Here is a 115,343-nt window from a genome sequence, read left to right as displayed (position 1 = left end):
ATAAATTGACCCGACTCAATAATGTATTAATCGATAAAGCTGATGCTAACCAACAACTGGGTTATCCAGTGGTCTGTAAAGGCCGTTATGTTGCTGAGTACGATCATGATGCAAAGTATTTACTGGAGTCACCTACTAGTTTAAACACCTTAAGCTTGTTACCCGAGCTCGCCCAAGCGGGAATTAAATCACTTAAAATAGAAGGACGTCAGCGAAGCCCTGCTTACGTCAGCCAAGTCACCCACGTTTGGCGTAGCGCTATCGACACTTATTTAGCCAACCCCGAGTCTTTTTGCGAGCAACCACAATGGTCGCAAGCGTTAGCAAAAGTATCCGAAGGACAAATCACTACATTGGGCGCTTATGAGCGTCAATGGCAATAAGGTTTTACAATGAAAATATCTCTCGCTCCAATTAGTTACTGCTGGTCAAAATCTGACGTTGAACACTTTTATCAGCAAGTAGCATTGAGTAACATCGATAGCGTTTATTTAGGTGAAACCGTATGCAGCCGCCGCCGTGAACTGAAGTTTAACGACTACCTAGATCTCGCCAATATGCTTAAGTCTCATGGCAAACATGTGGTGTTATCAACCATGGCTTTGATAGAAGCGCAATCTGAGCTTAATGAACTGAAACGAGCTATTGATAATGGTGATTTTAGTATCGAAGCGAATGATATGGCTGCAGTACATTATGCGCACCAAGCGAAAGTCCCCTTTGTGTGTGGGCCAACAATCAATAATTACAATCGGACCAGTCTTGATTTATTGCACCAAAAAGGGATGTATCGTTTTGTCATGCCTTGTGAATTATCACAGCAGTGGTTAAACACCGTCATCAATCAAGGCGATAAACCCGCTTTTGAAATAGAGGTGCTCGGTCACGGCTATTTACCCTTGGCACATTCTGCACGCTGTTTTACCGCCAAACATTACCAATTGCCAAAAGATAAGTGTCAAACTATTTGCCAACGCCATAGCAAAGGCTTACTGGCTCAAACTCAAGAGTCACAACCGTTACTCCGCTTAAATGGCATTCAAACTCAATCTGCGGCGCAGGTAAACCTGATTAACCAAATTCCACAAATGATAGACATGGGGATTGATTATTGGCGTATATCCCCCAATAAATTAGCCGATATAACGATGGGTTCAGAACTTGCTCATGTATTAGCGCAAATAACAGAAGAGCCGCTTAATAGTAAATCGCTAATTAATAAACAGTTTAACGACAATAAACAGGCATCGATTATCAATCATCATTGCAATGGCTATTGGTTAGGGTTACCGGGCATGGACTATTCCCTTGAGCCCAATACTCCAGCGCGTTAACCTTATAAACGCTACTTGATAGCCATTAATAAAAGTGGTCATGAACCGTCATCATATCCATGTTTATTAATGGCATACAAACCATAAAAAAGTGCTAGATCCAAAGATAACACACACCCGCAACAAAGTTTCAACAGGCTGATTAAATTAGATTTTAACCATATACCCCGACAATTTCTTAAAGTAAATATCTACTCACATTTAACTAATATCTATTCGATTAAGTTATCATTTTACATACAGCAAATAAGGGGGTAACCTTGCCTACCCAAAAAAACAACTGAATGGACATTCAATTTTGGTCCATAATAAACAGTTGGGTAGCACAGCTGGCCAACTTAGAACACATAAGTAAGGTGTATTTAACGTGACACATAAAAAACATAACATTAAAACAATTCTCACCTTTATTATTCCGTCACTGATTGGCTTGTTACTGTTTATGACGCCTATCAATGTCGAAGGTTCGATTACCATTCCGATTGCAATCATCTCAAAAGCGTTGCAAAGCCAAATGGGCAGTTCGATTCAGCTTATTGTTACCTGCATTGTAGTATTAATGGCATTGGCCTCGTTACTGACACAGCTCATTAATCCTAAATTCGTGCGTAAAAGTACTTTTTTACGCACTTTACTGAAAGTGAATTTATTTTGGTTAGCGGTGCGCATTCTAGGCGCAATTTTTATCGTCATGGTTTATTGGCAAGTGGGCCCCGAAGCGATTATTTCATCGGCCACGGGTGGCTTAGTTCTGAATGATTTAGTACCTGTACTATTTTCAGTATTTATTTTTGCTGGCATGTTATTACCGCTATTGCTCAATTTTGGTTTATTGGAGTTTTTTGGCACATTATTAACCAAAGTAATGCGCCCAATATTCAATTTACCTGGTCGCAGTGCTATTGACTGCATGGCATCTTGGTTAGGTGATGGCAGTGTGGGCATTTTAATGACCACCAAACAATACGAAACCCGTTTCTATACTGCACGTGAAGCTGCTGTTATTGGTACAACCTTTTCTGCCGTATCGATAACCTTTAGCTTAGTGGTGATATCACAGGTCAAACTTGAGCACTTGTTTGTGCCGTTCTATCTGACAGTGTGCTTAGCTGGTTTTGTTGCTGCAATAATAGTCCCTAAATTACCGCCGCTATCATGGAAGAAAGATCTGTATATTGATAATACCCCTCGCCATGAAGATGACGAAACGATCCCAGCCAATCATGGTGTGTTTTCGTGGGGATTTGATCAAGCAATGCAACGCGCATCTTCTGCAGGTGGCATTAAGCATGTGCTAACGGAAGGGATTAAAAACGTTGTCGATATGATATTCGGGGTTATCCCTGTTGTTATGGCTATAGGTACCGTCGCATTAGTGTTGGCTGAGCATACGCCTATTTTTAATTACTTAGGTATGCCATTTATTCCGCTGTTAGAACTGCTGCATATTCCAGAAGCCACCGAAGCCTCGAAAACGATTGTGGTAGGGTTTGCCGATATGTTTATCCCATCCATTTTGGCCAGCTCTATAGAATCAGATTTGACCCGTTTTGTTATTGCTGCTTTATCGGTTACTCAGCTTATTTATATGAGCGAGGTAGGTGCTCTTTTAATTGGTAGTAAAATACCGGTTAACTTTTTTGAGCTATTCGTTATCTTTATTCTACGAACCTTAGTAACACTACCGATTATTGCATTAATGGGTCATTTACTCATTTAGTTGAAGTCAGTATATATAACCACTCAAAATAACCAGGGAGCGCAATGCGCTCCTTTTTTAAACTAAATATTCTCAGCGTAATCGAGATAAATCGAGTATGCTTAAACAATAAACACTGACTATGTGTCTTGCGATATTGATTACTAAGGGCAAACTATGGACGACAGACGTAAATTTTCTCGTATTTTTTTTGCAGCCAGTGCTCATCTCGCGCAAACAGAACAAACTTGGCGCACTAAAATTTTAGATTTAAGTCTTAACGGTGCATTAGTAGAATTACCATCTGGGTATACAGGTCAACTCAATAGCATTTTAACCTTAGAGTTTGTGTTACCCGACTCTGATATTGAACTCAAAATGGAAGCGGCAATTGTCCATAAAACCCCAGAACACCTGGGCTTAAAGTGTACTCACATTGACGTTGACAGCATTACCCACCTGCGCCGAATTATTGAACTCAACATAGGCGATGCTGAGTTATTAGATCGTGAGCTTACGTCGTTAATCACTCCAGCGCCTTAAGCTTTCAGATATACCGTAAAATGCAAAAAAAGTAAGTCAATGACTTACCTTTTTTATGCTCAAGTTTTGCTTTTAGCAATCGAGGGTTAATTAATTAACTCAAGCAGCTCATGGATAGTTTTCACTGGAATAATTTTTGCCCCAAGCCCTTCCATGGTTTTGTGATAATTACGAAATGGGATAAAAATCTCTGTAAAACCATGTTGTGCAGCTTCTTTTACTCTCGGCACACCACTATCAATTGGGCGCACATCGCCATTCAAACTCAACTCGCCCATAATACAAGTGGTTCTTGGCACGACAAAGTCATTTAAACTGCTCAGTAATGCCGTAACAAGCGCTAGATCGATGCAGGTTTCTGACTCATCAATTTTTAAACCGCCCACTATATTAAAAAATGTATCATGAAAAATTTTGGTTTTAGTATGCTTACGTAAAATACCGGTTAACATTTTAATCCGATTCATGTTTAAGCCCACACACACTCGTTGTGGAAACTCAGATTCAGTCTCGGTGGTTAAACATTGTATTTCCAATAGTAAATTACGGTTACCTTTACGAATACAAGTGATGGTCGAGCCCGGCGATTCGGTGGTTGAACCCGATAAAAATATTTCACTTGGGTTATCAACACTGATCATACCGCGTTCACTCATGCGGAATATCCCCACGGTATCAACATCACCAAAACGGTTTTTATTGGCGCGCAAGGTACGAATTTGCCCGTCGTTGGTGTCGATATGTAGCAATGAATCTACGATATGAACCAAGGTTTGCGGGCCTGCTATTTCGTTATTTTTATTTACGTGAGCAATAATGAACATGGTGACATTATTTTTTTTACAATATTGAGTAAATGCTTGAGCCGCCGTTTTAACTTGTGAAGGCGACCCCGGACTGCCATTGGCCGCATCGGTGACAACCGCTTGAATAGAGTCAATGACAGCAAACTTGATTTGCTTGGCTTCTAATTCTTCAATAATGGCTTCTACACTGGTTTCAGACAGCAGAAACAAGTTATCTTCGTTGTAATTAAGCTTTAAACGATTAACACGGTTTTTGAACTGAGATAATGATTCTTCTGCAGTACAGTACAGTGAAGCCATAGATTGTGACATCCGAGCAACCAAATCAGACAGTAATGTTGTTTTACCAGCTCCTGGGTCACCGGAAATAATATTCACCGATCCCGTCGTTAAACCACCACTGAGCACTCTATCTAATTCACCGATTTCAGTCAGTCTTTTTTCGGCATCTTGTGATTCAACTTCACTGAGTTTTTTAGAGCCCCCCCCCACAGCACCAGCGTATCCCAATACCGATGAACGTGAAGTTGAACTCTTTGAGGCCGACAGTTTCATTTCCACCAAAGAATTCCACGCACCACAACGACACTGTCCCTGCCAACGCGGATAATCCAGGCCACAATCGTCACAAACAAATGCCATTTTTGGAGCTTTCGCCATGTTAGTTCCTAGGTTGCAAATCAATTAGTACTTTTATGACCCATGTCACTCAGTCTACGAATCAATAAAGCATCATTGTTAGAAATTTCTTTACTGCCTAAACCTCACATCGAACGAATCAAATATGACGGTTTAGGCAACTCATAAGTATAATAATAACAACGATCTTTAGTCAGAGTCTTGCCAATGATTAAAATATTGTCCACACTCATGTAAACAAACTGTAAAAATCAACAAACAAACGTTACATCAATACAGCATTACCATTAATACGCTATGTTAGTCTTCGTTTCTGAGTAATTAACAACGATATCATTTGTGCATACCTATCGAACAACATTGAAATGTATATTACTATAAAGATCAGCACTTTCTTGCCGATAAAATTATCAGCCAGGCTCACAATAAGCATTTAAAACGATAAAATAATGAGTTTAGATAACCACAGGGCATTAATCGAACAACTAAAACCACTGATCATGGAACCTGATTTTCAGGACGTATTTGAACAGTTAACCGTTGACGAATCTAATTCAACCCGTTTTCTATTGAAAATGGAGCTAAACCGTATCTCATCTTTATGTACACGAATTATAGATTTACGAGATAAAACGGAACTGCCATGCGAAGAAGTTGTCATCGCTAACCAAAGATATTTTCTAGACGAACCCGCTAAAGATGCACTGCTACAAGCACTACCATTATACCGCAACAAATATACCTTAGGTGTATACGAGCACGTTATAAAAGCGCATAAACTGCGACGTCTGAAACTCAGAGAAAATGTTTCAATTGAGGTTGTCGACGAGGAAAATCCATTTTTAGTGCCTGGTGTTGTACTTGGCAGCTACTTTAATCGCTGTGAAGAACGAATGAATTATAGCATTCGAATTATGGTTTCTCAGCAAGGCATAACCGAAGTCAATGGCGCAACGCTAGATTTATCTGTCGGCGGCGCTCGCATTAAGTTGCCATTAAAGCATCATTTAGACCAAGATAAACCTTTGCGAGTAAAACTACTTGAACTCAGCGATGAATTTTATCTAGATGATCTAAAGCATGGTGTTGAATATCAAATAGTGGATATTCAAAACAAAGATGATAGTGCTATTTTTAGATTGAAAAGATTGGGTGGTGGAGAAGCATTAGACACCTTGTTATCACAGCTTATCCGAGGTTATAAGTTCCGTTATAAAGTCGATGTCAACGACGTCATCGTTACCGCTACCGGGTTAGGCTATGAACGACATTACTTACCTCTGCTAACACATTTACCTCTGTTCGTTTCCATTATTGAAGGTAAACCACTCGTAAACTACGAATTATTGGGTAGAGGCAACAAACCAATCCAACATTACTTTCAAGATGAAAATGAAATAAGTCAGTTACCGAGTTTTATTAATACCCGTCGCTTAACCCAAATGATTAAAAACACAGATAATAATGAGCATTGTTATCTATTCAGTTTTATCCATAACACCAATGGTAAATTACATTTTTATTCTGCTACTTTAGCAGAGCTTAAAGCGACCAAAAATATACATCTCTTTTTAGGTTTTGCGTCGACAAAAACCAGCTGGCGCGTATTTAAAATTGTAATGCAGCCTATTGATCATAGCAAAAACTATAAAACATCCACCTTACCGGGGGATGATGCTCGTTATGCGGCCCTCACTGAGCAACAATTAGCTCAATTTAGTCATACTTTACAACTTATTGATTTAACCAACGAGGAAGCTCGTAAAGACTATCAATGCTGGTTTGATCAATCTGATGTGAATGGCTTAAAGATTTTCTCTCAAGCAAAAATAAAACAACACAGCATCAAAAAAGTATCAATGCCATTTAGTGAGCGGCGCCATGAGGCTCGATTCGTCTTTAAAACCTTAGTCACAATTCAACAAGGTGATAAACAGACCACTGGTATTACTCATGATATTTCGAGTCGAGGTTTACAACTGACTCTAGATAAATCAGCTAATTTCAACGAACCGGGTCCGGTTACATTATCATTTCCACGCCTGCAAGCCGCTGCTGGAAAAACTAATTTATCGAATTTACCTTATCAGCTAATTCGCAGCCGGATGAATGGTGCAACTTTACATTTGAGTGCCATCATTGGCCACTCCCCGCATGAAGGCGTTGAGTTTTTAAGTAAATTAATTGCTCACAATAAACAAAAACTCGAGCAATTATCAGACAACGAAGGCCAGAAAAAAGAACTGGCTGATGGTATGAAAAATCTCGTGATGCGCCAATTGCCAGGAGTGCCATATTTTATCGAAAAAACAGTAAAAGCGGCACAAATGGCTTACATAGGTATTGGTACCACGACTGATGAAATAAGCCATTTATTTGCTCAAGACAGCGATAAGGTACTGCAATACAATTTAAAGCCACTACTAGACAACAATGTATTAAAACAACACATCATAGACCCTATCAAGTTAATGAAACCCACTCATGATATGGCCTTTTTTGAAGTGTTTATGCAACTCACCCGCCACCCTAGAGGTGCAGTGCAGATCCAATGTAAACTTAAATCAGAACTGGGTAATAGAGAACAACAAATTCAATTTATTACCCAAAGTAAAAAAGTGGGTCGCTTCATGGCGTTAAGGGTGTATATAGGAGCAACTGAAAAGCCCGATATGAGTTATATTCGACGCGAGCTAGAATATATCCACATTCATGCTAATCACCGTGCAAAGCAATTAGAAGAACAATTATGGAGAGTTATCGGTTCGGGTGAGCTATTAGATATTACTACTGAAGTTGAAATCCGTTTTCCAAGCTTAATGATACTAGCCTAAGCAATCTTTCAGAAACCGCTACTCGTGATAAGCTATGGCATAAATCGATAAGAAGGATTTAGTTCAAATCTGCATTTTTTGCTAGTCAAAGATTAAGTAACCAGAGAATAGGTTAATAACCACTTACTATTCCCATACAGCTAACTTGGCTCACATTGATAAATACCACTGTTTAATTTGTACAAAGTGATCTTGCTCGGCTTGTCGTTCAGTCAACATACCAGCATGATTATAATCCAATAAATTGCCCTTTTCTTTGGCGAGTAAAGTGTACTTAACCTGGCTAAAACCACATTCATCAATCATATCGCGTACATCTGACGGATTGCCTAATACGTGATCATTTTTACCAGCGATAAACCATGCCGGTGGCCATACCGCTTTAGTTGCGGCTTCTGCATAGTGAAAATTATCATCATGATCAACCCAATCACCTCGCACCCAATCAATCGTTTGTAATAATGATGCACTGCTCTCATTATCCATACCAACACGGAGTCGACAGGCATCAAAGTAGCCTTGTCTGCCAATATAAAAAGGCGCAAAACGATTCCAGAAAAAATCGACCATAAGCCATTTTTTAAATGACTTCACTTTGATAGTACGTTTGGAACCAAAGGTTAATAACGATGCAATACTAGACTGTAAATGACTATAACGAGCCAAACTACTGGCCATTAACACCCCGCCCCATGAATGGGCACACCAATGTACTTTATTAACCAAAGGATGACGCTGTAGAATAAACTGCTGCACTAGTGGCAATTGTTCACGGATGACTTCTCCTTGTCCCAACGTAAAGTCACGGTGAATTTTAGGCTCGCTTAAGCCTCGTCCTGCGGTATCCATCACATAAACATCAAAACCAGCGTTAGCTAAAAAACAGCCTAAACCACGGCCAGAACTGCTATAAAACACTCTGCCATTAGACATAGCCCCATGCAACATCAAAATAGGAATACCTAGGGCTGTCGGCAATGAAGGACGAATATGCCGAAGGTGCAATTGACCATCTCTGTATGGTATAAAAAGTGAATCTTGGAGGATATCGATAGTCAAAATAGGCAGTTATGTTAGTGATTATAAATATAAAACTAACATTACTGCCATGAAATACAACTAGAATAGAGTAATAATTCTATATTTAGCCTTGTTCATAAAGGTAAACATCAAAACGTTATAGTTGTAGGCAAAACACTAATGCTCGTAAATCGACATTTAGTATCGATGCATCAGCAGCAGCAATTAATTTAGGTTTAGCATGAAATGCCACACCTAAATCTGCAGCTTGGATCATCGGAATATCATTAGCGCCGTCACCAATTGCCACTCGCTGACCTGATGGAATGCCCCACTGTTCAGCACATTGACTAATCACATTAGCTTTGTATTGAGCATCTACTACTTCACCTGTCACTTCGCCACTTAGCTTACCATCAACAATAACCAGCTCATTGGCAAACGCCGCATCAAGATTAAGTAATGTTTTTAAATGGCCCACAAATGGTGTGAATCCACCAGAAGCGACAACCAGTTTCCATTGATGCGTTTTTAACTCGGCTAACATCACTTCAAGACCAGGCATTAAAGGCAAGGTATCGCACAACTGCTGAATAATAGAGGCATCAGCACCAGCAAGTTTACTGACTCGTTGTCTTAAAGACTGTTCAAAATCCAATTCACCACGCATAGCACTTGCCGTAACTGCTGCTACCTCCTCACCCACGCCAGCCATAGCGGCGAGTTCGTCGATACATTCAATTTGAATGGCAGTAGAATCCATATCCATCACTAATAAACCGGGTTGGTTTAACCGTGCTAATGGCTGTTGAATGAGTACAATTTCGGCGGGTATATTTTGAGGAAATGACGCGACCCACCCGTCATTAGCAGTTTGAGCCGACAGTTCTAAACCAAATAAATCGTTTTGCCTGTCAAGCCTTGCGATATGAGTATCGCTTGATATTGAAGATAACCAGGCTTCTATCTCTGTTGAGCATTGCGCACTAAAAATAACTCGACAACGATACGGTAACTGAGATTGTAAGTTAAGTAAATAATCTGACTCTTGATAACGATATAACACACAGCCTAAATGTTGATATGTCTCACAAGTATCTGAAAATAAAAAATTTAATAAAACATTATCACGTTGTTCAAGCATCAATACGGCCTCTTAGTATGTTACGACTATCTACTGACAAATTTTTCGATTAGTATAGCTTTTTGATAATTCTCTGTAATTGGGTTAGCACAGAATGGTTGCTCGGTAAAAGAACTCCCTAAAACAGCCTCCAATTAAATAGAAAAAACACTGAGGATTAAAGTGATTTTTGTTAAAGGTCTTAAGAAAAGGCAAAAAATTAGCAGAATTGTGCAAATCATTGTGGCAATAGCACTGATCTTCGGCCTAATGTACTTGTGGCAATCAAGTTTACGTAATGGTCAAAAATTATTAAATTCACAAACAAAAGTGATGGCAAGGCTATTAGCACAGCAAGCCGCTAATGGTGCGGCTCCAGCAATGTTTTTACAAAATGATGAGCAACTGCAATGGTTAGCATCAGCACTTGCTGCTGATCCTAAAGTGATGTCGGTGAATATCTATAATTCACAAGGTGTAAGGCTAGCCTTTGCCCAAAGTGTGTCTTATGAAAACTTAGAAGCCGACTCTGAAATATTAAAAGGCTTATTAAAACCATATCCCCCCCTGATTGAGAACGTTGTTCAAGACGACAACAATTTAGGTTACGTTGAAGTACGTTTAAATCTTGATATATTTTTCGACGAAATAAAAATATTGCATGAACAGAACATGCAATTACAGCAGATGATGTTAATTGTAGCTGGCTTTATTGGTTTACTATTATCACGGGCACTTTCATTTAAACGTGCCGATTTTGACCGCCGAAAAGCCCAAGCTAAATTACGTAAAAAACCTAAAAAATCGGCCTTGCTCGCTTCAAACGAAACGCAAGCAGACGAGTCAGAAGATGTAAAACAAGATCCTCCTGCCTAGAGAGATTGCTGACAGAAATGACAAACATAAAAAATGGGCACTCAATGAGTGCCCATTTTTATGACTAACGATTAAATTACAGTGTTAACGCTGCATCTAAAGTCATGATGATCATGTCGCTGAATGTTGTTTGACGCTCATCAGAGGTCGTCTTCTCACCGGTACGAATGTGGTCTGATACCGTTACAACACATAACGCTTTGGCGCCTAATTCATGTGCTACACCGTATAAACCAGCTGCTTCCATTTCGACGCCAAGAATACCCATTTTTTCCATAACATCAAACATTTGAGGATCTGGAGTATAAAATAGGTCGGCAGAGAAAACGTTACCTACACGGATTTTAGTGCCGTGCGCTTTCGCTGAATCAACAACAGCACTTAGCAAGCTGTAGTCTGCAATTGCAGCAAAATCGTTATCTTTAAAACGTAAACGGTTCACTTTAGAATCAGTACATGCACCCATACCGATAATCACATCACGTACTTTTACGTCAGTGCTGATTGCGCCACAAGTACCAACACGGATTAAGTTCTTAACACCGTAGTCTTTGATAAGTTCGTGTGCATAGATTGAACAAGATGGGATACCCATACCTGAACCCATAACAGAAATACGCTTACCTTTATAGGTACCGGTAAAACCTAGCATGTTACGTACATCAGTCACTTGCTCAACATTTTCTAAAAATGTCTCAGCAATATATTTTGCACGTAACGGATCGCCTGGAAAAAGTACCGTTTCAGCAAAAGCACCTTCAACAGCATTAATATGTGGTGTAGCCATGTTATAACCCCTATGTTTCTATTTTATTTTGTATTGCTTAGTCATGTTTACAGTTTAGCAAAGCCATTAAACTTTATATAGAACCGTCGTTTGAAAATGTGACTAATTAATAAAAGATTCACCATAATTCATCGGTTCTAACTCAAAATAACTCGCAATAGACTGGCCAATATCAGCAAAAGACTTACGACGGCCTAGCGAGCCTGCAGATAAACCTGCACCATAAGCGAGTACCGGCACACGTTCACGAGTATGTTCAGTGCCAACCCAAGTAGGATCACAACCATGATCAGCAGTGAAAACCACTAAATCTTCAGGCTGTAAAATCGCTAATAATTCCGGTAAACGAGAATCAAAGTACTCAAGTGCTTTAGCATAACCGGCAGTGTCACGGCGATGACCATAATGAGAGTCAAAATCAACAAAATTGGTAAACACAATCGTGTTATCGCCAGCACGTTCAATTTGCGCTAAGGTTTCGTCAAATAACTCTTCAAGACCAGTCGCTTTAAATTGTTGAGTAATACCGCTGTGCGCATATATATCAGAAATTTTACCGATACTAACCACTTCACCGCCAGCATCTTTAAGCTTATCTAATACCGTAGGCGCTGGTGGTAATACCGCATAATCATGACGGTTACCAGTACGAGCGAAATCAGCAGCGCCAGTGCCAACAAACGGACGAGCAATTACGCGACCAATGTTATAAGGCTCTAACTCTTCACGCGCTATTTTGCACAAGTTGTATAGGTTTTCTACACCAAAACTTTCTTCATGACATGCTATTTGGAATACAGAGTCAGCAGAGGTATAGAAAATAGGCTTGCCTGTTTTCATGTGCTCTTCGCCTAACTCTTCAAGAATTTGAGTCCCTGACGCATGGCAGTTACCTAAAAACCCATCTAAACCAGCGCGTTCAAGGATTTTATCTGTGAGTTCTTTCGGAAATGAATTGGTTAGGTCACTAAAATAACCCCACTCATAAAGGACAGGAACACCCGCCATTTCCCAGTGACCACTTGGAGTGTCTTTGCCTGAACTTAATTCGTCAGCATGGCCATAAGCACCGATGAGTTCGACATTATCAGCAAATCCAGCAGCAAATTTACCCGTACTTTCAAAACCAGCATGGCCTAGACCAAAGCGAGCAAGATTAGGTAATTTCAATGGACCTTGACGGCCGATATCCGCTTTGCCGTCAGCACAAGCTTGCGCGATGTGACCAAAAGTATCAGAGCCAACGTCACCAAACTTATCGGCGTCGGTAGCAGCACCAACACCAAAAGAGTCGAGCATTAAGATAAAAGTACGTTTCATTATTTGTTTCCTTTATAAATCTGAAGCGCGAATATAACGATATATTTCAGGCGTTTTCTCAGGCGCGCTATCACCAATAATAATGGCTTGCTGAATAGCAGCGGCAGCTTCGGCGAAAGCATCTTCAGATTGAGCATGGATCATCGCTAACGGAACATCTTTGTTAACTTCCTGACCCAATGCGCATACTTGAGTTAATCCAACACTGTAATCCAGTGCATCACCTGGTTTGCGACGTCCACCACCTAAGGTCACTACGGCTAAACCAAGTTCTCGTGTATCCATTTTGTAAGCAAAGCCAGATGTATTGGCATATACAGGTCGTACAATTTTCGCATGAGGTAAATACTTATCATATGCCTCAACAAAATCTGTTGGGCCACCTAAGCCAGACACCATTTTAGCAAATGCCTCTGCTGCTTTACCATTATCTAATACAGTATTTAGTTTATGACGAGCTTCTGCTTCATTCTGTGCAATACCACCCAAAATTAGCATTTCTGCACATAATCCCATGGTGACAGCATATAAACGTGGATTACGATATTGACCAGTCAAAAAGTTTATCGCCTCACGAACCTCAACCGCATTACCTGCACACGAAGCCAATACTTGGTTCATGTCAGTTAACAATGCCGTTGTTTTAGTTCCTGCGCCATTAGCAACAGCAGTAATACTGCGAGCTAATTCTTCAGATGCTTCGTAAGTAGGCATAAATGCACCGCTGCCGACTTTGACATCCATTGCAAGAGCATCAAGCCCCGCGGCTAACTTTTTAGATAAAATAGATGCGGTGATAAGTGAGATAGATTCAACGGTGGCAGTATTATCACGAATCGAATAGAAACGCTTATCAGCAGGGACTAAGTCACCGGTTTGACCAATAATGGCAACACCAGCGTCTTTAACCACTTTGCGGAATAATTCACTTGAAGGCTCAGTTTGATAGCCAGGAATAGCATCAAATTTATCTAACGTACCACCGGTGTGACCTAAGCCACGACCTGAAATCATTGGTACATAACCGCCACAAGCTGCAGCCATAGGGCCAAGCATTAGGCTGATTACATCGCCAACACCACCAGTGCTATGCTTATCGATAATAGGGCCATTGAGGCCGAGAGAATCCCAATTTAATACGGTTCCGGAATCGCGCATTGCAATCGTTAATGCAATCCGTTCGTCCATATTCATATCTTTGAAATACACTGCCATGCCGAACGCAGCAATTTGGCCTTCTGAAACCGTATTATGAGTAATGCCATCAACAAAGAATTGAATTTCTGCAGTGCTTAATACATCGCCATTACGTTTTTTGCGTATAATTTCTTGAGCTAAAAACATGTTACGTCTCCCTTTAGGCAACCCATCACCTTTGGGGTCGCCTTTAATAATAGGATGCTATCAAGTGATAGCGCCTCAGTACGACAATGATCCAAGGCCATACTGAGATTTTTGACTATCTATGCGATTAGTAACCTGAAGTAGGCTTAGGGGTATCAACTAATTCTAATGTATGTAATAAGCTATTTAATAAGCTAGATGCACCAAAACGGAAAGTTTGTGGGGTAACCCAATCAGCACCCAAAATGCGCGCAGCCAAGTCTAAAAACTCTGCTGTTTGTGCTGCATCACGAACACCGCCGGCAGGCTTAAAGCCTACATTGCGATTTTTCTCACTGATTACAGTTAGCATAATTTCAGCCGCTTCAAGTGTGGCGTTCACCGGTACTTTACCCGTTGATGTTTTAATAAAATCAGCACCGGCATCGATAGCTAATTCTGATGCTTTACGGATCAAAGCTGGATCTTTCAACACACCAGATTCGATGATAACTTTTAAAATCGCATCATCGCCGCACTCTTCCTTACAGGCTTTAACCAATTCAAAACCGACGGTTTCGTTACCTTCCATTAATGCACGGTATGGAAACACAACATCGACTTCATCAGCACCATAGGCAACTGCGGCACGAGTTTCTAGTACTGCGATGGCAATATCATCATTACCGTGTGGAAAATTAGTTACGGTTGCAATTTTAATGTCTTCACAATCAAGTTCATTTAGTGTTTTACGTGCAATAGGAATAAAACGAGGATAAATACAAATTGCGGCAGTATTACCTGCTGGAGACTTGGCTTTATGGCACAAATCGATGACCTTTTGATCAGTATCATCGTCATTTAAAGTGGTTAAATCCATTAATTCAATACCACGTTGTGCCGCTTTTTTTAAATCAGTCATAATTGCTCTCCGAAACGATAAATCAAAGTTGATAAATTTTTTTCAGGCAACACTATGTAGCTGGCATATGATTATAATTATGGCCGGGCCTTCAGTATTGCCAGTAAATCTTACTACTATTTACTAACCTAAGTATTCAATCTGATAACGAGTACCACGACTTGAATCCTTGAAGACCGGAAAAGATAAAACAAAGATAATTGTTTCAACTGTTCCGCGAAAAATCCATTTTAGCGCGTAAAAATAAAACTTTGTAGGGTACAAACTTTTATATAAAAACACTCTTATTAGGCAATGATTTTAAATGAAAGTTCGATTTGCATTTATTGTAAAATATGGAGCCGCTAAAAGCGGCTCCAACAACTCATATACAAAAAAACTAGATTTTGTAAGTTGCGGTTAGGAAGTGAGTCCAACCTGTTGTATTCAAACCATCAAAGAACTGATTCTTAAATGCATTGTCATTTAAGCCGTATGAGTGGTAGAAGTATTTAGCACCATAACCTAAAGCAAAACGGTCTGTATGGTAGTAAAGACCTAAGAAACCAGCGCCACCGTGTTCAGTGTTGTTATAGTTACCATCACTGTTTTGGCCTGAATATTCTTCGTCCATGTCAAATTGGTAATCAACATAACCTTGGAAAGATAAAAAGCTCTTGTCATCGAAGAAAACAAATGGCTTGAACCAGTTAGCTGAGAATTGGTAACCATTCCAGTCTTTACGGTTAATATCATAACTAGCGAACATGTTCATGCCAGTTTTACCTAACCATGGAACCATTACATCCGCACCAACACCCCAGAAAGACATGTTAACATCGCCAGCACCATTACCATCGGTATTGATAGCGCCGCCACCCCAGTTAAATAGAGTAGATAAATATACTTCTTGAACTGGGCCGAAAGATAAATCTTTACCAGTAATAGCATCAAGAGAAAAACGAGGAGCTAACTTCATGAACATTTTGCTCGCGCCGTCAGCTTTATCGCCTGAATCACTGTTGCCTAAGTTGAAAACATCAACATAACCATATAGGTCAACAAAACCAGAACGTCCACCAAACTCCATCTCTAAATAGTTATGGGTAGCTTCATCTTCGTTTGCAATTGGATGCTCATCGATTGCGTACATAATGTTAAACTGCATCCACTTATAATCATTAGCGTGAATGTCACCAGTTTGTTCAGCAGCAGAAACAGTAAATGCAGAGCCCGCTAGTGCTACGGTACTTGCTAATACTAAAGTATTTAATTTTTTCATCATCAACCCCATGTATATTATTTAACTATCTTCTTGGATAGCACTTCTTTTTAATCATTCGTATTTTACCGTTACTGATATAAATCTCAATATTTAATCGATAAAAAACGAATACAAAATTCTTTTTTGTGAACAATGTCGCGACTTTTTGTCCACACATCATTAACAATTTGACATTTCAATCTTGACTAGAGAATTTAATGCATCCTCTTTTGCAATCACTAAAACAGCATAACTTCGTATTGGGAAACGGTGGATTAACACAAAAATCAATAACAACTTTATTACAAAACTGGGTCTCTAATAATTATTAAAGTAAAGACCCAGCTGTAGGAGGTATTCCCCCTGGAATTACTCTTAACTTAGATAGCTAAGAATAAACCGGCTAATGTCGCGCTCATTAAGTTAGCTAATGAACCAGCGATAACAGCACGGATACCTAGTTTTGCAAGGTCATGGCGACGTGAAGGAGCCATAGCACCTAAACCACCAAGTAAGATTGCAATAGAAGATAAGTTAGCGAATCCACACAATGCGAAAGAGATAATCGCTTTAGTACGGTCTGACATCATTGCGCCAGTTTCAGCTACTACTTTAAAGCCTTCAGCAGATGCATCTAGTAGATACGGAGCGAAGTTTAAGTAAGCAACAAATTCGTTAACAACAATCTTTTGACCGATGAAAGAACCAGCAACAAGCGCTTCGTTCCAAGGTACACCGATTAAGAAAGCTAGAGGCATAAAGATATAACCAAGGATAAGTTCTAGCGTAATACCCTCTAAACCGAACCAACCTGTTACGCCACCGATGATACCGTTGACCATTGCAATTAATCCAACGAATGCGATCAACATAGCACCAACGTTCAATGCAAGGTGCATACCTGATGCAGCACCTGAAGCAGCAGCATCTAACACGTTTGCTGGCTTATCAGGATCATCTGGTAGATCGTCCATTTCATTGATAGCCGCTTCTGTTTCTGGGTGCATCAGTTTAGCCATTAATAGGCCACCTGGTGCCGCCATGAATGACGCTGCAACTAAGTATGCAATTGGAACACCCATTTGCGCGTAACCCGCTAATACAGAACCAGCGATTGATGCTAAACCACCCACCATGATGGCGAATAACTCTGATTGAGTCATAGTAGCAATAAACGGACGCACAACTAACGGTGCTTCAGTTTGACCAACGAAAATGTTCGCTGTTGCTGACATTGATTCAGTGCGGCTTGTGCCTAATGCTTTTTGTAGACCGCCACCAATAATGCGGATGATCCACTGCATAATGCCTAAATAGTAAAGCACTGCAATTAAAGAAGAGAAGAATATAATGACAGGTAATACGTTGATGGCGAAAATAAAACCAACTTTAAAGTTAGCTAAATCACCAAATAAGAAGCTAGTACCTGCTTGTGCATAACTAATCACACTTGATACTGCGTCAGAAACACCTTTCAGAATATCTTTACCGATTGGAACATATAATACGAAACCAGCGAAGAATGCTTGAATTGCTAAAGCACCACCAACGGTACGTACACTAATTGCTTTTCTATTATTTGATAGTGCAAAACCTATCAATAGTAAGGTGACCACCCCTACTAAACTCATTACTATATCCATTAATCATCACCCTTTTGTTAACAGTTTTTTTGAATGTTGTTAACTCACCTAATTTCCGCTGATGATTATAACTGAGCGTGAAACGAAAAGCGTCGTTTTGATCAAGTTTTTAAAGTTTAATTTCAAACCCTTACGACATTAAAAACAATTTATGTCTCTATGTTCATTAAAAAACAATTAAAGCTCAAACAGTTGCAATGCATTTTTATTCAACTGTTCTAATATACAAACAGTCGGCTTTTTCTTTAAAAATGCGATTTCGGACACAATTCGAGGAAGAATAAGAGGGGTATTACGTGATTTAGGATGATCAAAAGGAGGCATACTTGGTGAATCAGTTTCCAATAAAAAGTGTTCTAAAGGTAAATTAACCACTGTTTCTCGGAGCTTTTTCGCACTTGGATTGAGTATTAAAGCACCAACACCTAATTTAAAACCGAGTGAAATATAACGTTTCGCAATTTCACTATTGCCATAGAACCCATGCACTACGCCGCCTTTAGGCAGTCTAATATGTGCCAACATTGACAATAATTCTTGGTGAGCTTTAACAGCATGTAAAATGACGGGTAATTGGTAAATTTGAGCAAGCGATAACTGTTTCTCAAGTAACAACAATTGTTTATCCGACCAATGGTGCAATTTATCCAGCCCACACTCCCCAACAGCAACCAAACGCCTATTCTTGCTATATTGTTGTATCGTTGCTTCAAGCTTAATAATGGCAGCATCAATGTCCTCAGGCACGTACCACGGATGAATACCAAGGGAGAAATAGCAATTAAACTGCTGTGCTATTAGAATTTGCTTTTGCCATTTATCAACCGACACACCAGGTAAAATAGCAGAGCTAATACCATGGCGATGCATGGCATCAAATAATTGTGTTCTATCATCATCGAACTCTGACATGTCGAGATGAGCATGAGTATCAATCATAAGGTTGCTCTTTTTTATTGCCATTCTGATTTATGACGGGCTCAGATGTCGATGCTTCATTTTTAGGTTCGCTCAATCGTGGTACACAGCTGCGTTTATTTTCTAGGGTTAACCCCATCTCATCACACCATAAAATGTACCTTTGCCAGGGTTTTACAATAAATAGCCTAAAAATAGCCTTAATCATCTTAATTCCCTGTTAAAAATAATAATAAAAAAGGCGGCACAGCCACCTTTTTTAACATATCTGTAAAAAACTTCTTAACATTTAATGTTCGCGTGTTTTGGCAAACTCAACATCAGGGTAGCGTTCCATCGATAAGTTTAGATTCACCATAGTAGGAGCAATATAGGTCAAGTTATTACCGCCATCTAGGGCTAAATTTTGACTACATTTACGTCGAAACTCTTCTAATTTACGTTCATCTTTGCAATACACCCAACGTGCGGTACTCACACTGATACCTTCGTAAATAGCTTCTACGTTATATTCACTTTTTAAGCGTCCAACAACTACTTCAAACTGTAGCACACCAACCGCACCTACGATTAAATCGTTAGAATCAATTGGTCTGAAGACCTGAACGGCTCCCTCTTCAGATAATTGCACTAACCCTTTAAGCAGCTGCTTTTGTTTTAGTGGATCTTTTAAACGAATACGACGGAACATTTCAGGTGCAAAGTTTGGCACCCCAGTAAAGCGAAGTTTTTCGCCTTGAGTAAATGTATCACCAATTCGCATGGTGCCATGATTATGTAATCCAATAATATCGCCTGGGTACGCCACTTCGGCACGACTTCGATCACCAGCCATAAAGGTCAAAGCATCACTGACATTGACATCTTTACCGATGCGAACATGGTGCATTTTCATACCTTGTTCATATCTACCCGAGCAAACACGCATAAAAGCAACACGGTCTCGATGTTTTGGATCCATATTGGCTTGTATCTTAAAAATAAAGCCAGAAAACTTTCCTTCATCAGGCGTGACATTTCGTACATCACTTTCACGGGGAAGCGGCTTTGGAGCCCATTCCACGATACCATCCAAAATATGATCCACACCAAAGTTACCTAAGGCTGTACCAAAATATACTGGCGTAAGCTCGCCTTTTAGAAAAGCTTCTTGATTGAATTCATTTGAAGCGCCAGCGACCAGTTCCATTTCATCACGTATTTCAGAGGCATACGATCCAAGAACTTTATCTAATTCAGGATTATGTAATCCTTTGATAATACGCTCATCTTGAATTGTATGACCCATACCGCTCTGGTATAAAATGATTTCATCACGCAGAATATGATACACACCTTTAAATTCCTTACCTGAACCAATTGGCCAAGTAATCGGTGCACAAGCTATTTTTAAGATGTCTTCTACTTCATCCATCAATTCAATGGGATCACGAATATCGCGGTCACATTTGTTCATGAATGTCACAATAGGCGTGTCACGCAAGCGCGTCACTTCCATAAGCTTAATAGTACGATCTTCGACACCTTTAGCGGAGTCGATAACCATTAAACATGAATCTACTGCGGTTAGTGTACGGTAGGTGTCTTCCGAAAAGTCTTCGTGACCAGGCGTATCAAGTAAATTGATGAGCGCGCCACCGTAAGGGAATTGCATCACAGAGGTGGTAATCGAAATACCACGATCTTTTTCCATTTCCATCCAATCAGATTTAGCATGTTGACCAGACTTTTTGCCTTTTACCGTGCCAGCCTTTTGTAAGGCATTTCCGAATAAAAGCACTTTTTCGGTGATGGTGGTTTTACCCGCATCGGGGTGCGAAATGATGGCGAAGGTACGACGCTTGTCGACCTCAACTTTATTGCCTGACATGTTAACCTTGCACTAGCCGCTAAAAAAGGCGCAAATTATAGCGCCTATCGATAGAATTGGCTAGGCAAAGTGTTTTTTAGCTCTTAGATGACAATTCGTTAGATTGTTGAATCATATTTTTCATTCTGGCTAATTCAATTCTCGCATAACGATGCTCAACAAAATCATAAATATTGGTGGCTAACGTTAAACGATAGAAATTAGCCGCTTGCTGATATTGACCATTTTCAGCAGCATGTTTCGCTAAGTAAAAATAGGCTTCACATAAACGTTCTGCATATTCTTTAGGCTGAGACAAACCTTCTTTTGCGGCAGCAAATACTTGTTCTTGATTTATCTTACCTAAGTAAAAATCGACTAACACACTAGACCAGTTTTTATCCTTTAACTGCTGACGCTGTATCGCAAGGTCTGCCAAAGCAGGCTTACTATCGATTGAGGAAGACATCAAATACAACCATAAAGCTCGATAACCGTCACTTGGGTCACGATCATAGAATGCTTTCATATCATCAACGGCTAATTCGTAACGTTCGCCATAATATAATGCAATACCACGATTTAAAAAGGCATAGTCATAGTTTGGTGACAGTTCGAGTACACCATCAAATGCTTCATAAGCACTATCAAACTCGCCTTCTTGAGTGTAATAAATACCAAGAAAGTTATATGCATCGGCTAGATCAGGTTGTAATTTTAATGCTTGATGAAAATCGATTCTGCCAAGTAGACGTAATCCGACACTGTCATAAATGACCCCTCGATCGTAATGAAAACGTGCACGTTGTTCGTCAGTTAACTCCATGGAAGCTAAAATTTCATTTAGCTTTGCGAGTGTCACTTCTAATTTATAATCAGGCATAACCGGCGCGACAATCATCTGCCCTGCAATATTATCATTTGAACCTAACGTTGCAGCACACCCTGACAACAACATACTTGCACCGACAACAACGGCAACGATTGTGGTGCGTAGTTTACATTCCATCCGCTTTACCTTATCAGGTTCTATTAATATTCAATATCATAGCAATCTGGCAATCTAAGAGCCATGCACATTACAGATTATTTTTTTATAGATAAAAAAAAGGAGATCAAATGATCTCCTTTTGTGTCGTTAAGCCTTTAAATTACATTACTCAGCAGTTTCTTTTGCTTGAGCTTCTTTAATTGATAGTCTTACACGACCTTGACGATCCACTTCCATTACTTTAACAGCGACTTCTTGGTTCATCTCTAAATGGTCTGACACGTTAGCAACACGCTCATCGCTAATTTGCGAGATGTGAACTAAACCGTCTTTACCAGGAAGAATGTTAACGAACGCACCAAAATCAACGATACGAATAACTTTACCGTTGTAGATACGGCCCACTTCAACTTCTGCAGTGATTTCTTCAATACGACGGATTGCTTCTTTAGTCGCTTCACCGTTTGAAGAGGCAATCTTCACAGTACCATTATCATCAAGCTCAATTGTAGTACCCGTTTCTTCGGTAAGCGCACGAATTACCGCACCGCCTTTACCAATAACGTCACGGATCTTCTCAGGGTTAATCTTGATGGTAGTGATTCGTGGAGCATGGGCAGAAATATCGTCACGATGCGAACCAATAGCTTGATCCATAACGTTTAGAATATGAACACGAGCACCATAAGCCTGTTGCAGTGCGATATCCATGATTTCTTTAGTGATACCTTCGATTTTGATATCCATCTGCAATGCAGTAATACCATCACGAGTACCGGCTACTTTAAAGTCCATATCGCCTAAGTGATCTTCATCGCCTAAGATGTCAGAAAGCACAACAAAATCGTCGCCTTCTTTAACTAGACCCATTGCAATACCCGCAACAGAAGTCTTGATTGGTACACCTGCATCCATCAATGCTAATGAAGTACCACATACTGAAGCCATTGAGCTTGAACCGTTAGATTCAGTAATTTCAGATACAACACGAATGCTGTACGGGAATTCTTCAGCTGAAGGCATCACGGCATTCATACCACGCCATGCTAACTTACCATGACCGATTTCGCGGCGCTTAGGTGAGCCAACCATACCTGTTTCACCAACAGAATACGGAGGGAAGTTATAATGAAGCATAAAGCGATTAGTACGTTCGCCCATGATGCTATCAATCTTCTGCGCATCACGTTCAGTACCTAAAGTACAGGTTACTAATGCTTGAGTTTCACCACGTGTAAATAATGAACTACCGTGAGTACGTGGAAGTACACCCGCTAAAACACTTAACGCGCGGATCATATCTGGTTCACGACCATCGATACGAGGCTTACCACTGATAATACGGCCGCGAACAACGCTTTTCTCTAAACTACCGAGTAAGTTGTCTACTTCACGAGTATCAACATCTGGATTCTCTGCAACTAGTGCAGCTTTAGCAGTAGCTTTAACAATACCGACTTGTACATAGCGGTCTTGTTTAACTTCAATTTGGTAAGCTTCTGTCATGCCAGCTTCTGCAAGATCTTTGATTTTAGCAACTAACACTTGATCTTGAACTGGTGCAGTCCAATCCCATGTTGGTTTGCCAGCTTCAGCCTTGAACTCGGCAATAGCATCAACAACAACTTGTTGTTGATCATGTCCGTAAGTTACCGCACCTAACATGATTTCTTCTGCAAGCGCTTTAGCTTCAGATTCAACCATAAGTACAGCAGCTTTAGTACCCGCAACCACTAGGTTTAGTGAACTTGTTGCAAGCTGATCAACTGTTGGGTTAAGTACATATTCATCGTTGATATAACCAACACGCGCAGCACCTAGTGGGCCACTGAAAGGAATACCAGAAATAGCTAACGCTGCTGAGGTACCAATCATCGAAACAATATCTGGCTCGATTTGTGGATCAACAGAAACCACAGTGATGATAACTTGAACTTCGTTTTTAAAACCGTTAGGGAATAAAGGACGAATAGGACGGTCAATTAGACGCGCAATCAGAGTTTCATCTTCTGATGGACGGCCTTCACGCTTGAAGAAACCACCAGGAATTTTACCTGCAGCATAGGTTTTTTCTTGATAGTTAACAGTTAGCGGGAAGAAGTCACGGCTTAAATCCGCTACTTTTTTACCAACTACAGTAACTAATACTGTGGTATCGCCCATGCTTGCTAAAACTGCAGCATCAGCTTGACGTGCAATAACACCTGTTTCTAAGGTGACTGTATGTTGACCATACTCAAAACTCTTTACAATTGGATTCACGTGACCCATTCCTTAATTTAATGACCTTTAATTACGCGCACAAGTATACTTCAATTAGACCGAATAGTTAAATAGACGCGAGTTACAGAATGTGAAAATCTTTAAAATAATCATTTTCCTACATGAGATCATCGTATTAACAAATGATTTAGACGTTATTAAGCAAAAAACTTTACGATTAAGTGACCTGAGGTTTGCTATTTGATTTGATTATTGATGACAAGACAGATGAATTTGACTAAAGTTGTAGCTAATAGTGTCAATTTTTGTAAGGGTTAACGAATTAATTAGCCACGTTAAGATTGATTTAATAGAACCTATAAATCATGAGTAACTTTAGCATTTTAAAATGCTAAAACCAACGTAGAATTAGTCACTTATATGACATGGAATAATACATGACTGCCCGTTTTAAGTCTCTTACATGGAAACAAACTAACTTAGTGGTATTTACTGCTTTGTTTTTTGCAATTGCCATCTTTATCGTAGAAATTGCGTTAGTTGTTATAACGACTAAACAACAGCTTACAGCAGCACAGCAAGAACTACTCAATTCCGTCGAGCAAACCACTACGAATGCGGTATGGTCGTTAGACGACAAACTTGCTAGTCAAACACTCGAAGGCATCATCAAAGTAGATAACGTCGGTTCAGCGGTCATTGAGCTTGATGATGGTTCGCTATTTGTATCTGTGGCCAATGAATCTGATGAGTTTTCCAATAATTACATATCATTAAGTAATCGTCTTTTTGGTAATTTGAAAGAAATTTCCCGTTCGCTGTATCGTCCGTTCTACTTTGAAGGCAACAAACAACAGCAACTCATTGGCACATTGACCATTTTTTACGACACCCAAAAACTGACGACTAAACTCTTTAGTCAGCTACAACTTGGGCTAATAGCGACATTGGCTCGCGCACTATTGCTCACTTTAGTATTGACAGTGGTGTTTCATCGTTTTTTAACACAACCCATCGCACGCATTAGTGAAGCTATTGATAAAATTGATCCAGACTATCCAGATGAAAACTTGTTGCCGATGTCTCAAGCCCATAAAGATGATGAATTAGGCCTAGTGACCAGTAAATTTAATCAAATCTTATTACAGTTCAGCCAAACTCAAAATAAACTGCGAAAAATGGCGACGCGTGACCCATTAACAGGGCTACCGAATCGAACCTTATTGTTAGAAACACTCAATGTGACAATTCAACGTTCACGTGTTCATAAGCGAAATTTTGCACTACTTTTTATAGACTTAGATCGTTTTAAAAACGTCAATGACTCTTTAGGTCATGCATTAGGAGATCAATTCCTCGCCCGAATCGCACGTATTTTAGAAAGAGTGGTAGGTGATCGAGGTAGCGTAGCGCGCTTAGGCGGCGATGAATTTGTGATTTTAGCCGATGAAATTCAAACCCCATCACAAGCAGCTGATTTTGTTGATAAGTTGCTGATCCAATTAAATACTCCAATTCAGCTAAACGAACATGCTATTCACCCAGCGGCGTCTATCGGTATATCGATATATCCAGAAGATGGTAACACCGCAGAGGATTTAATTCGTCATGCAGATATTGCCATGTACAGCGCTAAAGCCGCTGGTTCTAATCAATGGTCGTTCTTTAAACAACAAATGACCGAACGTGCTGCAGTGAGATTACGTACAGAAGCCTCGTTACACGATGCTCTGAAAAACAACGAGTTTTTATTATATTTTCAACCTAAATTTGACTTAAAGACCAATAAAGTCGTCGGATGTGAAGCTCTTATTCGCTGGCAAAAAGACGGCCGATTAATAAGTCCTATGTCATTTATCCCTGTAGCCGAAGAAACCGGTATTATCATCCCTATTGGACGTTGGGTTATCGAGCAAAGCTGTAAAGTCATCAGGGAATGGCAACGTAAATATAATTATGCTATCCCTATTGCTGTGAATGTGGCCTCGCAACAATTTGCAGATGCCAGTTTAGTACCTGATATTAAGCAACTGGCGATCCGTTATCAAATACGTCCGGAATTACTTGAAATAGAAATTACAGAAACGTCACTGATGAATGATGTTGAACAAGCAATTACCAAATTAGAACAACTCAAATCAGCGGGTTTTGGTATTGCGGTCGATGATTTTGGCACAGGATATTCTTCATTATCATATCTACGTCATTTGCCGATTACCACAATGAAAATTGACCGTGCATTTGTTAGCGATCTTCCAGAAGATAGCGCAATTGCGTCAACTATTTTAATGCTGGGGCGCCAGCTAGATTTGACCATTGTTGCTGAGGGTATTGAGAACATTCAACAACTTGAATGGTTAAAAGAAAATCAATGTGAAATCGGTCAAGGTTTTTACTTCAGCCAGCCATTACCCATAGAAGAATTTGAAGAAAAATATATTGCCTGCAATACCGCGAAAATAATGCATGTTTAACCGCAACAAACGCAAGCCTAAATCAGACATGCCAAAGTATTCATTAGCGGCCAATTATGAATAAAGCTTGATCGTAAGAGTTGGGTTGGTCTGTGGCGAGTTCGTCACAATAAAGCGGTATTATCTAAAGGTGGCAGTCTTAACCTTCGGCAGGTTATATATTACCTCATCTAAAGAGCTTAATTGTTTCGGCAAAATTGTAAGCATTCTCTATTCTCTATTCTCTATTCTCTATTCTCTATTCTCTATTCTCTAAAAAATCCTAGCAGCACTCTATTGAAATGGTCATCAAACTTAGTACATTGCCGTAATGGTTTGAGACAAATGTAGGGTTCAAATTGTTGTTTTATTTACTCACTCACTAGAAGTTGCCGATGGCAGGATATTAAGTTGTCAAAGCCCATGCATTGACTATTAAGTCCCTGAGCAAGTGATTAGCACTTTCTTGGTACTGCATAATTGTTGGTGTGATTGTACTAGATAACGACTCCTGCGAGCCCTAACGCCTTTAATCCTGCAATCTCTAGTCTACATTCAATGTTAAATCATATAAGAGTGCTCACACCTATGTTTATGGAACAACTTAAGTATTCAATTTACTGTGTTGGGTATGATGTTAAAAGATGTTGCAGATGAATAATAACCTGAAGATTATGCTGAAACGTAAATGCTTAGACAAATAAATAGCTTATATCTTTAATCAAATGGCCATATAGTTTCTGAATCAAGATCTTCTGAAATAATGAAATAAAATATTCAGAAATCATGATGACTATGAAAGATCGAACCGTAAATTAGTCATAGTCAATTAAACGATAAATATCGATGAAATTAGCTAGCAGGGTGGGATTAAGCGAGTATAAACAATGCAAGAACAAAAACAGCGGTTCTCGTCCAGCAAAACATCGTACAACAACTTACATTGGGATATTTAGCCATTAGAATAGCCTGAAGATATAAAAGACTACCAAGATAATACTCCCATATATTGGGTAGATAACGCCAAGACAACTGATAGGTACGAGATTGGCAATATTTTGAGGCGAGTTCATTATTTTAGGCAATAAAAAAAGGAGGCTTATGGCCTCCCTCTTTACGGTTAAACTACTTACAAAAGTAAGCAGATGTCGAATTAACGACGTAAACCTAACTTCTGGATCATAGCAGTATAACGAGCTACGTCAGTACGCTTTAAGTAAGCAGAAAGCTTACGGCGTGCACTAACCATACGTAATAAACCACGACGAGAGTGGTGATCATGGATGTGCTCTTTAAAGTGACCTTGAAGGTGATTAATTTGAGCAGTTAACAAAGCTACTTGAACTTCAGTTGAACCAGTATCGTTTTCGCAGCGACCAAAATCAGCCAAAATTTTTGCTTTTGTTTCAGCACTTAGTGACATGTGTATCTCCAAAAAAAGTAAATGTATCTCTAGCCGATCACTAACTCAGCCAGAGTGAGCGCGATATTCTAACCAGATTGTTAGTTAACCGCAATAAAATTCGATTATTTATCTGAAAAAGCCAACGACGAAACCGACTCGACTACTCAGCAGTATCATTATCGTGGATTACAATCAAACGTTTTGGCGCTAATAAACCATCATCATTCATGATACCCATACCAACAAATCGACGTTCATCGCCAATAGTGATACGAACTAACTCATCAGGCTTAAGTCCCGCTGCTTGAATTGCTTGTCCTTGCATGACGTAATATAACATCGCCTCAGGCAAGTTAATTTCAGCGAATTTAGCCACTGCAGTGTCCATTGGTAACAATAACGGATCCATTAGGGTCTGAGGAGCAACATCTTGTCTATGAGCTTGTTCAAGTAGTGCTTCTAATTGCGCTAAGGTAACCATTTTTTCATAAGGATATTCGGCAACTTGAGTACGACGCAACATAATAACATGTGCTCCACATCCAAGCATTTCACCTAAATCATCAATAATGGTACGTATGTAAGTCCCTTTAGAACAATGAATGTCTAGGGTTAGTTCATCACCTTCAAGCTTAATAAAATTTAGCTCAAATACGGTAATTGGCCGTGACTCACGTGGAACTTCAATCCCCTCACGGGCATATTTATACAAAGGTTGACCTTGGTATTTTAATGCCGAATACATTGACGGTATTTGCTGAGTGGTTCCTCGAAAAAACGCGAGCTTTTCATCTAGTAATGCTTGAGTCACATTCACAGGGCGCGTTTGCACGACTTCCCCATCAGAGTCACTCGTATCAGTACGTTGACCCAATTTAGCGGTCACCAGGTAGCGCTTATCCGAATCTAATAGATGCTGAGAGAACTTAGTCGCTTCTCCGAGGCAAATAGGCAACATACCTGTTGCTAACGGGTCTAAAGCACCTGTATGGCCAGCTTTATTGGCATTAAAAAAACGCTTCACTCTTTGCAGGGCAAAATTAGAGCTCATGCCAGTATCTTTATCGAGTAATACGATTCCGTCGATGAAGCGACCTTTAGGGCGACGAGCCATTAATCTTGCTCCTTTTCACCATCAACAGACTCGCTGTTATCAGGTGCGTCAGGCGTAAATTGCTGCTGTTTGGCTTTATCTTTATTTATGACTTGTGTGACTAGGTTAGACATACGCATGCCTTCTACTAGCGAACTATCATAAATAAAACGTAATTCAGGCATAACACGTAATTTCATACGTCCAGCAACTAAAGTACGTACATAAGGCGCGGCTACAGTCAGCGCATCAATTTTTTGTTGAACAAGTTCAGTGTCTTCTTCAAAAAAAGTCACATAAACTTTTGCATAACTTAAATCACGAGAGACGTCGACGTCATTTACTGTGACAAAACCAATGCGAGGATCTTTCATATCGCGTTGCAACACCATTGCCAGTTCTTGCTGGAGTTGTTGTGCAATACGGCGGGTACGACTAAATTCTTTTGCCATGATGATATGCCATATCGTTAGGTCTACAATCAAAAAGGGCGGCTAAAGCCGCCCTTCCATTGGTACTTATAAGCTGCGAGCAATTTCGACTATTTCGAAGACTTCAATTTGATCGCCCACTCGGACGTCATTGTAATTCTTCACACCGATACCACATTCCATACCATTACGGACTTCTTGTGCATCGTCTTTAAAGCGGCGTAATGACTCAAGTTCACCTTCGAAGATAACCACGTTATCACGTAGTACACGAATTGGTGCGCTACGTTTAACAATACCTTCGGTAACCATACAACCAGCGATAGCGCCGATTTTAGGTGACTTAAACACATCACGAACTTCTGCAAGGCCGATAATTTCTTGTCTAAATTCAGGCGCTAACATACCTGTCATTGCAGCACGAACTTCATCAATTAGATTGTAGATGATGCTGTAATAACGTAAATCAACACTTTCTGAATCAATGGTCTTACGAGCCTGTGCATCAGCACGGACGTTGAAACCAACAAGAATCGCATTTGAAGCTGCTGCTAATGTTGCGTCGGTTTCGGTTAATGCACCTACACCACGAGCAATAATATTCACTTTAACTTCATCTGTAGACAGTTTAGCTAAAGATTCACAAATCGCTTCAAGAGAACCTTGAACATCCGCTTTAAGTACGATATTCAGCTCTTGTACTTCGCCTTCTTCCATGTTCGCAAACATGTTTTCTAGCTTAGACTTCTGCTGACGCGCTAACTTAATGTCACGGAATTTACCTTGGCGATACAATGCAACTTCACGAGCTTTACGTTCATCACGTACAACTGTCGCTTCATCACCAGCTAAAGGCACACCAGAAAGACCTAAAATCTCTACTGGAATAGATGGACCAGCTTCGGTAATAGCGTGACCGTTTTCGTCTTTCATCGCACGGATTTTACCGTACTCTAAACCACATAAAACGATATCACCTTGGCGTAACGTACCTTCTTGAACCAAGACAGTAGCCACTGGGCCACGACCTTTATCAAGTTTTGATTCGATAACAACACCCGCTGCCATACCATCACGTATTGCTTTAAGTTCTAATACTTCAGATTGAAGTAAGATACCTTCTAACAATTCGTCAACGCCCATACCCGTTTTGGCTGAAACGTGAACGAACATGTTATCTCCGCCCCAATCATCTGACATGATGCCATGTTGAGACAGTTCGCTCTTAACGCGCTCTGGATCAGCATCTGGCTTATCCATTTTGTTAACAGCTACGATTAACGGTACGTTACCCGCTTTAGCATGTTGAATCGCTTCAATCGTTTGTGGCATTACGCCATCATCGGCAGCAACAACCAAAATAACAATATCAGTCGCCTTAGCACCACGAGCACGCATTGACGTAAACGCCGCGTGACCAGGAGTATCAAGGAAAGTGATCATGCCGTTTTCAGTTTCAACGTGGTATGCACCAATATGCTGAGTAATACCACCGGCTTCGCCAGCAGCAACTTTCGCACGACGGATATAATCAAGTAATGACGTTTTACCATGGTCAACGTGACCCATGATAGTCACAACTGGAGCACGAGACTCTAGTTGGATATTGTCATCGCGATCTTTCAGTACTTGATGCTCAAGTTCGTTTTCACGAATAAGCACCACTTTATGACCTAATTCTTCAGCAACCATTTGGGCTGTTTCTTGGTCAAGTACTTGGTTAATCGTTACCATAGTGCCCATTTTCATCATTTGCTTGATGATAACAGTGGCTTTAATTGCCATTAAATGCGCTAATTCTGATACGGTTACGGTTTCACCGATACGCACATCACGACTAACAGCTGCAGCAGGTTTATTAAAACCGTGTGCCATAGATTCAGGTGCTGTACTGCGGTTACGCATGTGTTTTTCACGACCGTCACGAGCATCTTTTCCGCCACGTTTTTTGTTGGCGTTTTTGTTGCGCGCACGACGACCACGTTTTTCATCATCAGCATCTGAACTGTCTTCTGCTGCACGAGCAACTTTAGAGGTTGTGATGTGGTGATCGCCATTCTTTTCAGCATCTAAACGTTGGCGTTCTTCTTCAGCCCAACGCTTTGAGTTTACTTCAGCAAGGAGGCGTGCAGTTTCAGCTGCTTTAGCGGCTTCATCTTTTTGCTTTTGAGTAAGCACTGCTTCTTGAGTCGCTTTTAAACGATCTGCTTCAACTTTTGCTGCTGCAGTTTCTGGGTCAGCAACTTTAGTTACTTTAGGTTCAGACTTTACTTTTTCTGATTTCAATTTGGCTTCTGCTTCCGCTTTTTTCTTCGCTTCTGCATTAGCTTTCGCTTCTGCAGCTGCTTTTGCTTCAGCTTCCACTTTTGCTTGGGCTTCAGCTTCTGCTTTGGCTTTTGCTTGAGTTTCTAATTCAGCTTGTTTTGCTAATTCTGCATCATCGCGCTTAACAAAAGTACGTTTTTTACGTACTTCTACCTTCACGTCTTTCGACTGACCGCCAGTGCTTGCAACACTTAACGTAGACACCGTTTTACGTTGCAATGTCATTTTAGTCGGAACTGAATCTGCACCATGCTGTTTTTTTAGATAATCAAGAAGTTGTTGCTTCTCTTTTTCTGAAACAGTATCGAGTTGTTTTTTGTTCATACCAGCTTGTGAGAATTGCTCGATTAATCGATCAACCGATTTACCCACTTCCGCTGCTAATTTTTCTACGCTTGTATCTGCCATCAATTAGATCCCCCTGTTGATCGACTTATGCTTCTTCGCCAAACCAACAGATATTGCGGGCAGCCATGATGAGCTCGCCTGCTTTTTCTTCTGTTAATTCTTCAATATCAATTAAATCGTCAATACCTTGCTCGGCCAAGTCTTCTAAAGTCACTACGCCTTTGCTCGCAAGAACATAAGCTAAATGTCTTTCTAATCCTTCCAATGCTAGTAAATCATCACTTGGCTCTGCACCATCTAACGCTTCTTCCGACGCTAATGCTCTTGTAGAGATTGCCGCCTTTGCACGTTCACGTAATGCTTCAACGATTCCTTCGTCGAAACCTTCTACTGCTAATAGTTCAGATTCTGGGACATAAGCAATCTCTTCTAGCGAAGTGAATCCCTCATCAGCCAATACGGCTGCAAAATCTTTATCTACATCCAGATAAGCTACAAACAAATCAATCACTTTTGCACTTTCGGCTTGGTGTTTTTTGTTCATGTCTTCAACTGTCATTACGTTTAGTTCCCAACCAGTAAGTTGAGTGGCTAAACGTACGTTTTGGCCATTACGACCAATAGCCTGTGCCAAACTGTCAGCTTCTACAGCAATATCCATCGAGTGGTTGTCTTCATCCACAATGATAGATGCAACATCAGCTGGCGCCATGGCATTGATCACATATTGTGCAGGATTATCATCCCACAACACGATATCGACTCGCTCGCCACCTAATTCGTTTGATACGGCTTGTACACGTGCGCCACGCATACCAACACAAGCACCAATAGGGTCAATGCGACGATCATTTGATTTCACAGCGATTTTAGCACGAGCGCCTGGATCACGAGCGGCACCCATTACTTCGATTAATTCGTCGTAAATTTCTGGTACTTCAACCCGAAACAGTTCAATTAACATTTCAGATTTACTGCGGGTTAAAAATAACTGCGCACCACGTGCCTCTGGACGTACAGAGTACAATAATGCACGCACACGGTCACCAGGACGGAAAGATTCACGGCTGATTAAATCTTCTTTAAATAACACGCCATCAGCATTGTTACCTAAATCAACAACTACGCTTTCACGGGTGCTTTTCTTAACAACACCAGTAACAATCTCACCTTCACGTTCAATAAATTGTTCAACAATTTGTGCACGTTCAGCTTCACGTACTTTTTGTACGATAACTTGTTTCGCGGTTTGTGTGGTGATACGGTCAAATGCAACTGAGTCGATTTGATCTTCAATAAACTCACCCACTTGAATCTCTGGTTCTTCATAACGAGCGGCTTCAAACGTAATTTCGCTGTATGGATTTTCCAAAGCTTCGCCTTTATCGTCAACTACCATCCAACGACGGAAAGTGTCGTAATGGCCTGTTTTACGATCAATAGCAACGCGAACTTCGATATCGCCTTCATATTTTTTCTTTGTTGCGGTAGCCAGTGCAATTTCTAGCGCTTCGAAAATTTTCTCGCGCGGAAGGCCTTTCTCATTGGAAACCGCTTCTGCGACTAGCAGGATCTCTTTATTCATTTGGTCTTGCCTCGTTCTTCACCTGAAACTATCAAAACTTAGCTATAACGTTGCCTTTACGGATATTATCCAAAGCAACAATCAAGTCTTTACCATCAACGGTGATAGTGAGCATTTGCCCATCAACACTACTGATGACGCCTTTTAAATTACGACTACCGGCAACAGGCATAGTCAATTGTACTTTTGTTTCTTCACCGATATAAGCTCTATATTGCTCGGCGGTAAATAACGGTCTATCTACGCCAGGTGAAGATACTTCTAATGTGTATTCTGTAGAAATAGGGTCTTCAACATCCATAACTGCGCTAACTTGACGACTGGCTTCTGCACAATCTTCAATATTGATGCCATTCTCGTGATCAATAAACACACGAAGAATTGAGTGACGACCAGCTTGAATATACTCAATGCCCCATAGTTTAAAGCCTAGAGCTTCAACAGGTACTGTTAACATTTCAACTAGCTTGGATTCTATTGTTGCCAAAAATGACCCCCAAAAAACAAAAAAAGGGCTAATAGCCCCATTGCAACCCGCATCTAACACGGATATTTAAAAGTTCATATAACAAAAAACCCCGTAATCACGAGGTTATTTTATTATAAAACCTGTAAATTGTGATTTATTCTCTTACGAAATTAAATCACAAGGAGCTGGTTGCGGGGGCCGGATTTGAACCGACGACCTTCGGGTTATGAGCCCGACGAGCTACCAACTGCTCCACCCCGCGTCAACTGATGCAAGTATATTGATTTACACTATATCTTGCAATAACTAATCAAACTCAATCCATGATTTGTTAGTTTAAATCTGGTGCCGAGAGCGGGACTTGAACCCGCACGTCCGTTAAGACACAGCCACCTCAAGGCTGCGCGTCTACCAATTCCACCACCTCGGCGACACCTGGTATACTAGTCAGGAATTTTCGTTTCTGACTGTTCGATCTGAACAGGCGCATCATCAATGATTTGCTCTGCTGCTGGACCTAAATCTTTCCACTGATCATTTTGCTCAGTGTGATTAGCACTTAAATTACCAATCACTAAACTTAATGCAAAAAAGCCAATGGCTAATACTGCAGTACTGCGAGTCAGGAAATTACCTGAACCACTTGAGCCAAATAAAGTGCCTGAGGCACCGGCTCCGAAAGATGCGCCCATATCGGCACCCTTTCCTTGTTGAATTAAAATTAAGCCAATAAGACCTAAAGCTACCACCAAGTATACAACTATCAGAACTTCGTACATATAATTACGCGCTCATTGCTATGGTACATAAACTTAAAAACTCACTTGAGTTCAAACTTGCACCGCCAATCAGACCACCATCAACATCAGGCTGGGCAAATATATCTGCCGCATTGCTTGGGGTGACGCTACCACCGTATAGAATTCTGATATTCTCACCAATAAAGGGAGATACTTCAGAAAGGCGACTGCGAATAAACGCATGTACTTCTTGTGCCTGTTCTGGTGTTGCGCTTTTACCTGTCCCTACAGCCCATAAAGGTTCGTAGGCGATAATTGCGTTATCAAAAGCCATGGTACCGTTTTTTTCAATTACTATATCAAGCTCTTCCGCAATCACCTCAAAGGTACGTCTTGCTTCACGAGCTGGCCCTGATTCACCTACGCATAAAATCGGTGTCAGACCATATTTTTGTGCTGCGGCAAACTTCTCTGCCACGATATTACTCGTCTCTCCGTACATACGGCGACGTTCGGAATGGCCGATAATAACATATCGACATCCAGAATCTTTTAGCATCTGCCCGGATATTTCGCCGGTATATGCACCAAAATCATGTTGACTAAGATTTTGTGCACCCATTCTAACAAGCGCACCATCTAAGGTTTGCTTATTGGCTTCAAGCAGCTGCCTAACACTTTCAAGATAAATTGAAGGCGGGCATAAAACCACTTCAGCGGAATCATTTTGGAGCTTTGTAGCAAACTTCTTAAATAGTTCTTCTGCTAGTGCTGAATTACCATTCATTTTCCAGTTGCCAGCGACCATAGGACGTCTGAGTGCCATTCACTGTCTCCTCTGAAAGCGGCGTGAATAATAGCGAACCACTTATCAAGTTACAAGAGCTAAAAGGGGAATATTTCACATAAAGTGTCGAAGCGTCTACTTTTTAAGCGAGCAACAACATATCTGAATATTCAAATGATTAACATGCTGCCTTTACCGCGTCAGCAATACGATTTGCATGTGCAAGCACTTGCGGATGATCATCACCTTCAACCATCACTCTGATTAACGGTTCGGTACCCGACTTTCGTAATAAAACCCGTCCGCGAGCACCTAATTGCAACTCAACATCGGCTTGCGCAGATTTCACCGCATCGGTATCTAACGGATTAGAGTCCCCTTCAAAGCGGACATTAACCAATACTTGAGGCAACATCTTCATCGGCTCTGTTAATTGTTCAAGCGACGCATTTTGACGGCGCATCGCTGCTAACACTAAAATACCTGCAACAATACCATCACCGGTAGTACCATGATCTAGGTTGAGAATATGACCAGAGTTTTCACCACCTATACGCCATTCATTCTCCCTCAGCATTTCCATGACATATCTGTCACCGACTTTAGAGCGAACAAAAGGAATATCAAGTGCTTGCAACGCTAAATCTAAACCTAAATTAGACATTAAGGTGCCGACCACTCCACCTTTTAAAATACCACGTTTTTGAGCATCTACCGCTAAAATATACAGGATCTGATCACCATCGACTACTTCACCATGACGATTAACCATCATAATACGATCACCGTCACCATCTAATGCAATCCCTAAATCAGCTTTTTCAGCCAATACAGTCTCACAAATCTTAGCCATTGATGTTGCGCCGACTTTATCATTGATATTGAGTCCATCGGGTTTATCGCCAATAGCAACCACGTCAGCACCCAATTCACGGAATACATTAGGGGCAATATGATACGTTGCACCATGAGCACAATCGACGACAATTTTTAAGCCCTCAAGAGTTTGGTCGGCAGGAAAGTTCCCTTTGCAATATTCGATGTAACGCCCTGCAGCATCTTCAATTCGACGAGCTTTGCCTAATAAGTGGGACTCTACACACACTAACGGCTTTTCAAGTTCAGCCTCAATTTCTAATTCAATTGCATCATCAAGCTTACTGCCATCGGTAGAGAAGAACTTGATACCGTTGTCATAGTAAGGATTATGCGAAGCACTAATTACCACACCAGCTTCTGCACGAAAAGTACGAGTTAAATAAGCCACTGCTGGGGTCGGCATTGGGCCAAGTAATAACACGTTTAATCCAGCAGCTGATAATCCAGCTTCTAACGCCGATTCAAATAGGTAACCTGAAATACGGGTATCCTTACCAATAATCACTTTTTGAGTGCCATTTCGAGACAATACTCGTCCAGCAGCCCAACCGAGCTTCAATGCCAGTTCAGGGGTCATTTTACCCGCCCCGACTCTGCCGCGAATACCATCGGTTCCAAAAAATTTTCTTTGTTTCACAGATCCCTACTTAAGTGATTTCACTGTACTTATAACGTTATTGTGCCGCTGCTACTACAAGTAAGCCATTGTTTCTGACATCACTTTAAGTACATCGACAGTTTCGGGTACATCATGGACACGTATAATATGCGCACCTTGCTGAGCAGCAATCAATGCCCCTGCGAGACTACCCGCAAGACGTTGATCGGTATCACGCGCTAACAGGTCACCCATCATGCTTTTACGTGATAAGCCCACCAGTAAAGGTAAGTGAAACTCATGCAATTTTGGCAACGCAGCTAACAGGCGGTAATTATGCGCTAAAGTTTTGCCAAAGCCAAAACCTGGATCAAGAATTAAGCGTTCGCGCTCAATTCCGGCTGCTTCGCAGTAAGCTATACGCAATTCAAAAAAAGCGGCAACCTCATCAATCACATCCTGATATTCAGGTTTATCTTGCATTGTTTTTGGCTCGCCCTGCATGTGCATCAAGCAAATTGGCACATCTAACGTCGCAGCCATTGCTAAAGCCCCAGGCATTTGTAATGCGCGCACATCATTAATCAAATTAGCACCGGCATTTACCGCCAGTTCCATCACTTCAGGTTTGCTAGTGTCTATCGAAATCCATACGTCGTGTGTTTTTGCAGTATATTCAATAATAGGAATAACCCGTGCGAGCTCTTGCTCAACAGAAACCTCTGCTGCTCCAGGGCGAGTAGACTCACCGCCGACGTCTATAATTAATGCACCTTGTTCAACCATATAATCAACATGTCGACAAGCTTGTTCGAAATCGATGTATTCGCCACCATCAGAAAACGAATCTGGTGTCACGTTTACAATTCCCATTACTACAGGGGCTGACAAGTCGAGCGTTTTATTGGCATGAGTTAATTGAAACAATGGTATTTTCCTACAGTAGATTAAAAACAAGAAAACCCCTTGCGGGGTTTTCTTTATTCACTAAATTATTTATTTAGCTGGTGATTCATCCGCATCATTAGTATCGGCTTTATTATCGACTTTAGCGTCGGTTTTAGCGTCATCCACTGGCGTTTCAATTTCAGATTTAGGCGTGGTATTGCCATTATCTTTATCGTCAGATGATTCATCTTTTTGCCATTCAGCTGGCATACGCACTTCACGGCGATGCATTAAATCGTCAATTTGCAACGAATCAATCGTTTCGTACTTCATCAGTGCGTCTTTCATCGCATGTAAGATATCCATATTTTCTGTCAACATGGTTTGTGCACGTTGATAGTTTTTATCGATAAACATTTTGATTTCTGAATCAATTAATGACGCTGTATCACCTGACATAGCCTTTGATTTACCCATACTGCGACCTAAGAAAACTTCGTTTTCTTCTTCTGCATAGAGTAAAGGACCCAACTTGTCAGAGAAACCCCATTGCGTAACCATGTTACGTGCAATTGATGTCGCGTATTTAATGTCTTGCGAAGCGCCTGTAGAGACTTGCTCGCTTCCGTAAATAAGCTCTTCGGCTAAACGTCCACCGTAAGCAACTGAAATCTGTGATTCCAATTTGCGACGGCTTTGACTAACAGCATCAGCTTCAGGTAAGAAGAACGTCACACCTAATGCACGACCGCGCGGAATAATGGTCACTTTATGTACAGGGTCATGTTCTGGCACTAAGCAACCAACAATAGCATGTCCGGCTTCATGATAAGCCGTCATCTCTTTGTCCGATTCAGACATCACCATAGAACGGCGCTCAGCACCCATCATGATTTTATCTTTAGCACGCTCGAACTCTTCCATACCGACTACACGACGATTACCACGAGCAGCAAACAACGCAGCTTCGTTAACAAGGTTTGCTAAGTCTGCACCAGAAAATCCTGGGGTACCACGGGCAATAACACTTGCTTTAACATCGTCTGACAAAGGTACTTTACGCATGTGTACTTTAAGGATTTGTTCACGACCACGCACGTCTGGTAAACCGACGACGACTTGGCGGTCAAATCGACCTGGACGGAGTAATGCAGAATCGAGTACGTCTGGACGGTTAGTTGCCGCAATGACAATAACGCCTTCATTACCTTCGAAACCATCCATCTCAACCAGTAACTGGTTTAATGTTTGCTCACGCTCATCGTGACCACCACCAACACCAGCGCCACGTTGGCGGCCTACAGCATCAATTTCATCGATAAAGATGATACAAGGAGAAGATTTTTTAGCTTGTTCAAACATGTCACGCACACGAGATGCACCAACACCGACAAACATTTCCACAAAATCAGAACCTGAAATAGTAAAGAATGGCACCTTAGATTCACCAGCAATAGCCTTCGCTAGCAAAGTTTTACCTGTACCTGGTTGCCCAACCATTAACACGCCCGTAGGAATACGGCCGCCTAATTTTTGGAACTTAGTTGGGTCACGCAAATAATCAACCAGTTCTTTCACTTCTTCTTTTGCTTCATCACAACCAGCGACGTCTGCAAAAGTGGTTTTAATTTGATCTTCGCTCATCAATTTGGCTTTACTCTTACCAAATGACATTGCGCCCTTACCGCCACCACCTTGCATTTGACGCATGAAGAATATCCATACTCCAATTAGCAGTAACATTGGGAACCATGAAATAAAGATTTGAGTTAAGAAACCAGATTCTTCAGCTTCTTGGCCTTTATAGTCAATACCTTTAGTTTGAAGATCATTAATTAAATCTTGATCATACATAGGCATAATTGTGGTGAACTTCTCGCCGGTACGTTTAGTCCCTTCAATAGTTCGTTGATCGCTTTTTATTTCGACCTTGTTAACTTGACCATTTCGAACATTGTCCAAAAAGGCGGAATAATCCATCTTCTGCGAATTCGAAGAAGAGGGGGAATAACCCTGGAAAACTGACATCAGCACAACAGCGATGACAACCCAGAGTATTAAATTTTTAGCCATGTCACTCAAATTACTCGACCTCTTAACAGTCCTGCGATTATTAACTTTAGACTACTACAACTTGTAACCAGTCGCCACTAGATAGACTTCTCGAGAGCGCGCTCTAGAGGAGTCTGGTTTACGGGTTTTTACTACTTTGAATGCCTGTTTGACTGTTTTTATGTAGTCGTCAAAGCCCTCCCCCTGAAAGACTTTAACAGCAAAACAGCCGTTAGGCGTCAACACTTGATGACACATATCTAGCGCTAATTCAACTAAATACATAGCTCTTGGCTGATCTACAGCACCCGAACCACTCATGTTCGGAGCCATATCTGATAGTACCACATCCACTTTATCTTGACCTACTCGCTCAAGCAATGCCTGCAGCACTTTATCCTCTCTAAAATCACCTTGAAGAAAATCAACGCCAACAATAGGATCCATCGGTAAAATGTCACAAGCAATCACTTTACCTTTGTCGCCAGTAAGTTTAACAGCCACTTGTGACCAACCACCAGGAGCAGCACCTAAGTCAACGACTGTCATACCCTGTTTTATTAAGTGATCTTTTTGTTGGATCTCTTCTAACTTGAATGCTGCTCGTGAACGTAAGCCTCGTTTTTGGGCTAATTTCACATAGTGATCATCAAAGTGTTCTTGCATCCAGCGAGTTGAGCTCGCCGTACGTTTTTTGGTTGTCATTTAAATTCCGCAACGATTCAGAGTTACATAAGCTCTATATAAGGGTAGAATACCCGTTTTTCAACAGTAACTCAGCAAAAGTTGGTACAAATGAACTTAACAACCAAACAAAAACAGCATTTAAAAGGTCTGGCGCACAGTCTAAAACCAGTGGTGCTGCTTGGTGGCAATGGACTAACTGAAGGTGTTCTGGCTGAAATTGATAGCGCTCTTACACATCATGAATTGATTAAAGTGAAAATAGCCTCTGCCGACAGAGAGCTAAAAAATGCCATCGTTGACGCCATTGTACGTGAAACCCAATCTACGAAAGTGCAACTTATCGGTCATGTGTTAGTTATTTTCCGTCATTCGGCTGAAATGAAAATTGCTTTGCCTAAAGCCAAATAATTTCGCACCCTTTTATAAAAAGCCGCTGAATACAGCGGCTTTTTTATTGGAGATGAATTATCGTTAATCAGGGATGATCAGGTATTGGGATAACTTGATAATGCTCTGCCTTTAAGCCTAGAAACTCAGGCAAGGTAGCACCAATTGAAATCGATGACCAAGTACCGGTTAAAATACCAATAAACATCGCGATAGAAAAACCTTCAAGCGGTGCCCCACCCAGAATCCATAAAGCCACAACCGTTATCAATGTAGTTCCTGAAGTGACCATAGTTCTGGAAAAGGTTGATTTAATTGCTAAGTTGTTAATGTCAGTTATATTCCACTGTGGTTTAGCCACTAACTGCTCCCGGATCCTGTCCGCAATAATAATTGAATCATTGAGTGAATACCCCAAAATTGCCATTATTGCGGCTAATACAGTTAAATTAAATTCCATTTGGCTTAACGCAAAAAAAGCCAACACAAATACCACATCATGTACCAAAGCAAACAGTGCACCTGACGCTAAACGCCATTCAAAGCGAAAACTTAGATACCCCATAATACATAGCATGGCGACTAATAAAGCTAAACTGCCTTGTTCAACCAACTCTTGGCCTACTTGTGGTCCGACGATACTGCTATTTAACACGTTGATGTCAGTCTTTAATGGCGCCAATACTTCAGCCAGTTCTGGGCGTTGATTCTCATCAGGTATATTGGCATATCGTAATACCCAACGGCCTGGTTCGCTGGCTGAAATAACACTGACCTCTTGTTGATATGCTGCAGTCATTAATGGCTGTATTTCACTAGCAGTGATGTGATGATCCACTTGAATTTCTGTGACCACACCGCCGGTAAAATCTAAGCCCCAATTAAACCCTTTTATTCCTATCGCGGTTAACGATAACAGCATTAATACAATCGAAATCAGACTCGATGCATAACGCCACTTAGTTAAGTATTTGAGCTTGTCTGTTGAATAATTTGTTTGAGTTGAGTTCATAAAATTACACCTTAATAGCGCGACGAGTGTCACGACCATAAACTAAGTTGATTAATGCGCGTGAAGCAAAAATACCGGTAAACATACTGGTTAATAACCCCAAACCTAAGGTCAACGCAAAGCCTTGAATAGGGCCATTACCAATCGAAAATAACACCACTGCGGTGATCATCGTGGTGAAGTTAGCATCAAAAATGGTTGAAAACGCACTATCAAATCCCACATCAATCGCATTGGCAAAGCTACGACCTTCCGCAAGCTTTTCTTTTATTCGCTCAAAAATAAGTACGTTAGTATCGACTGCCATACCGACAGTAAGCACTAACCCGGCAATACCTGGTAAGGTCAATACCGCTCCAGGAATGAGCGCTAACAATCCAAATAACATCACCAAATTGGCGATTAACGCTACATTTGCAACCCAACCTAAACGGCGATACCAACAAGCCATAAACAGTAATGTAGCCGATAAACCTAAGGCTAGAGCAGCAAAACCATTAACAATATTCTCGGCCCCTAAACTAGGCCCAATAGTACGTTCTTCTACTATGGTTACAGGTGCAGTCATAGAGCCAGCTCTTAATAACAAAGCTAATTGCTGCGCCTCTTGATGGCTACCTGCTCCAGTGATTTCAAAGCGGTTACCGAGTTGACTCTGAATGGTTGCAACACTGATAATTTTAGTGGTTTGTTTGGCTTTACCTTGTTCATCACGGCTGTATTCGCTATAAGCTGTTGCCATAGGTTTACCGATATTATCTCGCGAAAAATCAGACATTAACTTGCCACCTGCCGCATCAAGACTGATATTGACTTTCGCCATACCAAAATCGCCAGTAGTGGCTCGAGCATCAATAATGTGATCACCACCAAGTACTGGTTTTTTTGACACATAGACAGGCTTATTCTGCTCATCATTCATCACAACAGCATAAAGAGAGTCAGCTTGCACCACTGGATAAAATGCCAAACTAGCGGTTGCACCGATAACATTTTTAGCGGTGGCAGGATCTTGCACTCCTGGTAACTCAATCCTAATCCGGTTCTCTCCTTGACGTTGAACTAGCGCTTCGGTAATACCAAGTTCTTCAATACGGCTGCGCATAATTTGCAAGTTTTGCTGTACAGTTAAGTTGGTTAATTTGAGCTGTTCACTTTGGGAAAGATTGATACTCAAAGTTTGTTGATAGCCTGTGACTTGCCATTGAGGGTACTGCTGAGCAATAAATTGTCTTATTTGACCACGAGCATCATCACTGGCGCTGTTAACCGTCAGTTCCGCTCCAGTGCCAAAACGCACCATTACACCGCTGATATGCTGCTCTCTGACAAATTGCTTTACAGCATCACTCACTAATACGGCTTGGTTTTGAAACACTAAATCAAGATCCACATCCATTAGAAACTGCACTCCGCCGCGTAAATCTAAACCTAGCTTAATCGGTTTAACGCCTAAATTTAATAACCAATCTGGGGCCGCTGGAGCTAACGCTAAGGTCACTTGAGCCTGATGTTCAAACTGTTGTGCTAAGGTCTTTTTAGCTTGGGTTTGCATATCGGGATCATCTAACACCACAAGTAAATTATCTTGTTGTTGTTCGATACGCTTACTGTTTATGCCCGCTTGTTGTAACACATGGTGGATTTGTTCCACTGTTAATGATTGGGTCGGTTTAACGGCAAGTTGTACGGCAGGATCTTCACCATACCAAGATGGCAATGCACTCATAAATAAGATGATGAGTGTGCAAATTAATAGCCAGTATTTCCACTGAGCATATTGATTTAACGGTTTGGTATTCGATTTTGATTTCATAACACTTGATCTCACTACATCGGGGTAAAACCTCGATAAAAATGTATGTGAGTGATGATAGGCATTGACCTAATTCATCTACCCACAGCAAAACTCATTAGCAAGGCTAATGACATTTTTAATCAATATAATGTAGTTAACAGGTGTGAGCGTGAACGAAAAGTAAATTAGACTCTTTCCAAGCGGAAAGTCTTGAAGGGGCTGAAGCTGTTGATAATACCCAGTCCAATTGCGGACTAAAGTTAATTTGATAACCTATGGTTAAACTCGGTACTGGCGGAGAAACAAATTCATAGGCCAATAGATAATTAGGTTTTGATTCATCCGATTGATATTGAACAATACTGAGGTAACGCGCTGAATAGGTAGGAACAAAATGAATATCGTTTGAACTAGAATTCTCAGAAACCGAACGTTCAGAGACAGATTTTTCAGAGACTGGGTTTGTTGATGAAGGTTCGCCAACGTAGCCCAACAATGTGCTATTAACATCAATAAGCGTATTGGTTAACGCAGTTAGTTGATTTGAATCTACTGGACTGTTAACTAATGTGTCTTTTGAGCTGTCTACTGATTTAACTGACGCCAAGGTGATATCAATAGGGGTTGAACTTATTGGTTGTTCACAAATTCGATCATCTGTCAGCGAATCCACATTATATGAACAAGAATAAGAAGTAGACGAAGCAAATGGCATCGATGCTAAAACTAACACACGGCTATTGAGGAGGAAGATTGAACACAACCCCACAATTACCAGCATTAGTAGTATACGAGCCCATGGAAACGTCATAATGACCTTATTTAATCAAGCTACACAATTTCTAAAATTCAAAATTCTAAAATTAACATGTCAAAAACACTATCTAATAAAATCATCTAACAACACTGTCTAATAAAGTAATCTAACAAATTAGTTTTTAAACGATTTTCTAACAGATTGTTCAAAGAATATTGTTGCTCATACGGTAAAATGTAACAACAATGTAAACTTAAACGATAATATCTATTGCACCTTTAATCTGCAAATGAATTTTTTTACATGTTCTATCATATCTAGCACATGCATTAACTCTACGATGGATATAAAAAAGCACTAAACAGTATTCTATTTAGTGCTATGTCTGGCTAGTGGCCATTATATCGGTATTGGGTTGTGCATAAAAGTATGATAAATGCTTAAGCAGTTAGTTTAATACAATAACTAAAACAAATGGTTAAGAAAAAGACACACTCGATTATTCACAATACTTAAAGATATTTAACCGTTATGATTTCATAATCAGTCAATCCACCTGGAGTGGTAATCGATACTTCATCGCCTTCACTTTTACCAATTAATCCACGTGCAATAGGTGAATTAACAGAAATTAAATTTTGCTTAATATCCGCCTCGTCATCACCGACTATGCGATACGTCACTTCAGCATCAGTATCTATGTTCAAAATAGTTACTGTTGTACCAAAAATGACTCGGCCAGTATTTTCTAACTTTGTGACGTCAATAATTTGAGCGTTAGATAACTTGCCTTCGATGTCACGAATACGTGCTTCACAAATTCCTTGATCTTCACGGGCTGCATGATATTCAGCATTTTCTTTTAAATCGCCTAATTCGCGTGCTGAAGCAATTGCTTCAGTAATTTTTGGACGGCGATCGAACTTTAACAATTCAAGTTCTTTACGTAATTGATCAGCGCCAACTACAGTCATTGGGACCTTACTCATAATGTCTTTGTCTCCTTTAAAAACAAAAGCATCCCGTGCTGACGATAAGTCAACACAGTAAAAATTCAGTTGGAAGTACGCAATCGACTTAGCGTGCGTATCTAGGATGCATCTTTTCGATGATGGCAGACAGCTTACCTAAGCTTTTACAGACTTGCTAGTCATCCATCATCAAAATGTCATAAAAAAGGTCGCCAAAAGGCGACCTTAATCGTTAACGCACCATAAAAATTAGCTTTTGATGCGTTTGTGTAACTCTTGTAAAGACGTCACCTTGATACGATCATCTGCAGAATGCGCTAAACACGTCGCAAAGGCAGCATTTAATGTCGTAGTGTAATTCACTTTATAGCGCAATGCTCCACGACGGATCTGACGTGAGTCTTCAATTGCTTGACGACCTTCAGTGGTGTTAACAATGTAGGTATATTCACCATTTTTAATACGATCAAGAATGTGTGGACGACCTTCATGTACTTTGTTAACTAAGCGAGGATTAATCCCTGCTTCACCTAAAATAATCGCGGTACCATGAGTGGCATCAATTTCATAACCAAGCTCAATCAACTTAGAAGCTAAATCGGCAACGCGTTTTTTATCACTGTTACGCACAGATAATAACGCACGGCCCGATTTAGGCACTTCAGATGTAGCACCAAGCTGTGCTTTGGCATAGGCTTCAGCAAAAGTATCACCCACGCCCATGACTTCACCGGTTGAGCGCATTTCTGGGCCTAATAGCGGGTCAACACCTGGGAACTTATTAAACGGTAATACCACTTCTTTTACCGAGAAATATGGTGGAATCACTTCTTTAGTAAAGTTTTGCGAAATTAAGCTTTGGCCAGCCATCACTCGAGCTGCAATTTTAGCTAACGGCACGCCTGTCGCTTTAGACACAAATGGTACTGTACGAGCGGCACGCGGGTTAACTTCAATCATATAGATTTCGTTATCTTTTACCGCAAACTGCACGTTCATTAAACCGATCACGCCTAATTCAAAAGCCAGTTTAGACACTTGGTCACGCATTCTGGCCTGAATATCAGCACTCAAGGTGTAAGGTGGTAATGAACAACCTGAGTCACCAGAGTGAACTCCTGCTTGTTCAATATGCTCCATAATGGCGCCAACCACCACAGTTTCACCGTCACACACTGCATCGATATCCACTTCAATCGCATCATCTAAGAAGTGATCAAGTAATACTGGTGATGCATTAGATACTTTAACCGCTTCATTGAAGTAGCGTAGTAAATCTTGCTTGTCGTATACGATTTCCATCGCACGTCCACCCAACACATAAGACGGACGTACAACCAACGGATAGCCTATTTTTTCCGCTTCTATCACAGCACTTTCAACTGTTGTCACTGTCGCATTTTCTGGCTGCTTCATGTTCAAACGTTGAATTGCTTGTTGGAAACGTTCGCGGTCTTCTGCACGGTCAATCGCATCAGGGCTGGTACCAATAATCGGTACGCCTGCGGCTTCTAATTCGCGCGCGAGTTTAAGCGGAGTTTGGCCACCGTATTGGACGATTACACCTTTTGGCTTTTCGATACGCACAATCTCGAGTACGTCTTCTAACGTTACAGGTTCAAAGTATAAGCGGTCAGATGTATCGTAGTCGGTTGATACCGTTTCAGGGTTACAGTTAACCATGATGGTTTCATAACCGTCTTCACGTAATGCTAATGCAGCATGGACACAGCAATAATCGAACTCAATACCTTGGCCAATTCGGTTAGGGCCGCCACCCAAAATCATGATTTTGTCACGGTTCGATGGGTTAGATTCACATTCTTCTTCGTACGTTGAGTACATGTAAGCCGTGTCAGTTGAGAATTCAGCAGCACATGTATCTACACGCTTGTATACCGGATGAATTTCATGGCGATGACGTAGTTTACGAATTTCGCCTTCACTCACACCTAACACATCAGCTAAACGTAAATCAGAGAAACCTTTACGCTTTAATTGACGTAAGTAGTTTTGCTCTAAACCTGACATACCAAGCTCAGCGACTTTCGCTTCTTGGGTAACCAAATCTTCGATTTGAACGAGGAACCAGTGATCAACGTTAGTCAGAGTGAAGATATCATCACGACTTAAACCAGCACGGAATGCATCGGCTATATACCAAATACGGTCACAACCTGGCTCTTTTAATTCATGACGGATACGTTGCATCGCTTCTGGTGATTGTAAATCAACCAGAGAATCAAAACCGTTACGACCCACTTCAAGGCCACGTAACGCTTTTTGTAATGACTCTTGGAAAGTACGGCCAATGGCCATTACTTCACCCACAGATTTCATTTGGGTTGTTAGACGGTCATTTGCACCGGCAAACTTTTCAAAGTTAAAACGGGGGATTTTAGTCACAACGTAATCGATTGCAGGCTCGAACGACGCTGGTGTTTTACCGCCAGTAATGTCGTTGCTAAGCTCATCAAGCGTAAAACCAACCGCTAACTTAGCAGCAATTTTAGCTATCGGGAAACCGGTTGCTTTAGAGGCTAAAGCAGATGAACGTGATACACGTGGGTTCATCTCAATAATAACCATACGGCCAGTATTAGGACAAATACCAAATTGTACGTTTGAGCCACCGGTTTCAACGCCAATTTCACGCAGTACCGCTAAAGAAGCGTTACGCATTAATTGATATTCTTTATCGGTTAGCGTTTGTGCCGGTGCAACGGTAATTGAGTCACCGGTGTGAACACCCATCGCATCGAAGTTTTCGATAGTACACACGATAATACAGTTATCGTTGCGATCACGAACCACTTCCATTTCATATTCTTTCCAACCAATTAATGATTCATCGATCAATAATTCGTTAGTTGGCGACAAGTCCAAGCCTTGAGAACAAATCTCTTCAAACTCTTCTTTGTTGTAGGCAATACCACCGCCGCTGCCACCCATGGTGAAAGACGGACGAATGATACAGGGAAAGCCCACCATATCTAATACGCCATACGCTTCATCCATGTTATGAGCAATACCCGCACGCGGGCAGTCTAAACCAATGGATTTCATCGCTTTGTCGAAACGACTACGGTCTTCAGCTTTATCAATCGCATCCGCTGTCGCACCAATCATTTCAACATTAAACTCTTTTAGTACGCCTTGTGCTTCAAGCTGAAGCGCGCAGTTCAGTGCAGTTTGTCCACCCATCGTCGGTAGAATTGCATCTGGACGTTCTTTGGCGATGATGTTGCGTACCACTTCCCAATGAATAGGCTCGATATAGGTTGCATCGGCCATTTCAGGGTCTGTCATAATCGTTGCTGGATTAGAGTTGACCAGAATAACGCGATAGCCTTCTTCACGAAGTGCTTTACAAGCTTGCGCACCTGAATAATCAAACTCACACGCCTGACCAATAACAATTGGACCGGCACCTAGGATAAGAATACTTTTTATATCTGTACGTTTTGGCATTGCTTCTGTCTTCTCCCAGATAACTACTTGGCGTGCTGACGGTATTGTTCAATTAGCTCGATGAAATGATCGAACAGCGGTGCGGCATCGGTTGGCCCAGGACTCGCTTCAGGGTGTCCCTGGAAGCTAAATGCAGGCTTATCCGTTAGGTGAATACCTTGTAACGAACCATCAAATAACGACTTATGCGTCACCTTGATGTTTGCTGGCAATGTGGTTTCATCAGCAGCAAAACCGTGGTTTTGACTGGTGATCATCACGCGACCATTTTCAACATTGCTCACTGGATGGTTTGCACCATGGTGACCAAACTTCATTTTTAAGGTTTTCGCACCAGAGGCTAATGCAAGTAACTGGTGACCTAAACAAATGCCAAACACTGGAATATCAGTTGTTAATATTTGCTGGATAGCAGTAATAGCATAATCACATGGCTCAGGGTCGCCAGGACCATTTGATAGGAAGACCCCATCAGGGTTCATGGCAAGGACATCTGCAGCAGATGTTTGAGCAGGCACTACCGTCACATAACAACCACGGTCAACCAACATACGTAAAATATTACGTTTCACACCGTAATCGTACGCGACAATTTTATATTTGAGTTCCGCTGCTGGTGTTTCAGACGGTAAACCACCGACTAATTTCCAGCTACCGTTACGCCATGTATAAGCTTTATCGGTGGTCACTTCTTTGGCTAAATCCATGCCTTTTAGACCTGGGAACGCTTTCGCAGCTGCCAGAGCTTTCGCTTCATCTAGGTCGCCGACCATAATACAACCGGCTTGGGCGCCTTTTTCACGCAAAATTCGAGTTAGTTTGCGGGTATCAATATCAGCAATACCAACCACATTATTCGCTTTTAAATAATCGCTTAATGATTGTTGGTTGCGGAAATTACTCGCCATAAGCGGTAAGTCACGAATAATTAAGCCACATGCATGAACCGAATCCGATTCTGTGTCTTCATCATTAGTACCTGTGTTACCGATGTGAGGATAGGTTAATGTTACTATTTGGCGTGAATATGAAGGATCTGTAAGGATCTCTTGATAACCTGTCATTGAAGTATTAAATACCACTTCACCAACAGAGATACCGGTAGCACCAATTGCGGTGCCAGAGAATACTGATCCATCTTCGAGTACGAGTAAGGCAGACTGTGTCAACGCGACCTCCAGAAAAGAGCCAAGCCACTTAAAATTATGTGTTTTTATTTTGCACTAAAATACCAATTTTCGATAAATTACGAAATTTTGACAAATTCTAGCGATTGTATAAGAAATTCGTTTTTACGTCTATATTTTGTAGGATTGTTTTCAAAAAAAAACACCAACGAATGGTGTTTTTATTATCTAGTTCAATCCTAATACTTGTTGCATGTCATACAGACCTGCATTTTGATCGGAGAGCCAAAAAGCCGCCCTCATTGCCCCATTAGCAAAGGTCATTCTACTCGATGCTTTATGGGTTATTTCCAGCCGTTCGCCTATGTCAGCGAACATTGCGGTGTGTTCACCGACAATGTCACCAGCACGAACCGTTGCAAAACCTATGGTATTAGGATCACGTTCACCGGTAATACCTTCACGCCCAAATACCGCACATTGGTCTAAATCACGACCTAATGTTTGGGCTATAATTTCACCCATTTTAAGTGCAGTACCTGACGGTGCATCCTTTTTATGCCGATGATGCGCTTCGATTATTTCGATATCGGTATAATCACCCATCACCTCTGTAGCCAGTGCGAGCAACTTCCACATCACGTTAACACCGACAGACATATTAGGCGCTAATACCACTGGCACTTGTTCTGAATAGGCACCAATTTGCTCTTTTTGAGCATGATTAAAACCTGTGGTACCAATGACAATAGCTTTGTGATTTTTTGCGCACCAATCGAGATGAATAATGGAAGATTCAGGTGACGTAAAATCAATTAATACGTCAAAGTCGTCAACCACTTTATCCAGTGAATCGGTAATGGCAACATTCATCGCGCCAACACCAGCAAGTACACCAGCATCAATACCGATTAAACTTGAACCTGTACGTTCAATAGCTGCGCCAAGTATTATAACTTGTTGCTGTTTAGCAGATTCAATCAGTGTACGGCCCATACGGCCACTGGCACCAACTACAGCAATTCTCACTTTTGCAGTCATTTATTTCTCCCAGTGTTAACTAAAGGTAAACACACAAACAGCATATACAAAAACGCCTAAGTTAACTTAGGCGTTTTTAACAACTAGATAATTTCTAACAATTCAACTTCGAAGACCAAAGCTGAATAAGGCGGGATTGAAGCACCCGCGCCACGCTCACCGTAAGCCAAGTGATGCGGGACATATAATTTTAGCTTAGTGCCAACTGGCATTAACTGTAATGCTTCAGTCCAACCGGCGATAACACCAGATACTGGGAATTCAGCAGGTTGGCCACGAGCAACAGAGCTGTCGAACACATCACCACTGATGAAAGTACCATGGTAATGAGTACGTACAGTTGAATCATACGTTGGTGTTTCACCGTCGCCTTGTACAAGCACTTCGTATTGAAGACCAGACTCAGTTATCGTAATACCGTCACGCTTAGCATTTTCAGCTAGGAATGTATCACCTTCAGCGGCAGCAGCTTCTGCAGCAGCTTCTTGTGCTTCTTGTAAACGACGACTAATTTCAGTAAATGCAACTTGAAGCTCTTCCATTGATACTGCGCTTTCTTTACCGGCAAATGCATCAGCAAGACCAGCTTGAACAGCAGGGATATCAATACCTTCAAAAGAGTTTGCTGCTAGTTGCTCGCCCATTTGACGACCTACACCGTAGCTAGCATGCTGTTCCATAGTGCTGAACAAATCTGACATAATAATTTTCTCTCAATAAACATAAAAAATTCGCACAAGAGTTTATCACAATAAACCCCGTAAATGTTGGCAAAAAACGCTATTTAACTTGAGCAATTTTACACTCAGCCAAAGACTGTTTTCTTGCCTGTGTATAAAGCGGCATCACTTGATTCTGTGCCGCTTGCAAGTCTTCAATTCGGTGACTGTGTGACGGGTGAGTCGATAACAGTTCAGGGCCTTGGGCTCCGCCCGCTTTAGCCATGTTTTGCCACAAATTAACACTTTGAGCTGGATTAAAACCTGCTTTGGCCATTAGCTCAAGACCAACAATATCAGCTTCAGATTCCTGACTGCGGCCAAAAGGTAAAATAATGCCCACATTCGCCCCTAGCCCCAGTCCGGCCATGTACAAATCTTTATTGGCAATACCCGATGCTCCTAATGCGGCATCCGCAGCTTGCATGCCAAGACCCGTTATCTGCGCTCGAGATACTTGCTCGTTTCCATGTTGTGCTAAAACGTGCGCCACTTCATGTCCCATAACCGTAGCCAACTGATCTTGATTCGTCGCCACATTTAGTAAACCGGTATAGACACCAATATGGCCACCAGGTAGCGCAAACGCATTGACTTGATCTGATTCAAACAACACGACATCCCATTGCTGCGATTGGTCGGGTAACACCGCAGTGATACGTTTGGCAACACAGTTCACATATTGAGTTTGCGCTTGGTTTTGACTTATTTTTTCACTTTGCTTCATGGTCTCAAACGACTGAGCACCCATTTGCTGCATCTGGGTATCAGAAAACAACAAGGTTTGCCCTCGCCCTGTTGGCGATTGACTATTAACACAGCCAACTAATAAAGCAGAAACGAGTAGGGTTAGCGCGAGAGGTTTCATGTTGTCATCCCTTAAAATTCATTTAGCCAAAAAGCTAATCGATCATTCATTTATTTTATACCAATCAACTGGACCAATGCACCATTTGCGATATTAAACATCAGCCAGCATTCATGTGTTAATTAACGTGTTGATTTACGTTTAGCGAAATCACTAATACTGCGTTTATTGGCGGTACGACGATTGGCTTGCTTATCACGCGGCGCTCGCTTACTGTTTTCGCTAATCGGTTTGTCTGTTACCGCAAAACCAGCTAATTCATCTAATGGTAATGCCTGTCCGGTTAATTCTCGAATAGCCTCTAAACTGAGTAATTCAGAATGACCGACTAATGATAATGCCACGCCGCTTAATCCCGCCCGTGCAGTACGTCCAATACGATGAACATATACTGCTGCTTGGGCAGGCAAATCAACATTAATGACTACTGGCAATGCGTCGACATGAATACCGCGCGCTAATACATCGGTTGCGACTAATACAGTAAGTTGTGCCGTTTTGAATTGCTCTAAGGTCTTACTTCGCAGCGCTTGTTCTTTATCGCCATGAAGCGCCGCAGCGTTAATACCCGCTTTAATTAACTTTTTACACAATGCATCTGCATCATCTTTAGCATTCACAAACACCAATACTTGCGACCATTGATGTAAAGCAATTAAATGAATCAGCGCTTTGGCTTTGCTGCCTTTATTGACGTGATAGAGAGTTTGATCAATATCAGCCACGGTACTATTTAAAGCATGCGCTTCAATTCGCACGCAAGATGCAGACTGTACCTTTTGAGCTAATGCGACCAAAGATTCGGGTAACGTCGCCGAAAATAATAACCGTTGGCCACTTGGCATTAATGTAATCAGCGCATTAATATCAGCGATAAATCCCATGTCCAGTAATCGGTCTGCTTCATCAAGGACCAAACTCTGCAGATGTTCAAAATCAATAACACCTTGTTGTGCTAATGCGAGTAAGCGGCCCGGTGTAGCAACGACGATGTTAACCGGTTGAGCTAAGCGCTCAATTTGAAGCTCTATTGCTTCACCGCCACACAGTACCTCTACGCGCAAATTAAGCGATTGTGCCAGCGGCACTAAGTTTTGCGATACTTGTGATGCTAACTCTCTGGTCGGTACGATGATCACGGCAGACAAATGAGCCGTTGGAAGCAGACTAATGCGTTGCAATACAGGCAAACCGTAAGCATAGGTTTTACCGCTGCCGGTTTGGGCTAATGCCAACACATCTTGCCCCGCCAATATAGTTGGAATAGCCAGTTGCTGAATACGACTCGGCTGATTCACTGTCGGCGGTAATGCGGCTAATAAACTTGAATCGAGTGATAACGCTGAAAATGACATGTTAACGCCTAATGTTAATAGGATAAATTGACGATATTCGCCAATAAAAAAGGCTGCTTACCCAAAGTAAACAGCCTTTAACGAGGTCGCTAGATCATCGCGATTAACTGTTTAAATCCTGAAAGAACTTTTTAACGCCATCAAAGAAGCCTTCAGCTTTAGGGCTGTGCTTTTTTGATTCGCCAGTTAACGTTGCTTCAAACTCACGCAATAACTCTTTTTGTTTTTCATTCAAGTTAACCGGTGTTTCCATTACCACTTTACACAGTAAGTCACCTACTGCATGGCTACGGACCGACTTAACCCCTTTGCCGCGTAGGCGGAACATGCGCCCTGTTTGGGTTTCTGTTGGGATTTTAAGGCTAACTTTACCGTCTAATGTCGGTACTTCAATCTCGCCGCCTAATGCTGCTTTACTGAATGAAATAGGTACTTCACAGTAAAGGTTATTGGCGTCACGGGTAAAGATAGCGTGTTCACGCACACTAACTTGAACGTATAAATCACCTGGTGGAGCACCAAACTCGCCTGCTTCACCTTCGCCAGTAAGACGAATACGATCGCCTGTATCGACACCGGCAGGAATTTTAACTGATAAGGTTTTGCTTTTCTCAACGCGACCTTCACCATGGCACTTGCCGCAAGGATCTTTAATGATTTTACCGCGACCATGACAAGTAGGACACGCTTGCTGAACAGCAAAGAAACCTTGACGCATTTGCACTTGGCCTTGGCCATGACACGTACCACATGTGGTTGCAGATGTGCCTTTTTTAGCGCCACTCCCGTCACATAAATCACAGGCAGCTAAAGTAGGAATTCGCAGTTCTTTGGTTAAGCCGCGTACGGCTTCTTCTAAAGACAATTCAAGGTTGTATCGTAAGTCACTACCGCGCGCAGCTTGACGCTGACCACCACCACGGCGACCACCACCAAAAATATCACCGAATACATCTCCAAAGATATCGCCAAAATCACCTTGGCCACCGCCGTGTCCACCACGATTAGGGTCGACGCCAGCATGACCAAATTGATCGTAAGCCGCTTTTTTGTCGCTGTCGGTTAAAATTTCGTACGCTTCTTTAATTTCTTTAAAGCTAGCTTCTGCGGCTTTGTCACCCGGATTACGGTCTGGGTGAAACTTCATCGCTAAGCGTTTGTACGCTTTTTTAATTTCGCGTTCACTGGTGTCACGTCCAACACCGAGAACTTCGTAATAATCACGCTTTGACATAGTGTTCTGTTTCTCGAAGGTGTGAGTAAATTGTTAAACTTAAATTATACAAACGGGCGTTTGAGGATAACCCCAACGCCCGCTTTAACGGTAACTAGCTGAAATTGCTAATTACTTTTTGTCGTCTTTAACTTCTTCGAACTCAGCATCAACAACATCATCAGCAGGCTTTTCTTGGCCAGCATCGTGCGCTTGACCTTCTGCTTCACCTTGAGCTTTAGCTTGAGCAATTTCCATTAACTTAGCAGACGCTTCGATTAGCGCTTGAGTTGCTGTATCAATGGCTTCTTTATCTTTGCCTTTTATGGCAGTTTCTAAAGTTGCGATTGCTGCTTCAATCTTTTCTTTTTCGTCACTAGCTAGTGCATCGCCAGCTTCTTCAACTTGTTTTTTAGTTGAATGAGCTAAACCATCTGCTTGATTACGCGCTTTAACTAACTCTTCAAATTTAGCATCTTCATCAGCATGAGCTTCTGCATCACGTACCATTTGTTCAACTTCTTCATCAGATAAACCTGAAGAGGCTTTGATAGTAATGTTTTGTTTCTTACCTGTTTTCTTGTCTGTTGCAGACACATGTAAGATACCATCAGCATCAATGTCGAACATCACTTCAACCTGTGGTTGGCCACGTGGTGCTGGCTCAATACCTTCAAGGTTAAATTGACCTAATGACTTGTTAGCACTCGCTTGCTTACGTTCACCTTGAAGTACGTGAATAGTCACGGCACTTTGGTTGTCGTCAGCTGTTGAGAATACTTGCTGAGCTTTAGTCGGGATAGTGGTGTTCTTCTCGATAAGCTTTGTCATCACACTGCCCATGGTTTCAATACCAAGAGATAGTGGGGTAACGTCAAGTAGAAGTACGTCTTTCACTTCACCAGAAAGTACGCCAGCCTGAATCGCCGCACCAACAGCAACCGCTTCATCAGGGTTAACATCTTTACGAGGCTCTTTGCCAAAGAAGTTAGTGACTGCTTCTTGTACTTTAGGCATACGAGTCTGACCACCCACAAGAATCACTTCATTGATATCTGATATTGATAAATCAGCATCAGCTAGTGCAACTTTAAGCGGCTCTAGAGTACGTTGAATTAAATCTTCAACTAATGACTCTAACTTAGCACGAGTAATTTTAACCACTAAATGCTTAGGACCTGATGCATCAGCAGTGATGTAAGGCAAGTTAACTTCAGTGTGGTTAGTGCTTGAAAGCTCGATTTTTGCTTTTTCAGCGGCTTCTTTCAAACGTTGCATTGCTAAAGGATCTCTACGAAGATCTAAGCCTTGGTCTTTTTTGAATTCATCAGCTAAATAGTTAATCATACGGTTATCAAAGTCTTCACCACCTAAGTGAGTATCACCATTGGTTGCTAGTACTTCAAATGTTTGGTCACCATCGTTGCTGTCAATTTCGATGATAGAGATATCGAATGTACCACCACCTAAATCGTATACAGCAACAATGTTGTCGCCTTGTTTCTTGTCGATACCGTATGCAAGTGCAGCAGCAGTAGGTTCGTTGATAATACGCTTAACATCAAGACCTGCGATACGACCAGCATCTTTAGTGGCTTGACGTTGTGAATCGTTAAAGTAAGCAGGAACGGTAATAACCGCTTCAGTCACTTCTTCACCTAAAAAGTCTTCAGCAGTCTTTTTCATCTTTTTCAAGATTTCAGCTGAAACTTGTGGTGGTGCCATTTTGTTACCACGTGACTCAACCCATGCATCACCATTATCAGCTGCGATAATTTTGAATGGCATGATGTTCACATCACGTTGAACTTCGTCATCTTTAAAACGACGACCGATTAAACGCTTGATGGCAAAGAATGTGTTTGTTGGGTTGGTTACAGCCTGACGCTTTGCTGGCTGGCCTACAATAATTTCATCATCGGTATAAGCGATAATTGATGGGGTTGTGCGATCACCCTCTGCGTTTTCAATTACGCGTGCTTTGCCGCCATCAAGGACTGCTACACACGAGTTTGTTGTGCCTAAATCGATACCAATAATTTTGCCCATGGGGTCCTCCGAAATTGACGTTAGTCGTCACAAATATGTTATTTGATGTTGATATGGGGATGAACAACAAGTATTTCAAGCATTTTGTTGCTTAACTTGAGATTCAAAATTAACCACTCATATCAGCCTTGATACCTATATTGGGACAACAAAGTGAATTACAAGGGGATAAGTAAATATTTATCCTGTTTTATGGGTTTTTTTATGCGGGCCATACCAATAAGGTAAGATGGATGAACAATAAATCACAACCACTGCCAAAATAAGCGAAATAGTGAAAAAAACAGTAAAACCAGCCGGAATAGTGCAGTAACAAAGCGTAGACACGGTAATACTTTACCGAAAGTCACCCACTCTAATGATGAGTTAGATTGTAATAGCGATATAATCGTTACTCATACTAGTATTGAACTTATTAAGCACATCGTTCATTTTCAATCGACATTGGTTTATATCATATTAACCTGCTTGGCATTTCAGCGGTGTTAGTCGTATTTTGCTGTCACACTGCAAACAAAAGCATTAAATAACGCTAATCATTTGATAAAAAATACAACTAGCGTTATAAAAGTATATATAGATGTTTAAAAAAGTACTAAAAATTCAAATGATTGTAGAGGAAGTAAGGCAATGGGACTGCCAAGATGGAATTTCAGTGATAATACCGAACGTAAGATACGCATTGTTACCTTAACAATTGTTATGGTAATTCTAGTTTATGAAAAGTTTTATGGCGTAAGTACCACACAATATCCAGCTATGTATTTGTGTGTATTTTCACTTATCGCCACTTTTATGACCAATGCAGTACAGCGTCGATATTTCACTTATGTGATGGAATACGCACAAGCATTTAGAATTGTGGCGATATTAATGACTTGTGCCTTTTTTGCAATTTGGTTATTAACCACCTATGAACGTTTGGTTGAGCCAGTAACGCCCAGTCATCTTATTTATAATTTATAGCGCTCTGTTATAGCGTCTCTCAGCACAAACAATAAAGGGCGCTTATTTGCGCCCTTTATTGTTATAAGTACAACAAAATGCATTATTGCCTACAGGTGTAATCACCCCAAGCTAGCCACTTGTATGTGGTCAGTGCATCTAACGCCATTGGACCACGGGCATGTAATTTCTGGGTGCTCACGGCCACTTCAGCGCCAAGACCAAATTGTGAACCATCGGTGAAACGAGTACTGGCATTCACATACACTGCGGCGGAATCTACTTGATTCATAAAGTCACTCGCTGTGTGAATGTTATCCGTTAAAATGGCTTCAGAATGCCCTGTAGAATAATGACGGATATGCTCCACGGCTTCGTCAATATCGTTAACCACTTTGATCCCTAACGTGAGCGATAACCACTCTGTTGAAAACGATTCATCATGTGCAGGTGTAACATCAAAACCTAACCCATCAAGATAAGGTAAAGTAATTGCACAAGCATGGAAATGAACCCCAAGTGAGTGTAAATGTGAGGCAATATTAGGAATAAATTCGGCAGCAACCTGTTGATGTATTAATAATGTATCTAAGGCATTACACACAGTCGGGCGTTGAACTTTAGCGTTGGCAATCACATCGATTGCACGCACTAAATCGGCTTGTTTATCGACAAATAAATGACAGATGCCAATGCCGCCTAAAATGACAGGAATACTCGATTGCTCAGCACACAATCGCTGCAGGTTTTGTCCACCACGAGGGATAATCATATCAACATATTTGTCGAGTCTTAGTAAGCCACTGACAAGACTCCGCTCTGGTGAATCAATGAGCTGCACGGCATCTTTAGGTAAATCTAAACTCACCAATGCATCACGGATAACTTCACTTAGCACTTTATTTGAGGTTAGGGTTTCTTTACCGCCACGCAAAATCACTGCATTACCGGTCTTTAACGCCAACACGGCAATATCAACGGTGACATTTGGCCGAGCCTCATAAATAACCCCCACCACACCTAATGGGACACTGCGACGAGTTAAGCGTAAGCCGTTATCCAATACCCGACTGTCAACTTCTTTGCCGACAGGGTCGGCTAGTGCGATGACATTATCAATGTCAGCTATAATTCCGCCTAGCCGCCCTTCGTCCAGCATCAACCTATCTATCATGGCTTCGGTTAAACCACTTTGCTTCGCTGCAATGATATCTTGTGCATTCGCTTGTAAAATATCATTTTTCCTCTGCGCTAAGTGGTCTGCAATCGTAGCTAACAATACGTTTTTTTGTTTCGCTGTTAAACTCGCTAAAATAAAACTTGCAGCCTTAGCACGTTGCCCTAATTGAGTTAAATATTCTGTTTCTGTGGCTGACATATGTTTATCCTTAATTATCAAGTACGACCATATCATTGCGATGAACCACGGCATCGCCGTAGTTATAGCCCAGTAGACTTTCTATATCATCAGAATGTTTACCGCTAATTTTGGTTAAATCATTGGCGCAATATCGGCTAATGCCTTTAGCCAAAATCTTACCGGTTTGATTCACAATCAGTAAGGTCGCCCCGCGCTCAAAATTGCCTTCAACATCGACAATGCCTTTAGATAATAAACTACGACCATTAGCAACAACGGCAACCGATGCTCCAGCATCTACAACTAATTTACCTTGTGAAGCAGGACCAGCCAAGATCCATTGTTTGCGACTTTCTAATGGATTTTCGATTGCACTAAAATGAGTGCCGACAGACTCCCTCGCCGCCACTTTGGCAATAACATCAGGGTGATGACCGGAAGCGATGACAACTTCTATGCCCGCTCGTCGAGCCACATCCGCCGCTTCAAGTTTAGTCGCCATTCCGCCCGTTCCAAGTCCTGACACTGAACCGCCAGCCAATAAACGTAAACTGTCGTCAATATTGACAACTTGTTTAATTAACTGTGCGTCGGGATGGGTGCGTGGGTCGGCATCAAATAAGCCTTTTTGGTCGGTCAGTAAGATAAGTAAATCAGCATCGCAAAGTAAGGCTGCACGGGCTGATAAATTATCATTATCACCCACTTTAATCTCATTGGTTGCAACTGCATCATTTTCATTAATTATCGGGATAATATTATGAGCTAATAATGCATTTAAGGTGTCGCGCGCATTAAGGTAACGTTCACGATCTTGTAAATCAGCACGAGTTAACAATAACTGGCCAACATGCAACCCGTAAATACTGAACAATTGTGACCAAGCCAAAATTAACTGACTTTGACCCACAGCTGCAAGTAACTGTTTATTGGCCATAGTGTCTGGCAACACCGGATATTGTAAATGCTCTCGCCCAGCAGCTATAGCGCCTGATGTACACAATACGACTTCAACGCCTGAACGCATAAGCGAGGCCATTTGCCTGGCTAATTCAACCATATGTGCTTTATCAAGCTTTTTACTGCCCGATGTCAGCACGCTGGTGCCTAACTTAACTACTACGCGGCGATAACCCATTTGTATTACTCAGCTTACAAAAAATATTCAGTTCATTTTTATACCCAATTCACTCGATAATTCATAGTGAAAGCCGCTAATACTGGAATATTTGTCTAGATTAACCATTTTCAGGTTAATAAATAGTTATCAAACAGTCCTTAATTCTGCTAACTCAGTTGCATTGAGCTGCAATAGGGTAGTTATTGGCGCCTTATTAGAAAAACAAAAAAAGGGCTAATAGCCCTTTTTTATATTGGCTTTAGCCAATTTATTAACTCACTGTACTCATGGACAGCTAATTAACCGTAAATAAACTTGGCAATAAACAATGCGGCCACCACTAAAATACCTGGATTTAAATCTTTAAAACGCCCTGTCATCAATTTGATCGCAGCATAAGAAATAAACCCAAGCCCAATAGCATTGGCAATAGAAAAGGTTAACGGCATTAATAAGCAAGTCACGACAACAGGAGCGGCTTCAGTTAAGTCTTCCCAATCAACATTGACTAGGCCAGACATCATTAAAATAGCAACATAAAACAAGGTTCCAGTTGTGGCATACGCTGGAACCATACCCGCTAATGGCGACACAAATAATGCCGCTAAAAACAGTAATCCAACCACAACGGCAGTTAAACCTGTGCGACCACCTGCACTCACCCCTGCGATACTTTCAATATAGCTAGTGGTAGTTGATGTACCCAATGCAGCACCAGTGATCGTGGCGACGCTGTCTGCGGTTAAGGCACGTTTTACTCGAGGTAAACGGCCTTTTTCATCAAGCAGTCCGCCACGTTGAGCAACAGCGACTAAGGTACCTGATGTATCAAATAAATCGACAAACAAGAAGGCAAAAACCACCGATAACATGCTCACTTCTAATACACTAGACAAGTCCATCTTCATAAATGTCGGTGCAATAGACGGTGGCATTGAAATTAAGCCTTGGTATTGCACATCGCCAAATATCATTCCCAGAACAGTCACAATTAGGATACTGAAAATAACAGCACCCTTTAAGCCACGTTGAACCATAGCAATAATTAAGAAGAAACCTAACGCAGCCATCAATGCAGGAAATGAGGTGATATCGCCCATAGTCACTAATGTTGCAGGGCTAGCCACTACAATACCGGCATTTTTTAAGCCAATTAAGGCTAAAAATAATCCAATACCAGCTGCGATACCAAAACGTAACGACATTGGAATACTGTTGACTATCCACTCGCGGATCCTAACTAAGGATAAAATTAAGAAGCACACTCCTGACATAAAGACCGCGCCAAGTGCTGTTTCCCAGCTGTAACCCATTTCACCAACAACGGTGTAAGTAAAAAAAGCATTCAGTCCCATACCCGGAGCCAATGCAATCGGGTAATTAGCTAATAACCCCATAACTAAGCAACCGATGGCAGCAGCTAAACATGTGGCAACAAATACTGCACCATGATCCATCCCTGCATCAGCAAGCATCATAGGGTTAACAAAAATGATGTAGGCCATCGTTAAAAAAGTAGTCAGACCGGCCACAGCCTCTTGCTTAAGACTGGTGTTGTTCTGTTTAAGTTTAAATAGTTTTTCTAACATGGAACGGGGTTCCTTGGGCAAAGGTTAACATTGGATTAATGGTTAAATTGCTACAGATGAGGATGCGGTAAGCCTTGTGCTACTGACCATACTCGCTGAGTCGATATCATTACAGAGGGCTTACTTTATTTCGGGGAATTATAAATACTTACGACCTTGATAGCTATCAATAGCCTTTTTGTTGAAAGATTTCAGTTTTTTAAATAGCGCACTAATCAATTAGCGATTAACCAATTAACTTGAATCTAACTAAAAGCTAGCTGAATTTAAGACAAAAAAAAGCCTACTCAATAGAGTAGGCAGACATGTTACAAGCATCCCATATGGGGAAAGGAAAGCTAGCACCACTTAACGTGATGTGGCGATAAATTAATTAATTTACCACCCTGTCTAAAACCGTCAAACGAGACGAACAAAAGGTTGATGGATATTAACACTACGTAAAGAGGGTCAATTCTTAACGTTTCATGGCGAATATACCGCCACGTAAAACTGTTACGTCGGCAAACCAAGTGTTCTGCCAATAAAATTTGCTGTTACCTGTATAAGACATAGTCATGCTCCTGATTAAAGTAAAGTTGTATAAACCTAGTAAAGCTTGGCTCGGTTCCCTGGAACGTACATTTCTCAAATCCATTGAGACAACTTGTCACTCAGATCCTTGGAGGTTATATCCATCCTGGATTAACTAGAGTCGACAAACACATTGCTTGTCGACGAAGTGAATTATACAAAACTGTAATTTAATTACAAGTATTATTTGCTTTAATTCACAAAAACATCATTAAAAGTGATTTAATTACAATTACCTCGTATTAAAACTATGTATAACTATTGTTATCAACATGTAAACTATAAATAAATCTATTATAAAACAGGTGATTAAATATAATATGACTACAACTTTGAAAACTGTAATAAAGCAACCAAAGGACTTGCAGTTGGCTTTCCATACAGAGGATCGCCCTCCACCGCACTACCTGCAATATCAATATGGGTAAATGCCAGCTCTGTTTGAGCTAATCCAGAGGCTTTTATCAAGAAAGCGGCAGGATATTGATGCCCACGAGCCGTAATTGAAGACGGACCATTATTCGATGACACCACATCTGCAGCGCCATTTTTATCGGCTATTTTATCAAAGTCTTCTGGACGTAATCGTGAAACCTCAAATGGTTCACCCCATAACTGACCCACTTCAGCGAGTGTTGCTGCAACCCCTTGTTTTTTAGCCGCGCTATTTTCAACTAATGCAGGGTAACCACCGTAGGCTCGCACAACATGACCGGTTAACGTCGCCACCGAAAATAATTGTGGATTCACTGCGGTTTGAGCCTGTATTCGCAAATGCGATAATAAGTCAGCCAATACTAAGCGACCTTCTGCATCAGTATTACCAATACGGACTCGCACACCTGCGTGGCTAGTAATGATCTCATCGGTGACAAATGCATCACTGCCAATACTGTTTCTTACTAATCCGAGTTCAGCAATGACTTTAATACCTTTAGGTTTCAGTATTGATAGTGCTTTCATTAAACCGGCAACTGTTGCCGCGCCACCTTTATCACGGCTCATACCAGCCATAGAACCTGCAACTTTAATATCAGCGCCGCCTGTGTCGTAAACAACACCTTTGCCAGCAAAGAATAAGGTTTTTGTAATAGGGCCTTCACCAACATATTCAAGCTTTACCACTCGAGGATGATGACGTGCAACATCAAAAGAGCTTCTGCCCACCGCACTGAGTAATGGGTATTGCGCTTTTAACTGCTCGACTTGATCAACCACAGATACAGCCAAACCGCTATCAGCAAAAGCATCAACACAATATTGTGCAAACCCAATAGCCGACATACGCTCAGGTTCTGTACCACAAAGATCGCGCGCCAATACTCGTCCAGATTCTGCCGCATTAATTAACCTACTATGCGCGGCGGTATTCAATAATCCAATAGCCTCTAAACTCGGTTGCAAAGACTTTGCTTCTCGCGTCTCTAACGGTTGCCAAAGCTCTTGTCCACACGCCAGTGCGGCAACTTGTTCTGCATTGGCAAAGCGATTGTCAGTTACCCTTGGAACAACAAGTAAAGGTTTAGTGGCACCTGCGGCTTTAGCAATGGCAATACCTTCTCGAGCGGCTTTGGCAAAAATCCTGACATCGCTATACTGATTGTCGCTATCTGTCACTGGGGAGATAATCAAACGACCACCGGCTAACCCTGGCGCAAAAAGGAGCGTGGCACTTTTACCGACACGGAAATCTATTTGACTAGCGTGTGCAGCAAGCAAACTCACTTCATCTTGTTTGATCTCAGCTAAACTCGTTGCTATCACAACAACAGCGTCCCAACCTTCGCCTTCAAAAATAGCCTCATCACTTGTGACATCAATAATTGGCACTTGGAACGCGGTAACCGCTTTATTCACTTGGGTCATACAAGATCCTTACTCTTTAGGAATATAGATAAATTAGTGGGTTCATAATTATTTACAGATTTGTGGACTAAACCTTGGCAAATCGCTATCGCAATATCAAGTAACTGCGCAGAATATGTTAAAATAGTGGCAGTAATATTTTGTGTCGTATATCGACTTGATTTCATCTTAGAGGGCGTTTCGTGACTGCATTAACTCAATTATATCCTCAGCCTCTATGGCAATGGTTTGAACAAATTTGTGCTATTCCACATCCATCAAAACATGAACATGCGTTATCACAACATATTCAACAATGGGCAAAAGCTCAAGGCCTTGCGGTTGTTGAAGACAAAGTGGGTAATTTAATCATCCGTAAGCCTGCTACTGCAGGAATGGAAAACTGCAAAATAGTAGTGTTACAAGCACACATTGATATGGTGCCGCAAAAAAATGCCGACAAAGTACATAACTTTGAAACCGATCCGATAGAAGCCTATGTAGACGGTGATTGGGTTAAAGCCAAAGGCACAACCTTAGGTTCAGATAACGGTATTGGTATGTCTTCGGCGCTGGCCGTTTTAGGCAGTAAAGACATTAAGCACGGGCCACTCGAAGTGCTGCTCACCATTGATGAAGAAGCCGGCATGACTGGCGCCTTTGGTTTAGAAGCCGGTTACCTTGATGCTGAAATTTTAATTAATACTGATTCAGAGCAAGAAGGTGAAATCTACATGGGTTGCGCCGGCGGTGTTGATGCACAGATAAGTATACCGATGTCTTGGCAAGCACCAGAACAAAGCAACGCCAGCTTTTCACTGACTATGTCGGGTTTAAAAGGCGGCCATTCTGGTGTCAATATTCATCTTGGTCGTGGTAACGCTAACAAGTTATTAGCGCGATTTTTGTTTAAATACAGTGACGAATTAGCCCTAGAGCTGGTCAGCTTTAGTGGTGGTTCGCTGCGTAATGCGATTCCACGTGAAGCTAACGTTCAATTGATGTTGCCAGCTGAAAATGTTGAAGCATTAAAACAAGCTATTGAGTCATTCCAAGCGTTAGTGCGTGAAGAGTTAGCCGTAGCTGACCCATCGATGTTACTCACATTAGCCGCTATTGATGCACCAACAAAAGTCATGGGCGAAGAAGCGCAAAATACCTTAATCGACTTATTACATGCTTGCCCTAACGGCGTAATGCGCATGAGTGATGAAGTGGAGGGTGTGACTGAAACATCACTAAATATAGGCGTGATCAGTACTGAAGATGAAAGCGTAGAAATATTATGCCTTATTCGTTCATTAATCGATTCGGGGCGTGAAGAAGTCACCGGTATGCTAACCGCACTATCAAATCTATCGGGTGCTAGCATTGATTTAAGCGGTGCTTATCCAGGTTGGAAACCAGACACTAGCTCATCTGTTATGGCAATTGTGCGTGACACCTATAACGATATTTATAAAAAAGATCCTACTGTGATGGTTATTCATGCGGGTCTTGAATGTGGTTTATTTAAAGAACCTTATCCACATATGGACATGGTATCGATTGGTCCGACGATTCGCTATCCGCACAGCCCAGATGAAATGGTTAACATCACCACTGTTGGTCAATATTGGGAATTACTGCTAGCTGTATTAGAGCGTATTCCTGCTAAAGAGGCGTAATCAATCAAGTGATTATGGCCAAGATTATAATTGGCGGATAAGCTATAAATCAAAGGCGACAGCAATGTCGCCTTTTTGCTCTCTATGATTTCCGTTATAAAATGGGCGCCTAAAATTGTAAATCGAGTTGAGTAATTTGATCGGCACTATTCTCGGAAGAAACCAACGTCACATCCGCTAGGCCAACGCTCACACCGAGTAACCGAATCCCTCGCCCTTGGCTTCGTTGTAATGCTTGCAGTAATAATTCATGAAACAGGTTAATTGAAATCTCATCACTGCGATGCTCGATGGTGGTCTGCTTAAAATCATTAAATTTCAGTTTTACAACCTGCTTATGGATCTGTCTATCTTTCGCACTCCGATGAACCCGAGCACTCAGCTCTTGAATAAGCTGTGGTAATACTTGATGACATTGCTCTAACGTAAAAATGTCTTTGGCTAACGTGGTTTCAACCCCTACGGACTTACGCACTCGGTGCGGGCTAATTTGCCTTGAATCGATACCTTGTGCACGCTCAGCCAACACATGGCCAAACTTACCAAAGGCCTCAATTAATTGCACTTTAGGGTATTGTTGCACGTCATAACAAGTGGTTAAGCCAATATCGGCTAACTTTTTTGAAGTGACTTTACCGACACCAGGAATTTTACTCAGAGGTAGGTCTTTTACAAAATCAGCAATTTGATTTGGGGTGATAACATATTGTCCATTAGGCTTATTTAAATCGGATGCAATTTTGGCTAAAAACTTAATGGGTGCAATACCTGCTGAAGCCGTTAATCCAGTGACCTCATAAATGTCATCACGTATCGCTTTGGCAATTAATGTCGCACTGCCTTGATGAGCATCGCAATCTGTGACATCAAGATAAGCTTCGTCTAAAGACAATGGTTCGACAAGATCAGTGTATCGATGAAAAATCTCACGTATTTGGAGTGACACAGATTTATACACCTCCATCCGCCCTGGTACTAAAATCAATTGCGGACACAACTGTAACGCATGATAACTGGACATAGCACTTCGCGCCCCAAATTTGCGGGCCTCATAACTGCAAGTACTTATCACACCACGGCGATCACTTCTGCCGCCAACAGCAATGGGCTTTCCTCTTAACTCAGGAAAATCACGCATTTCTACCGCAGCAAAATAACAATCCATATCGATGTGAATGATTTTACGCATTCTATAACCATCATCATTAGCCCAATTAAAACCATGATACTGTACATATAAACAGTATTCAATCATTCTCTTAAGGATACAAAAAAGCCCAAACGCAGTTGGGCTTTATTAACATGTAACATAGCAATTAAGACATTACATTTTGGTCTGTAAATAGTTTTGTAAACCAATACGTTCGATTAGACCGAGTTGCTTTTCTAACCAATACATGTGGTCAGATTCAGTGTCATCTAATAACACTTCTAAAATTTCACGGCTTTGGTAATCAGCTTTTTCTTCACATAGCGCGATAACTTTACGCAAATGATCAGCTACATGATATTCGTATGCAAGATCATTTCTCAGCATTTCTTGCACATCTTTACCAATATTCAGCGCTTCACGGCTGCCAACATCTGGAGTGCCTTCTAAAAACAAAATGCGTTGAACTAATTTAGCTGCATGCAACTTCTCGTCGTCTGACTCATGCAGAATACGGGTATACAGTTCATTGAACCCCCAGTCTTCATACATGTGAGCATGGACAAAATATTGATCCATGGCAGACAATTCGCCGGTTAATAAACTATTTAAAGCGTCGATGACTTCTGGATGGCCTTTCATGATAATTTCCTATTAGTCGTTAATTTGTGATTGAAGATAATTTTGAATACCGGTTTGATTGATTAGCTCTTGCTGCGACTCAATCCAATCTAGATGTTCTTCTTCGTCTTCGAGTAAATCTTCAAATAAATCGCGGCTAACATAATCTTGCTGAGTTTCGCATACCTTAATGGCTTCACGCAAAATGGCAATTTGTTCCGTAATTGCAGTTAGATCACAGCTAAGCATTTCTTCAGCATGTTCACCAATGCGCAATTTATCTAACTGTTGTAGGTTAGGTAAACCTTCAAGAAACAATACACGTTCAATCAGCTTGTCAGCATGCTTCATGTCTTCAATCGATTTTTTATACTCTTTCTCATTAAGCTTTTCCAATCCCCAATGCTTAAACATGCGAGCATGTAAAAAGTATTGGTTAATGGCGGTCAGCTCACAGGTAAGTACACGATTGAGTTGGCTGATGACTTTAGGATGACCTTTCATAGTAATGTCCCTCGATAAATAATGTGATCTCGATCAATTACAAACAGGATAAAACACTATAGGGGTAATTGCAAATTTTCCTTTATTTTCACACACTTACAATTGATAACCATTATCATTATAACTAAGCTTTGTAACTCGTTAGCAATACATAAACATAAAAAAAGCCTTCAAAATGAAGGCTCTTTACAAAGCATCAGTTTATTAACTTAAGCTTTAGGCAATTAACGGTGTTAAATAATTCGATTTTGATTTAGCAACTCATTGCGAGCTTGCTCTTTTTCCATACGGCGTTTACGTTTGTCACATGGATCATCACAGTCACACGCTTTTTCAATTCCTAAAACACCTAAACCACCACAACTACCTTCTACCGCTTTCTTCTTTACGATATAGCCGATAGACATTAACAAAAAGAACAATAATAACACTACAAATGCTGCTATAAATGTACTCATTACAAACTCCAATTACTCATTCAGATAAGGGTATAATACTTTTTTAATCAATCAGTTTAAAATAAAGAACCTACTTAACATACGATTTAAACGCATCGCTGTAATAGACCTGATAACCCTGTTCTTGCTTCTCAATCAACATTATTGCTAAATTTTTCTCTTTAGCAAGTGCCAATGAAGCCTCAGTACCTAACACCATCATAGCGGTGGCATATCCATCTGCGGTCATACAACTAGAGTGTAACACGGTTGCAGAGGCAAGTTGATGCTTAATAGGATAACCGTTACGAGGATCGATTAAATGTGAAAAACGTTCGCCATTCTCTTGATAAAAGTTACGGTAATCACCCGATGTTGCTAATGACATGGTGCCAGGTTCAATCACTTGCTGAACGGCTTGTCCTTCACTCGTAGGTTGCTCAACAGCCACTCGCCATGGAGTTTTATCGGCTTTAGTACCTTTAACATTAAGCTCACCACCTATTTCGACTAAATAACCAGACACATGATATTTGTCTAATAGCGCGGCAATTTTATCGACACCAAAACCTTTTGCTATTGAAGATAAATCAACATACAGGTCTGCATTATGCTTAGTTAATGTTAAGCCTTTTATCGACAGTTCCTTGATGCCCATTTTAGCTTTAGCGTTATCGATTTGAGCTTGCGTCGGGATGGTTATAGGTCGTTTATCGGGACCAAAGCCCCACAAATTAACCACTGGTCCTAAGGTGATATCTAACGCCCCATCAGTCTCTTGATAAAGACGCATACCTTCTTCGATAACCTTAATGGTATCAGCGGATACTTTAACGCTTTGTTGAACTTGTAATTGATTGAACTTAGACAGTTCTGAGTCCGAACGATAAGTCGACATTTGATCGTTTACCACTTCCAATGCCATATCAATTTCAGCTTGCAGTAACTGCGGTTCTGGCAAGCGGTCATTGTTGACTACTTTAATATGATAAGTGGTCCCCATCGTACTACCAGATAATGAAATAATGGGCTCTGGTGAACTGCAAGCACTCACCAATAGCAATAACGCCGGCAATAGCAATAACTTGATTGAATTTACAGTCATGTCAAATTTACACTTGTAATAAATAAACAAAAAAAATTGCAGCGTGCAAGACCAGTGTTTAACCACCCTGTCTGCACTGCTGCAATCTCATGACTTACATGTCGATGTTATGGATTAACTCATTAACCACCGAAATCATCTAGTAAGATGTTTTCGTCTTCGACACCTAAATCTTTTAGCATACCAATAACTGCTGCGTTCATCATTGGAGGTCCACACATGTAGAACTCACAATCTTCTGGCGCATCATGGTCACGCAAGTAGTTTTCATACAATACGTTATGAATGAAACCGGTATAACCAGTCCAGTTATCTTCAGCTTGCGGATCTGATAACGCCACGTGCCATTTGAAGTTTTCATTTTCAGCCGCTAAGCCGTCAAAATCTTCAACATAGAACATTTCACGTTGCGAACGCGCACCGTACCAGAAGCTCATTTTACGCTTAGATTTAAGACGTTTTAATTGGTCAAAAATGTGTGAGCGCATTGGAGCCATACCAGCACCACCACCAATGAATACCATTTCTGCTTCGGTGTCTTTAGCAAAAAACTCACCAAATGGACCAGAAATCGTCACTTTATCACCGGCTTTTAAGCTCCAAATGTACGAAGACATTTTACCGCAAGGCAAAGTTAAATTACGTGGCGGTGGCGTAGCAATACGCACATTCAACATAATAATGCCGAACTCTTCTGGGTAGTTAGCCATTGAGTAGGCACGAATGGTTTCTTCGTCTACTTTTGACTCTAACTTGAAGAAACCAAAGTGTTCCCAGTCGCCACGGTATTTATCAGGCACTTCAAACTCAGCATATTTAACATGATGAGCAGGAGCTTCAATCTGAATATAACCACCAGCACGGAAAGGCACAGATTCGCCGTCAGGAATTTGCAGCTTAAGTTCTTTAATGAACGTCGCTTTGTTATCGTTAGATAGAACCGCACATTCCCATTTCTTGATGCCGAAAATTTCTTCATCAAGTTCGATTTCCATGTCAGTTTTTACATTTACCTGACAAGATAAACGACAACCCTGACGTGCTTCGCCTTTACTAATGTGATCAAGCTCAGTAGGTAGAATATCACCACCACCAGACTTAATGTGTACACGACACTGGCCACATGAGCCACCACCGCCACACGCACTCGATACAAAGATACCGTTGTCAGCTAAAACACTAAGTAGTTTGCCACCAGCACCTGTTTTAATTGCTTTATCTGCGTCGCCGTTAATACCAATCATGATATCACCGCTTGCCACTAGTTTTGATTTAGCAAATAAAATCACTAACACCAAAACCAAGACAATCACAGTAAACATACTCACACCTAGATAGACATCTAGCGGAGTAGATTCAAGAATACCCATTCACTTATCCTTAAAGGTTCAAATTAATGCGTCTTCTCAAGGTCTCTTAAAGAGAAACACCTGAGAATGACATGAAACCTAGAGCCATAAGACCTGCAGAAACAAAGGTAATACCTAAGCCACGTAAGCCATTTGGCACGTCAGAATACTTCATCTTTTCGCGGATACCGGCTAACAATACAATTGCTAACGCCCAACCAATACCAGAGCCAATACCAAATACTACGCTCTCGCCAAGGTTATAATCACGCTCAACCATGAAAGATACTGCACCAAAAATCGCACAGTTCACAGTAATCAAAGGTAAGAAAATACCCAACGCGTTGTACAAAGGTGGAAAGTACTTGTCTAAAGCCATTTCCAAAATTTGTACAAGTGCTGCAATCACACCGATAAAGGTGATGAACTTCAAGAAGCTCAAATCAGCATCAGGAAAACCAGCCCAAGCTAATGCGCCTGGAGCTAATAAACCTTGATAAATAATTTGGTTAGCAGGAACCGAAATAGCCAGTACCACGATAACTGCAACACCTAGGCCCATTGCAGTAGTGATTTTCTTTGATACAGCTAAGAAAGTACACATACCCAAGAAGAACGCTAGCGCCATGTTTTCAATGAAAACGGAGCGAATTAATAAACTAATATAATGTTCCATTGCGTTTACCCTTTTGCTTCAACTTGCTCTGGCTTATACGTACGGATCAACCAGATCAGACCACCGATCAAGAAGAATGCACTCGGTGGCAGTAGTAATAAACCGTTAGGCTGATACCAACCGCCGTCAGAGATTTTGCTGAGGATTTCTACGCCAAATAATGAACCATTACCAAATAGTTCACGCACAACGCCAACAGACAATAGAATTGCACCGTAACCTAAACCGTTACCGATACCATCCATAAAGCTCATCATTGGAGGGGTTTTCATTGCGTAAGCTTCAGCACGACCCATTACAATACAGTTAGTAATAATCAACCCTACGAATACCGATAACTGTTTAGAAATGGCATAAGCATAAGCTTGTAATACTTGGTCAACTACAATCACTAATGAAGCGATAATGGTCATCTGTACAATAATACGCACACTGCTTGGAATGTGGTTACGAATAAGTGAGATAAACAGGTTAGAAAACGCTGTTACCGCAGTTAATGCAATCGTCATTACTAATGCTGTTTCTAATTTACTAGTGACAGCAAGAGCACTACACACACCCAAAATTTGCAATGCAATTGGGTTATTATTGATAATCGGTCCGGTCAGAACCTGTTTAAGTTCTTTAACGTCAGCCATTAGCTTAACCCTCCGTTGCGTGCTTTAGCGATAAAGTTTGCGAAGCCTTCTTTACCTAACCAAAACGTCAATGAGTGTTGTACACCGTTACTGGTAAGTGTTGCACCTGAAAGAGCATCGACACCATGAACAGAACTAGCCACTGTAGGGTTTTTAGTTACACTAATGGCCAAGTTACCTTGCTCATCAAATAACTTTTTACCTTTCCACAATGCTTTCCATTTTGGATTTTCAACTTCGCCACCCAAACCAGGTGTTTCACCTTGGTCATAGTAAACAAGTCCTTGAACTGTGTTTAAGTCAGCCTCAAGTGCCAAAAGTGCATACATCGTTGACCACAAACCATAGCCGTGAATAGGAAGAATGACGCTAGTCAGTTTACCTTCATCATTATGAACAAGGTATACAACGGCGGTATCTGCAACACGTTTGATCGAAGCAATATCGTTTTCTGGCACTGACGAAGTGTCAGTATCACGAGACGCTTTGCGTTGATCGTAAAGGTTAGCATTACCCTCAACAAACTCACCGGTTTTAAGGTCAACTAAGCGAGCGTCAACATATTGCTCATACTTGCTTAGAATTTCTTTCTTAGTGACTTTGCCTTCTTTAGTGTTTATCAGGCTCGCCGCTTCAAGAATATACTTTTGCTTATCGAGTAACTTATTTTCTTGCTGAATAGGCTTTAACACCACGGCAGCAGTCGAAACCAGTACTGAACAAACAAGACATAAGCCGACAACAACAAATAGCGTTCTACCGAACGAATCTTTATTACTAGCCACGAGCAATCCTCCGCTTGATATTTGACTGTACGACAAAGTGGTCAAATAATGGAGCAAATAGGTTAGCAAACAAAATAGCTAACATAATACCTTCTGGGAATGCAGGGTTAACCACACGGATAAACACCACCATTGCACCAATGAGGAAACCGTATGCCCACTTCGCGGTATTGGTAAACGACGCAGAAACCGGGTCTGTCGCCATAAACATCATACCGAATGCAAATCCACCTAACACTAAGTGCCAATACCAAGGCATTGCAAACATCGGGTTGGTATCGCTACCTATCATATTAAGCAACGTCGCAATAGCGACCATACCTAAGAAAACACCACTAACGATTCGCCAAGAGGCAATACGGGCGTAAATGATAACTAGACCACCTAGCAAGATAGCAAAGGTAGACACTTCACCAACAGAACCTGGAATGAAGCCCATAAATGAGTCAATCCAGTTAGCCGTTGAGGCGTAGTCAAATGTACCTTGCGCTGCTTGGCTTAAGGCCGTTGCACCAGAATAACCGTCAGCAACAACCCACGTGGTATCGCCAGACATGCTTAATGGGTAAGCAAAGTACAAGAAAGCTCGACCAGCTAATGCAGGGTTTAAGAAGTTACGTCCTGTGCCACCGAAGATTTCTTTTGCTACAACCACACCAAAGGTAATACCTAAAGCGACCATCCATAAAGGAATTGTTGGCGGTAGAGTTAATGCAAATAGCACTGAAGTAACGAAGAAACCTTCGTTAATTTCATGGCCACGCACTGACGCAAAGAGTACTTCCCAAAAACCACCAACAATGAAAGTCACTGCATAGATAGGTAAGAAGAAACACGCACCATAGAACATCAGAGACGTAATGCCAGAGTCTGCAGAGAGTTGAGCACCAAATAATTCAAATAAGCCTACTTGCCAAACATCTGGTGTACCGAAACCACCGGCCACCATCGCTATTTGAGCCTGTAAACCTACGTTGTACATACCAAAAAACATTGCTGGGAATGTACATGCCCAAACCGTAATCATAATACGTTTTAGGTCGACATTATCGCGAACGTGGGTTGCCCCTTTGTTCACTTTACCTGGAGTATAAAATACTGTGGCTGCCGCTTCGTAAAGGGCATACCACTTTTCGTACTTACCGCCTTTTTCAAATTGCGGCTCAATACGTTCGATAAAATCTTTCAAACTCATTAGCCTTCCCTCTCGATCGTATCTAAACAATCACGTAAATATGAACCATAGTCATACTTACCTGGACATACGAACGTACACAATGCCAAATCTTCTTCATCTAACTCTAATGCGCCTAAACGGACTGCACCATCAAAGTCGCCGGAGAGTAAATCACGAAGTAGCATAGTAGGTAGAATGTCTAGAGGCATCACGCGTTCATAGTTACCAATAGGTACCATTGCACGGTCTGAACCGCCAGTACTAGTGGTCATATTAAATAGACGCGATGGGCTTAAATGGCCTAGGAATGCACGTGTAATAGAGAATTTGTCAGCACCAGGCATAGCCCAACCAAATAATTCTTTTTCATCACCTTCTTCCAGTACACTCACCTGCTGATGATAACGCCCCAAATAAGCTTGAGGTCCTACCGCAGTACGGCCGCTTAACACTGAACCCGAAATCACACGAACACCATCACCAACTGTTTCATCAGCAGTCAGTTCAGTCATGCTAGCACCTAAAACGGTACGAACTAGACGAGGGTTTTTCGCTTTAGGACCACCAATAGCAACCACACGTTCAGTGTTTAACACACCTTGAGTGAATAGTTGACCAAAAGCAATCACATCCTGATAGCCAATATGCCAAACAGTACGTGTTGCAGAAGCTGGTAGAACGTTGTGAATATGCGTACCTGCAAGACCTGCTGGGTGTTTACCCGCAAACTCTTGAACTTGGGCATTAGCTGCAGGGATATCGGCACCTTGAGCTTTACATAGGTAAACTTTACCTTCAGTTAATCGTGCTAGGACCTTTAGGCCATTTGCAAAATCTTCTTTATGTTGAGCTATGACTACCACAGGATCGGCAGCAAGAGGTTGAGTATCAATTGCAGTCACAAAAATACCCGCAGCAGTAGCATCTACAGCTGGCACTTTACTGAAAGGGCGTGTACGCAAAGCAGTCCATAAACCTGAATCAATCAGATTATCACGAACAACTTGTGCGTCTAACGTGTCTAACTTATCAGCATCGTATTGAGCAAAAGCAACGCTATCGTCACCTTCCACAGCAATAACAACTGACTGAAGTACACGTCTTGCACCTCGGTTGATTTCTAAAATAGTACCACTGGCTAAAGCCGTATATTTAACGCCTAAATTCTTTTTATCTTCAAAAAGAACTTGGCCTTTTTGTACTTTGTCGCCCACTTTGATTTTCATCGTTGGACGTAAGCCAATATACTCTTCACCCAAAGTCGCTACGTGTCTAATGGCTGGGCCATTATGGATAACTTGCTCTGGTCCGCCTGCTATAGGCAGTTCCAATCCTTTCTTAATTGTAATCATATCCACAAGCACTACGTTTGAAGGAAAGACAATGCGCCACGTTCCGCTACAAAAACAAAGTGTTAACAAACACTTGCCATTTGAGCTAGCGCAGATTTAACTCGAAAATGCGATCATAATCACGCTGGTCGCGCGCATTTTACCGCAAATATGAGACTATCGCCACGAAAATTATAGGTGTTTTCAAACCAATACCTAACACAATCGGTGGCTTTTAGATCAGACTAATTAAATTAGAACCTAGGAGTGAATGTTATCTGCTGAATTCTGATTTAAAAAAAATATAGCATTAATTTTTAAAGAAATAATTTTAGTTGTTTGTTTACAAGAACAGTTGCGCCTCAAATAACACCGCCCAAATGAGTCATCACTTGAGCAGTATAGTATTTGGGAATAAAAGGCACAGCAAGCAGCGTTCAAATAGTGTTCAACACTGCCTATGTCTGGAAAAAACCACTTAGAAATGGCCTTGGTAACCAAAGTACGTAGTCATTTCAGATTGTGCTTGAAATCCCATTGCGGTGCTATTTGCCACTAACTCTTCGTCTAACAAATTCTCTACACGTAAATACAACTCGTGCTGCTCAGTCAAACGGTAAGTTGCAGCGATATCCACCTTCCACTGACTATCAATAGCACGTTCATTGGTGAACCCACCTTGATAACCTAACTCAGATTGATACAAAGCTTGCGCCATAACGGACATATCACCATAAACAACACCAGAACTTAACGCCAGTTGTTGTTCTGGCACCCAAGGTAGTTGGCTATTGGCAGCAAAACATGCCATCAATTCATTGCAATTAGCACTGTCTGTTTCTGCTTGGGTATATTGGTATTTGGCTTTGAATGGAATTGAAAAGTGATCAAATGTTAGTCCATACGCTATGCTCAAATCTGCGCCGACAACAGAGACATCCTTAATATTCTCTTGTAATGATATTTGTTCATAATCACATATCATGCCCTGCATACAGCTTACATGTTGGTTATCGTAATCATGCATATAAGCCGTCATGGCAATCGATAAAGCATCTTGTTGGTAGCTTAATGCTAATTGATATTGCAGCGCATCTTGCGCCGTTTGCTCAATATTGCCGGCTGAAGCGGCTGTCCAAGCTTGCTTAGCTTGTAACGCGGCTAACCACGGCCCACTCTGATAAGCTACTTCAATAGAAGGCGACCAGCCATCATCAGAAAAGTCTGCAGCATTAAGGCTCGTATTTACATCACCAAGCTCACGAGAAACGCTGACATGCTCATAACCTAAACCGAGATTAATAGACCACTGACCATAATTTAATTTAGTGTCTACCGCTGATGAAAATGCCGAAGCATCATCAGTATACGTCAGTGCATATTCATCATCTGTTGTCGGCGTCAGTGATAAATCATTGTTCCAAGACCAATCACGTTGACCTAAACGCATTTCAGCTTTATCTGTATGGTAGCGCGCACTATAAGTCACCTGATGCTGACCGTACATGCTGACACCTTTAGTTTGCATACCAAACCCAGCAAAATCGTTATTTTGGGTTAACGATCCTAAGTTCATCCCATCGGCGGTAGGTGTTGCTTCAAACATGGCAATACGAGACAGCAACGCACTATTAATTTGTTCGCCATCAACAAATTGCATTGCTTGAGATTGTTGTGAATAGGTTTGATAATAAAAGTCGGTAGCCATCGTCGAAGTGGATGACATGATTAGCTTATGTGCTAACACGTAGCGTTGACGCTCGCCTTCAGTATTGTCGGTGCTGGCTGCTGAATATAATTGAGTCGGATTTACCGAAAAATCAACACTGGTTAACCCCAACGTTCCGCGGTCAGCTTCTTGCGATGAGTACTGATAACTAAATTCGGTCATTTGTTCATTGCGCGCTCCGGGTAAACTATCAGCAGCGATTTTGAACAGAATATCTTTTTGTGTCGTGTCGGCATCTCGGGCGACACGATAACCCACATCGTCAGCTGCAGATTGATAATCCACGGCTAATAACATGCCATTTTGCTTCGAAGTACCACTTAGCACAACCCCACCATTGATGGCATTATTGTCACTGCCTTCAACGTTGATATCGGTTGCATATTTTTGCGGACTAATTTGTACAGACTGATAATCAAGCTTACCAAAAGCAGCTTCTGAACTTTCAGTCACACTGGTCATGCTCGAAAAAAACACTTTTTGCTGGTGCAATAAATTGGGCTGCAATACTAAATGTTGTCCAGAATACGGCGCTGGAGAAAAGAATATACCATCTTGTAAAATGGCAACACCGTCAGTGGCACCTGCATGTGTGATCGTCACATCCTGATGTGGTCCGGTAGGTAACACTGTCGCGCCCGTCAACCCTAGTGCAATATCACTTTGGCGATAATGAAATTGGCTTATCGATAACTGTTGTAAATCGAGTTGATTATTAAGGTTATCAATAGACTCGGTCACCGTTTCTGCAACGGCATTGGTAGAATGGCAAACATAAAGCACTGCGGCTGCTATCACTGACAGGCTAAATGGGTGGTTAGACATATTAATCTCCGTATATGTGTCTGTTCACGCACAAAATCGCTAAAATGGCGAATCACTTAGTAAAAATCGTTCATTACAATAACGGTTTCAGTTACATAAAAATAGCGTACTGTTAACGTTTACTCGACATATTAATCGTTGCTTCGCAAAAAAAAGCGGCTAAAGCCGCTTTTTTATCAAGATATCAGTTAATCGATTAGATTAAAGATTCCCTAAAATTTCGTCACTCAGTTTCAAATCATCGTTTTGGTTGACGCTCACGCCTGCAGCAATGATCATACGAGCAATATCTTGCGCTTGTTCTAATGAATGCATTTCGTAAGTACCACATTGATATTCATTTAACTCAGGAATATCTTTCTGATCAATCACATTGGTTACATCAACCATTGCCGCTAGCCAGGAATCTGCAACTTTACTTTCTGTCGGTTGACCAATTAAGCTCATGTAAAAACCGGTACGGCATCCCATCGGCGAAATATCAATAATCTCTATACCATCACCGTTTAGATGTTCACGCATAAAACCTGCAAACAAATGTTCAAGTGTATGGATGCCACGTTCGCTGAGGATATCTTTATTGGGTGCACAGAAACGTAAATCGAATACCGTAATGGCATCGCCACTAGGGGTGCTCATGTGCTTGGCAACGCGAACCGCTGGAGCATTCATACGTGTATGATCTACGGTAAAACTGTCTAATAAAGGCATTGCTTTCTCCAAAGTAAATAATAATCTGACAATATAAAGCCCAATAACACGATAATATCACTATTTAAGCATGGTCACAGTGAGAGTTTACGGTTGATGTTTGTCATCTAACTCAAAGCGACTTAAGGCGTCTTCTGTGTAACTAAAGTAGCGCTTTACTGACTTCTCGTTTGCCATGTAAGACTTCAGTACTTTATTAAATAACGGGTCTTTAGCCGCTTCACTGTTAAGCACATCATCTTTTGCATATTTTAATGCGCGTATCACAGTGTCGGGAAAAGGTTTAACTTGCACATTATGCTCGTTAAGCAATACGTCCATTGCAGCAATATGGCCTTGAGTATAATCATCTAACATATCTTGATTAATGGCTCTGGCTGCAACTTTAACAATCATTTTCAAATCATTGGGCAGAGTGGAAAATGCCTGTTTGTTAATCAAAAACTCCATCGTCGAACCCGGCTCGTGCCAGCCAGGGTAATAATAATATTTAGCCACCTGATCCAACCCGAGCGGCAAATCATTATAAGGCCCTACCCACTCAGCAGCATCAATCGCGCCAGTTTGCAGTGCGCCATATAATTCTCTGCCAGCGAGTGCATCAACAGGAACGCCGCCGAGCTTCTTGAGCACTTCACCTCCTATGCCTGGTAAGCGCATCTTGAGGCCTTTAAAATCTTCTGGGGTTGCAATGATTTTATTAAACCAGCCGCCCATTTGCATGCCAGTATTTCCACCAGCAAGCGGCAATACGCCAAAAGGCTGATAAACTTCCTCCCATAATTCCATGCCACCGCCATAATGAAGCCACGCATTCATTTGCTGTGCATTTAATCCAAATGGTATAGATGAAAAAAACTGAGCGGCAGGCGCTTTACCTTTCCAATAATATGACGCGCTATGAGCCATTTCAATCGTGCCATTACTCACACCGTCAAAAACCGACAACGCTGGCATTAATTCGCCGGCACCATAAACGGAAATCACTAAGCGACCGTTAGACATTTGCTCGACCAATTGAGCAAATCTTTCTGGAGCCATGCCTAAACCGGGCAAGTTTTTTGGCCATGAGGTGGCTAAACGCCATTCAATCACTTGATGAGGAATATAATCATTTTGCGCAACAGAACTTGTCTTCGAAGGCGTATCTTGTTGACAGCCTAGCAATAACGTTAAGCCCAGCAACCAGCAGGTTTGTATCACCTTGCTCATGTAAATATCCTATCTCAATCGCACGCTTATTTTCATAACTGTAACATAATCATAACCAGTGACAAACATCACCTCACTACAATACAAAATAAAAAACCTCACAGGACATGTGAGGTTTTTTGTATAGATCTGTCAGCAAGTTAATAACAATTAACCTTTATCGTTATCCCTTACAATTAGGAGTCCTAGGCACTTCATCCAAAGCTTGCCATTCTGGCTGGCTATAAGCATTTATGGAAAGCGCATGAACGCCATTGGCTAATTCATCTGCTAGCGCTTGGTTTACCAACCGGTGACGGGCAAGTAAGCGCTGTTCGCTAAATTGATCGCTAACTACAACCACTTTAAAATGGGTTTCTGAGTTAGGCGGCACATGATGACGATTACTCTCATTAATCACTTCAAGATGCAAAGGCGAAAAGGCGTGATTCAATTTATCGGTAATGATTTGTTCGACAGACATAGTGATACTCTTATTAATCCATATCGATTAAATCAAAGGGTACTGGTTTGCCGAATAAAGGTCAAACAAGCAAGGTAAAAGTTAACGTTTGAGCACAACTTTCTCAAGTCGATCTGAAATTAACTCCTTGGCCAATCGGTTATATCAACACTATCGATACAATATGACGCATGACTCTCATTGTGTTGCTGTAATGCCTCACGTCCCAACCATGCATTAATAAATAATCCTTGTGGGTCGTATGTCTGCTGCTGTTTTTGCAGATTAAAACGTCTCGAACCGCGTGGATCAGCACCAACACCGGCTAGATACTGCCAATTACCCCAATTCACAGCTGAATCATAATCAATTAATTGCTGTTGAAAATACGCCGCCCCATAACGCCAATCACATTGCAGTTCATTGACCAAGCAACTTGCTACAATTTGCCTGCCGCGGTTTGACATATAGCCAGTGTCATTTAACTGCTTCATCAATGCATTCACAAACGGATAAGGTGTAGTGGCGGTTTTCCAAGCTCGAATGCGTTGGGCGTAAAAACTGGTTAATGGTTTACGTCCATTAATGCCTGAAAATCTAAACACCAGCGTATTGAATTTATGCGCGTAAAAATGGAAATACTCACGCCAAAGCAGCTCATACAAAATACACTCGGTCGATTCGTTAGCACCTTGTTGTAACTCAAATTGCTTTAATGCTGCGACGACTTGCCTTGCCGATAGACAACCATTGGCTAACCAAGGCGAAAACTTTGTTGAACATTCCCAGCCATCAAGTTCGTTTCGTACGGCTTTATAGTTATGGGCTAAATTTGACGAAAAGTAACTGTCTAGTTGCAATTTCCCTTGTGCTTCACCACCGCAAAAGACATTACTCATCGTTTGAGTTTGTGGCAACCAGCTAGGATAAGCCAGCCAAGACTGAAGTTGTTTGTCTTGTGGCTTAAGTGCGACCATAGACGGGAGCCAAGATACTGCATCAATGGCAGGGCTGATATTAACGTTGTCGACCTTTTTACGGAACTGACTAAATGTCGGAGCTAGATCGGCTAATTCAAAAGGCAGTTGCTGCAGATCAAACAGAGTTTGGGTGGTAATAGTCGAATATTCAACATTGGGGCACTGCTGCTGAATGACTTGCCAAGCCGATTGCTCATCAGCACCACTATGGTTACTACGATATACCCTTGAAATATTATGGGCTTGAATTATATAGGGTAACGATTTTTGCGCTGAGGCATAAACAATATGCACTTGTTGACCATATTGATTAAGCGTTTCATCTAAAGCCCGCAATGATTCTAATAAAAACCGCAGTCGGTACTTACCGACATACTCAGCCTGATATTGAGCTTGGCGAAACCAGTTAGGGTCGATGCAGTACACCACCATCAACTGTTGTGCATGCAGGGCTATATCTGCAAAGATGGCATTATCTGCTACCCGCAGATCATCACCTAACCAATAAAGTGCATTGACAGTAGAGTGTGATGTCGATTGTAAATTCGTTTCTTCGAAAGTTTGCCCATCAGCATTATTCATCTATTCATTACCACAGCTTGTACTAATGCTAATGAGTACGTATACATAGCGGTTAACGGTTCAATAATGATCCATTTTAGCGATATCCCCAAACTAGCTAGACCTTCGGACTTCGAGGTCCTAGAGTCGCTTCGCTGCTAGTTCGCTACGCGGATAGAGCGCTTCGCTGCTAAGATTTTATAGCACCTAATCGCGCAGCATCCTAGGCGCTTAGCTTTTCGCTTGTTATCGCTTGTCATTTATAGGATAGGAACCGCTTGGCTGCTAAGATTTTATAGCATCTAGCCGCGCAGTGTCCTAGCCTCTAGGCCTTTCGCTTTTAGCTATGGCCATCAACAAGATTTGTTAACCATAGTAATTAGGGATAATGTGTCGAAAAGTAAAATTAATACGCGGTTCAGTTACCTTAAGGCGCTTAGGTAACGCATGTTGCCAGTGTTGCTGCATACCGGGATGCATAATCAGTAAGTCGCCGGATGCCAAGGGAAAAGTAACTTTGGTTTGCGTCGGTTTATGGCGCACAACAAAATCTCTACAGGCGCCTAACGTGATAGACGCAATCGCCGAACCCGTGACAATTTCAGGTTCATCGTCACTGTGCCAGCCCATACAGTCACGGCCATCGGCATAGCGATTAACTAACACTGAATTACTGTCTATTTGATGATCGTTACGTAATTTTGCACGTAATCGACTTAACACTTTTGGCCAAGCGAGCGCGGTGATGTGCAATTTGGAATAGTGATAATCGCAACCCAGATCGCCAAACCAAGCTTGGGTGCGAGGAATAAAATGCTGTTTGCCATAGACTTCAATCGCCACGCGATCTAATGGGTATTGTTCTACTTCCATCATTAACAACTGTTGCTGCTTGGGTGACAAAAAACCTTTAATCCAAGTAACTGGTGGACTGATTTGGTTCATCGCTGTTGGCACAACAACGGTATCTTGAGTGAAGCCGCTTTGTGGCTCACCAAAATCTAATCCATGTTGAAATCCTGTCACCCGATCACCCTTTTATCTCGTTTACCTTAATTAATACCAACGTTTGATTCTAGCAATCCATAAACCTGAAACCACAATGACTGCCATTAAGATTAATACCGAAAAATAGCCAAAATGCCATTTTAACTCAGGCATATTGTCAAAGTTCATTCCGTAAATGCCGGCGACTAATGTTAATGGTAAAAAAATCGCGGTGACCATTGTTAATGTCATCATCACCCGGTTAGTTTTATGGGCACTCACCGAAATATAACCATTGATTAAACTGTCCACTAAACCTTGATAAAGACTGGCACGACTGGATAGGCGTTCAAATTGATTATATAAATAGCTCAATTGTTCGTAGTCCATCTTAATATGCAGATGGGTGTCATCACCTAGTAATTGTTGCAAGATTTCTTCGTGGTAACTAAACGAACGTTTGGCTTTTTGTAGCTTACTGCTATAAGCGATTAGCTCTGCTAATAAATCATCTGTAGACACATCAAAAATTTCATCTTCTATTTCCCCTAAACGCTCTTCTAATGCCAACATCACCGCCAGATAATCAATCACAATTTGGCGCATCAATTCAAAACTGACTCGGCTCATCTCTGAACTTTCGAGGCTACCTTGTGCACTAATGCGTTGGATAACTTTGTTGACACTGATAGAAGGTTTCAGGTGCTGAGTGACTAAAAAGCGGTCATTTACATGCAATAACAACTGGCTGCGCTCGAGCAGAAGATACTCATCTCTAGCCATAAGCTCGTGGGTTAACAAATATGAATGTGAATCATATTCTTCAAACTGAGGGGGATGACGCTCCCGTTGTGCTTCTTCAAAATCGAGGTGGTCAATCCCAAACAAAGGATATTGCTTGAAAAACGCTTGGCTGTGCTGGCCTGAAATATCGACCCATATTAGCTGCTGTTGCGGGTCATACTGGCTCATGAGAGTCTCATCACCTTGTGATATCAACTGACCTTGCCCATTAAATAATAGTATTTGTATCGCCATGAAAACCCTTTCAACAACCCATTATTACTCTATATGGCCTAACTGATCATCTCTGACTCGCCAGCCGTTTCAATGTGTTGTTTAATCTGCTCAAAATGACTATTGACCCAAGCACTACTGATTGGGCCCCAAGTTGAAATGCGATAATAACCTTCATTATGACGCTGACCTTGCTGCACAAAATCCACTTCAATACCAATATCAGCAAATGCAGCTATCGCATCTTGCAATGTCCTTCTTGGCATAAGAGTCATTTTATGTAAGCTTAATAAGTTGTGTTGTTCTTCATCCAGCAGGTGCGCTAAATACAATTTTCGTAAAAATGCTTTTTGCGATTTATTGATCACGTAATTATTCGAAAACATCCTTCACACGCCCTATTACCTCTTCATCACTTAATAGAAATTACTGCATCTGTAGCCAATCACGCAAGCACTATTGCCAGTGTCAGTCGATTGTGACTGAATTAATCGCAGCATTGCGACTGAATTAATCATGGTTCAAAGGATAATTGATTGATTTATCAATAACCCATTATGATTAACGCTACCTAAGTAGAGACAATCTGGTTATAGTTTTTAACAATCGATAGCATCAAAGATGGAAAACCAATAGACATGGATACCCCGCCGCAGTCAAAGAGCCCAATAGCACAACCGCAATCAAATGATCCGTCAGCGGTAAGTGATACCACCTCAGCTACGTCCTCTGCAGGAGACACATTAGCGCACGTTTATGACCATGGGCCACGTTTATCCCAAGATGAGTATATTCAACTTACCGAGTTCCCACTGAGCAATATTGATCCTAATTACCCTAAACTATTATTGATCATTAGCAGTGTCGTGGCGGTGATAATCATAACTGTTTTAAGCGCATTTCTATTAATCACTAAACCGCTGCCATTGATGATAGCTTCAGTTGGTTTGGTTTCAGCCATGTTATTGGCCGTTGTGATGATTAAACTTATTCACCTTAAAGCACATAAAATTGCTTACGGATTGTTTAAACATGAAATGGTGTTTCGTGAAGGTTTATTTTGGGTATCAACAACGGCACTACCTTACACTCGGCTGCAACATGTTAATTTGTCTCAAGGGCCGCTCGAGCGAAAATACAACTTAGTCACCTTAAAATGCTTCAGTGCCGGCAGCGGATTAGCTGAGATAGATCTGCCAGGTCTTAATGCCGATTTAGCTGAACATTTACGTCAACATTTATTGAGCCAAGCAGCAGCAAGTCATCAATTACTCAGCACCGAAACAGAAATTGTTGATCCAACGCCATCTGACGCTGAAACGGATCCGTTATCCATTCAACCTCCTCAACAGGATAATCACAATGGATAAGTCATCAACATCATCAGATGATGCCCAGCCTGTTGATACCAATGGCATCGCAACGAATAGTTCATCCGATGCCAATATTGCTGAGGTGGCCAATACCCTTGATACGACAATAGAAAACAATAGCGCCGATACAAGGGAGCAGAACAGCAATTCAATAAGTGATTTACAACAATGGCAAGCACTGTCGGCTTGGTCCATTGTCAGCAATATTTTCAGTACCTTGAAAAACATTCTTAGTAATGGTTTCGCTATCGTGCCAATTGCCTATACCGGATGGCAGCAAGGTTTTGATATGCAGTGGGGCATATTGGCGTCGAGTGTTTTATTATTACTGGTGACAATTTTCGCGATAATAGAATGGCGTAAATTTCGTTTTCGTCTTCATAACCATCAACTTGAAGTTAAACGTGGTTTAATATTTATCAAAAAGGATGAAATACCGCTAAGCCGAATACAAAATATTCGTTATGAACAGCCGTTTTACTTTAAGCCGCTGTCACTCGGCACTCTGGTGATTGAGACCGCTGGTTCTAAAAAAGACGAAGCTCATTTAGCAGCCTTAGATACATTACAGGCACAAACGTTAAAACGTTTACTGTTAAATTTAAGCCATACAAAAGCAACCTCGACAGATGAGCTTCCAAACGTAAACAGTCAACAAAATGTTGATAACACCCAACCCATTGTGCGTAAAAGTTTAGCTGATTTAGTCTTATTTGGTTTTTATCAAAACAATTTTATTTGGTTTGCGGTTATCGCTGGTCCCATTGCAGGCCAAATAGATTGGGATAACATATTCGACTCACCGCTCGCGCAGCAGTTTTGGTTATGGGTCCAGCAGCAAACCCATCAAAACATTGGTTTGCAAACCATCATGGTCATCGTGGGGTTATTTGCGATTTACAGCTTGTTTTCGTTAATTTCAATTGTGGCAGCCATTTTAAAATATCATCCATATCAGCTCGACAAACATGATGAAACCCTACAGCGAAGTGGCGGTGTCATTTCGCATCAACAAGATGCGTTGGCCATAAAACGCATTCAACTAATCCAGGTTCAACAACCTGCTATTGCACGTTTATTTAACCGCTGGACCTTATACTTTAAACAAGTCAAAGGCCATGAGGTTGAACAAAAAACCAAGCAGCACATGTTAGTTCCTAGTGTAAAGTCAGCTGAAATAGCATCACTATTAGCTAGCATTCCAAATATTAGTGGCGGTGCAAGTGCATTACCCAGTAGTTATAAGCCTATCCATATTAATTGGCTCACAAAGCGAATCGTTTTACCGCTATTTGTAGCCATCATACTTACCATTGTGGGTTACAGTGGTCATCATAGCCATGAGTTTTTTGAGTTCACTTGGTTTGCTACAACAATGATGATGCTAGCGATTTATGTTCGTTATAAACAATGGGGATATGTATTAGCAGATAAGGTTATTTGGCAGCATAGCGGCTTTTTCAGTCAACAATGGAAACGGGTCGCATTTGACAAAGTTCAACATGTTAAAATTACCCAAACTAAAGGCCAAAAACATGCTCAGCTAGCCTATGTTGAAATCGGATTAGCCAGTGGCAGTGTGATATTCCCGTATATTCCCATATCGGTTGCACAACAAATAGTGGCCCAGTCGCTCAATGCCACGGTCCATAATAATCACAATTGGATTTAATATAATGAATGAAATACACACAAAAAATGTCAACGTCGACGATGTTATCGATTTTTGGTTTGTTCAAATATCCCCTAAACAATGGTGGGTAAAAGATATCGAGTTAGATTTGCACATAAAAAACACATATGGCGCCACGTTACAGGCGGCCATCAAGGGTGAGTTACAACATTGGCGTAAAGATGCCCAAGGTCGATTGGCCGAAATAATCGTATTAGACCAATTTTCGCGAAACATTTATCGCGATACTCCAACCGCGTTTGCCGCTGACAATATCGCGTTAGAGCTTGCGCAACAAGCCGTTGCACTAGGTTGTTTAGCAGAGTTACCCATTCAACAGGCTGCATTTTTAATCATGCCCTACATGCATAGCGAATTAATAGTGATCCACCAGCAAGCGTTGCCTTTATTTGAACAATATGCACCCGACAATTTACGCAGCCAGCGACAACACCAAGCGATTATTGCTCAATTTAATCGCTATCCACACCGCAATGCCTTATTAGGCCGCGAGTCTACGGCTGCCGAACTCACATTTTTAACTCAACCCGGTTCTCGCTTTTAAGCAGACGAAAATCACCACGACATAAACGATAAATGTCGATTTTATTTAACCACTAACACCGGGCAATCAGCTTTATTGGCAATCGCTTCAGCCACATTATCATGCAAAAAATGAGACAGTCCGCTTCGACCATGGCTGGCAATAACCACCATACCAATGTCACCGCTGTTGGCCTCGGCCAAAATTTCATCAATGGCATCACCACGTCGAATAACCGTTTCAATCTTTAAATTAGTATTCAACTGAGCTAATAACTTATGCATTTTACTCGCCGCTGCATCTTCCATACTTTTAGCCAACTCTTCGGGCGTTATCGCAAGAATCATGTAATTCTCATCACCAAAAGGTTGATCTACAACGTGTAAAATACGAATGCCTACTTGATATAAATTTGCCATTTCAATGGCATATCGTAAAGCATGTGCCGCTGTATCAGAAAAATCTGTAGGCCATAAAATATTACGTGTTCGCATATTATTCTCCTCCACAATGCAAAGTGTGCTTTTGCAACGACATGACACCCCTTACTAGAACACACTCGGATCCATCTCAACAAATTAAGTATAGTCAGTATTAAAAACTTACTTAGTGATCAAAATCAAATCAAATGCGAAAACTTGCTTTGGATCATAAACAAGCATAATATCAGACCGACTAATCAGTCGGTTTGTTAGCTCGATTCATGTAGGGTTTATCAAATCAACATCGTTATTTTTGCTGGAGCTTTAATATGAATATGGCCGTTGATAATAATCAAACTCAATTGCGACAGTTACTAACTGATCAACGAGCACGTTTTCAGTCCAATCCGGCACCTAGTTACCAATCTCGGGTAGATAAATTAACCCAGCTAAAGCAAGCTTTACTTGATTACCAACAGCCTATCATCGATGCATTAATTAATGATTACGGTCACCGCTCGCCAAACGACACCATCATTTCGGATATTATGCCTTGTGTGAATAACATCAATTACACTATCAAGCATCTTAAGTCATGGATGAAACCCAGTCGCCGTCATGCTGGTTTATTACTGTCCCCGTCTAAAGTGTCGGTGCAATATCAGCCCTTAGGCGTAATCGGTATTATTGTGCCGTGGAACTTCCCGGTAATGTTATCTATGGGTCCGCTGACCACCGCCATTGCTGCTGGTAATGGAGCCATGCTGAAAATGTCGGAATTCACTCCGGCAACGAATGCGGTATTGCGCAAGATGCTAGCAACGATTTTTGACTCAAATGAAGTCGAACTAGTAGAAGGTGAAGCTGATGTAGCCGCTGCATTTTCAGCATTACCATTTGATCATATTCTGTTTACCGGCTCAACCGTTGTTGGCCGCCATGTTATGCGTGCAGCAGCTGATAACCTGACACCGGTAACATTAGAATTAGGTGGTAAATCTCCAGCCATCATCGCTCCCGACATGCCAATCGACACCGCTGTAGAACGACTTATTTTTGGTAAATGTTTAAATGCTGGCCAAATTTGTGTCGCGCCTGACTATGTGTTGTGCCCTGCGGAAAAAGTTGACGCGTTTATTGCTGCTTATCAACGTCGCTTTAATAAAATGTACCCTAAATTCGACACCAACCAAGATTACGGCAATATCATTAATGATCGCCAATACCAGCGTCTGCTAGCGGTGCTAGAAGATGCCAAAGCCAAAGGTGCAACAGTCACCTCCGCAATTGATGGTCCAATATCGACAACTCAGCGAAAAATAGCCACTCAACTAGTCACACATACCACAGACGATATGCTCATTATGCAGGATGAAATTTTTGGCCCTTTATTACCCATTATTAGCTATCAGTCGATAGATGAAGCAATAGGTTATATCAACCGAAATGACCGACCATTAGCCTTGTATCTCATGAGTTTTGAACAACAAACGCAGCAACAAGTATTGCAGCAAACTCATTCTGGTGGCGTTTGTATTAATGACACAGTATTCCATGTGGCCGCCGATGACGCGCCCTTTGGCGGTATTGGTCCGTCTGGCATGGGGCACTATCATGGCAAGGAAGGTTTCTTAACCTTTAGTCATGCTAAGACCATATTGAACAGTGGCAAAATCAATACCGGCATTTTTGTTCATCCTCCTTATGGCGGGGTGATTCAAAAATTATTGATGAAGTTTTTCTTACGTTAACTCTCTCATAGTCGCGACTGCAAGTATTGCTGTTGTTAGCGATACTTGCTGAGCAAAGTTTGTCATAAAATATGACTAGATAAATTATCCATAACCTAATAGATAAATAGATAAATAGATAAATAGATAAATAGATAAATAGATAAAGTAGGTATGTTGACTCCATGAGCAGTAAATCGATTGTGAACACCGATAAAAAACAAGCCATTTTAAACGCGGCTTTACAGCTGTTTGTTAACAAAGGCTTCAATGCGACATCGACGGCATCCATAGCCAAAGCGGCGAGCGTGGCAACAGGCACGTTGTTTCATCATTTCCCGACAAAAAAAGACATCATGAATCAGCTTTTTTTATCGATTAAACAAGAGTTTGCTACCAACATGGTGAGCAGTACCGATTTTAGTGGCGATATCGAACAAGATGCCAATACGTTATGGCAAAAAGCCATCGACTGGGCCATTGCACAACCCTTAAAGCAACTTTTTTTTCTACAATACTCGATGTCAGCAGACATTGATGCTGAGGTCAGAAAGCAAGCAATGAACAGCATTCTTGGATTTGTCGTCGAATTGATTACTCAAGGTAAACAACAGCAAATTATCGCTGACATTCCCAACGCCTTATTGCTCGAAAATTGCCATGGTCAATACCTAGCTGCCATCCGCTTTTTTACTGACAACCCGCATTTAGGTGATGACGAAATATACAGACACGCCAGTTTCAGACTATTTTGGCAGGCAATGAAAGCGTGATAGAAAGTATTAATCTAAACTAAAGTTGGTTAAATCAACATCATCAGCAGGTGTTGACGCACTATCAAAATCTAATTGTGGAGTGTGTGACGTTTGCTGGGTTTGTAACTCCAGCTGCTTAGCTTTATGTAAGGCATATTGACGGCGACGTTTGCGCTGTGTGCACAAACGGATCACATCTTGTTTTTGCAATTCGCTGTAACTCATCCAGTTAAAACGTTCATCACGGCTTCGAAGACAGCCCATACAATACCCACGACTGTCTGACTGACAAACGCCGATACATGGACTGGGCACCGCAAAAAAACTTAACTGTTCCATCATTAGAATACTTAACCTCAGCTAATATTGAATTTGGTACTTAACATTTAAATACACGATATAGTTATTTGTAACTGAGATAGAAAGCAATCGCTTGCCATATCAACCAAAGCCAGCATTAAACATTGTTATATTAAGGTTATACTAATTGAGCTAATTTTGTACATTATTGCAAGTTAATAAGGAGGGTCTCATGATAAATTTAAGACGTTCAGGGCAAGATTCAACACGTAAACCAATGTGGATTAACACTATTTTACTGTTAAGTGGCTTAGTACTACTTGCATCTTGTGCAACAAAACCAAAGCAAGATTATGATGTTAATTATGATTTTTCAACACTCAAAACATTCAACCAACTCACTGTAAAGCAAACAGATGATCCGTTAACTGCAGATCGCATTAATGATGATATTAAACAATCATTACTTAGCCAAGGTTATGTATTTAAAGCCGATAATGCCGACTTTGTAGTGAACTATGCTTTTGTGACTGAAAACAAAGAAAAAGATTCAGGATTATCTATTGGCTTAGGTTCGGGTACTTGGGGGGCTGGTGGCGGTATTAGTCTTGGCACCAGTATTGGTATCCCGCTAGGCAGTGACACCGCTAAAACTCAAACCATTCAAATTGATATTATCGATCCCACAGATAAACGCCTCATTTGGCGTGGTAATGGTCAGTACCACTTTGACGAGGGCGGTGAAGATAAAGCCAAAGATATTAATCAAACGGTTGCTGCTATTTTGGCGCAATTTCCACCCAAAAAATAATCTACCATCGATTTAGCCGCAACTTACTCATAAGTGAATTGCGGCTTATTCAAATAGAGACTACCGCTCAGCTAAGCGACTAAACACAAATATCTATTTAGCAATTTGCCACTACACGGTAAACTAGCCATCACACTACTTTATTGACCCAGTTGAAATGACGACAGAAACATATAACCAAGCTTTATTAACACTTGCGCTAGCTGGAATAGAAGCCATAAACACCTCCGCTTCACAGCACAAAGCGGTCAGAACGCCAGCACAAGAAAGCCATTTTTTATGTAACTGGATGGTTGAGTCGTTAAAAACAAAACGTTTTTCAAAACTAATGGCCGACGACTTAACGGCCTGGATCCGTCAAGCGCGTAGTCAAGGAGCTGGGGCTCAACTAAAACGATTATTAATCTGTATTGCCGATCAATACCAACAGGCTAACAACAGTGACATCGCTACAGGTGTTGGGCTTAAGAACATGTTAGCGGGGCTCACAGCACAAGAATGGGTAGTAATCACCGATACCGATATTGATGCAAAACTGAAACTCGACAGTGATGGTAAATCCAGTTTAATTATCTCAGCAAAAGATTTTAATCAACACATTGTAGATGACAAAATAGTAAAACCCATCTCAATGTACATTCGTGGAGATGAAAAACTGGTGGCTCGTTTAGCGCTAGAGCAAGGTATATTACTCAGTCCAGGCAATAAAAAAACCTCATTAATCAAACACCATAAAACTTATGTATTAATGCCAAGCAATTTACACCAGAGTTTATGCTTACTGTGTCTTGATCTATATTAAGTATTAAAAGTTGGTGTAGTATTAATACAACGGTAAGAATAAGGAAACACCATGAAAAAATGCTTTATTGCACTCACCTGCCTTGTGATGTTTTTTTGTGGTCCCAACGTTCAAGCGAACACAGCGCTGAAGTACAACGTCAACGCTTCAAGCAGTTGGGTGCCCTACTACATTACAGAATCGCCAAAAGAGCCTGGAATATTAGGGGAGTTGGTTCCGTTATTGCTTGCCAAAGCTAATATTGAAATTGAAAAACACAATTTTCCGCCGAAAAGAACAAACTATGCACTCGATAATGGCTTATTAGACTTTGACTTTGTGAGCCCTGGTTGGTTTCCTAATCAAGAATTAGGCACACTTTTTGTCCAGTCAAACCCCATTATCGCTATCCAAGAAAACATTATTACCTTAGAAGAAAAAGCCAACGATTGGCAAAGTATTGATAACATTAAAGGTAAAGAAATAGGCACAGTACGTGGTTATTTGTACCATGATGATGCTGAATTTATTCGAGTCGATTTTACTTCTGAACGCGACCTCATAAGAGCACTTTATAAAAATCGCGTTGGTGCTGCTATATCTGGTGATTTACCAGCGTTGTATTGGGCCAAAAAACTCAACAACCCAATTACCCTCGCTGCTATTCATTCAAAAGGCCACTTAGTTATGCGCCTTCGTAAAGAGCATGCGGCCTTACTGCCACAAATTAATGCCGCTATAGCAGAACTTGAACTAAATGGTACAACTCAAAGCATTATCGACAAATACACCAAGCAAGATATATTTAATCAATAATTCAATAAGACAATTACGCTAAAACGGGTTTACGCTGTAGCCTTCGTGGGCTAATACTGCATGTGCAGTTAACGCGGATAATGCCATGGTAACGCCTGGTAATAAGTCTTGTGGTGTAATGCCGTAATATGCAGCTGTTTGACCACACACATAAAACCTAACTTGATTATTAATCAGCTGCGCAATTAAATCTTTATTAGCATTCTTTTGCCCTGCATTAAGTTGCTGATAAAAACTGTCCTTAGTCATATCATTAGCCGCTTTACCGTGCACCACCATCGCAACTGAAATGTCCTCAAGCTTAACCCCAGCAGCGACGTGCATATTAATAAAGCGCGCCAGGGTATCGATACCACGGTTTAACTCTGCAGGTTTAGATGCACTACCTAGATCAAAAGCGACTTTAAACTTCATACCGGCTGGTATGACTAAGCCGCTATTTACGTCAGCCACTTTGCCATAGTCTTTAATCACAGAACCCGATTTAAATGCATCAATACCCGCTGTTGCCGTAAATGATGAACATGCAATTAACGTCACTATTGTCGATGTAAACAGGTTTTTACTCATTGAACGTAAACCGAGTTTCATTATGTTGATATTCCTTATATCTATTTTTTATACTTACTCTAGCACAGATTAACGCTTAGGTTTTAGGCTGTTTCTGAGTATAATTGTCACTTAAATAATGTGAACACTGAGTGATATGTCAATCCGCCCAATTACCGCTACAGACTGGCCCGCTATTATGGCGATACAAGCACAATGCTATGTCGAACTCACGCCAGAATCGCTATCTGTCATGCAGAGTAAATGGCGATCTTCTCCCGCTAGCTGTGTGGTGTTTGAACAACAAGGTAACGTGCTAGCCTACGCGCTTGTTCATCCTTGGTTGCAAGGCGATGCCCCATCGCTGGATACCGAGATCAGTGGCCAGATTAATGCCGATAGCTGGTATTTACATGACATGGCCATCTCACCCAACGCTCAAGGTTTAGGCATAGGTAAAAAGCTGTTTAATCATATCGTCAATCAGGCTAAATCAGCGGCGGTTAATGGCATTGGGCTAGTGGCTGTGCAAGGTGCACAAACTTATTGGCAGCAACAAGGGTTTACACCAAGCACCACCTCAGCAAAACTGACAAAGTCACTCGACAGTTATCCTGCTGGTGCATGTTACCTGTATTTATCCTTATAATAAGGTCTATCTCATGCACCCATCTGTCATCACCATCGGTTTATTGTGTTATACCAATCCTATTAAATATGTGCTCTTTCAGCGGGAGTTCAAAGTGCAGTAGGCAAGGCAGATGATTGAAGCGAATAGTGATTCTCGGTAACAAGCTCCTGCGTTACTCTACCTCCAGCATCCATGCCGTCGTATTTTGAAAACACCTAACGCAGCATAAAGTACTTTGAAACCCGCCAGAATGGAGTCTCTCAGGTATTCCACTTCTGTGTTGCATCGATTTAAAAGGGAACAACCATTTCTACATCAATGCGCCTTGAATTGAAAAACCTGAGAGACTCTGAACTGAGCAGATATTTAATGAGATTGGTATTAGTTATATCTTCATGACTTTTGCTTGATATGGTCATTTAAAAACCTTAAATAGCAAACCCTGGATTATCGCGGCTTTAGTGAGCAGAGGTATCGTCTTATTCGAATATTTATTGCAAGTTCCTGCGAATCGTCTTGGTTATACCATGATTAACGTGGGACAATTAAAGATTGTGCAAGAGGTCATCACCTTATGTGTATTTATCCCTTTTGCCGTTAGGTATCTCAAACACCCCTTAAAGCTTAACTGTTTATAGGCTGGGTTATGCCTTTTAGGTGCCGTATTATTTATATTTAAAAGTGAATTACATTAATTTCAGGAGTTCTCCATGGCGCGCCAAGTGATCTATACCTTTAAAGGCCAAACCAAAACTATCGCCTTTAGCTATGACGTACATCATGATCTTTATGAAGCAGCAGCTGAAGCTGAAGGGATTGATTTAAAAAAGTTTCTAATCTTGGAAAAGCAAATTGCGTTAACGTCCAAAAAAGGCGCTAAAGCAGAGAAAGAATTTCGTAAAACCGAGTTTGCACGTTTTGGTTTTACGAGTATCAAATTTGTTCGTGAAGATGATGAGATTTAATCATTTTGGTTTACGTAAGGGCTAACTATGTTGAATTCAGATCATGCTAATTTCCCACGAGCGAGTTTTGTTCGACGTTTAGGTGCAATGGCGTATGACTCAATGCTTGCTATTGCCGTTTATATGTTTGCTGGTGCGTTAGGTTTTGGGTTTTTCTTTGGTCTGCAGAGCACCGGACTTATCGCGATGGGTGAGTACGAGCATGTGTCAGACTTGCTCAACAACACCCCGCTTTACCATGGTATTTATCAATTTTGGATAGCCATTTGTGTTGGTGGGTTTTACGCCATGTTTTGGAGCAGAGGTGGACAAACTTTAGGTATGCGAGCTTGGCGACTTAAGGTTCAGCACCCTAATGGTCAGAACTTAAGTTTTATTACGGCCTGTGCTCGCGTCATTTGGTCTTTATTAGGTGTTGGTAATCTGTGGATTATCATCAATGCTGATAAGTTAGCACTACAAGACATGATGACTCGTTCTGAGGTTGTCGTGTTATCAGTAGAAGCCAATCAAATGCGTAACTGGCGTGGTGCATAAATAAGTCACATACCAAACTAACTTACCTGCAAACGAATAAACACGCATCAAACAAGTAATAAAAATGGCAACCCTTGGGTTGCCATTTTTATATACATTTTCACTTTCACTTTCACTTTCAATATAGACTAAACAACCAATTGATTATTTACGAATATAATACAAAGCTAAGCCAGTAAATAACATGCTGGGCGCAATTGCACCCACCGCCGCTGGCAATTCATATACTATGCTCATCGGGCCAAATATCTCATTACTGATATAAAAGCTAAATCCTGCCACAACACCCAGTAGTACACGAGCTCCCATGGTCACCGTGCGTAACGGTCCAAACACAAACGATAATGCCACCAGCATCATCACAGCGACCGTTACCGGCTGCATAACCTTGCGCCATAAAGCCAGTTCATAACGACTAGGATCTTGTTGGTTAACCTTCAAATAATCGAGGTAGTCAATTAAGCCGCTAATGGATAATGCCTCTGGCTTAACCGACACTACACTCAACTTATCTGGTGTTAACGAAGATTGCCACACATCAGTATCAAGGTGATCACGAATAACCCGATCATCTTTAACCGTGGTATTTTCAACCACAGATAACTGCCAAGCATCGTCAATAAATACCGCGGTATTCGCATGGGTCACTCGGGTTAATTCTTGTTGATCGTTAAACTCATATAAACTGATGTTACTGAGCGTATTAACGTCTTGAACCTCACCAATATTAACGAATAAATCACCATCTTTTGCCCAAATACCACGATGAGACTTAATCAAACTGCCACCGGATATTTTAGTCGCTTGAAGCTCTTTTGCGCTTTTCTCCGCAATGGGTGCGCCCCACTCTCCCAGCGCCATGACCATAATCATCAACGGAATAGCCGTTTTCATCGCAGATTGAGTGATTTGTAAACGTGACATGCCAGAAACTTGCATCACCACTAATTCAGAGTTTGATGCCAGCATGCCCATACCAATTAACGCACCAAGCAGTACCGCCATTGGGAAAAACATTTCAATATCACGTGGCACTAAAAACAGCACGTAAATACCGGCATCTAGCATGGTATAAGCACCGCGCCCGACCAAACGTAATTGATCAACCCACTTAATGATGCCTGATAGCCCAGTCAAAATAAGTAAACACAAGCCTGATGTACTCACGATCATACGTGCGATATAAAGGTCTAATATTTTCATGCCGTCACCTGCTTACGTTTAAATAAGCCTAAGAACTTCATCCCTGTCGGGCGCTCTTTAATAAGTAACAACAATCCTAATAACAGCGCAAAGCCATGGATCCACCACATGCCTAAATACTGCGGCACCACCTCATCTTGCAGGGCTTTTCGGCCTGCAATCATTAATCCAAAGTAACCTAAATACAGCAAAATAGCGGGACCCATTTTAGCAAACTTACCCTGGCGAACATTAACCCGCGCTAACGGCACCGCAATCAAGGTCAATAATGGGATTGCGATAGGGATAGCTAAGCGCCATTGAAATTCAGCTGCAGCTTCAGGTCCTGGAGTATCCAATAATTGATCAACTGGCATTGCAGATAATTTACGTCGCCGCTCATCCACTTCCTGTTCTTTAATCTCCATTTTATAACCACCAAACTCAATCACTTGCAGTTCGAGTGATTTAGGACTGCCCTGATAACGGAAGCCTTTTTCAAGTTGTAACTGTTGGCTGCCAATATTATCTTCAATCACACGACCTTTATTAGCGACGACAATATTTGTCAGGCCATTTTCATCTTCAGGATCAGGAAGCTGCGCCACAAAAACTTTATCTAAGCTATTGTCTTTATTTATTTTTTCAACAAACAAAACGGCTCGACCATTCGGGCTAGCTTGAAAACGACCTTGAGTTAAGGCTGCTAATCCAGCTTCAGATTGGGCTTTTTCTAATACCTGATTCTGACGTTCTTCGGCCCAAGGTCCGACATAAACCGACAAATAAGCTGTGAATAATAAATTGGCAAAAGCAAGCAATAGGGTTACTCGAGTGACATACCATTCACTCACGCCGACGCCATGCAATACCACCATTTCATTTTCAGCATACATTCGCCCATGAGCTAATAATATCGCTAAAAAGAAGCTCAGCGGTAACACTAACACCGTCAATTGAGGCAGATTTAGCCCTAATAATGTCATCACTAACGAAGCGGGGAATTCACCATCAGATGCATCGGCTAACACGCGCACAAATTGTTGACTAATAAAAATAGTTAACAGCACCAAAAGTACCGCAAATTGTGCTTTTAAAACTTCACTAATAAGATATCTAAATACAATCACAAGTAGGATCCGGTGGCTAAACTTATCTTTTTACTGGTATCAGAGCAACTTTCATGTAAACTGTCTACTTTCAACAGTTTTGCTAGTTTTCTGACCAGCGCGGAAGGTGCTTTGGGGTCATGGTTAACATCTATTTTGGCTGTCAATTTACGCCTCTTTTTCGTTAATAATCCCAAACAGTTATCACCTTTTCGTTGATTATATGCCAGATGGCCTAATGCAAACATTATCTAATAAATATAAAAATTTGTCTTTAAGAATCTAGGAGTGCTCATGGAGTTTAGCGTAAAGAGCGGCAGCCCAGAAAAACAACGTTCAGCCTGTATCGTTGTCGGCGTGTACGAACCTCGCCGTCTGTCTGGTATCGCAGAGCAATTGGATAAAATCAGTGAAGGTTACATTAGTAACCTACTTCGTCGGGGTGACCTTGAAGGTAAACCAGGGCAAATGTTGCTATTGCATCACGTACCAAACGTACTAAGCGAACGTGTTTTACTGGTTGGTTGTGGCAAAGAGCGTGAGTTAGACGAGCGCCAATACAAACAAATTATCACAAAAACCATCAGTACCCTAAATGAAACCGGTTCAATGGAAGCTGTGTGCTTCTTAACTGAACTGCATGTCAAAGGCCGCGACACCTACTGGAAAGTTCGCCAAGCCATTGAGAGCACCCAAAATAGTCTGTATTCGTTTGATGCATTAAAAACCCGTAAAGGCGAAACTCGTCGTCCATTACGTAAAATGGTATTCAACGTGCCTACACGCCGTGAACTTACCATTGGTGAGCGTGCAATTGAACACGGAACAGCCGTATCTGCTGGTATGCATTTATGTCGTGACGTGGCCAACATGCCGCCTAACATTTGTAACCCTGCATATTTGGCATCTCAAGCGCGTCAAATGGCTGAAGTGTATGAAAACCTTAAAGTCACGACGATAGGCGAAGAGCAAATGGCCAAGTTGGGCATGAACTCTTACCTTGCTGTGGGTCGTGCTAGTGCCAATGAATCTATCATGACTGTGATGGAATATCAGGGCGCCGTTGACAGTACTGAAAAGCCAATTGTCCTTGTCGGTAAAGGGTTAACCTTTGACTCTGGCGGGATTTCATTAAAACCTGGCGAAGCCATGGATGAAATGAAATATGACATGGGTGGCGCTGCTGGTGTTATTGGCACCATGAAAGCATTGTGTGAAATGAAATTGCCTATCAACGTTATTGGTGTATTAGCTGGTTGTGAAAACATGCCTGCTGGTAACGCATATCGTCCAGGCGACATTTTAACCACTATGTCGGGCCAAACGGTTGAAGTGCTGAATACCGATGCGGAAGGTCGTTTAGTGTTATGTGATGTATTAACTTACGTTGAACGCTTTGAACCTGAATTAGTGATTGATACCGCTACCTTAACCGGTGCTTGTGTTATTGCATTAGGTAAGCACGCTTCTGGTTTATTCAGTTCGCATAACCCGCTTGCACACGAAATGCTAAATGCTGGTGAGCAAAGTGGTGACCGCGCATGGCGCATGCCGTTATGGGATGAATACCAAGACATGCTAGACAGCCCATTTGCTGACATGACTAACTTAGGTGGTCGTCCGGCTGGTTCGATTACTGCAGCGTGTTTCTTGTCTCGCTTTACTAAAAAGTACAACTGGGCGCATTTAGATGTCGCAGGTACAGCTTGGAACAGCGGTGCAAACAAAGGCTCTACTGGTCGTCCGGTACCCATTTTAAGCCAGTTCTTAATTAATCGTGCTGGTGTTGAAATTAGCGAATAAGTATTAACTTTGGCGCATATTAAAGGGTAAAGCTTAAGGCTTTACCCTTTTTTTATTGTGGAAGACGTCAATACATTAACCTGTAAAGTAAACTCTCAAAACCATCTGTACTAGGCTAACCATTGACGATGTAACTGCTCTTCATCGCCTAAATAATCCAATACCCAAGCCAGCGCGGGTGACATTTGTTCATCATTCCACGCCAAACAGCAGGCGCTAGGTTGTTTAACTCTATGGAGCGTTTTACAGACTAACTTACCTGACTCAATTAACGGTCCAGCCAAATACTGCGGCATGTAGCCTATCCCTAAACCTTCGACAAAACAGTTAATAGCACTGTGCCAGTCGGGCACCACTAAGCGTCGTTGACTGTTTAACAACCACGTAATCCGTTTAGGAATATCACGAGAGGTATCTTCAAGACAAATAGACGGAAAAACACGCAACTCATCATCATGAAGTGGACCCATAATATTTGCCAATGGATGATCAGGGCTGACCACAAACAGCCAATCAATATTGCCCATATTAGTGAATTTAAATGCCCCACCGACTGGATTTGCGGTTGTCGCACCAATGGCAATATCACTTCTTCCTGCGGCAAGCGCTTCCCATACGCCATTAAATACTTCAATCCGAATAATCAGCTCAACATCTTGAAACTGTCTATAAAAATCTGCAATTAACGCATGAACGCTATCCGTTCTCACAATATTATCCAATGCAATAGAGAGCATAGGCTTCCAGCCATTAGCCACTCGTTGAGTGTCTCGTTTCATTAACTCCATTTCGTTAAGAAACTGACGAGCTTTGACAGCGAAATGCCTTCCTGCTGGGGTTAGGCTGACACTGCGATGATGACGAATAAATAACTCGACTCCCAGTTCAGTTTCAATTTGTTTGACTGAATAACTTATCGCTGACGGTACCTTATGCAATTTTTTCGCGGCTGCAGTAAAGCTACCTGTTTGGGCGACAACGTCTATTAGCTCAAAAACTTGCTGTGAAAGCATATCAATTTAACTCGCTAGAAAATGTACGGTAACAGCACAAGATGAATAACGCATTCGAGGTTTAATATTGAACTTAAGCCATACCCCCTAGGATCCTTTAATTACATCGTGGTATCAATACTTTTGATAGCAGCTGTCAAAAATAAACGTTTCCAGCTAATTTAGTAAACCATTAAGCTAGCGGCCTTTATTGAACTGACGAAAATAGATATGCCTAATTTGAACAATAACAATATATTAATCAACACAAAACAAACAAATATAACATTCTACTTGTTTCTGTTTTATTTAGCCTTACTGAGTATGTTAGGTTTTGTAGCTACCGACATGTACCTGCCATCATTCAAATCTATTGAAGGGACTTTTAATGCAAGTACCTCAGAAGTGGCCATCTCGTTAACCAGCTTTTTGGCTGGCCTCGCTATCGGACAGTTATTGTATGGGCCGTTAGTGCATAAAATAGGTAAACGGAATTCACTGTTTGCGGGTCTAAGCCTGTTTATGCTGGCAAGTGCACTCATTGCGTTCAGTGACAGCATGTTGATGATGAATATTGCCCGCTTCTTCCAAGCCATTGGTGCTTGCAGTGCAGCCGTTATTTGGCAAGCGATTGTGATAGAACAATACCCAGCCGATAAAGCTCAAAATATTTTCTCTAATATTATGCCTTTAGTGGCATTGTCTCCAGCATTAGCGCCCATTGCTGGCGCACTGATACTGAATAGTTTTGGCTGGCGTGCGGTGTTTATTAGCTTATGTATCATTGCAGTATTACTCATTGCCATGACGTATTTTTTTGTGCCAAAAGAAAAAGCTAGCGTACACAAAAGCAAAACTCATATCCGCTATAAGCAACTACTGGCCAATACCCAATATCTAGGTAATGTAGTAATTTTTGGTGCGTGTTCTGGGGCTTTTTTTGCTTACTTAACGTTGTGGCCTGCAGTGATGGAGCAGTATGGTTACGCCGCGACAGAAATTGGCTTAAGTTTTATTCCCCAAACCATCATGTTTATTGTCGGTGGCTACTCAAGTAAATTACTGATCCGCAAATTTGGCACAAAAGTCAGCCTAAACTGTTTACTGATATTGTTTGGTTTGTGTGTTGCGGCCATTTTCACCTCCAGTGTGATCCTCGATACAGAAACAATATTGCCACTGCTCATTGCATTCTCTTTGCTAGCAGGAAGCAATGGCGCAATTTATCCTATTGTGGTCAATAATGCTCTGCAAGAGTTCAGCAATAACGCGGCTAAAGCTGCAGGATTACAAAACTTTTTGCAGATTACTATCTCTTTTGGGGCATCAAGTCTGGTGGCAATTTGGGCAAGTGCGGGTGATAACGCTATTGGTTGGGGAATTCTGGCCTGTTCAGTATTGGTTGCCGTTGGCCACATAATTAAAAGCCATGATTCTTGGGCACAAATACATCAGAATTTTACCTTTCCTGATCCAGCAAGATTATCTCAAGCCTCAACTAAAAATGACCAGTAACCGTGCTCTGGCGATAAAATAACGCCTTATATGATGAGGTTATAAATTTGTCTATAACTTCATCATATGCTAGGTTATTTATTGAACAATTTAATGTTCCAATTAATCATCAAATTAACAATCACAAGGAATGGATTGAATGACACAACACAACCGCTTGATAATGTCATTAGCGTTGGCAAACCAATAAATGAAACGCTTGCCTTTAACGCTTTATATCATCTTCCTCAGCGTTTGCTTTGCACTCACGCCAACGGGCGATCTATTTGCAAAAGACCATCCGCAAGTTCGATTTATCACCCATCCTTTACCCCCATTTAGTTATCTTGACAATGATCTTTTAAGCGGTTTTTCTATCGATATTGTTCAAGCGATGATGCAACATACCCAGCACACAGCCAACATTGAAATGTATCCCTTTAATAGAGCTTTTCAGTTATTAAAGTCGCAACCCAATACTGCGTTGTTTGTCATTGCTAAAAGGCCAGAAAGAGAAGTAAACATGAAATGGGTAGGTCCCATTATTAGCAGCGGAGTGTATTTTTACCAAAAACGTAATTCCGGACTCTCATTAGCATATTTAGAAGACTTAAAACGTGTCCGAAATGTTGGTGTAGTACTGGGTAATGCTGATCACACCTATTTGGATTCCCAAGGATTTACTAACCTCAGTACTGATAAATCCCAATTACAATCGCTCAAAATGCTCAGTTATGGCCGAGTTGATGTTGCGCCAATGAGCGAACTAGTGATGCCATTTTTGGCAAAAGCAGCCGATATCGATATCAACTCAATAGAACGTACCCCGATTAAGTTATACGACTCTACCTTGTATATCGCATTTTCAAACGACACTTCTGATGAGATTATTGCACTATGGCAGCAAGCATTTGATGAGTTAAAATCATCAGGTATGTACCAGACCATTTATCAAGATTATTTTCCAACTGATACCGATATTGCTAAGCGATAACGGATCATTAATTTCCAATACATAACAACTGCAATAGATAATTTTTACTATCGAATTTTCGTTATCCGCTAAATATGCTTAATGCAATATCCCCAAAAGATCCTCTCTAAACCAAACTGACTAAGAATAAACAATGATTAACTTGTTACATGTAAGTAACAAATTTAATATAAAACCCAAAATAGCTTAAATATCTAATTTAATGAAATAAAACTCACTGAAAGGAATGTTCAGATGAAGGCGATGAAAGTCATACTCATTTCAATAGTCAGCGCGTTGGCGCTTTTTGGGTTAATGGCTATTTTATTGGGCTGGCTACTCAGTTCCATGTGCGGTAATAATGTTTACACCGAATCACTTTCATTAGATAAAATGTACAAGGCTGTTATCTTTGAAAGAAGTTGCGGCGGCGCTTCTGGCTACTCAACTCAAATATCAATCATAAAAGCTGACGAGCAACTGTGTGACAATTGTGCTGGCGACGTGTTCGTTGCCAATGACCATCCTAACGATAATAAACTCAACTTAGTCTGGTTAGGACAACAAGATTCTGACGACCAACAACTGCAAATTCATATTCCAGCTGATATCGTAATTGAGACTCAAGAAACGACTTGGTCCTCTTGGTTTGACAGTATCGATATTTCCTACCCTGTATTTGACCATTACCCATTAGCCTGTGAACAAACGCCGCAACCTAAAGCGTGTCAGTTTGTGACAAATGATCAGAAACTTATTGATGTGTTAATCAATTATGAAGGCTTTAAAAACCATAAAGCACTGGCTGTATCGGTTAACGATATGGGTAATGTTAGATATGGATACGGTTATGGTTATGACTCAATGTTAAAAGCACAACGCAGAGCTTTAAAAGAGTGCACCAAAGGGACTAGTCCTACTCATGTAAAATGTGAGTTAATCCGTTAAGGCAAACCAATGCGATTTGAACTCAAACAACACAAAACACATTTAATTGATAATCAGAAAATAGATGTCTATTACAATCGTGTCACCACCCGTTTTAGCTTATCCATAAATCAGCAACAGGTTTATAGTCGACTACTAGTGTTAAGCCCATGGCGAAAGCAACAAATCCTTATAAACAACACGCCATACAACTTAACCATCATTTGGTTTTTATTGTGGCGATCCAGTTTAACCCCTACTCAGCAGTCAGACCGCCATCCTACAATTATAGAACTTCTGCCTGAACGGCGTAGAAAATCCATTATGATCGCGATATATTTAGGATTAATTAGCAGTATTAAACTGACGCTAGGGATATTAATCTATTCCAACGTCATATGAATATCGCATCACGAGGCCATTAACCCGCAGACGATTTTAGTGTAAACTCGAGCCCAACTTATTAACCTGTTAAAAGCATCACCACATGACTCAAGCCTTGTTTTACCTTATGCCTGATAATCATAATCAAATGAGTGCATTAGATGCGCTCTATTTAGCTGCTTGCAGGTTAGCTGAACAACAATATCGTCAACAAAAAACCGTTTACATTCACTGCAAAGACAAACAGCAAGCTTATGCCATTGACGAATTACTGTGGCAATTTGAACCAAACGCCTTTGTACCACACAACTTAAAAGGTGAAGGCCCAGTAACAGGTGCACCTGTGGAAATAGGTTTTGATACCTTAGGGCCAAATAAAAGTCGCCAAGTTCTGATTAATCTTGCAGACCAAATGCCCAATTTTGCGGTAAACTTGCCCCATATTATCGATTTTGTCGCTAATGATGACGAACTCAAGCGCATTGCTCGCAATCGCTACCGTCAATATCAGAATGTAGGCATTACGCCCAGCACTCAAGCATTAGCTGAATAAACACTTAATTTAGATAGAGAACATAACGCTCCTATGGAAAAAACATACAACCCAAAGTCTATCGAACAAGCCCTTTACCAAAACTGGGAAGAGCAAGGTTACTTCAAGCCGCATGGTGATGAATCAAAAGGCAATTACTGCATCATGATCCCGCCACCGAATGTAACCGGTAGCTTGCACATGGGTCATGCCTTCCAAGACACCATCATGGATACCCTTACCCGCTTTGAGCGCATGAAAGGTAAAAATACCTTATGGCAAGTCGGCACCGACCACGCGGGTATTGCGACTCAAATGTTGGTTGAGCGGAAGCTTGAAGCCGAAGAAGGTAAAACTCGCCATGATTTAGGCCGTGACGCCTTTATTGATAAAGTGTGGGACTGGAAAGAACAGTCTGGTGGCACGATTACCAAACAGCTTCGCCGTATGGGCGCATCGGTTGATTGGGATCGCGAACGTTTCACTATGGATGAAGGCTTATCAAAAGCGGTTCAAGAAGTGTTTGTTCGTCTATACGATGATGAACTTATTTATCGTGGTAAGCGCCTAGTTAACTGGGATCCAAAGCTACACACCGCCATTTCAGACCTTGAAGTTGAAAACAAAGAGAAGCAAGGCCACATGTGGCACTTCCGCTATCCTTTGGCCCAAGGCGCATTAACAGCCGACGGTAAAGATTACCTAGAAGTGGCCACTACGCGCCCAGAAACCATGTTAGGTGACAGCGCAGTAGCCGTGCATCCAGATGATGAACGTTACCAGTCATTAATTGGCAAATTCATTCTATTGCCTATCGTTAACCGTTTAGTGCCGATTGTTGCCGACGATTATGTCGACATGGAATTTGGAACCGGTTGTGTAAAAATCACTCCAGCCCATGACTTTAACGACTATGAAGTCGGTAAACGTCATCAACTGCCTATGTACAACATCTTCACCTTAGATGCCGCCGTACGCAGTTTTGTTGAAGTGATTAATACTGATGGCACCCCAAACAAAGGCGTCGAGATGGCCTTGCCAGAGCGTTATGTTGGCCTCGATCGCTTTAAAGCCCGTGATGCTATCGTGGCTGAATTTGACAGCTTAGGTCTACTTGAAAAGGTCGCTCCGCACGGCTTAAAAGTACCTTATGGCGATCGCTCTGGTGTGGTGATTGAACCATTACTAACCGACCAATGGTACGTGGCTGTGCAGTCAATGGCTAAAACAGCCATTGAAGCAGTAGAAACCGGTGAAATTAAGTTTGTGCCGCAACAATACGAGAACATGTACTTCTCATGGATGCGCGATATTAAAGACTGGTGTATTTCACGCCAGTTATGGTGGGGACACCGTATTCCAGCTTGGTACGACGAAAACGGCAAAGTCTACGTTGGTCGTAACGAAGCAGAAGTCCGCGCTAAACATCAATTTGCTGACTCTGTGGTACTACGTCAAGACGATGACGTATTAGACACCTGGTTCAGTTCAGCATTATGGACATTCTCAACCTTAGGTTGGCCAGACAATTTAGAAGATTTAAAAACCTTCCACCCAACCGACGTGTTGGTTACCGGTTTTGACATCATCTTCTTCTGGGTTGCCCGCATGATCATGATGACCATGCACTTTATTAAAGATGAAGATGGCAAGCCACAAGTGCCTTTTAAAACCGTTTACGTTACCGGTCTTATCCGTGACGAAGTCGGCAATAAAATGTCAAAATCTAAAGGTAACGTCCTTGACCCATTAGACATGATTGACGGTATCGAGCTTGAAACCTTAGTTGAAAAGCGCACTGGCAACATGATGCAGCCGCAACTTGCCGCGAAGATTGAAAAGAGTACCCGTAAAGAATTTGCCGACGGCATTGAAGCTCATGGTACTGATGCTTTGCGCTTTACCTTAGCAGCAATGGCATCAACTGGCCGCGACATCAACTGGGACATGAAACGTCTTGATGGCTACCGCAGTTTCTGTAACAAGTTATGGAATGCGTCACGTTACGTGTTAATGAACACTGAAGTGCAGACGGATCCTGATAGCGATGAAGCGGGCGAGCCTTTAGATTGCGGTCAACTGTTAGTAGATGGCAAACCGGGTGAGATGGAATTGTCGTTAGCCGATCGTTGGATCATTGGTTTGTTTAATCAAACCGTGAAAAACGTTGAAGACCACATGGCCGCTTTCCGTTTCGACTTAGCCGCTAACACCTTATACGAGTTCACTTGGAATCAATTCTGTGACTGGTATTTGGAATTAACCAAGCCTGTTATGCAAAATGGCACTGAAGCGCAAATGCGCGGTACTCGCCACACTTTGGTCAATGTGCTTGAAAAAATGCAGCGTCTAATGCATCCATTTATGCCGTACATTACTGAAACGATTTGGCAACGTGTCAAACCGTTAGCAGGCGTAACTGGCGATACCATCATGCTAGCATCATTCCCAACTTATCAAGCAGATCAAGTTGATGCGACCGCGATGGCCGATCTTGAGTGGGTTAAGCAAGTGATTGTAGCAGTACGTAATATTCGTGCAGAGCTTAACATTGCCCCATCAAAGCCGCTTAATGCGTTACTGCGTGGTGTGAGCTACGAAGATCGTATTCGTCTGGAAGCAAACCAAACATTCTTTGCAAGTTTGGCTAAACTCGAAACGATGACCATTTTAGCAGAGGGTGAAACAGCGCCAATGTCGAGCACTCAGTTAGTCGGCAATATGGAGCTATTAATCCCAATGGCAGGTTTGATCGATGTAGGCGCAGAAATGGTCCGTATCGATAAACAGTTAGAAAAGCTTGCTCAAGAGATTGCCCGTATTGAAGGTAAATTATCTAATCAAGGTTTTGTGGCTAAAGCCCCTGCTGCGGTAATTGATAAAGAACGCGCTAAGATGACCGATTTAACTCGTGATATTGAAAAATTAAACGAACAAAAAGTCGAATTAGCTAAGATTTAACTGCACTAAGTTGTTGTCTTAAGGTTTACTTTGTTTAACAAAGCACTATTAAAAAAACCAGCGAATAACTCGCTGGTTTTTTATCTTTGTTGATGTGACCCATGGCGATAATATTAGGTTTATTTGGTTCAAAATTGAAACTTTGATATCTCAACTTACATTTTTGGTGTATAAGCTTCGGCCAATATCATCATTCTATCTAATGGGTCAAAACCATGTCTGATAAATACTTTTTTAAAGGTCGTAGAACCCCTAAGCCAGCTTATGGTGAAAGTGGTTATAACACCAAACGTGCAGCCAAACTGGGCACGGAAGCGTTACCGTTAATATTGTCAGTTCAAACCGAAGCTCGCCAACATGAAGTGGCTGCTATGGTCGCTGAACAGCAACTCTTTGCTAATATCACTATTGATGCTGATAAACCTGAAAACATTGTTGATTTAACTGGTTTATTGAATAAACCTAAAGCGGTTACTTCTGAAGCTAAGCCAAACCGCAATGATGCTTGCCCTTGTGGCAGTGGTAAAAAGTACAAAAAGTGTTGTGGTGCTTAAACCGTAACACCAACGTTAGGCCCGTTGAGAACTAACGGGCCTATGATTAACTATTGAAGCGGATCTTACGATCCGCTTTTTTATTGCCTTTAGATTGTTAACGTTAACGTTGTATACACTTAACAGTCGAGGCTTGCCTATGTAACCACATCACAAATTCACAAATGAGCGGCACTCTGGGCGGATCACTTATGGATAGAGTTTGGTATTAATCACGAACTTAGGTAAAGTGTCAGCCTTTGTTATAAAAATGAAACAGACCATAAAATAAAAGGGTGACTTATGAGCACTAATTCACACTCAGGCAATGACTTGAGTGAAGTAAAACAGTTAGGCATGTGGGCCGCGATCACCAGTTTAGGCTATATATTTTGGCTTGTCGGTGGCATGGAGCTAATAGAACGTATTGCCTATTATGGCGTCAAAGCCAGTGCTGGTTTATACGCCAAAGCGCCTGTTTCAGAAGGCGGACTGGGCATTAATTTAAGCGATTACGGTATTATTATATCCGTGTGGGCGCTACTACAAACCTTCGTGCCGGTGTTAACTGGCGGGATTTCTGATCGTGTTGGCTACAAAGAAACCATTTTCGTTTCTACCATCATCAAAATATGTGGTTATTTAACCATGGCATTCTTCCCCAGCTTCTGGGGTTTTCTTGCCGGTGCCATGTTGTTAGCCATGGGGACCGGGGTATTCAAACCTGGTATTCAAGGCACCTTAGTACTGTCAACTAACCGAAATAATACTTCAATGGCTTGGGGGATTTTTTACCAAGTGGTTAACATCGGTGGGTTTTTAGGTCCATTGGTTGCAGTACACATGCGTCAATTATCTTGGGATAATGTATTTTACGCCTGCGCAGCCATTATCTCGTTTAACTTTTTATTCTTATTAGCTTATAAAGAGCCTGGCAAAGCTGAGCGTTTAGAGCGCGCACGCCAAGTAAAAACAGGGGAGATAACACAACAAGCACTGTGGAAGGATGCCTTAGGAGAACTAAAAAAACCTGTGGTGATTTACTACATGCTGGTGTTTGCTGGTTTTTGGTTTTTGTATAACTCATTATTTGATGTATTGCCTATTCACATTGCGGAATGGGTTGATACCAGCGTCATTGTCACCTCCTTATTTGGCCCAGAAGGCACCAGCAGCGGCATATTGCAGTTCTGGCTAGGGTTGAATAATGACGGTACCAAAGTGATGCCAGAGGGCATGCTTAACCTCAACGCGGGGATGATCATGACCACTTGCTTTATTGTTGCTGCGCTTACGGCTAAATATCGCATTACCACCACCATGTTTGTCGGTTGCTTATTGAGTATTTTAGCCATTGCCTTGGTCGGTGCATTTAATGCGGCTTGGATGATTGTATTGGCTATTGCCATGTTCTCTGTCGGCGAAATGATGATCAGCCCAAAGAAAAACGAGTTTATGGGTAACATCGCACCTGAAGGTAAAAAAGCCATGTATTTAGGCTTTGTCATGCTTCCTCAAGGCATAGGTTGGACGTTAGAAGGTTATTTCGGCCCTAAGCTTTATGACATGTACGCGTCAAAAGAACGCATCGCCCGTGAAGCGCTATCTGAACATGGTATGAACTTAACCGATATTGCTAACATCCCTCAAGGTGAAGCATTTAGTCGCTTAGTCAGTACCACAGGTCAAGACCCACAGGCATTAACCCAAGCTTTATATCAAGCCAACAATATCGGCATGGCTTGGTATATTATCGCCGCCATTGGGATTATTTCTGCTGTAGGTATTTTCATCTACGGAAAATGGCTATTAAGGATGCAGCGCCAACAAGTGGCTTAGTTGAGCTGACTGTAGAGTACTTTCCATAAAGTACCGATTTGATATAAGGGAAGCAGCAATGCTTCCTTTTTGTTTTTCATCCCAAATAGGTCGATAGATTTTAATGAAGCAATAATACAACCCCTCGTTAACTTACCTCTCATTAACTTATAACGCATTAACTCCGTTGTTATTACCGACTATGGTTTATTACCTACTCTATTTATCACCTACTCTGTTTATTATCTACACAGTCCATTGCCAATTGGTAGCCCTTATACATCAAATGACGCACATCAAATAACAGACGTAATGTGTCAATAATCTCAACGATTTACATGCCGAAGTGTCTGGCCCATTAAGTCATTATCAGTTTAGATAAAGCGCCACTAGGTTAGATGGTTAAGTTGACGTTGAAATGTCATTAACCTCTTCAATGGTCGATTAAATAGCGATAACTAAAGCTACTGGCATTGGCTGGATTGAGCAGATTTGATTAGGTTGGTTTGGTTTAAATCGGATTAGATTGGGTAATAAATGATACTGAACGATATCTTCTTGAGAAGAAATATTAATACCGGCTGGCCATTAAGTGCTTATACACTGATGGATAAAATGAATAAAAAAAGGGAGGCATTGCTGCCTCCCTCTTACTTACTTTCTTAAGTGATGATTAAGAAGTTATCTAGATATTTAGTGCGCTGCACCAGAGTGAACTTTATCAAGACCGTAAGTTTTACCTTCAGCATGACAAGTTGCGCAAGACTCAATTGGTACACCGGCAGCAGACATTACGCTATCACCAGCAACTGTCGCACCATTACTCTTGAAGTGAGCTAGAGCAGCAGCACCAGAGTGAGCGTGACAACTACGACATGCTTCAGCGACAGGAGAAATAAATTCGCCACCACTGATTGCAATTGCAGTTCTGCCAGATGTTAACGTACCAGTGCCAGAGAAGAATGGCATAGCATCCCCTGCAGCATTCGCATCTTTATGACAAGCTTGGCAATTTGTTTTAGTTGCAGGATAGTTAACCCAAGTTTCACCATCTGTACCTAAGTAAATGCCAGCACCTGTGCTACCTGCAAACAAACCACTGTGGAAGCGATGTGCTACGGTCACTAGATCACGGTTGTTATAAGTTAACCCTTCAACAACTTCAAACGTAGGTTCGCCATCAGCATCTACACCAGCTTGCTTGTAAACATCTGCATGGTAAGAACCTGCATAGTTGTTGTTATGACAATCAGCACATTGTGTAAAGTTAGTCACACCATGGTTAGGTGATTTAACGTGAGACAAGTTGTCATGACAAGCATTACATTTAGCTTCGTCAGCTGTTGTACGGTCGTTACCAGCCTGTGTAGGTGAGGTATAAGCTGTCAACTCAGGACTAACGAAACGTAGATTGTCCTCAGTTAATACGCCTTTAGCCGCAACTGCATCAAACATAAAGTACTTAGTGACAATGTTAGCTGGAACAGGTACATCACAAGCACCAGTATCGGTTCCTGCACCTTCAGCTAGTTTGGTATTAACAACAACCATATCGGTCGTTGTATTACCACACATGTTCATTTCAGAAGTAACTGAAAGTATTTGGCCGTCTAACTGATTAGGTGTAAGTGCTTTAGTTAAGGTTAACTTGCCACTTTGAACCACAAACATTTCTGGATTAGAAGCTGTATTGATACTTAAACCACGCACATAATCGCCATTGCCATCAAGTGTACCGATTAAAATATCATCACCTGATTTAGCTTTGTTTAAGTACTGAGTTAAATCAGTACCATCAGCCGCAACCACACCATTTAATTTAACATCAATGATGACAGTTAATACGTCTGACGCGACTTCAGCAGAAGCAACCTCTAGTACCAAACCATTTTCAAAGGCGGCACGGCGATCAACACTGTGAGCTTCGATTGGGCTTAAACTACCTGCGCCATGACAACCAGAACAAACAGCGTCACTAGCAGGAACGATACCTCTATGGTTAACACCCGTCGTTAAATCAACATCAACGTGACATGATAAACAGGCTTCAGCATAGACATTGTCGTTCCACTGTGTGCCATTATCATGACAAACAGTACATTCATTTAACTCAGCAGGAAATCCAACTCCACCAAACATTTCTTTGGCTTCACCAGTCAACTTGTCAGCAATATGATGACCAGCATGAATAGTATGGATCATGGCATTGAAGTTAACGTTAAAACCAACTTCAGGATCGTCTTGTCCACCAGCATAAGCAGGATTATGACAAGCTACACAATTTTCAACTTTTTGGTAATTATGATGAGCACCAATGTTGGCAATACGCATATCAGTATCAGCGTAACCTTCCATTGGGCTATGACATCTAATACATGCTGCACTAGACACAGCATCTTTTGCAGAAACAGCAAGTTCGCCAGTAGCAGGAATAAAATCTACTGGCGTTGATAAAATCTTATCACTTACTGCTGTACCATCAGCCATCGTAACGTCATAGGCACGAATAAACACACGGACTAAATCGTTTGCATCACCACTTGCTAATACCACAGGCGCATTACCATCATGTGCCCAAGTACCAGTATAAGTACCAGGATTAGCTTCATCTTCAACTAATGTACAAGCATCGACTACAGCGCCGCCTCGAGCTGCGGCAGTACCGGTTAAGGTACAATACATGCTGCTACCAAAATCATTGGCAAGTGCATGGTTTGTCCACAACATTGGTGCGCCAGTGTCAGTAGCATTAGCTGATTGACTGGTCACGTATAACGCAACTTTATCAAGCCCAGTGTATGGAACGTCCGCTCCGCCACTTCCTTTACCTGTTACAGTAAATTTAACGTTAAATGGATCAGCACCTACTACGACGATATCCGTAGGAGCCAGTGTTAAGGTAAAGTCATAGGCATTTTCAACTGTTGTAACAACCGAACCAGCTGGAGTACCAGGCGTGCCAGGTGTTCCATCTGTACCCGCGGCACCAGCAGCTCCGTCAGCACCATCACTGCCGTCAGAACCACAACCGGTCACACCTAACGCTGCAATAAACGCTGCAGCAAGTAATGTTCTATTATATTTCTTCATTTTAAATCCCCCGATTTAAATTTGTAGGTTTTACGCATCTAAAATATAAGGAAATAGAACAAAACACCCGTCTGCAGTGGTAAACCTGTGAGGTTTGGTTACAAATTCGTTAACAGTAATCGATAGTTTTAGTTTTAGGTATACGCAAAAATGAAACCGTCAGTTTCAGATTAAGTAACCCTAAAGAGGTATTAAATGTATTTTGATAATGTAAAAAATAGTGGGTGACCAATAAAAAACCATAAAATCAGCGATTTACATAAATAATGGCTATAAAAAAGATTCAGACCACAAAATTAAGTGTTCTGAATCTCATCAAAAAATGTTACCAATCTTCACACTAGCAATGACTTAATGATATTGATTATCACTTCCTTAACATTTGACGAATAACGGCGGTAGTGTTCTGCTCGCTCAATTAAACAATAACTTGGCATAGCCATCACGCTATTGAGCTTATTAAATTCATCATGTGGAAGTTTTTCTACTCGTAATTGAGGAATTTGTTGCGCAAACGAACCTTCATTACAAATCGTAATGGCTAAGCTGTCCATGGTCAGTATGTGCCAATACCAATCTTCGAGTTTTCTTGCGCACTCAATATCTTCTAGTAGCAAACCATGGGTTTGACAATATAACTCTAAAGGATCAATACGATTGTTAAAGCCTTTACAGCGTAAATACACCACAGGGTGTTGAATAATATCTTCTAACTTGATGTT

General features: G+C 41.4%; 98 protein-coding genes, 2 tRNA genes and 1 pseudogene (2 of these 101 running past the window's edge). 30 read left to right on the top strand and 71 right to left on the bottom strand.

Annotated features, from left to right (window positions below; translation table 11 throughout):
- The 4 genes from ubiU to AAEY97_RS01215 form a co-directional block, all read left to right on the top strand.
- Nucleotides 1–383, top strand: partial view of a ubiquinone anaerobic biosynthesis protein UbiU gene (gene ubiU, locus AAEY97_RS01230; protein ID WP_101085701.1) — the 3' portion only. The gene continues 619 nt to the left of window position 1, outside the view; the window shows 383 of its 1,002 coding nt (coding positions 620–1,002); its start codon lies beyond the left edge, outside the window; its stop codon occupies nt 381–383.
- A 9-nt stretch (nt 384–392) separates the two neighbouring features.
- The gene (locus tag AAEY97_RS01225; RefSeq protein WP_350977746.1) at nt 393–1,334 is read left to right on the top strand and encodes a U32 family peptidase; all 942 of its coding nucleotides are present in this window, start codon (nt 393–395) and stop codon (nt 1,332–1,334) included.
- A gap of 442 nt (nt 1,335–1,776) precedes the next feature.
- On the top strand, nt 1,777–3,054 hold the full coding sequence (locus tag AAEY97_RS01220) for a YjiH family protein (protein ID WP_502959423.1): 1,278 nt from the start codon (nt 1,777–1,779) through the stop codon (nt 3,052–3,054).
- Between the two features lie 156 nt (nt 3,055–3,210).
- A complete protein-coding gene (locus AAEY97_RS01215) occupies nt 3,211–3,576 on the top strand; it encodes a PilZ domain-containing protein (protein WP_101085707.1) in 366 nt (121 codons plus the stop codon).
- An 86-nt stretch (nt 3,577–3,662) separates the two neighbouring features.
- On the opposite strand, the gene radA is transcribed toward AAEY97_RS01215, so the two are convergent.
- Nucleotides 3,663–5,042 (bottom strand): DNA repair protein RadA, encoded by a 1,380-nt coding sequence (gene radA / locus AAEY97_RS01210; RefSeq protein WP_101085709.1) that lies wholly within the window; start codon nt 5,040–5,042, stop codon nt 3,663–3,665.
- 428 nt (nt 5,043–5,470) lie between these two features.
- Here radA and AAEY97_RS01205 point away from each other — a divergent pair, with 428 nt between their 5' ends.
- The gene (locus AAEY97_RS01205; RefSeq protein ID WP_350995934.1) at nt 5,471–7,855 is read left to right on the top strand and encodes a PilZ domain-containing protein; all 2,385 of its coding nucleotides are present in this window, start codon (nt 5,471–5,473) and stop codon (nt 7,853–7,855) included.
- Between the two features lie 150 nt (nt 7,856–8,005).
- Here AAEY97_RS01205 and AAEY97_RS01200 read toward each other — a convergent pair whose 3' ends face one another.
- Entirely contained in the window at nt 8,006–8,914 is a 909-nt protein-coding gene (locus AAEY97_RS01200) for an alpha/beta fold hydrolase (RefSeq protein WP_350995931.1), read from the bottom strand.
- Between the two features lie 118 nt (nt 8,915–9,032).
- Entirely contained in the window at nt 9,033–10,019 is a 987-nt protein-coding gene (gene serB / locus AAEY97_RS01195; protein ID WP_350995928.1) for a phosphoserine phosphatase SerB, read from the bottom strand.
- 162 nt (nt 10,020–10,181) lie between these two features.
- On the opposite strand from serB, the gene AAEY97_RS01190 reads away from it, so the two are divergent.
- Complete coding sequence (locus AAEY97_RS01190) at nt 10,182–10,874, top strand: AhpA/YtjB family protein (RefSeq protein WP_162022533.1); 693 nt, start codon at nt 10,182–10,184, stop codon at nt 10,872–10,874.
- A gap of 76 nt (nt 10,875–10,950) precedes the next feature.
- Here AAEY97_RS01190 and deoD read toward each other — a convergent pair whose 3' ends face one another.
- The 11 genes from deoD to pnp form a co-directional block, all read right to left on the bottom strand.
- Complete coding sequence (gene deoD / locus AAEY97_RS01185) at nt 10,951–11,661, bottom strand: purine-nucleoside phosphorylase (RefSeq protein WP_059746461.1); 711 nt, start codon at nt 11,659–11,661, stop codon at nt 10,951–10,953.
- Between the two features lie 102 nt (nt 11,662–11,763).
- The gene (locus AAEY97_RS01180; protein WP_350995924.1) at nt 11,764–12,981 is read right to left on the bottom strand and encodes a phosphopentomutase; all 1,218 of its coding nucleotides are present in this window, start codon (nt 12,979–12,981) and stop codon (nt 11,764–11,766) included.
- 12 nt (nt 12,982–12,993) lie between these two features.
- Nucleotides 12,994–14,325, bottom strand: a complete 1,332-nt coding sequence (deoA, locus tag AAEY97_RS01175) for a thymidine phosphorylase (RefSeq protein WP_011636477.1) — start codon at nt 14,323–14,325, stop codon at nt 12,994–12,996.
- 127 nt (nt 14,326–14,452) lie between these two features.
- Nucleotides 14,453–15,226: a deoxyribose-phosphate aldolase gene (gene deoC / locus AAEY97_RS01170; protein WP_101085722.1), complete on the bottom strand. Its 774-nt coding sequence runs from the start codon at nt 15,224–15,226 to the stop codon at nt 14,453–14,455.
- Between the two features lie 379 nt (nt 15,227–15,605).
- Nucleotides 15,606–16,490 carry a nucleoside-specific channel-forming Tsx family protein gene (locus AAEY97_RS01165; RefSeq protein WP_162022532.1) on the bottom strand — a complete coding sequence of 295 codons (885 nt, stop codon included), beginning with the start codon at nt 16,488–16,490 and terminating at the stop codon, nt 15,606–15,608.
- 359 nt (nt 16,491–16,849) lie between these two features.
- Nucleotides 16,850–18,112: a NupC/NupG family nucleoside CNT transporter gene (locus tag AAEY97_RS01160; RefSeq protein ID WP_101085726.1), complete on the bottom strand. Its 1,263-nt coding sequence runs from the start codon at nt 18,110–18,112 to the stop codon at nt 16,850–16,852.
- Between the two features lie 177 nt (nt 18,113–18,289).
- Nucleotides 18,290–19,051, bottom strand: a complete 762-nt coding sequence (locus AAEY97_RS01155) for a TatD family hydrolase (RefSeq protein WP_101085728.1) — start codon at nt 19,049–19,051, stop codon at nt 18,290–18,292.
- On the bottom strand, nt 19,044–19,238 hold the full coding sequence (locus AAEY97_RS21580; RefSeq protein ID WP_502959383.1) for a DUF5363 family protein: 195 nt from the start codon (nt 19,236–19,238) through the stop codon (nt 19,044–19,046). Before AAEY97_RS21580 ends, AAEY97_RS01155 begins: the two co-directional genes overlap by 8 nt.
- A gap of 81 nt (nt 19,239–19,319) precedes the next feature.
- Nucleotides 19,320–20,900: a peptide chain release factor 3 gene (gene prfC / locus AAEY97_RS01150; protein WP_350995918.1), complete on the bottom strand. Its 1,581-nt coding sequence runs from the start codon at nt 20,898–20,900 to the stop codon at nt 19,320–19,322.
- Nucleotides 20,901–20,976: 76 nt separating this feature from the next.
- Complete coding sequence (gene nlpI / locus AAEY97_RS01145; RefSeq protein WP_350995915.1) at nt 20,977–21,888, bottom strand: lipoprotein NlpI; 912 nt, start codon at nt 21,886–21,888, stop codon at nt 20,977–20,979.
- A 147-nt stretch (nt 21,889–22,035) separates the two neighbouring features.
- The gene (gene pnp / locus AAEY97_RS01140) at nt 22,036–24,132 is read right to left on the bottom strand and encodes a polyribonucleotide nucleotidyltransferase (protein WP_192114422.1); all 2,097 of its coding nucleotides are present in this window, start codon (nt 24,130–24,132) and stop codon (nt 22,036–22,038) included.
- A 398-nt stretch (nt 24,133–24,530) separates the two neighbouring features.
- On the opposite strand from pnp, the gene AAEY97_RS01135 reads away from it, so the two are divergent.
- Complete coding sequence (locus AAEY97_RS01135) at nt 24,531–26,567, top strand: putative bifunctional diguanylate cyclase/phosphodiesterase (RefSeq protein ID WP_101085738.1); 2,037 nt, start codon at nt 24,531–24,533, stop codon at nt 26,565–26,567.
- Nucleotides 26,568–27,699: 1,132 nt separating this feature from the next.
- Here the strand turns inward: AAEY97_RS01135 and rpsO are convergent.
- The 14 genes from rpsO to rlmE form a co-directional block, all read right to left on the bottom strand.
- Nucleotides 27,700–27,969 carry a 30S ribosomal protein S15 gene (rpsO, locus tag AAEY97_RS01130; RefSeq protein WP_011636467.1) on the bottom strand — a complete coding sequence of 90 codons (270 nt, stop codon included), beginning with the start codon at nt 27,967–27,969 and terminating at the stop codon, nt 27,700–27,702.
- A gap of 142 nt (nt 27,970–28,111) precedes the next feature.
- Entirely contained in the window at nt 28,112–29,065 is a 954-nt protein-coding gene (gene truB, locus AAEY97_RS01125; RefSeq protein WP_101085740.1) for a tRNA pseudouridine(55) synthase TruB, read from the bottom strand.
- Nucleotides 29,065–29,496, bottom strand: coding sequence for a 30S ribosome-binding factor RbfA (gene rbfA, locus AAEY97_RS01120; protein WP_101085742.1), 432 nt, complete (start codon nt 29,494–29,496; stop codon nt 29,065–29,067). The genes truB and rbfA overlap by 1 nt, the downstream gene beginning before the upstream one ends.
- A gap of 66 nt (nt 29,497–29,562) precedes the next feature.
- Nucleotides 29,563–32,208, bottom strand: a complete 2,646-nt coding sequence (gene infB, locus AAEY97_RS01115) for a translation initiation factor IF-2 (RefSeq protein WP_162022527.1) — start codon at nt 32,206–32,208, stop codon at nt 29,563–29,565.
- 25 nt (nt 32,209–32,233) lie between these two features.
- Entirely contained in the window at nt 32,234–33,733 is a 1,500-nt protein-coding gene (gene nusA, locus AAEY97_RS01110; RefSeq protein ID WP_101085745.1) for a transcription termination factor NusA, read from the bottom strand.
- Between the two features lie 31 nt (nt 33,734–33,764).
- Nucleotides 33,765–34,220: a ribosome maturation factor RimP gene (gene rimP / locus AAEY97_RS01105; protein ID WP_041413431.1), complete on the bottom strand. Its 456-nt coding sequence runs from the start codon at nt 34,218–34,220 to the stop codon at nt 33,765–33,767.
- 168 nt (nt 34,221–34,388) lie between these two features.
- Nucleotides 34,389–34,464, bottom strand: a tRNA-Met gene (locus tag AAEY97_RS01100).
- Nucleotides 34,465–34,545: 81 nt separating this feature from the next.
- Nucleotides 34,546–34,632 (bottom strand) — tRNA-Leu (locus tag AAEY97_RS01095).
- Between the two features lie 13 nt (nt 34,633–34,645).
- Nucleotides 34,646–34,981, bottom strand: coding sequence for a preprotein translocase subunit SecG (secG, locus tag AAEY97_RS01090; RefSeq protein WP_162022526.1), 336 nt, complete (start codon nt 34,979–34,981; stop codon nt 34,646–34,648).
- A 4-nt stretch (nt 34,982–34,985) separates the two neighbouring features.
- Complete coding sequence (tpiA, locus tag AAEY97_RS01085; protein ID WP_011636460.1) at nt 34,986–35,768, bottom strand: triose-phosphate isomerase; 783 nt, start codon at nt 35,766–35,768, stop codon at nt 34,986–34,988.
- A gap of 139 nt (nt 35,769–35,907) precedes the next feature.
- Nucleotides 35,908–37,245 (bottom strand): phosphoglucosamine mutase, encoded by a 1,338-nt coding sequence (gene glmM / locus AAEY97_RS01080; RefSeq protein ID WP_350995910.1) that lies wholly within the window; start codon nt 37,243–37,245, stop codon nt 35,908–35,910.
- A gap of 54 nt (nt 37,246–37,299) precedes the next feature.
- Nucleotides 37,300–38,079 (bottom strand): dihydropteroate synthase, encoded by a 780-nt coding sequence (gene folP / locus AAEY97_RS01075; RefSeq protein WP_392343409.1) that lies wholly within the window; start codon nt 38,077–38,079, stop codon nt 37,300–37,302.
- Nucleotides 38,080–38,202: 123 nt separating this feature from the next.
- Nucleotides 38,203–40,176, bottom strand: coding sequence for an ATP-dependent zinc metalloprotease FtsH (gene ftsH, locus AAEY97_RS01070; RefSeq protein WP_350995907.1), 1,974 nt, complete (start codon nt 40,174–40,176; stop codon nt 38,203–38,205).
- 45 nt (nt 40,177–40,221) lie between these two features.
- Complete coding sequence (gene rlmE / locus AAEY97_RS01065) at nt 40,222–40,851, bottom strand: 23S rRNA (uridine(2552)-2'-O)-methyltransferase RlmE (RefSeq protein ID WP_101085754.1); 630 nt, start codon at nt 40,849–40,851, stop codon at nt 40,222–40,224.
- 90 nt (nt 40,852–40,941) lie between these two features.
- Between rlmE and yhbY the strand changes: the two genes are divergently transcribed.
- Complete coding sequence (gene yhbY / locus AAEY97_RS01060) at nt 40,942–41,241, top strand: ribosome assembly RNA-binding protein YhbY (RefSeq protein WP_182772365.1); 300 nt, start codon at nt 40,942–40,944, stop codon at nt 41,239–41,241.
- 67 nt (nt 41,242–41,308) lie between these two features.
- On the opposite strand, the gene secF is transcribed toward yhbY, so the two are convergent.
- From secF to dnaK, 12 genes are all read right to left on the bottom strand, one after another.
- Nucleotides 41,309–42,232, bottom strand: coding sequence for a protein translocase subunit SecF (gene secF, locus AAEY97_RS01055; protein WP_350995902.1), 924 nt, complete (start codon nt 42,230–42,232; stop codon nt 41,309–41,311).
- 4 nt (nt 42,233–42,236) lie between these two features.
- Nucleotides 42,237–44,048, bottom strand: a complete 1,812-nt coding sequence (gene secD, locus AAEY97_RS01050; RefSeq protein ID WP_350995899.1) for a protein translocase subunit SecD — start codon at nt 44,046–44,048, stop codon at nt 42,237–42,239.
- Between the two features lie 136 nt (nt 44,049–44,184).
- A complete protein-coding gene (locus AAEY97_RS01045; RefSeq protein ID WP_350995896.1) occupies nt 44,185–44,841 on the bottom strand; it encodes a hypothetical protein in 657 nt (218 codons plus the stop codon).
- Nucleotides 44,842–45,299: 458 nt separating this feature from the next.
- Nucleotides 45,300–45,776: a transcription elongation factor GreA gene (gene greA / locus AAEY97_RS01040; protein WP_101085763.1), complete on the bottom strand. Its 477-nt coding sequence runs from the start codon at nt 45,774–45,776 to the stop codon at nt 45,300–45,302.
- A 231-nt stretch (nt 45,777–46,007) separates the two neighbouring features.
- A complete protein-coding gene (gene carB, locus AAEY97_RS01035; RefSeq protein WP_059746481.1) occupies nt 46,008–49,229 on the bottom strand; it encodes a carbamoyl-phosphate synthase large subunit in 3,222 nt (1,073 codons plus the stop codon).
- Nucleotides 49,230–49,252: 23 nt separating this feature from the next.
- Nucleotides 49,253–50,410 (bottom strand): glutamine-hydrolyzing carbamoyl-phosphate synthase small subunit, encoded by a 1,158-nt coding sequence (gene carA, locus AAEY97_RS01030; protein ID WP_350996004.1) that lies wholly within the window; start codon nt 50,408–50,410, stop codon nt 49,253–49,255.
- A gap of 174 nt (nt 50,411–50,584) precedes the next feature.
- Nucleotides 50,585–51,397, bottom strand: coding sequence for a 4-hydroxy-tetrahydrodipicolinate reductase (dapB, locus tag AAEY97_RS01025; protein WP_101085767.1), 813 nt, complete (start codon nt 51,395–51,397; stop codon nt 50,585–50,587).
- Nucleotides 51,398–51,480: 83 nt separating this feature from the next.
- The gene (gene bamJ, locus AAEY97_RS01020) at nt 51,481–52,098 is read right to left on the bottom strand and encodes a BamJ family beta-barrel-assembly machinery protein (RefSeq protein WP_101085769.1); all 618 of its coding nucleotides are present in this window, start codon (nt 52,096–52,098) and stop codon (nt 51,481–51,483) included.
- Between the two features lie 79 nt (nt 52,099–52,177).
- Nucleotides 52,178–52,984, bottom strand: coding sequence for a M48 family metallopeptidase (locus AAEY97_RS01015; protein WP_162022520.1), 807 nt, complete (start codon nt 52,982–52,984; stop codon nt 52,178–52,180).
- Between the two features lie 122 nt (nt 52,985–53,106).
- On the bottom strand, nt 53,107–54,339 hold the full coding sequence (locus AAEY97_RS01010; protein ID WP_350995893.1) for a DEAD/DEAH box helicase: 1,233 nt from the start codon (nt 54,337–54,339) through the stop codon (nt 53,107–53,109).
- A gap of 103 nt (nt 54,340–54,442) precedes the next feature.
- A complete protein-coding gene (dnaJ, locus tag AAEY97_RS01005; RefSeq protein WP_011636444.1) occupies nt 54,443–55,573 on the bottom strand; it encodes a molecular chaperone DnaJ in 1,131 nt (376 codons plus the stop codon).
- 111 nt (nt 55,574–55,684) lie between these two features.
- Complete coding sequence (gene dnaK / locus AAEY97_RS01000) at nt 55,685–57,601, bottom strand: molecular chaperone DnaK (protein WP_101085774.1); 1,917 nt, start codon at nt 57,599–57,601, stop codon at nt 55,685–55,687.
- Between the two features lie 630 nt (nt 57,602–58,231).
- Here dnaK and AAEY97_RS00995 point away from each other — a divergent pair.
- The gene (locus AAEY97_RS00995) at nt 58,232–58,567 is read left to right on the top strand and encodes a hypothetical protein (RefSeq protein ID WP_350995890.1); all 336 of its coding nucleotides are present in this window, start codon (nt 58,232–58,234) and stop codon (nt 58,565–58,567) included.
- Between the two features lie 82 nt (nt 58,568–58,649).
- Here AAEY97_RS00995 and AAEY97_RS00990 read toward each other — a convergent pair whose 3' ends face one another.
- The 4 genes from AAEY97_RS00990 to AAEY97_RS00975 all read right to left on the bottom strand — a co-directional run bounded on the left by AAEY97_RS00990 (nt 58,650) and on the right by AAEY97_RS00975 (nt 65,054).
- Entirely contained in the window at nt 58,650–59,924 is a 1,275-nt protein-coding gene (locus tag AAEY97_RS00990; protein ID WP_350995887.1) for a glutamate-5-semialdehyde dehydrogenase, read from the bottom strand.
- Nucleotides 59,925–59,934: 10 nt separating this feature from the next.
- On the bottom strand, nt 59,935–61,044 hold the full coding sequence (gene proB / locus AAEY97_RS00985; RefSeq protein ID WP_162022517.1) for a glutamate 5-kinase: 1,110 nt from the start codon (nt 61,042–61,044) through the stop codon (nt 59,935–59,937).
- A 281-nt stretch (nt 61,045–61,325) separates the two neighbouring features.
- Nucleotides 61,326–62,615: an NCS2 family permease gene (locus tag AAEY97_RS00980; protein WP_101085784.1), complete on the bottom strand. Its 1,290-nt coding sequence runs from the start codon at nt 62,613–62,615 to the stop codon at nt 61,326–61,328.
- Between the two features lie 897 nt (nt 62,616–63,512).
- Nucleotides 63,513–65,054 carry a M17 family metallopeptidase gene (locus AAEY97_RS00975; protein WP_350995883.1) on the bottom strand — a complete coding sequence of 514 codons (1,542 nt, stop codon included), beginning with the start codon at nt 65,052–65,054 and terminating at the stop codon, nt 63,513–63,515.
- A 182-nt stretch (nt 65,055–65,236) separates the two neighbouring features.
- On the opposite strand from AAEY97_RS00975, the gene AAEY97_RS00970 reads away from it, so the two are divergent.
- Nucleotides 65,237–66,700, top strand: a complete 1,464-nt coding sequence (locus AAEY97_RS00970; protein ID WP_101085788.1) for an aminoacyl-histidine dipeptidase — start codon at nt 65,237–65,239, stop codon at nt 66,698–66,700.
- A 109-nt stretch (nt 66,701–66,809) separates the two neighbouring features.
- On the opposite strand, the gene dinB is transcribed toward AAEY97_RS00970, so the two are convergent.
- The 19 genes from dinB to AAEY97_RS00875 form a co-directional block, all read right to left on the bottom strand.
- A complete protein-coding gene (dinB, locus tag AAEY97_RS00965) occupies nt 66,810–67,889 on the bottom strand; it encodes a DNA polymerase IV (RefSeq protein ID WP_350995880.1) in 1,080 nt (359 codons plus the stop codon).
- Between the two features lie 135 nt (nt 67,890–68,024).
- Entirely contained in the window at nt 68,025–68,492 is a 468-nt protein-coding gene (gene bfr, locus AAEY97_RS00960; RefSeq protein ID WP_059746496.1) for a bacterioferritin, read from the bottom strand.
- A 12-nt stretch (nt 68,493–68,504) separates the two neighbouring features.
- Nucleotides 68,505–68,975, bottom strand: a complete 471-nt coding sequence (bfr, locus tag AAEY97_RS00955; protein WP_101085791.1) for a bacterioferritin — start codon at nt 68,973–68,975, stop codon at nt 68,505–68,507.
- Nucleotides 68,976–69,208: 233 nt separating this feature from the next.
- Nucleotides 69,209–69,433, bottom strand: a complete 225-nt coding sequence (gene nqrM, locus AAEY97_RS00950; RefSeq protein ID WP_011636430.1) for a (Na+)-NQR maturation NqrM — start codon at nt 69,431–69,433, stop codon at nt 69,209–69,211.
- 70 nt (nt 69,434–69,503) lie between these two features.
- Nucleotides 69,504–70,517 carry an FAD:protein FMN transferase gene (locus AAEY97_RS00945; RefSeq protein ID WP_182744829.1) on the bottom strand — a complete coding sequence of 338 codons (1,014 nt, stop codon included), beginning with the start codon at nt 70,515–70,517 and terminating at the stop codon, nt 69,504–69,506.
- Nucleotides 70,518–70,639: 122 nt separating this feature from the next.
- Nucleotides 70,640–71,887, bottom strand: a complete 1,248-nt coding sequence (gene nqrF / locus AAEY97_RS00940) for an NADH:ubiquinone reductase (Na(+)-transporting) subunit F (protein WP_101085795.1) — start codon at nt 71,885–71,887, stop codon at nt 70,640–70,642.
- A gap of 46 nt (nt 71,888–71,933) precedes the next feature.
- Nucleotides 71,934–72,542 (bottom strand): NADH:ubiquinone reductase (Na(+)-transporting) subunit E, encoded by a 609-nt coding sequence (nqrE, locus tag AAEY97_RS00935; protein ID WP_101085796.1) that lies wholly within the window; start codon nt 72,540–72,542, stop codon nt 71,934–71,936.
- Nucleotides 72,543–72,547: 5 nt separating this feature from the next.
- Nucleotides 72,548–73,180, bottom strand: a complete 633-nt coding sequence (locus AAEY97_RS00930; RefSeq protein ID WP_101085797.1) for an NADH:ubiquinone reductase (Na(+)-transporting) subunit D — start codon at nt 73,178–73,180, stop codon at nt 72,548–72,550.
- Nucleotides 73,180–73,965 (bottom strand): Na(+)-translocating NADH-quinone reductase subunit C, encoded by a 786-nt coding sequence (locus AAEY97_RS00925; RefSeq protein ID WP_101085798.1) that lies wholly within the window; start codon nt 73,963–73,965, stop codon nt 73,180–73,182. The genes AAEY97_RS00930 and AAEY97_RS00925 overlap by 1 nt, the downstream gene beginning before the upstream one ends.
- The gene (locus AAEY97_RS00920) at nt 73,958–75,160 is read right to left on the bottom strand and encodes an NADH:ubiquinone reductase (Na(+)-transporting) subunit B (protein WP_162022514.1); all 1,203 of its coding nucleotides are present in this window, start codon (nt 75,158–75,160) and stop codon (nt 73,958–73,960) included. The genes AAEY97_RS00925 and AAEY97_RS00920 overlap by 8 nt, the downstream gene beginning before the upstream one ends.
- Nucleotides 75,160–76,494, bottom strand: a complete 1,335-nt coding sequence (locus tag AAEY97_RS00915; protein ID WP_101086299.1) for a Na(+)-translocating NADH-quinone reductase subunit A — start codon at nt 76,492–76,494, stop codon at nt 75,160–75,162. Before AAEY97_RS00915 ends, AAEY97_RS00920 begins: the two co-directional genes overlap by 1 nt.
- Before the next feature lie 457 nt (nt 76,495–76,951).
- Nucleotides 76,952–79,027, bottom strand: coding sequence for a TonB-dependent receptor domain-containing protein (locus AAEY97_RS00910; RefSeq protein WP_350995875.1), 2,076 nt, complete (start codon nt 79,025–79,027; stop codon nt 76,952–76,954).
- 201 nt (nt 79,028–79,228) lie between these two features.
- Nucleotides 79,229–79,738 carry an S-ribosylhomocysteine lyase gene (luxS, locus tag AAEY97_RS00905; protein ID WP_011636421.1) on the bottom strand — a complete coding sequence of 170 codons (510 nt, stop codon included), beginning with the start codon at nt 79,736–79,738 and terminating at the stop codon, nt 79,229–79,231.
- Between the two features lie 87 nt (nt 79,739–79,825).
- Entirely contained in the window at nt 79,826–80,950 is a 1,125-nt protein-coding gene (locus AAEY97_RS00900) for a TRAP transporter substrate-binding protein (protein ID WP_350995872.1), read from the bottom strand.
- A 163-nt stretch (nt 80,951–81,113) separates the two neighbouring features.
- Nucleotides 81,114–81,413, bottom strand: coding sequence for a BolA family protein (locus AAEY97_RS00895; RefSeq protein ID WP_101085802.1), 300 nt, complete (start codon nt 81,411–81,413; stop codon nt 81,114–81,116).
- A gap of 119 nt (nt 81,414–81,532) precedes the next feature.
- Complete coding sequence (locus tag AAEY97_RS00890) at nt 81,533–82,954, bottom strand: DASH family cryptochrome (RefSeq protein WP_162022511.1); 1,422 nt, start codon at nt 82,952–82,954, stop codon at nt 81,533–81,535.
- Between the two features lie 345 nt (nt 82,955–83,299).
- Nucleotides 83,300–83,878: an alpha-ketoglutarate-dependent dioxygenase AlkB family protein gene (locus AAEY97_RS00885; protein WP_194956155.1), complete on the bottom strand. Its 579-nt coding sequence runs from the start codon at nt 83,876–83,878 to the stop codon at nt 83,300–83,302.
- A gap of 111 nt (nt 83,879–83,989) precedes the next feature.
- Nucleotides 83,990–84,958, bottom strand: a complete 969-nt coding sequence (locus AAEY97_RS00880; RefSeq protein ID WP_162022509.1) for a magnesium transporter CorA family protein — start codon at nt 84,956–84,958, stop codon at nt 83,990–83,992.
- Between the two features lie 38 nt (nt 84,959–84,996).
- A complete protein-coding gene (locus AAEY97_RS00875; protein WP_350995868.1) occupies nt 84,997–85,323 on the bottom strand; it encodes a winged helix-turn-helix domain-containing protein in 327 nt (108 codons plus the stop codon).
- Between the two features lie 252 nt (nt 85,324–85,575).
- Between AAEY97_RS00875 and AAEY97_RS00870 the strand changes: the two genes are divergently transcribed.
- Genes AAEY97_RS00870 through AAEY97_RS00860 form a run of 3 tightly spaced genes read left to right on the top strand, consistent with a single transcriptional unit; the run spans nt 85,576 to nt 88,547 of the window.
- Nucleotides 85,576–86,307 carry a PH domain-containing protein gene (locus AAEY97_RS00870; RefSeq protein ID WP_350995865.1) on the top strand — a complete coding sequence of 244 codons (732 nt, stop codon included), beginning with the start codon at nt 85,576–85,578 and terminating at the stop codon, nt 86,305–86,307.
- The gene (locus AAEY97_RS00865) at nt 86,300–87,982 is read left to right on the top strand and encodes a PH domain-containing protein (RefSeq protein WP_350995863.1); all 1,683 of its coding nucleotides are present in this window, start codon (nt 86,300–86,302) and stop codon (nt 87,980–87,982) included. Before AAEY97_RS00870 ends, AAEY97_RS00865 begins: the two co-directional genes overlap by 8 nt.
- A gap of 4 nt (nt 87,983–87,986) precedes the next feature.
- Nucleotides 87,987–88,547: a DUF924 family protein gene (locus AAEY97_RS00860; RefSeq protein WP_350995860.1), complete on the top strand. Its 561-nt coding sequence runs from the start codon at nt 87,987–87,989 to the stop codon at nt 88,545–88,547.
- A gap of 41 nt (nt 88,548–88,588) precedes the next feature.
- Here AAEY97_RS00860 and AAEY97_RS00855 read toward each other — a convergent pair whose 3' ends face one another.
- Nucleotides 88,589–89,020 (bottom strand): universal stress protein, encoded by a 432-nt coding sequence (locus AAEY97_RS00855; RefSeq protein ID WP_350995857.1) that lies wholly within the window; start codon nt 89,018–89,020, stop codon nt 88,589–88,591.
- 257 nt (nt 89,021–89,277) lie between these two features.
- On the opposite strand from AAEY97_RS00855, the gene AAEY97_RS00850 reads away from it, so the two are divergent.
- Together AAEY97_RS00850 and AAEY97_RS00845 are read left to right on the top strand one after the other, a co-directional pair.
- Nucleotides 89,278–90,699 carry a coniferyl aldehyde dehydrogenase gene (locus AAEY97_RS00850; RefSeq protein WP_350995854.1) on the top strand — a complete coding sequence of 474 codons (1,422 nt, stop codon included), beginning with the start codon at nt 89,278–89,280 and terminating at the stop codon, nt 90,697–90,699.
- A 164-nt stretch (nt 90,700–90,863) separates the two neighbouring features.
- Nucleotides 90,864–91,451 (top strand): TetR/AcrR family transcriptional regulator, encoded by a 588-nt coding sequence (locus tag AAEY97_RS00845; RefSeq protein WP_101085812.1) that lies wholly within the window; start codon nt 90,864–90,866, stop codon nt 91,449–91,451.
- Nucleotides 91,452–91,460: 9 nt separating this feature from the next.
- Here the strand turns inward: AAEY97_RS00845 and AAEY97_RS00840 are convergent, their stop codons facing one another.
- Nucleotides 91,461–91,772 (bottom strand): DUF1289 domain-containing protein, encoded by a 312-nt coding sequence (locus AAEY97_RS00840; protein WP_182744840.1) that lies wholly within the window; start codon nt 91,770–91,772, stop codon nt 91,461–91,463.
- 238 nt (nt 91,773–92,010) lie between these two features.
- Between AAEY97_RS00840 and AAEY97_RS00835 the strand changes: the two genes are divergently transcribed.
- From AAEY97_RS00835 to AAEY97_RS00825, 3 genes are all read left to right on the top strand, one after another.
- On the top strand, nt 92,011–92,544 hold the full coding sequence (locus AAEY97_RS00835; protein ID WP_350996002.1) for a DUF4136 domain-containing protein: 534 nt from the start codon (nt 92,011–92,013) through the stop codon (nt 92,542–92,544).
- A 157-nt stretch (nt 92,545–92,701) separates the two neighbouring features.
- The gene (locus AAEY97_RS00830; RefSeq protein ID WP_101085815.1) at nt 92,702–93,346 is read left to right on the top strand and encodes a DUF2913 family protein; all 645 of its coding nucleotides are present in this window, start codon (nt 92,702–92,704) and stop codon (nt 93,344–93,346) included.
- A gap of 51 nt (nt 93,347–93,397) precedes the next feature.
- Complete coding sequence (locus AAEY97_RS00825; protein WP_350995850.1) at nt 93,398–94,141, top strand: substrate-binding periplasmic protein; 744 nt, start codon at nt 93,398–93,400, stop codon at nt 94,139–94,141.
- 18 nt (nt 94,142–94,159) lie between these two features.
- Here AAEY97_RS00825 and AAEY97_RS00820 read toward each other — a convergent pair whose 3' ends face one another.
- A complete protein-coding gene (locus tag AAEY97_RS00820; RefSeq protein ID WP_350995847.1) occupies nt 94,160–94,732 on the bottom strand; it encodes a DsrE family protein in 573 nt (190 codons plus the stop codon).
- Between the two features lie 115 nt (nt 94,733–94,847).
- Between AAEY97_RS00820 and AAEY97_RS00815 the strand changes: the two genes are divergently transcribed.
- The 4 genes and pseudogenes from AAEY97_RS00815 to AAEY97_RS00800 all read left to right on the top strand — a co-directional run bounded on the left by AAEY97_RS00815 (nt 94,848) and on the right by AAEY97_RS00800 (nt 96,823).
- Nucleotides 94,848–95,339 (top strand): GNAT family N-acetyltransferase, encoded by a 492-nt coding sequence (locus AAEY97_RS00815; protein ID WP_350995844.1) that lies wholly within the window; start codon nt 94,848–94,850, stop codon nt 95,337–95,339.
- A 377-nt stretch (nt 95,340–95,716) separates the two neighbouring features.
- Nucleotides 95,717–95,959: pseudogene (locus tag AAEY97_RS00810) on the top strand (DMT family protein).
- A 72-nt stretch (nt 95,960–96,031) separates the two neighbouring features.
- The gene (locus AAEY97_RS00805) at nt 96,032–96,286 is read left to right on the top strand and encodes a DUF2960 domain-containing protein (RefSeq protein ID WP_011636402.1); all 255 of its coding nucleotides are present in this window, start codon (nt 96,032–96,034) and stop codon (nt 96,284–96,286) included.
- A gap of 27 nt (nt 96,287–96,313) precedes the next feature.
- Nucleotides 96,314–96,823, top strand: a complete 510-nt coding sequence (locus AAEY97_RS00800; protein WP_101085820.1) for an RDD family protein — start codon at nt 96,314–96,316, stop codon at nt 96,821–96,823.
- 144 nt (nt 96,824–96,967) lie between these two features.
- Here the strand turns inward: AAEY97_RS00800 and lptG are convergent, their stop codons facing one another.
- Together lptG and lptF are read right to left on the bottom strand one after the other, a co-directional pair.
- A complete protein-coding gene (gene lptG / locus AAEY97_RS00795) occupies nt 96,968–98,026 on the bottom strand; it encodes an LPS export ABC transporter permease LptG (protein WP_101085821.1) in 1,059 nt (352 codons plus the stop codon).
- Nucleotides 98,023–99,135 (bottom strand): LPS export ABC transporter permease LptF, encoded by a 1,113-nt coding sequence (lptF, locus tag AAEY97_RS00790; protein WP_101085822.1) that lies wholly within the window; start codon nt 99,133–99,135, stop codon nt 98,023–98,025. Before lptF ends, lptG begins: the two co-directional genes overlap by 4 nt.
- A 273-nt stretch (nt 99,136–99,408) precedes the next feature.
- Between lptF and pepA the strand changes: the two genes are divergently transcribed.
- Entirely contained in the window at nt 99,409–100,917 is a 1,509-nt protein-coding gene (pepA, locus tag AAEY97_RS00785; RefSeq protein WP_350995841.1) for a leucyl aminopeptidase, read from the top strand.
- A gap of 110 nt (nt 100,918–101,027) precedes the next feature.
- Here the strand turns inward: pepA and punR are convergent, their stop codons facing one another.
- Nucleotides 101,028–101,930 (bottom strand): DNA-binding transcriptional activator PunR, encoded by a 903-nt coding sequence (punR, locus tag AAEY97_RS00780; protein ID WP_350995838.1) that lies wholly within the window; start codon nt 101,928–101,930, stop codon nt 101,028–101,030.
- 210 nt (nt 101,931–102,140) lie between these two features.
- Between punR and punC the strand changes: the two genes are divergently transcribed.
- The 7 genes from punC to AAEY97_RS00745 all read left to right on the top strand — a co-directional run bounded on the left by punC (nt 102,141) and on the right by AAEY97_RS00745 (nt 111,552).
- A complete protein-coding gene (gene punC, locus AAEY97_RS00775; protein ID WP_350995835.1) occupies nt 102,141–103,424 on the top strand; it encodes a purine nucleoside transporter PunC in 1,284 nt (427 codons plus the stop codon).
- 190 nt (nt 103,425–103,614) lie between these two features.
- Entirely contained in the window at nt 103,615–104,397 is a 783-nt protein-coding gene (locus tag AAEY97_RS00770; RefSeq protein WP_350995832.1) for a substrate-binding periplasmic protein, read from the top strand.
- Nucleotides 104,398–104,631: 234 nt separating this feature from the next.
- Nucleotides 104,632–105,324, top strand: a complete 693-nt coding sequence (locus tag AAEY97_RS00765) for a hypothetical protein (protein ID WP_350995829.1) — start codon at nt 104,632–104,634, stop codon at nt 105,322–105,324.
- A gap of 466 nt (nt 105,325–105,790) precedes the next feature.
- Complete coding sequence (locus AAEY97_RS00760; protein ID WP_350995826.1) at nt 105,791–106,240, top strand: DNA polymerase III subunit chi; 450 nt, start codon at nt 105,791–105,793, stop codon at nt 106,238–106,240.
- Between the two features lie 33 nt (nt 106,241–106,273).
- Nucleotides 106,274–109,180, top strand: coding sequence for a valine--tRNA ligase (locus tag AAEY97_RS00755; RefSeq protein ID WP_350995824.1), 2,907 nt, complete (start codon nt 106,274–106,276; stop codon nt 109,178–109,180).
- A gap of 215 nt (nt 109,181–109,395) precedes the next feature.
- On the top strand, nt 109,396–109,734 hold the full coding sequence (locus AAEY97_RS00750) for a PBPRA1643 family SWIM/SEC-C metal-binding motif protein (RefSeq protein ID WP_011636389.1): 339 nt from the start codon (nt 109,396–109,398) through the stop codon (nt 109,732–109,734).
- 282 nt (nt 109,735–110,016) lie between these two features.
- Complete coding sequence (locus AAEY97_RS00745; protein ID WP_350995821.1) at nt 110,017–111,552, top strand: MFS transporter; 1,536 nt, start codon at nt 110,017–110,019, stop codon at nt 111,550–111,552.
- A 672-nt stretch (nt 111,553–112,224) separates the two neighbouring features.
- On the opposite strand, the gene AAEY97_RS00740 is transcribed toward AAEY97_RS00745, so the two are convergent.
- Entirely contained in the window at nt 112,225–114,621 is a 2,397-nt protein-coding gene (locus AAEY97_RS00740) for an OmcA/MtrC family decaheme c-type cytochrome (RefSeq protein WP_350995818.1), read from the bottom strand.
- A 335-nt stretch (nt 114,622–114,956) separates the two neighbouring features.
- Nucleotides 114,957–115,343, bottom strand: the 3' portion of a protein-coding gene (locus AAEY97_RS00735; protein ID WP_101085831.1) for a LysR family transcriptional regulator. Its footprint extends 570 nt past the window's final position; only the last 387 of its 957 coding nucleotides appear in the window; its start codon lies off the right edge, out of view — the gene reads right to left on this strand; it ends in the stop codon at nt 114,957–114,959.

The sequence above is a fragment of the Shewanella sp. TB7-MNA-CIBAN-0143 genome, assembly GCF_040310065.1.
Classification (GTDB): Bacteria; Pseudomonadota; Gammaproteobacteria; order Enterobacterales; family Shewanellaceae; genus Shewanella.
The sequence above is the reverse complement of the archived record's forward strand: the minus strand, read 5'-3'. Positions and strand labels throughout refer to the sequence as shown.

Bases quoted from the DNA above. Each gene is read 5' to 3' on its own strand.
- AAEY97_RS01225 (WP_350977746.1), top strand. From the start codon at position 393: ATGAAAATATCTCTCGCTCCAATTAGTTACTGCTGGTCAAAATCTGAC.
- AAEY97_RS01220 (WP_502959423.1), top strand. From the start codon at position 1,777: ATGACGCCTATCAATGTCGAAGGTTCGATTACCATTCCGATTGCAATC.
- AAEY97_RS01215 (WP_101085707.1), top strand. From the start codon at position 3,211: ATGGACGACAGACGTAAATTTTCTCGTATTTTTTTTGCAGCCAGTGCT.
- radA (WP_101085709.1), bottom strand. From the start codon at position 5,042: ATGGCGAAAGCTCCAAAAATGGCATTTGTTTGTGACGATTGTGGCCTG.
- AAEY97_RS01205 (WP_350995934.1), top strand. From the start codon at position 5,471: ATGAGTTTAGATAACCACAGGGCATTAATCGAACAACTAAAACCACTG.
- serB (WP_350995928.1), bottom strand. From the start codon at position 10,019: ATGCTTGAACAACGTGATAATGTTTTATTAAATTTTTTATTTTCAGAT.
- deoD (WP_059746461.1), bottom strand. From the start codon at position 11,661: ATGGCTACACCACATATTAATGCTGTTGAAGGTGCTTTTGCTGAAACG.
- AAEY97_RS01180 (WP_350995924.1), bottom strand. From the start codon at position 12,981: ATGAAACGTACTTTTATCTTAATGCTCGACTCTTTTGGTGTTGGTGCT.
- deoA (WP_011636477.1), bottom strand. From the start codon at position 14,325: ATGTTTTTAGCTCAAGAAATTATACGCAAAAAACGTAATGGCGATGTA.
- deoC (WP_101085722.1), bottom strand. From the start codon at position 15,226: ATGACTGATTTAAAAAAAGCGGCACAACGTGGTATTGAATTAATGGAT.
- AAEY97_RS01165 (WP_162022532.1), bottom strand. From the start codon at position 16,490: ATGATGAAAAAATTAAATACTTTAGTATTAGCAAGTACCGTAGCACTA.
- AAEY97_RS01160 (WP_101085726.1), bottom strand. From the start codon at position 18,112: ATGGATATAGTAATGAGTTTAGTAGGGGTGGTCACCTTACTATTGATA.
- AAEY97_RS01155 (WP_101085728.1), bottom strand. From the start codon at position 19,051: ATGATTGATACTCATGCTCATCTCGACATGTCAGAGTTCGATGATGAT.
- AAEY97_RS21580 (WP_502959383.1), bottom strand. From the start codon at position 19,238: ATGATTAAGGCTATTTTTAGGCTATTTATTGTAAAACCCTGGCAAAGG.
- prfC (WP_350995918.1), bottom strand. From the start codon at position 20,900: ATGTCAGGCAATAAAGTTGAGGTCGACAAGCGTCGTACCTTCGCCATC.
- nlpI (WP_350995915.1), bottom strand. From the start codon at position 21,888: ATGGAATGTAAACTACGCACCACAATCGTTGCCGTTGTTGTCGGTGCA.
- AAEY97_RS01135 (WP_101085738.1), top strand. From the start codon at position 24,531: ATGACTGCCCGTTTTAAGTCTCTTACATGGAAACAAACTAACTTAGTG.
- rpsO (WP_011636467.1), bottom strand. From the start codon at position 27,969: ATGTCACTAAGTGCTGAAACAAAAGCAAAAATTTTGGCTGATTTTGGT.
- truB (WP_101085740.1), bottom strand. From the start codon at position 29,065: ATGGCTCGTCGCCCTAAAGGTCGCTTCATCGACGGAATCGTATTACTC.
- rbfA (WP_101085742.1), bottom strand. From the start codon at position 29,496: ATGGCAAAAGAATTTAGTCGTACCCGCCGTATTGCACAACAACTCCAG.
- infB (WP_162022527.1), bottom strand. From the start codon at position 32,208: ATGGCAGATACAAGCGTAGAAAAATTAGCAGCGGAAGTGGGTAAATCG.
- nusA (WP_101085745.1), bottom strand. From the start codon at position 33,733: ATGAATAAAGAGATCCTGCTAGTCGCAGAAGCGGTTTCCAATGAGAAA.
- secG (WP_162022526.1), bottom strand. From the start codon at position 34,981: ATGTACGAAGTTCTGATAGTTGTATACTTGGTGGTAGCTTTAGGTCTT.
- tpiA (WP_011636460.1), bottom strand. From the start codon at position 35,768: ATGGCACTCAGACGTCCTATGGTCGCTGGCAACTGGAAAATGAATGGT.
- folP (WP_392343409.1), bottom strand. From the start codon at position 38,079: ATGGGAATTGTAAACGTGACACCAGATTCGTTTTCTGATGGTGGCGAA.
- rlmE (WP_101085754.1), bottom strand. From the start codon at position 40,851: ATGACAACCAAAAAACGTACGGCGAGCTCAACTCGCTGGATGCAAGAA.
- yhbY (WP_182772365.1), top strand. From the start codon at position 40,942: ATGAACTTAACAACCAAACAAAAACAGCATTTAAAAGGTCTGGCGCAC.
- secF (WP_350995902.1), bottom strand. From the start codon at position 42,232: ATGAACTCAACTCAAACAAATTATTCAACAGACAAGCTCAAATACTTA.
- secD (WP_350995899.1), bottom strand. From the start codon at position 44,048: ATGAAATCAAAATCGAATACCAAACCGTTAAATCAATATGCTCAGTGG.
- AAEY97_RS01045 (WP_350995896.1), bottom strand. From the start codon at position 44,841: ATGACGTTTCCATGGGCTCGTATACTACTAATGCTGGTAATTGTGGGG.
- greA (WP_101085763.1), bottom strand. From the start codon at position 45,776: ATGAGTAAGGTCCCAATGACTGTAGTTGGCGCTGATCAATTACGTAAA.
- carB (WP_059746481.1), bottom strand. From the start codon at position 49,229: ATGCCAAAACGTACAGATATAAAAAGTATTCTTATCCTAGGTGCCGGT.
- dapB (WP_101085767.1), bottom strand. From the start codon at position 51,397: ATGACTGCAAAAGTGAGAATTGCTGTAGTTGGTGCCAGTGGCCGTATG.
- bamJ (WP_101085769.1), bottom strand. From the start codon at position 52,098: ATGTCAGATTTGTTCAGCACTATGGAACAGCATGCTAGCTACGGTGTA.
- AAEY97_RS01015 (WP_162022520.1), bottom strand. From the start codon at position 52,984: ATGAAACCTCTCGCGCTAACCCTACTCGTTTCTGCTTTATTAGTTGGC.
- AAEY97_RS01010 (WP_350995893.1), bottom strand. From the start codon at position 54,339: ATGTCATTTTCAGCGTTATCACTCGATTCAAGTTTATTAGCCGCATTA.
- dnaJ (WP_011636444.1), bottom strand. From the start codon at position 55,573: ATGTCAAAGCGTGATTATTACGAAGTTCTCGGTGTTGGACGTGACACC.
- dnaK (WP_101085774.1), bottom strand. From the start codon at position 57,601: ATGGGCAAAATTATTGGTATCGATTTAGGCACAACAAACTCGTGTGTA.
- AAEY97_RS00995 (WP_350995890.1), top strand. From the start codon at position 58,232: ATGGGACTGCCAAGATGGAATTTCAGTGATAATACCGAACGTAAGATA.
- AAEY97_RS00990 (WP_350995887.1), bottom strand. From the start codon at position 59,924: ATGTCAGCCACAGAAACAGAATATTTAACTCAATTAGGGCAACGTGCT.
- proB (WP_162022517.1), bottom strand. From the start codon at position 61,044: ATGGGTTATCGCCGCGTAGTAGTTAAGTTAGGCACCAGCGTGCTGACA.
- AAEY97_RS00980 (WP_101085784.1), bottom strand. From the start codon at position 62,615: ATGTTAGAAAAACTATTTAAACTTAAACAGAACAACACCAGTCTTAAG.
- AAEY97_RS00975 (WP_350995883.1), bottom strand. From the start codon at position 65,054: ATGACCCAAGTGAATAAAGCGGTTACCGCGTTCCAAGTGCCAATTATT.
- dinB (WP_350995880.1), bottom strand. From the start codon at position 67,889: ATGCGTAAAATCATTCACATCGATATGGATTGTTATTTTGCTGCGGTA.
- bfr (WP_059746496.1), bottom strand. From the start codon at position 68,492: ATGAAAGGCCATCCAGAAGTCATCGACGCTTTAAATAGTTTATTAACC.
- bfr (WP_101085791.1), bottom strand. From the start codon at position 68,975: ATGAAAGGTCATCCTAAAGTCATCAGCCAACTCAATCGTGTACTTACC.
- nqrM (WP_011636430.1), bottom strand. From the start codon at position 69,433: ATGAGTACATTTATAGCAGCATTTGTAGTGTTATTATTGTTCTTTTTG.
- AAEY97_RS00945 (WP_182744829.1), bottom strand. From the start codon at position 70,517: ATGACTGTAAATTCAATCAAGTTATTGCTATTGCCGGCGTTATTGCTA.
- nqrF (WP_101085795.1), bottom strand. From the start codon at position 71,887: ATGGGTATTCTTGAATCTACTCCGCTAGATGTCTATCTAGGTGTGAGT.
- nqrE (WP_101085796.1), bottom strand. From the start codon at position 72,542: ATGGAACATTATATTAGTTTATTAATTCGCTCCGTTTTCATTGAAAAC.
- AAEY97_RS00930 (WP_101085797.1), bottom strand. From the start codon at position 73,180: ATGGCTGACGTTAAAGAACTTAAACAGGTTCTGACCGGACCGATTATC.
- AAEY97_RS00920 (WP_162022514.1), bottom strand. From the start codon at position 75,160: ATGAGTTTGAAAGATTTTATCGAACGTATTGAGCCGCAATTTGAAAAA.
- AAEY97_RS00915 (WP_101086299.1), bottom strand. From the start codon at position 76,494: ATGATTACAATTAAGAAAGGATTGGAACTGCCTATAGCAGGCGGACCA.
- AAEY97_RS00910 (WP_350995875.1), bottom strand. From the start codon at position 79,027: ATGTCTAACCACCCATTTAGCCTGTCAGTGATAGCAGCCGCAGTGCTT.
- luxS (WP_011636421.1), bottom strand. From the start codon at position 79,738: ATGCCTTTATTAGACAGTTTTACCGTAGATCATACACGTATGAATGCT.
- AAEY97_RS00900 (WP_350995872.1), bottom strand. From the start codon at position 80,950: ATGAGCAAGGTGATACAAACCTGCTGGTTGCTGGGCTTAACGTTATTG.
- AAEY97_RS00895 (WP_101085802.1), bottom strand. From the start codon at position 81,413: ATGTCTGTCGAACAAATCATTACCGATAAATTGAATCACGCCTTTTCG.
- AAEY97_RS00890 (WP_162022511.1), bottom strand. From the start codon at position 82,954: ATGAATAATGCTGATGGGCAAACTTTCGAAGAAACGAATTTACAATCG.
- AAEY97_RS00885 (WP_194956155.1), bottom strand. From the start codon at position 83,878: ATGAACCAAATCAGTCCACCAGTTACTTGGATTAAAGGTTTTTTGTCA.
- AAEY97_RS00880 (WP_162022509.1), bottom strand. From the start codon at position 84,958: ATGGCGATACAAATACTATTATTTAATGGGCAAGGTCAGTTGATATCA.
- AAEY97_RS00875 (WP_350995868.1), bottom strand. From the start codon at position 85,323: ATGTTTTCGAATAATTACGTGATCAATAAATCGCAAAAAGCATTTTTA.
- AAEY97_RS00870 (WP_350995865.1), top strand. From the start codon at position 85,576: ATGGATACCCCGCCGCAGTCAAAGAGCCCAATAGCACAACCGCAATCA.
- AAEY97_RS00865 (WP_350995863.1), top strand. From the start codon at position 86,300: ATGGATAAGTCATCAACATCATCAGATGATGCCCAGCCTGTTGATACC.
- AAEY97_RS00860 (WP_350995860.1), top strand. From the start codon at position 87,987: ATGAATGAAATACACACAAAAAATGTCAACGTCGACGATGTTATCGAT.
- AAEY97_RS00855 (WP_350995857.1), bottom strand. From the start codon at position 89,020: ATGCGAACACGTAATATTTTATGGCCTACAGATTTTTCTGATACAGCG.
- AAEY97_RS00850 (WP_350995854.1), top strand. From the start codon at position 89,278: ATGAATATGGCCGTTGATAATAATCAAACTCAATTGCGACAGTTACTA.
- AAEY97_RS00845 (WP_101085812.1), top strand. From the start codon at position 90,864: ATGAGCAGTAAATCGATTGTGAACACCGATAAAAAACAAGCCATTTTA.
- AAEY97_RS00840 (WP_182744840.1), bottom strand. From the start codon at position 91,772: ATGGAACAGTTAAGTTTTTTTGCGGTGCCCAGTCCATGTATCGGCGTT.
- AAEY97_RS00835 (WP_350996002.1), top strand. From the start codon at position 92,011: ATGTGGATTAACACTATTTTACTGTTAAGTGGCTTAGTACTACTTGCA.
- AAEY97_RS00830 (WP_101085815.1), top strand. From the start codon at position 92,702: ATGACGACAGAAACATATAACCAAGCTTTATTAACACTTGCGCTAGCT.
- AAEY97_RS00825 (WP_350995850.1), top strand. From the start codon at position 93,398: ATGAAAAAATGCTTTATTGCACTCACCTGCCTTGTGATGTTTTTTTGT.
- AAEY97_RS00820 (WP_350995847.1), bottom strand. From the start codon at position 94,732: ATGAAACTCGGTTTACGTTCAATGAGTAAAAACCTGTTTACATCGACA.
- AAEY97_RS00815 (WP_350995844.1), top strand. From the start codon at position 94,848: ATGTCAATCCGCCCAATTACCGCTACAGACTGGCCCGCTATTATGGCG.
- AAEY97_RS00805 (WP_011636402.1), top strand. From the start codon at position 96,032: ATGGCGCGCCAAGTGATCTATACCTTTAAAGGCCAAACCAAAACTATC.
- AAEY97_RS00800 (WP_101085820.1), top strand. From the start codon at position 96,314: ATGTTGAATTCAGATCATGCTAATTTCCCACGAGCGAGTTTTGTTCGA.
- lptG (WP_101085821.1), bottom strand. From the start codon at position 98,026: ATGAAAATATTAGACCTTTATATCGCACGTATGATCGTGAGTACATCA.
- pepA (WP_350995841.1), top strand. From the start codon at position 99,409: ATGGAGTTTAGCGTAAAGAGCGGCAGCCCAGAAAAACAACGTTCAGCC.
- punR (WP_350995838.1), bottom strand. From the start codon at position 101,930: ATGCTTTCACAGCAAGTTTTTGAGCTAATAGACGTTGTCGCCCAAACA.
- punC (WP_350995835.1), top strand. From the start codon at position 102,141: ATGCCTAATTTGAACAATAACAATATATTAATCAACACAAAACAAACA.
- AAEY97_RS00770 (WP_350995832.1), top strand. From the start codon at position 103,615: ATGAAACGCTTGCCTTTAACGCTTTATATCATCTTCCTCAGCGTTTGC.
- AAEY97_RS00765 (WP_350995829.1), top strand. From the start codon at position 104,632: ATGAAGGCGATGAAAGTCATACTCATTTCAATAGTCAGCGCGTTGGCG.
- AAEY97_RS00760 (WP_350995826.1), top strand. From the start codon at position 105,791: ATGACTCAAGCCTTGTTTTACCTTATGCCTGATAATCATAATCAAATG.
- AAEY97_RS00755 (WP_350995824.1), top strand. From the start codon at position 106,274: ATGGAAAAAACATACAACCCAAAGTCTATCGAACAAGCCCTTTACCAA.
- AAEY97_RS00750 (WP_011636389.1), top strand. From the start codon at position 109,396: ATGTCTGATAAATACTTTTTTAAAGGTCGTAGAACCCCTAAGCCAGCT.
- AAEY97_RS00745 (WP_350995821.1), top strand. From the start codon at position 110,017: ATGAGCACTAATTCACACTCAGGCAATGACTTGAGTGAAGTAAAACAG.
- AAEY97_RS00740 (WP_350995818.1), bottom strand. From the start codon at position 114,621: ATGAAGAAATATAATAGAACATTACTTGCTGCAGCGTTTATTGCAGCG.